This window comes from Psychromonas marina (genome assembly GCF_030161115.1).
Classification (GTDB): Bacteria; Pseudomonadota; Gammaproteobacteria; order Enterobacterales; family Psychromonadaceae; genus Psychromonas; species Psychromonas marina.
The window spans coordinates 57,672-165,458 of record NZ_BSPQ01000015.1 but is presented as its reverse complement, the minus strand read 5'-3'; the positions used below and the strand labels follow the sequence as shown (position 1 = coordinate 165,458).

The following is a 107,787-nucleotide window of genomic DNA, read 5'->3' as shown; positions in this document are numbered from 1 at the left end:
ATTCATGTTCACTCCTTTAGTGGATAGTATTATCCAAAATTAAAGTGTCCAGTTCAATTAGACCAGAATACTCTATGCCAAACTCTGTCAACACATAACACTGGACATCTTTCCCTTGTAGCCTACAACCATCAGCCTTTACAGCCGAAAAAACGACAAAATCTTTTAGTTGAGAGAGCTGTTCTACGCTTAATCCCTTTGGACGGCCTGTATGCTTTTTTTCTTTTAGCCCTGAAGTCCTCTGTATTAAATAGGTTTGTATCCAGCTATTAACACTCGTTCGGCTTACTTTTAAGTATTCAGATATTTGAGTTCTATTTTTACCATCGAGGAAGAGAGAAACCGCTAATAAGCGAAGCTTTAGTCTCGCATCTGATGTAGAGCTAATGATTTTAGATAGTTCTTGAGTCATATTCATCACCTTTAAATTGTACCTTGTTAGATCACAAAATTAATGGAATTGGTATGAATCGTCTTTAAAACTCAACGTGAAGGCTGCTTTTTCCCATTGTGCATACGCACGTATATTTTGATACCGGTTAGATACATATTTTGTATTAATTTAATGTAAGATTATTTTTTTTAAGTTATTAGATTGTTAGGATGTTAGGGGGTTAGGATGTTAAGAATATTAATATATACAATTAAAAACATATATTAAGTTGCCATTTTAGATTTATCGTCTCTTGGTTTTATTAGGTGTAAAAATGCGTAAATTAGATTTTATTGAAAAAAGAGAAATTGATTATTTTATACAAGTTATATGCGATGGAAGTAATCAAGAGGCGCTCGATATTATCAATGAATTTGAAAGTAGTTTAACAGGTATCTTATCTAAAGCTGATACCTCGTTACCAATGAAGTTGCATATGATAAAGGGAGGATTAGATATTCTTGGGTTTGTATCTTTTAGTGATTATATACATGAACTCTCATTTCTTAATGTAAATTGTTTTTCGAATGAGTTTGAAAAGCTTATTTTCAATGGGTTAGGTATATACAAAGATATCATTACCCACACATTATCTAAAAAAGTAAATAAAAGTAAATAAAAGTAAATAAAAGTAAATAAAAGTAAATAAAAGTAAAGTAAAAAAGGTTGTAGAGGGAGTTGACTGATGAAAAAAATCAAGGTTTTATTATTAGAAGATGACTTGTTTATTGCGCGAGTAGTTATTAGGCGTTTAGAAAGTGAAAATTATTTTGTAAGGCACTCTTCTGATATCGGGTCGATGTTTTTAAATGTTAATAAATTTAAATTTGATGCAATTATACTCGATATGTCGTTACCTTCTGGGGATATTTTAGACAGTATTGAACGATTAAAAAAAATAGACAAATTTAAATTGTTAATATTTACAGCCAAGGAAGATGTTAAAGCAGAATTGCGTGGCGTAAAACTTGGTATTGATGATTACGTTTTAAAAAGCCGTGGGGTAGATATATTAGTTGAACGCTTAAAAATACTTTTATTTAAAAGTGATAGAGCACCTTCACCGCCACCACCCATTCATGGATTAGTCGTTTCTTCTAAAGATAAATCTATTATGTATGAAGGGGCTTTGATTGACATGACAAGGAACGAACTCGTTATTTTTTATGTGTTGTACAGGGATTTTAATGTGTTAATTACAAGGGATGAACTTGCCAATGCTTGCTACGGTATCGAATACGATGGATATTCCCGTAGTATTGATTTAATTATTAGCAGGCTTAGAAAGAAAATAAACACTAAAATGCATGGTTGTTTAGATATTAAATCTGTCCGAGGAGGGGGGTATAAATTAATAGTTAATACCTTGACTGCTGTATGAAGAGTAGTGTTCGAGAATTCAAAAAAGTAATTGGTGTCGTGTTCTTTTCCTTTGTTTTCCTAATTGGAAGTGTGGCTTATCTTTATACACTACAAACTGAGGTGGGGAAATTAAATATTCTACGCACATTCAATTACGAAATTCAGTCGAATATTAAAAATTTATTTCAAGACCTGCACGTGGCGAGAGAAAGTTTCTTGTACGGCAACAAAAATGGTCTTGCAAAGGCAAATCGCCTTTACTCTGAGTTGTTACAGGAGGTTTATTCTTTCGAGGAAATGATACTTATTCCAGAGTATTTTGATAAAAATACATTAGAAAAGAAGTTAAGTGATTTAAGTCACGCTAAACTTCTTTTGCAAAAAAATCAAAATTCAGTACCCTCTAAAATCGATGATTTAATAGAGAGAGGGGCTCTAAGCGGCAGTGGCTATTATTATCATAGCGGCAAAGACGGTTATTTCTTTAATCGAGAAAAGGTAGATAATACTTTTAGGGGCTTGTTCTCGATTGTGATTGATAAGCACGCGGAAAAGTCAGTAAGATTACTTTATGAACTAAGGTTGTTAAGCGGGCTGTTAATTTGTCATGTGTTATTCATAGCTTTCTTTTGTGGGCTAAAGTTTGTTGCATTTTATAAAAACATGATATTACCCGTTGAAAAGATATACAAAGAACTCTCCAATACCCCCTATACAGGAGGTGGATTTCCAATTAACTCTCATTATTTAGAAATGAATAAGCTGCACGAAAGTATTCAAAGTGGATTCGAGGAAAATAATAAGCTAATAACAGAATTAAAACAATCAGCCAACACCATTAATCAACTAAATTTCGAGATAAAAAATAAATTAATTAACAAGTCAAATTTTTTATCCATGGTAAGTCATGATATTCGTACTCCACTAAACTCCGTCATTGTTGGGTTAAGTTTAATTGATAGTAAAGACTTTTCCCCTTATTTAAAAAGGGAATTTATAGATATTTCAAATGGTTGCCAATATTTATTGAATTTTGTTAATAGCCTTATGAGCTTTTCTAAGTTAGATAATCCCAATGAGTTTGTTGTGCCTGAGGTAATTAGCACTATTTTTTTGGAAGAATGGATCTTAGAAATTAGCTCTTTACTGACTCCCTGGGCAAAAAGATATAATATAAAGTGCTACATATATATCGGCAATGGCTTTCCTGAGTCATTTAACTCTAATTCCAATGTACTATCTCAAGTGGTAGTTAATATTGCAAATAATGCTGTGATGCACTCTAAAGCCTCAGTGATTAGAATAAAGTTATCTTATGATGCTTCAAAATCAACTGTTTCTGTATCAATCATTGATTTTGGTATAGGTATTAAAAACGTTCTATCTAGTAAAATTTTTAATCAGTATGAAAGCTCTTCATCATCTAAGGGAAATGGCTTAGGTTTATTTATATCTAAATCGCTTATTGAAAACTTAGGTGGTTCGATAAGCGTATTTAGTTCATTCGGTAGAGGAACAAAATTTAGTTTCACCCTACCTATTGATATTCCAGAACATACATTATTATTGCAGCTTGATAATAGAAAACAGCATAATCGTAATCGAGGTTATATAGGTAGATATTTTTCTGATGATTTTGATGAAGCAACTTTTGATGATCATAGTTGCTTACATCCGTTTATGAATCTGAATTTATTTGAACAGCTACCATCTGTCAAAAAAGAAATGACTAATCTAAGCAATGTACGAATATTAATTGCTGAAGATGTACCAATGAATGTCCGTTTAATGAAAAAAGTGGTAAAGAAATTTAATTTTAATGCTTGTTTTGCATCTAATGGTATTCAAGTATTAGAAATTATTGAGGAGGAGAATGTTGATATAATATTAATGGATATCCAGATGCCTTTAATGGGGGGGCTTGAGGCTACGAAATTAATCAAGTCATCTGCTTTATTTTCAGGTATTACCATCATAGGGCTATCAGCACAGGCAGACCCCAAAACTGAAGCAAAGTGCCTCGAAGCAGGTATGTTAATGTTGATGAGCAAGCCTTTTGATGTATCAAAACTTACCGAAATAATTAACTCTATATCAGATATTAAACGTAAGGCATCTCTTGCTATTAATTATGATTAAATAATAGATTTACATGCTTCTGCACTTCACTCAGGTATAACCTAAACTTGTTATATGTTTAGCGTTATTTCAAGGGGATTGTGATGAAAACTCCAGAAGCAAGCTTTCTAGTATGGTAGTGCACATACCATTGCGATCATGACTGTATTGAACATCTTAAAGATTGAAATGGCCAAATGGTTTTATTTGCCCCATTGTATGCATGATAAAGGGGGCGAGCGTCGTTGTCGGCAACTGACTGAATGTTGTAGTTGCCACAAACAAACATCTGTAATGGCTGGTACACTCCCACCGAAGCTATCTCACCCTCTTAAAGTGGTTCTGGGCTGTTTATTTTATCTGGTCTGTTAAAGGGAGTATTTCTACACTACGCCTTAATAAATTAATCGAACAGCAAGGCTGATGCTAAGCTAAATCAGAAATGCGATGGATCACAGAGATAGTCTGTATAAATTATCTGGATATATTCTTCAACATCCGATCTGAACGTTTCACGTGCTAAGTGAATAATATTTAATAGCCACTCATTATTTAAACTACCAAAAATCGTTCTACAACAGCATTATCTAAACACGCACTAACTCAGTTTCCTGGACGCTATAGCCTTGTTAGTTAATAATGTTAACGCTCCTGCTTTAAATTCACTGGTATAAGTTTTGTACAGGTATTCTTTGTATTAATGTTTACTTCGACAGTAGGTAGTATTTATCCAAAATTAAAGTCCCAGTTCAATTAGACCAGAATAGCTCTCCTGAATTGAATCCAATTGAACAAGTCTGGTCAAGGATGCGAAAAAATGAAATTGTTAATTGAATTTCATCGATTGTGACGATATGGTAAATAAATGCGTTAATGCTTGGGATTACTTCAGAAGTGACACCAGTTGAGTTATTTCATTATGCACAAGATCGTGGGTTAATCTGATTAGTTAATTAATGGAATTGGTATTGCAAAGCCCGATGTTATAATGGTTGTAATTGTGCTAACGTTGAATTTAACGAATGTAAAATAAAAGAATATGAAATTAGCACGCAAAATATTGTTACTGCAAGTTGGTAAACACGTGCTTTTTTATTACTAAAGCTTTTAAAAGAACAATACATAGGTGTGATGTAATACCCCATAAAAGTAACTATAGATAAGTGAATAAATACGTATAAAGCAACGTCAAGCATAGTTTTATAATACCGATATATTTTATTAAAGCTGTAGTGGCCAAGTAAATCTGGCTGCGGATTTGTAGTCATTCAAATATAACTCTTCTGCTATATTTGGACTTATTCTATCGTTATGTTGATGAGGCCTAGTTTGACTGTAATATCCAACAATGCAATCGGTTATCGCATGCTTAGCTTCATCGATTTTGAGTAACCTATTCCAAGTGCCACTCTGTCTTTAAGCTTCTAAATAAGCGCTCCATTGGAGTGTTATCCCTGCAGTTTCCCCTACGAACCATGCTCTATTGGCGTGGCTTTAGAGGCGACTCTTTTACGCTCTTCTTTGAGTTGGCGAACCCACTTATCCATAGTTGACTTATCAACATTCATTGCGGTTGAGGCTTCTTTTACTGAGTAGCCTTGATCAACAACTAACTGAGCTTATTATAATCAAAACTCGGGAGTGAAATTACGCTTGCCTGTTCTCTTTATTTTGCCACTACAAGGATCTATCAATAGGTGTTTTGGCTTAAGGGGAGAATTTTACGGTCAAATTAGGAATAAAAATATAAATCTCTTTTGGGGCTAAGTCCATATTCGTTTTCATCAGGTTCCCCTTCCAAACATAAGAAATAAATATTAACTATAGGAATAAGAATCCACCAACCACAACGCCCAGTATCATGCAATCTTCTGATTGCGACTGCAACAGAAGGAATAAGCAGTACTAGGGTGTAAATCCCCCCCCACAGAATCACTTAAAAAAGCACCAACACCTAGTAGTCCTCCAACAACTCCCGCTATTACGCTGATCGCGATTAACATGTTAAAAAGAAAGAACATCCAATATTCTTTTCTGCGAGCTCTACTATAAAAAACAGAGTACTTCTGAAGTACTCTAATATACCAGTTCATCTTATGCCTTATAATTGCCCTATTTTAAGATTAAACACCAACTTAGGGGCATGTAACTGGTATCCAATAATTGCATAATACCCCTGTTTCCTTGGTGTATTGTATTCATTCTGTATCAGTTTTGCTGCGAAGCAGATATCGTCAGTGAGTTAAAAACTCACTAAATAATTAACTTCACTAATGACCGAATACTATGCACTCAAAAATTATATTTTTTCACTTGTCATTACGACATTAACAGGTTGTTTTAATACTATTACAGCACTGACATTAAATGATGTTATGTTTGAACAATATACCAGTGCGATAGTTGGATACAAATCTAACTACAAAGATATTGCTATTCTTAATCACTTAGGCTGTACTTTAGTGACTGGGCATTTTCGGATATCGTGCCAACAAGCGTCTTCACACCTGATTGACGTGGTTTAATTGATTCGACTAACCCAGTTAAGACATAATTGATTTAACTGGAGGTTGAAATGAAAACACGTAAAACCTATTCAAAAGAATTCAAACTTGATACCATTGCACTGGTAAGAGAGCAAAATTACAGTATTGCTGAAGCAGCCAGAAATTTAGAGGTTACTCCTCAGATTCTTGGTCGTTGGATAAAAGAAGCTGAAAATGACGATGGTCATGCATTTAGAGGGAACGGTAAATTAACACCTGAGCAAGAAGAGATCCGTAAGCTAAAAGCACAAATAAAACGCTTGGAAATGGAGCGTGAGATATTAAAAAAAGCGACGGTCTTCTTTGCCAAAGAAACGAAGTAAAATACGCGTTTATTGCCCAAAATAAGAAGATCTGGCCTGTGATATTGATGTGTCACGTGTTGGGTGTGAAAAACAATAATTACTACAGCTATCAAAAGCGGAAGTCTCAGGAGCCAGCAAATACAGAGCACCAAGAGATGTTGCAATGGGTTAAAAATATTGCCGAGTTTAGCGATAATACCTATGGTGAAAGACGCATTCAGAAGGCATTAAATGCGCTTGATTTCCCTGTTGGACGTAGGAAAACAGCGCAACTGATGAAAGAAGCACACGTTTGGGTACGTTATAAGAAGAAGTATAAAGCAACAACCAACAGCGACCACAAGAAGCCTGTATATGATAATGAACTTAAACAGAATTTCGATGTTCAACGTCCCAATCAAGCATGGGTGCAAGACATTACGTACATATGGACTGCTGTATTTAGCTGTCGTAATAGACCTATATTCTCGTAAAGTTGTTGGTTGGAGTATGGGTAGCAGAATGAAAGCACAACTTGTTTGTGATGCCCTAACAATGGCTATATGGCAACGAAAACCTAAAGCCGGATTGATAATACACTCAGATCAAGGCGTTCAATATGCGAGCCATCAATATAGGCGGATACTGAGGCTGCACAAGTTTGTAGGCAGTATGAGCAAAAAAGGATGTTGTTGGGATAATGCAGTAGCAGAAAGCTTTTTCGGTAGCTTGAAACAGGAAAGAGTCCACTGGCGCAATTACCGAACGCGTTATGCAGCCCAGCAAGATGTATTGAATTACATCTCGATGTGGTACAACAGCCAACGGATGCATTCATACCTAAATTATCAGAGCCCCAATGAATTTGAGCGTATGGATAAACCATTAAAAGAAGTCGCTTAAAGAACTTAACTAGGGTGACCGAATTAAGTTGACCAGGTCAACCTTAGTGGGAGTCATTATGTCTAGTTTCTATACGGAGTATCAATGTCAATTGTAATACGCAAAGCAAAGAGAGAAGATTCAACTCTAATTCTTAGGTTTGTTAAAGAGCTAGCAAGGTATGAAAAAGCTGAACATGAGGTTTTCGCTACAGAATCTTTAATTGAAAACTCTATTTTTGGCAAAGATTCGTCTACTAAAGCCATCATTTGTGAAAAAGGTGGTGAGCCTATTGGCTTTGCCGTCTACTTTTTCAATTATTCTACATGGCTAGGTAAAAATGGTCTTTATCTTGAAGATCTGTATGTAAGTCACTCTGAACGAGGTAGTGGTGCTGGTAAACTGCTTTTGAAATATTTAGCAAAGGTTGCAGTAAAAAAAGACTGCGGAAGATTTGAATGGAGTGTACTTGATTGGAATGAACCTGCAATTAAATTTTACGAATCTTTGGGCGCTAAACCTAAAAGCGAATGGCTAGGTTATCAATTAACAGGAGAAAATCTGCAATCTTTTGCAGAGTCCTAAAACTAATAACACGCCCTGAGGGGGACCGCCAGTAAAAATCAGCTATTTATTGCAAATTTCAATAACGGCGAATTCCTACGCTTCAGGGCTTCTAAGTATGTAGACTCATCATACGGTGTACTTGTTTTCCAACATCTAAAAATGATCCTGATCCACTTAAATGCCAATGATCTAATGATGCTATTATGTGGTTTTCCCTTGATTTTTTGCTGTTCATAATAGGCTTTTGCCCAGAATGAATAACGCACCGAAAAGCCTGCCCACTCGACAAAGGTTTGCCTTAAAAAGGTCGGACAACTGTAACGCCAATGTGTCCATTTCTTTTTCCCACTTTGCTCAATAACGGGTGCTATACCTACATATTTCTGTAGCTCTGATGCATCTTTATAGCGGTCTCGATTATGACCAAATGCAACCAAAAGACGAGGTGCAAGCTGTGGGCCTGCACCAGGTAAACTATCAAAAATCACTTTATCTTTTTGTGCGTTGTAGGCGCATTTAATCGCTTTATCGAGCATTTCAATGCCTTTAAGTAACACTTTGTATTGTGCGATAAGTACTTCGACTAACATCTGATTCGGCTCTATAACGCCACGGTCTTCAGTTAATGGCATCGCCAGTTTGATACTCGCAATACGTGCTTCATTGATATCAGGGTAACGTGAGTTATGTTGATTAAAAAAAGCGATTAAAGTTTGTTTCCTCGCTTTTTTTACTTTACTTAGTGAAGGCCACTTTGTAATGAAGTCACAAAATATTAGGGTGTCTTTTTCTTTAAACCATTCAAGGGCTTGCGGGTAGTAATTTTTTAGTGTTGTTGTAATTTTGTTAGATATATCGACGCCATTTTGCACCAGGCTTCGACGATATTCCACGAGTTGAGCAAGGGAGCGAATAGCGGCTGATTCAGGCTCGATAACAGTGAGTTTATGCATGTGTAAACTAAGTATTTCAACTTGTGTAAAGGCATCAGAATGGTCGTCTTTCGCGCCACTGGGAGTGAAGGCTTTACGGTATTTAGCGACCGTGGATGGGTTGATGGTAAATAATGTCAGGTGGTTGTATTTGCTTAATGCATAAATCAGCGGGCCTTTTTTTAGCTCACATGCGATAGCAATTTGTTGGTCTGGATAGCGTTTTTTTAGGCTCATTGCCCATTCATGTAAGGCTTCAGGTTAATTCTTAATAACAGAATATTGGTATGCTTCTGAATTTGTGGGATGTTCGCAGATATCGTGTTTGGTGTCAGCCCAATCAATTCCAATTAATGTAGCAAAATCATTGACGTTATAGTCTTTCATTTTTGGTCTCCTGCGCGTAAAGTTAAACATGGAATATGCTTAGGATCGGTTTCTCGCAGGTCTTATAGATAGTCGGTGGTCGGCAATCCCTGAGTATGCGTTATGAAGCCGAATTGCTCTGTTGGTTCGAACGTCTTGTTAAAAGCATTTATGTGTTTGGCGCTTAAATATTCGTAACCAACAGAAGCATGTTCCACTTATATAATAGGAAATGGTTTATTAGATATGTGGCTTGGTCTTACTATAAGTTGCTTAAATGGGAAATTAACAGTTGGCTATCGCTTCGCGATTATAGCCAACTATTTCTGTTCGCTTAATGTGGCCGCTTGTAGTTGTAAAGTTTAAAGCAGACGCAGTTTCCTAGCCACTATAACAGAATAGCAGGTGATGAAAGGCGTGTTGAGAGAATTAAATTAACTGTAATTTGGTTAGGAGATGGCTTTGATGAGCTAAAAATATTAGCGAATGGTAGCATCCTGATTTATTCAATGACTTTGTTACAAAGCGGATACACAAATAAAGTGTTATGAGCGTATTGTGTGCGAAATTAAAATCAATAGTAGAAGTTTTGGTGAAGAAGAAAGTGAGAATGTATTATATATCGGCATTTATTTTGATGCTGTTCTCTATATCGTACAACGGAAAGGCGTGTCGTTTACAACGGGTAGAAAAATGGGACCTGCCCATGGAAGTTAATACTCAATGATAATTTTCACTTTAAAAATTAGCTGAGACAAGCCACTGGGTTTTATGTGAATTTAAAGGTTTTTTTAAATGGAAAGGGGATTTAAAGCTGATGAAGATAAGTGGCTACATAAAAGAGACGGTAATGTAGTTTATGTACGATGAGATAATAAAAAACAGTTTTGATACCATTCTTAAGCGATAAAGGGCCCCTTAAAGTGAATATATTTTTAAGGATTTTTAAGGGTTTTTAAGGGTTTTTAAGTTCATGCTAAATAATAATTAGTTTGAATATAAGACCAGGTTTACTTGACCACAACAATGTTGTTAAAGAGGGTGTATGTTTAGTAGAGTTTGTCCTGCCAAAAAGAAAGTTAAAGTTCCTCTGAGATTATTTCATGTTGTTTGGGTGCCTGATGTTGAGACTAAAGTCTTGACTGTAAAAGGTGTACTTGAAGCTGGTGGGCGTATTGTAGAATCGGAATTGCCAGGGTTGGAAGCAAATGAATATAAACGACGTTTAAGCATTGAAACGGAAGGGTTTGACGGTAGATTTCTTAGCATTGATTATGTGATGTAGCGCATGAAAAAATTAAGAGTAGAGGGTTCTCTGTCAATAAGAGGATTCTGAGTGTATTAAAAAACAGCGTGATAATAATATTAGACAGAGAAGTTAGATCGACTTACCACGATGACAACTATAAAAGTAAGCGTTAACTATGCCAGAAGGGTATAAAAATCGGGCGCTAGATAACCACGTTGGCGAAAGCCTTGTTAATTTAAAAAGTGAGAAAAGGACATTGATTCGTATATTTACGATCATCTGAATAAAATGGCGTTATCGTGGCTAACTATGAAGTACGAGATTCAACATCAATGTCCGCTCCATTTGGTCGTTCGATTGATTAAATGATATGTTTTATTTTTAGATATTACACCGTTAAGCGTACATTCCAAGAGCTCCAAAATTGGTGTTCTTTATCTTTAGCGTCGACAATAAAAATAACGTTTAAGTATTATAGAGAGAAAAGGTATGAACAGTATCTCGGTAGACGCTAAAACCTCAACTGGTGGTGAAGTGTTAAAAGGTAATGATAGTGTTAAGATGGGATTTTTTTCGGCGAGTTGCGTTGGGGATGAGGCGACCTGTAAGTCAGGAAATAAATATTGCAAAGGTATTGGTAAAATAATGTCTGATTCTATGCTTGCGATTAATATTAATGGAAAGCAAATTGCACAAGCGGGGGATTGGGTTAATTGTGGTTGCCCTACAAGGAGTAATGTTTTAATCGCGGATGGAGTCGCAATTTATTTAGGCTTAGCTCCGGCAGGCTAAGTATATCAGTTCAAGCTGTAAACTTGGTGCAAGTACAACATGATTAGTCCATTGCATTAAATACACCGTTACTCGTTTGCATCATATATTTGGCGTAGCTTAGCTTAAGGTTCACCTAAATATTTTATAATAACGGTATTTAAACGAACTTCAAATAAAGGAACGTTTAACCCCAGTAAGACCAAACTGTAAATATTTTCCCTGCACCGGCTTCCTTGCTAAAAGTGTTTTTTCTTGGTGATAATCGGTGGTTTTTTAACATAGATAAGTGCTGTTGTTCTTTCACTAAACGTTTTAATCGAGCTTAACACTGCTAGCTATCGATACAGTTAGATTTTCTAAACTCTTTTTCTTTGCTTTATCAACAAATAACTTTGGTTCGTGTGCAAGCTTACCATGACTACTTCTAGCTTCACGCGCAGCAACTTGAAGTGCGATAGATAAAAATCTATCATCATTTTTGTCAATGTGTGATTGTAGAAGTGCTTTAATTTGGGTTGAGCTAGCGATGAAAATAATGATCTATTTAATCTGACATACAAGCTTCTACATAGCTTGAAATAGGGGTTACTACCATTTTAATAATCGTTAAAGCTCTAGTTTTTGGAATGTACCTGCTTCCTATTTATTCTGTTTAGCTTTCCATATTTCAAAGCTTCTACATCAATACGACATTCCTCAAATAGTTCAATTAATTGTTCTGACCTGGTCAACTTAATTCGGTCACCCTAGTTAAGTTCTTTAGGCTACTTCTTTTAATGGTTTATCCATACGCTCAAATTCATTGGGGCTCTGATAATTTAGGTATGAATGCATCCGTTGGCTGTTGTACCACATCGAGATGTAATTCAATACATCTTGCTGGGCTGCATAACGCGTTCGGTAATTGCGCCAGTGGACTCTTTCCTGTTTCAAGCTACCGAAAAAGCTTTCTGCTACTGCATTATCCCAACAACATCCTTTTTTGCTCATACTGCCTACAAACTTGTGCAGCCTCAGTATCCGCCTATATTGATGGCTCGCATATTGAACGCCTTGATCTGAGTGTATTATCAATCCGGCTTTAGGTTTTCGTTGCCATATAGCCATTGTTAGGGCATCACAAACAAGTTGTGCTTTCATTCTGCCACCCATACTCCAACCAACAACTTTACGAGAATATAGGTCTATTACGACAGTTAAATACAGCCATCCTTCAGCAGTCCATATGTACGTAATGTCTTGCACCCATGCTTGATTGGGACGTTGAACATCGAAATCCTATTTAAGTTCATTATCATATACAGGCTTTTTGTGGTCGCTGTTGGTTGTTGCTTTATACTTCTTTTTATAACGTACCCAAACGTTTGCTTCTTTCATCAGTTGCGCTGTTTCCCTACGTCCAACAGGGAAATCAAGCGCATTTAATGCCTTCTGAATGCGTCTTTCACCATAGGTATTATCGCTAAACTCGGCAATATTTTTAACCCATTGCAACATTTCTTGGTGCTCTGTATTTGCTGGTTCCTGAGACTTCCGCTTTTGATAGCTGTAGTAATTATTGTTTTTCACACCCAATACGTGACACATCAATATCACAGGCCAGATCTTCTTATTTTGGGCAATAAACGCGTATTTTACTTCGTTTCTTTGGCAAAGAAGAACGTCGCTTTTTTTAATATCTCACGCTCCATTTCCAAGCGTTTTACTTGTGCTTTTAGCTTACGGATCTCTTCTTGCTCAGGTGTTAATTTACCGTTCCCTCTAAATGCATGACCATCGTCATTTTCAGCTTCTTTTATCCAACGACCAAGAATCTGAGGAGTAACCTCTAAATTTCTGGCTGCTTCAGCAATACTGTAATTTTGCTCTCTTACCAGTGCAATGGCATCAAGTTTGAATTCTTTTGAATAGGTTTTACGTGTTTTCATTTCAATCTCCAGTTAAATCAATTATGTCTTAACTGGGTTAGTCGAATCAATTAAACCACGTCATTCATCAATCAACTTACTATTCAGTTCCATAACTTTTTGAAACACATAATCAACGGCATATTCCGTATCGGTTTTTATATTTTGATTGAAAAGCCAACTTCCATAGTTTGTAATTGCATTTTTTGAAACCACTAGCTTACCATCTTTAGATTTAGCGCCAGTCGATTTTCCAGCGTGCAACTTACAACGACCATTACGTTTATTGCCAAGCCGTTTACACGGGCCCGCTACGTGTCTTAGTGCTTTGTTAGTTGAGAGTTATTGTCTACGTTTAAATCTGAGGTTTCACAATCCAATATTATGTTTTAAATAGGAATGTAAAGTTTAGGATAGCATTGTTGATTAATATCAAATGGAAGTGATGTAAATTTTTTCATATTAAGCCTCTTTCGATACTATTATGATACATACTGATGGTTTATTTTAGATAAAATCACCCTACTTACAGAGAGTAAGTTTTTTATAATAAAGGTGTATAAAATGAATAAAGTGTCAATGGTTGATATTAACGTACCAAAAACATCACGAATCAATAAAAATAAAAAGCAACAAGGTGTTGCTTTACTCGAGCTTATTATTGCAATAGGTATTATCGGAATTTTAACCGCTGCAGTTGTATCGTTAGCATCAAATGCTTTTGCTTCAATGAACGCTAAGGAAGTGATTCAAAACACATCTCAAATAAAAACGGGTATTTCAGGCGTATATGGTCGTACTGGTGACTATACAAATATTGGTCAACCAGCCGGAGGGGGTGGTGGATTAGATGCTCAGGCATTTACAATGCAGGATTTATCTAACCCATTCGGTGCTGAACTTAAAGTGGAAGAAACAATGTGGGCTTCCGTGCCAGCTAAAGGGTATGTAGTAATAATTCCTCAATTACCCGCTAAACAATGTGCAGATATTGTTAATCAGATCGGTACATCTTGGGCTTATGTTGAGATTGCTAATGATTCTACTGCTCCCCCTACTGATATTTCTGGTGTAGCTGCTACCGAAAATATTGTTTATGTAGATGGTAACGATGAATTTTTTACACCAGGCTATATCGGTCAAGCATGTGGCGATGAAGGTTCACCAAATAAAACTGTTTATTTGGGGGCTCGTTAGGTTTATTTAACTGCAGAGTGCATCGGATATTAATATCTGATGCACTCTGCAGTACAGATAATGAGGAATAGATAAATAATGTTGAGAAGTCGATTTAACACTGGGTTTGCCTTATTTGAGACTGTAATTGCGATTGCAATTCTAGGGGTGATTTCCGCAAGTGCGACTGTTTTAGCCTTAAGAGATAGTCAATATAAGGCGAGCACTCTTATTGCTCAAGATTTAAGTCAAATTATTTCATCAACCGCGACTCGTATTATGATTCATGATCGTTTTCCTACAAAGGCTGGCATTCCTTTTATAACAGATTCGAATGGCCAATATTCATATGCCGTAAAGCGGGTTGGTGGTGATTCTAGTCACTTAGAGTGGTTAAAGTATGATGATTGTGCTGGTGGATTGGCGTCTCCTGCGATCAGTCATGAACTACGTCCTGCAATCGGTGTGGCAGAGGCTGTGAGTAGTGAACAGCATTCCATGATATTACCTTGCTATGTAGTCGGTGATGTAAATGCTCACTTGAAATATAAAAATGAAGCATTCTTTGTTGTTGACAACACCGCTGTAGGTCTGGGGTATTCATTACAATTTAATTTTGATGTAGGTGAGTCTTCGATTTTTGGCGCATCAAATGGCGGGGCATATTTTGCACGCTTTTATCAAGAACTTGTTAAGCAATTGATTTCAAATGAAGTGATAAGCAGTGAAAATGGAATAATTATTAATGAAGTTACTGATACAGGTAGTTTAGTGACGCTTAATGATCAAATTAATGATCCCATTCAAATAGGTGATTTTCTTCGCCATTCAGTTGAAGGAACGTCTTATTTACAGATCACTATTAGCAGTGCTTTTAATATAAGAGCATTGTTGTCGGATGGAAGCGTTAATATCAATGATGACAAAAGTTTATGCTGGGATAGCGAAGTAACCGGCAGGTTTAATTGCATCACCAATACTGATACAGGTGTAAAGGTCGTCGATCAATCTGGGGTGAATGCAACCATTGAAGGTAGCTCTGTGATTAGTGATGACTACTCTATAGGCTCATCTGGCTACACGGTACCAAAAATTCACTTTATTCGTGCTGGTGAAGGCGTCATTAAAAAACCAGAATGCCCAGTGAATTTTGTTGCAAATGTTGCTACTGCTATCAGTAGTTTTGGTGATGGTGGAGGGCAACATATCGATGAACGTGACTGGGGTGATACAACAACGGGTGGTGATGTTAAGTATGAGGCTAGCACTTTAGTCGGTGTTGTGGCGACGGGTTGGGAAGATAATCTGATAAATCCAGATTTTTGGGATGTACATAGTTTAATCGCATCAGAGTTTTATGATGATGGTGAAATAAATTCTCCTAATATTTCTCTTATAGCATTTACTTGGTGTGAAAGAGCATAGAACTTTAATTACTTATTAACGGAATGTAAAAATGTGTGTGAGTTTTAAAATTAAAATAATTATTTTTCTGTGTGGGCTGTTTGTAGTTCGTTCAGTTTTAGCGATGAATAGCTTTATACTAAATACAGGGGAGACAGTTTATGCCCATTTGTCAGATACTCATCAATTAAATAAATTGGCCTGTGTGTTGGACTTTAATCGTATTGTTGATCCGAAAATAATCACGACAGGAACAGAAATTAAAATCCCTGATGAGTGCCCTCGTAAAGAGATTCTAAACGGTGAAAATTTAACACCAAATGTAATCATTCATCAGCAAGACATATTAACAGAAAAGTCTAGCGTCGCTGATATCAAAACCGAAAGCCATATTGGTGAAAATAAGTTTTCTTTATCCTCGACGTTAACGCTTAAAGAAAACCTTGAACTATTAACAGCTCATCATAATGTGAATTTAAAGTGGAAAGCTAAGTGCGATATTGCAATTAATTCGTCAAAAGAATATCAAGGTGATCTATCTAGTATTTTAAGAGCCATATCGGATGACTTAACAGAAAGTAAATGGTATTTGGATTTTAAATATATCCCTATAAGCCAACTTATTATTAGAACCAAAGGGGGACATGATGACTGCTAAAAAAATATTACTATTGTTATCTGTTTTAGTACTGGCCGCCTGTTCATCTTCAACAGATCAAAAAAAGTCGAATGAACGAATTTCAAAATTCGATGAAAGAATAAAAGAAACTGGGAAAATGTCGGTAGAAAAAGAGGTTTATTATACAGAAGATTCAACAGTATTTAATCCGCTTCCTATTAAGATAAAAACTACTTTTGATAATGAGCTGGCACAAAGCTTGACTGTTCATCCAACAACGGTTACTGGATTAAAAGATGCTTTGTCATTTATCCCATTCCTGTCCACCGTTGTTCATGAATGTGAAGCTAATGATGATTCTGATGATGATTCAAGTGGCGTTCTTAAAGAGGCTGCTGACACCTCGGTAATTGAATACAAACATATTGACCATGATGGTGACGTTGCCAGCTATTTACTTAAATTAGCTAGTATGTATGACTATGACATCGAATTTAGAGAAAGTGCGGTTTATTTTAACGAGTGTGTGACTAAAACGTTCATGATGTCGGGAAGTCAAATTGATAAATCCGTCACCTTTGGCAATGGCGGGTCTGCTACAGATACGGGAATGGAATACGAAATAACATCAGAAGAAGATCATTGGGAGTCTTTAATTACTTCTTTAAAAGGACTGATTAGCTCGAAAGGGTCTCTCGTTGAGAATCGTAACCTAGGCATTGTAAATATCTCTGACAAACCAAATGCTATACATAAGTCTTCAACGTTTATTAATGAATACAATCAAATAGCTGAACGTCAAGTGAAATTCTTAATTACGATCATTCGTTATCAGCATGAAGAGTTGGAAGAGCAAGGAATTGACTTTAATTTGCGTTATAACTCATCAAGTCTTATTGGGGATATGGGAAATAACTTTCCAGGTGGCGCAGCTTCAACTGTAATCGGTTTGGAAAAAGTGGGTGGGGCTCTTGATGGTTCTAAGCTAGATATAAGCTCGCTCGCACAAAATGACTTTTTGAGCATAGAAACGTCAGCAGAAGTTACCGCTATGAATGCTTTACCCGTACCTTTCAATGTTATTGAAAGAATGGGGTACGTAAGTGATATCGAATATGAAAGGGACACAGGAAGTGATATTGAAACACGTAAACTCGTGACGGAAGATCTTGAAATTGGGTTCTCTATGATGCTTATGTCTATTTTGAATAACAGCGATGATATCACCTTATCAATTAGTTTATTACAAAGTGAATTATTAGGTTTCGATACTATCGGTGATGTGCAGTTACCTAGAATGACCGAGAATAGCATGTTCCAAACGGTAAGAATGAAACGTGGTGATAGCCTGTTATTGACTGGTTTTAAACAAAGTAAACTTGAGGATGCGAAGAGTACAACATTACCCAATACTTTCTTGCTTGGTGGTAAGAAGAATGACTCAAACGAACGTTCTAATATCGCCATTATGATTGAGTCTATGTAAAACAATTGAGTATAAGAGTTACCTATGAATGATAATTTAGACACATGGTCTGATATGCCTGAATGCCCAAAATTTAATATCAGTATTAATAAGGAAATGTTTTATGTTACAGAGACAAAAAATAGTGGGCACGTTTTAGTTTACTGCGGCAGCAGGGCTAGTCTCGTTTCTCTATCTAATGGCATTGCTTATTGTAATGAAAGCTATTTGAATCCTCCCTCAATTGATGAGGGGGATCTTATTCGCGGTAGAAAAGGGCTGCTTATTTTGTTTTTTTTTAAAAAGGGAACTGAAAAAGAGTTTGCTCTTATTCCTATTATCGATAATCACATCATACATTTTGATTTTCTAGGGATCAGAACTCAGGTCTCTCTTAAAGATATAGAGGTCATTACAAGTGAGTGTGAATCACGGTTTTCTGACATTGTGAGGGTTAAATGTATCGTTATTGATGATATTCCAATTTTGTCTAAAAAAAGTTGGAATAAAACAATCACTAAAGTTCCGTCGATATACAAGTTTGTTCTTTTGGTTGTTACTTTATTCGGTTCTTTAGTTGGCGGTGGTTTATTCCTATTAAGTAAAGCTTTGTAAAAGAAGGTTGTTAGCAATGTTTTATAAGTTTTTTAAAAAATACATGCTGTTAAGCGTGCTACTTTTTGTTTTTATTGTAGTGGCAATAATAACCTGGGTTGTTTTTTATTTTATATATCTACAACCAGAAGAGCCACAAGTTCCTATCGAAAACCAGCGTGAAATTATGATAGAAAGAGCGTTAAATGAAGTTAATAGTGCTGTTGAGTTTGGCAATATTGTAATGGCAAATGAGGTGGTTCGGCGCATAAGTTATACAGGAGGTGAGGCCTTTTTGTTTGGACAATTTAAAGGGGGGAAGTGTGATTTCACAAGGTGTAAGTTACATTTTTCATTATTCGAATATCCGACTAGTGCCGCTTTGGTAGAAATTAAATTGTTTTTTAGTGGTTTTTCCGATTTAACCGTTAACCACCTTGGTCAAAGCAAAGAGTTGACTGTAGATTTTAGTTGGTTTCAATTAACCGATAAGCAAAATGATATCTCTGAGACAGAGTTATTGCTGACAGATAAAAATACAATGTTAGATAAATATACAGACTTATATGCGATAACTGAAAATAATATGAGAAGTATATTTTCTGTTAGTGATTTAAAAAAATCCACTATTGTAAGTACAAGAGATGTATTAATACCTAAAAATATTAAGAATATTGAAAAATTAGATTTCGTAGTAATAACTGAAAGTTTGGTTGCTTTACCTATTATTTATGAATCATTAGTGGATATATTTGCGACAGAAAAATTTTCTGTTACCTCATTTTCTTTAGAAAATAAAAAAATTACTTTATCAATTAGATTACTGGTTAAAGGAAGTTAACAATGAAGTTCATTTTTAAAGTCATATTAATGTTAAATATAGTTTTCTCTGGTTTTTCTTCTGCTTATGAGGGGGGGGCAGGTGAAAAAGCAATCTCAGACTTAGATAGCCCTATAGGGAAAGATGAACTGCAGTTAGATCAAGAGAACGATGTTACGGAAGCAAGTAAATATACAGAGAAAGAAAATACTCACATTGGAAGTATGGCAGAAAAAAATGATATCAAGTTAGATGTAGTGAGTGATTCAGAACAACAGAGCAAGCAGAAGAAAGGGGGGAATGTAGAGGTCGAAAGCATTAAAGTAAAAGATGACTCTCAATTAGGTCCAAGGAGTGTTTCTGAGGAAGAAAGTATGCAGATAGAAGATAGTAATGAAGATAATATTATTACTAAAAACAGCCTTCAATTGCAACGTTATTTAGCGCATCAGACGTTACGTACACAAATAGAGCAAGACATATCTTTATATGAACTTAAGCTTAAACAAATTAGGTTAAAAAAAGAACTAGAAAAAGAGCGTTTTGTTCCTAAACCAGTTGTCAAAAATGTTACTAAAGTGGGGGCAAACTCTAAGCCTGTCGCACCGATGAACGTATCTAAACCTTTACCAACTCTAAACGTGTTATCTCATTACACTAAAAATGAGAAACAGTTGTATATTGTTGAGATTAATGGGCGTCGTTTGAAGGTCCCACTGACTAAATATAGTCCTTTTTATGTAAACAATGATAGGTATGAGCTGTTTAGCCAGGGAAATTCAATTTATATTCGGCGTTTTAAATAACTGGTGTAAAAGTAAGATGAACAAAAACAAGTCTGTATTAAATGATATACAAGATTATTTGTATTTAGGTGATGTTATCTATAGTACAGATGAGTTTTATCTATTAAAAAGAGAAGATCATATATCGGTTGTTTTTATTGTAGGACAAAAACAACCTACAGTGAGGGATCTCTTTTATGCATTGAACCCCTTTATCAATACCAACAGTTTAATAGAGTATTATCAATCTTCCAAAGGGCTTTTTGACAGTTATAAATACTTCAATAGCCAGAAGAGTGCTGGTGCTAGAAGTGCCGAAAACTTAAGTGCTTTGGAAGTTCGCTTTCACGAACTAGTTATGAATGCGATGAAAAAAGATGCTTCGGATATTCATGTCTTCCGTGGTGATTTTAAAGTTGAGATATGGTTTAGAATACAAGGTAAATTGGTTTTTATTGATAATGTACCTCCATTTGAAATGGACTCTATGTTGGGTGTGTTTTTTAATGTGCTAGCAAATGAGAAAAGGGATGTTTGGAACAGACGTTATTTGCAAGATTCATCAGGTGTTTTGAACTTTAAAAATAACGAAAGTATAAAAGTACGATACTCGCATTCACCCATCGAATCAGCAAATAATCAGGCATATCATGCCGTATTAAGAATACTAAAGTCTAGGGTTGTTGAGAGGTCTGGTGATAAGAGAGGTAGCGATCATATTTTAATACCTAAAACGAGCCTTGAACAGAATATTTGTGTGAAACGTATTGCCTCAAGCGCAATGGGCTTATTCGTTGTTGCGGGAACAACTGGTTCTGGGAAGTCATCTTCTATCAATAAAATTCTTGGTTGGCTCTATGAAGATTTTCATCATCGTGATGTATCAATTGTAACAGTAGAAGACCCCGTGGAATATGAGATTTTAGGTGCAGCTCAAACATCAGTATTAAGAAGTGTTGGTGATGAGTCGGATAAAGGAGCATTTACAAAGTATTTGGCATCAGCAATGCGACGAGACCCTGATATTTTATTAATCGGGGAGACGCGTGATGCGCAAACAGCTGATGTTTTAGCTGAATCGGTAGAAAGCGGCCATTTTGTCATAACAACATTGCATGCTGGTGGGGTTATTTCTACAATAAGTCGACTCAATTCGTTAGGTATCTCTTACTCTCGTTTGGCCTCGCCTGATTTTATTGCGGGAATCATGTGTCAAAAATTGATACCGACTTTATGTGAGTGTTCAATCCCTTTAGAAAAGTATTACGAAGATAATCCAAATGATCGCTTGTATACGCTTTTACAAGGTTACTGTGAAGTAAATGAATTTACAATGTTAAGAGTTCAAAATTTCGATGGGTGTAAACGATGTGGTGGGAGTGGTGTCGCTGGCCGGCAAATTGTTATTGAGCTTTTAACGCTGAGTGAAGAAATGTTAGATGCAATTAAGAGGGAAGATTTTATTAAATTAAAAATGCTTTGGGTAAACCAAGGTGATGGCATTGGTGGGGTAACACTATTTCAAGGTGCATTTAATTTGATGTTACAAGGTGTTGTTTGCCCAATTGAACTTGAAAAGTCCTTCGGTATTTTTGATCATCAACTTAAAGAGAGAAATAAATGAAACTATCAGCAGTAAAAAGGCTCGATATATATAAACAATTTTATGAACTCAGTCGTGAGGGAGTGAGTATTAAAGACACGCTAGAGTGCATGCTCAGTATAGCTGAAAGGGTGAAGGCTAAAAGTAAAATATCATTATATAAGGGGTGGTTATCTAGTTATTCTGATATGCCGTCGATTGCCGCTGTATTGAAAAAAGATATACCAGAAAATGAATATTTACTTATCAGTGCTTCTGAAAAGTCTGGCAACATATCTGAGGGGTTTTTCGAATCAATCGAGTTGATTAATTCAAATCAAAAAATAAAAGACTTGTTGATTAGCTCTCTTGTTCCCCCTGGTGTTTTGTTAATTCTTTGTATCGTTATTGTGATTGGATATGCGCGACAAGTTTTAATCGTGTTTGTTGACTTTGCTGCCGTTAGTACTTGGCCTCCTATTTCTGCAAACCTTTACAATGCAGGATATTATTTTTCTGATTATTCATTTTTGTACTTGATATTCGGAGTAAGTATCACCGTCTATGGATTCTTTTATTTTTCTAAGAATGGCTCAAATAAGCTAAGAGATATATTTCATAATATTGGAATATACTCTCTGCTAGAGCAATTTATAACGGTCACCTTTCTTAAAATGTTAGGTACTTTAATGACGTCTGGTGTCTCTTATAATGATGCATTAACTGAGATTCATTCATCAACAACACAGGGGTGGTTAAAGAGCAAGCTTGAAAAAGTGATGCTTTTTTCTCGCGACAACAATTCTATTGTAGAAAGTTTGGATGTGTTTTTCATTCCACAAGAGTTATTGGCTTTACTCGGGGTTTATTCTAATTCTAATAATTTTGCCACTTCAATTCTTATTGTTGCAAATAATCAAAGGCTTAAGCTTGAAAAAAATGTAGCCGTTTTAGGTAAGATTCTGAATACAGTGGGTATTTTGTTAGTTTCTATTACTGCAATTTGGATTTACTACGCAATGTTTGGGTTGTCATCGATGTTATCAAGTGGAATGAGTCAATACTAATGCAGATATTTAATGAAGTTCAGTATTATATCTGGTTGTTTTTTTGGGGGTATACAGGAGCCTTACTTGGCGGATTTTATGGTGTTTTATATTTTAGATTGGAAAATGTAACGAAGAGGAAAATAGCGAATTCACTCCGGGAGTGGATGGCAGTATTAATGACATCATCAGAGTGTGATTATTGTAACATACAACTTAAGTGGTATCACTATTGGCCAATTTTTGGATATGTTTTTCTTGGAGGAAAAACAAAGTGTTGTAATGAAACTATCCCAGTTAAATATTTTTTATTTGAACTTTGTGGGATGTGTATTTTTTTATCAGTGTTTGTTTTAACCTATTGAATAATAAGTGTAAGTATGAGTAATACAATAATACGAGTAACAAAAGAGCAATTTACTTCTGAAGTCGGTAAGTGGAATCAAGCAGGTTATGACAACGTCGTTCGCATATGTTGGAATGATAGATTTACCTTTGATCTATTTGTTAATAAATATAAGGATTTTTCAATCGAATATATGTTGGATCACTCATGTTTAAGTTAAATCTTTGGATATGATCTCTTCTCATGTCCTAGTTGAATAGAAGGTGTAAAAGATTAGTAATAAGCTTGCTCTATAAATTATTTTATGAACTAAGTCATGATGGAGTGAGCTTTAAAGGCACGTTAGAATACATTATTAGGGCTTGTTGAACTTTGGTTCATGCATGTTTTTTTGTTCAACATACATTGGTAACCACATCATTAAAAATGCCAGTGATAACATACTGGCATAATTTCTAGCTAGCTTGTCATATCTACTCTATAAAGCTTAATACTAGCAAATGCATTCTCTCTATTAAGTGTCGATACTTATATATGCTAATCAAAAGCCGAGTTCGGGAAAACTTTTAAGCATCATCGCTGCGGGTACTCTTCCATAAATATGTGTGAGTAACCCCTTTGATGAACGCATCTCCAATACCCGTCATCTTATTTAGCCAAGCAAATAAGGCTTCTATAGGTTGCCTCGTACGCGATACCGCATTGGAATAAGCTTTATCCTCTGGGGATAACTCCTTCTGACCCTTTTGCTTTTTTATCGGGGTTAATGCTTTCAAGCCTTGCTCAAGTTCAATCTTTTCCTCATCGGGTCTTTTGTAAGCTTGATCACCAAATAGCAGATTATCGCTCAGCATCGGACGAATTTGTTCAAATACAGGTCCGCCCTGCCTCGCAGCTTCCTCAATAAATACAATTTCAATATCCGGTAAGCTTGCATCTCGTTTACGAGCAACAACGTGTGCTTTGACAACGGAGAAGTACATTTTTCAGTTGAGCTGTAACTTCTACTGGCCAGCTCCGCTGCTACTGACGTGGTTTAATAGATTCGACTAACCCAGTTAAGACATAATTGAGAGCAAAATTACAGTATTGCTGAAGCAGCTAGAAATTTAGAGGTTACTCCTCAGATTTTTGGTCGTTGGATAAAAGAAGCTGAAAATGACGATGCCCAATTATTAAACATGGACAGGTGGTCGACTCAGTAAAAATGACACAATGGGAGCAGTTTTATGCGATCGCAGCCTAGTTGCACCTGAAAAGCCACTCTTTCTCATTTAACACAACAGAAATGTTATTTGCGACAGAACCAAAAATAATGCATTCCTTTGAGGGTGAAAGCCTAGCTGATACAGCTCTGATTCAAATTAGTTTGCAATTATAGTTATAATTATATGGTCAAAATACGTTTTTAACATGCAAGCTTAATGTAATATATAAGGATTAACTATGAAGTTTAAATATACAGTATTGAATTTATCTATGTCATTATTTTCATTTTCTCTTTTAGCTGCACCATCAGGGAGCATTGGTAATAGCCCCAATGAAGGTGGAAACCAAGATAAGGCCTATATCGACGGTTTCCCATTTACTTACTGTAGAAGCAATACCGCTAAAATAAGCACTGATGACTGTACTTTTGTTTCTGTTCCTGATAACACTGACATAGAAGATCTTGGAAAAATGACATATCAGGATGTTACCAATGCTATTGATCCTGGCATTAATGAGTTTTCAGATATAGTGGCGTCACTTCAAGGCGTACAAGGTTGGTCTATACCTGCGCCTAATCAGATGGAGTATTTAAAATCTAATGGCTACCTTAGACAAACTTTAGATAATAAAGTTGCTACTTACGTTGTTCTGAATGAAGGTGATTATTATGAATATACTATTGATGGTGGCCTAAGTGACAAGGTCAGTGCTTCAGCGTTCTACCTTCCTGCTTATATAAGAAATGGTGGACTCGTTCCTCCTCCTATTGACGAAGAAACTCCTAATTTAGGAGTGTGCCCTACAGGGGTTACTTTGGCTGGTAATTGTCTTGATATCTTCGATGCTGGGAGTGGGAAATTATTTACTAACTCACCATCAGTCACCTATGTAGACCAAAATCTAAGTGTTCGTCCAACGAACACCGTGCTCGAAGAAGGAACTTTTGGTCCTCTCGGTAGGTTTTATCTTTTCTCTCAAAAGTTAGCAAATCAAATGTGTGATGAATATAGTTCTAAAGGTCTCGGAGGGCGTTCCAACTGGAAATTGGCAACCAAAGATGATTATTATGAAGACTTGGCGGGTAAGTTTGGTAACATGTTTAAGGCACGGGGATGGCCAGTCCACGAAGATTACATGTCTTCGACATTTGAGCACCAGGGCGGCGATCCTTTCGCCTTCTTCGTTCTATTGTCAACCCATTCTCTGCCCACAACTAGTAATTTGTTCGATGTCGAATATTGGTATGCATCCTGTGTTTCAGAATCTTAGCATTTAACTTTTTAATTATATTGGGCTCTGTCGCAAATGCGTTTTTCTAGCCAATAACGAAATATTATTAATATTTTCATTTGTCTTGTCAACTTTGATGGGGTGAATTACACTTTGCTCAATAAATTCAGAGCAAAGTGCCTAATCACTGACATGTTTCCTAATGGATAATCTGGTATCATAACATTGGCTTTGTTTTTTTATTCACATATGACCTAATTGCTAGGGCTTGTTGTTCTTTGGCCAATGAATGTTTTTTTGTTCAATATGCATTGGTAACCACATCATTAAGAGTGGTAGTGATAACATACTGGCATAATTTCTAGCTAGCTTGTCATACCTACTTGATATTGCTCTATAATGCTTAATTCTAGCAAATGAATTATCTACTAAGTGTCGATACTTATAGTGTCGATACTTATATAGGCACCAATCCATACTCTCTTCATCCAAATCCTGACCATAGCTTCGTTTGGCAATGACTGTTTTTAACCTCCTTTGGACGCCACGTAGTCTTGCTGTGAAGCACTGTCATAATCTTTGTCCGCGATAAAGATACTTACTTTATTGAGGTGTTCTACTAGGCTTTCTACATGAGTCATGTCTCTGTCCTTCTGATAGTTCAAAGTAAATAGGTAAGCCACCACTATCGACGACCAGATGAATCTTTGTTGAGTTTCCACCTCTACTTTTACCAATGCACTCACTATCTTGTGTTGCAGCACCTGTACTATGCGGTGAGCACGAACTGTTGATCCATCGGCAAAGATCCAGTCAAAATCTGCATCTTTTGATAAGTGTTTGAATAATTGGTTTAAAATCCCTTTTTTAGACCACAAGTTAAATCGTCTATAGACGCCACTCCAATCACCTAATTCAATCGGTAAGTCACGCCATGGGATACCTGTGCGAAGGCGATATAATATACCTTCAAATGTCATTCGGTGCTCTGACTTGTTATAAACTCGCCAGTGCTTTTCATAATTTTGAGTAGCAGTCGCCACCCTTGCTCGGTTAACATAGTTCTTGGCACGTGTGGTTGTTTTTGGCGAAGTCATTATAATGCTTCACCATGCAATTTAAAAATTAACCTCCAAAGATCAACACGCCCTAGATTTCTTCCATCTTCCTTGGAATGAAACGTAACTTTAATTTTATTCTTGGAATGAATAGCATTTATAAAACGTTCTTGCATAACATACTCCTTTGGTGGATAAAAACTGTGGGTAAAACTGATACGTCACGATAAACAGTGAAACTTGAGAGGTACGGACATAGTGTATCTTGTACTGTTTGAAATTCTCGTTATGTTACAACTAACTTAGCTGCTTTTTATTAAGTAAGCCACTGTTTTGTTTTAATAAAATCCGTTATGTAGTGTACGTCTTTAACTATTTTAGATCACCTTATTCAAAGGTAAGAACAAATCGTTTAAGTGCTGTCGCTATCAGGGATGATCGCTTGATACCAATCACGGTTATTTACATATTGAAAGCAATAGTCTTGAAGCAAAATAATTCAGCGGAGGCATGAGCACTGGGGGAGGGTTAATAATCCAATTACTTACTTTCAAAGAAGATTAACTTCAATGTATCAAATGTTTCCTTTGTAGTATCCTCCGAAAATATCAGCCAGGTAGTTTTGGAGGAGAACGATTACACTCTCTTTTGAAATGTTGAATAGTTATTTTTAGCTATTAAGGGACATTATCAATCAATGAAAAAATTGTTCATAGTGTAATAAATATAGAAAATCACTGTCACCATAATTTAAAACTAGAAACCTGATGCTAAAAACATCTTCTAAACGTCAAAGAACAACCGCGAAGCTTGCTTTTGTTGTTAAATAAGTTATTGTTTAAAGGTGTTTATTTGATTTAAAGGGATATTAAATTATGAATAAAATGTTAGTGGTTAGCTTGGTTGTTTTTTCTTTTTCACCTCACCTTTTTGCAAATGAAAGTGCTTTCGCCTCTTGGACTGGTAAAGTACCGCAACGCATGTACCCGATGAAGGTTATTAACGGTGCTTTCAAGCTCAAAAAAGATGTTAATTTCCTATACGACCTCAAGGAAGCCTCCAAAGGTCAGATAATTTACATGTACAAATTGTAATTTAAAGGTTTGATATATACATATAAAAATTCGATATGGTTAAAGTGGCTAAGTGGTTTTTAGTGCTGTAATGGCAGATGAAAATTTATATGTATAATTGTAAGTTTACTTTGTGTGGATCGATAAGTTATTGAGGTTAAGGTTCGCTTTCAAGTTTCACTGCCTTATATTACAGGGGTAGGGAATGAGTTAAGTTTATTTAAAGAAGGAGTTGAAAGTAATGCATCATAACCATACTAAAAGCTTTAATCTCAGAAAAATGATAAGTAACAGGTAGTGCACATAATTCTGGTCAAACCTAACTGAAAACATAACATTTTATTTCCATAGTTAATCGATGTTAAATTACCGAATGTTGTATGAAGTAGTTCATGGTTGTAATGGCGGATATATTATTCAACATCCACCTCATCATTTTACGTGTTAAGTGATTAATATTTAATAGCTATTCATTATTTAAACCATCAAAATTGACTTTTTACGGTTGAGTTATCTTAACAACGGTCAATACTGCCCATGAACTCGATTATTTATACTTAATCTATAATCGGTTAAATCGTTCTCTCATATTAGTTGTTTCCTGTTTTCCTATCTTCATCCTCTACCTTGGTGAGCAAAACCACTGTAGCAATGCATAGTTCAGTCCTTTGTACATTTATAAGGTTCTTTATAATACACCACGATTCAATGCTTCGACGTACATGTTCCCCTCCTAAAAAATCATTAAATCTATCAAGGAATAAAGTGATACCAGCGCATTTAATTTATGATCAGATTGGCCTAGCCTCTTTTACAAAGGGATTTGACGAAATCCACTTGATGCCTGAACTTATTCCAAGCACGACTTACCTGATCAACTATATGCTCATAATTTTTAAATGCGAAGTTTGCTAAATCACTTCCCCTTAAATGTGCCCAAACCTGTTCGATAGGGTTTAGCTCTGGTGAATAGGGCGGGAGGTGCATTATTGCTAAATTATTAAAACGATCACTTAGTTTATTCGAATGCCAGCTTGCGCAATCCATAACAACAATTGCATAACGGCCAACTTGTGTCGCATTTGATATTTGTTGCAGGTGCTTTTCCATCATATCTGTACTTAAGATAGGACTTATTGATGCTTCTGTTTGCCCCGTTGCTGGGCAGACTGCGCCGTAAATATGTGTTGAAATGAATTGCTGCTGCCTGACAACGCTAGGCCGACTACCTTTTTGCGCCCAAACACGTGTCGTGGTATTTTGTTGTCCAAATCGCGCTTCATCTTGAAACCAAACATCTACCGTATCAAGTGCGACATGACCGGGAATTATGATGATTGATTCAATTAGAAATTTTTTTAAACGCTTCTTGAGCATCTAGATCTTGCTTCGGATGTTTAGATCGTGAAGTTATCCAAACGATTTCCAACGTTTTCATTAAGCGATAAATATTTCTAACTTCGTACTTTACTCCAAAAGTATCATGGATATATTTCTGTATATCTTTTCCCATCAATCGACCACCTTGAGCTTTAACTGCATGTTTTAATACATACTCTTTTAACTGTTTTTTTTGCTCGTGGTTAACCTTGAAGGTTGGCCAGTCGCTAATTTTAATGCCAATGCATCAAAACTACCTGATAGGTACTTTGTGACCCACTCATTAACTAAGTGTCGACTTACATTGAGTATTTTTGCTATTGCTGTTCTTGAATGACCTTCATGGAATTTCTGCACGGCCAAATAACGCAGTTTAAGACTCGCATTATTTGTATATGGGATTGCTAGTTCGGATGAATGCTTCATATTGATATCGTTTAGTTTCTGATAAATGAAGAATACCACATTAGATCACAAATTAAATTCGTTTGGTATGATTGCTATTTGGAGGCGGTGGCGATTTTCAGATTTAAATCTTATGTTTCACAATCTAATTTTATGTTTTAAATAGCCATGTGAAAGGTCTGTAATAAAAAATAAATTAATTTTTGTAAGTAATTTCATTTGAAGCCTTGTGTTGATACAGGAATGATACATAGCGGTGTTTTTTCCTATGTAAAATCAAAATTGCTTACGGATGAGTGTTTTTCTAACAATATACTGAATAGTATATTGTGAACAAAAATTGTGTTGTAAAAGGTGAACGCTTTTATAAAGCATTAAACCTACTACACACATCTATATATTGTGGTATTCAAATTTAACTAAATTAACAGGTATTAATTATGAAACTTAAAACATTAACAAAAGCATTATTTCCAATCCTTGCAGTAGCATATGCAGGTTCTGCATTAGCTCAAGCTACAGACACCGCAATGTGGACAGGTACTGTACCAGTAGAATCAACACCTGGTACAGATTTTAAAATAGTAAGTACGGGTCTTGTTGATCTTAGTAACGGTAACATGAAATTCGTTTCAGAAAATGGTGGATATGTACTTTCTAGCGCAAGCTTGCTTTCTTTTGACGTAGTTAAGACTGACGATTCACCTGTAACTGACTACACATACGAAATTAATAATTTCACTTTCAGTGACGGTACTACTTTTGGTGAAGACGCTACAGATGTTGGTTTTGAATTAAAAGATGGATCAGGTAATGATCTTTCTGCTGGTCAGGAACAGACTGGTGTAACTGGTCAGACTGAACTAGTGCTTAGCGGTACAGGCCTTGGCTTGACATCAGGTACAAATGTAGTCGTTATGTCTCAGATAGTTGTATCAGCTGCAACGCTATAAATAATTTAAGATAAAGTAAATATGCCCAGTAAATATTTGGTTGTTTAATTTTTGCTTTATCTATTTTTTATTACAGTTGCTCAAGCATCAAGGCTATTTAATCTTACCGAAAAAATCCCAGTAAGACTAAGTAGTCTTGATTTTTTGATGTTTGTAACTGTAGTGACTTTATAACTAAGTAACAAAAGGAGACAAAGTGAATATATTTAGTAAAACTATCGTGATTTACTTGTCATTTTTTTCTTTGTCCACTTTTGCAGCAGAGAAAACAGTGAATTTAAGTGTTTATATAGCAAAAAAAACAGATTCATCTGAAATATCAATTGAAGTGGATAATAAATATCACTTGGCTTTTTACAATAAGGATAAGGATTATCCAACTTTTGATGATGTAAATATGACGTTTACAGTAACAGCCCCTCTCAGCTCACCTGATATGTATTCAATCGTTTTAAATGACATGTCGAATAACTGTAATGGTGTGCAAATTGATAATGTAGTAAGTGAATTAGATGGGAATGATTTTCCAGAAGGTGACATACAAAACTTCACTTTTGACGTCGCTAGCCCAGTTGAAAGATCGAAGCATCATCAGTTTACATTATCTTTTCCACATATCCCACAAACAGATAAAGTTTTAAATTGTACTGGTCATGTTGCAGTTAAAGTAGAGGCAACAATATGAATTATGTTCAAAAAACCATCTTGGCTTTAATTATTCAGAGTTCATTTGCTAACGCTAGTGTTGATAATTACCCTGTGGGCTTTGAAGATTTTTTTTATGATACAGAGAAGCAGATACATATCGTAATTGCTGGTGAAAATCAGGGCGTACAGCTATCGGCTTTAGTCAACTATGACACATTTAAAGTAGAAGGTGGCGGTGATTCACTCCTAAAATTAAAGGCGTTCCTGAACAGTAAAAACATTTCCGCGGATGAAATTGAGGCTATTCTGAGTGCTGCGGTGAATGGCATCGAGTCAGATCCTGAGTGTACTGAAAGATTAACAGACTGTTTATTAACCTCTACCGATGAGAAAACACGATATATATTTGATTTCGACAATGAGCTATTAAAATTATTTATATCGCCAAAATCTGTTGAAAATAAGGCTTCGGGTAAAGAGTATCGTAATTCGGTGAGCCACAACAATGCGATAAACAATTGGATGAACCTATATGTTTATTCTGATCTTGATAGTAATGACTCCGTTAGTTTTAATAACCAAACCACAATCGGATTGCCTTTAGGGCATGTTTATATTGATAGTGAACTATCAAGTAATAATTCTGAAATTTACACCGGTATCTATGATGTTGATTTTTCTAATGGATTCCGAGTGCAAGTTGGTAAGAATCGATATAATCCAGAGTTTAATTCTACCGACTTTTTAAGTGATGGTGCAGACTTTGCTGGTACGAGCTTGTTGCTTGGTTCGAGTAATAATTTACTTATTGGTGAGCCTGGATCATTACAAACAATCCAGTTTTATGCTCCACAAAATGGGCAATTAGAAATCTATCGAGATGATCGTTTGATTTTGAATCGTGTTGTTAATGAAGGGCAACAGACGGTCACTTACGATGAATTACCCAAAGGGGCTTATGAGATATCAATATATCTTAAAGTGGCTGGAAGCATCGTACTACAAGAAAGAAGGCAAGTAGTTAACAATGATAAGTTTTCTCTTGCTGTAAATAGCTTTGATTTTAATGTTGGCGTTGGCCAACTTGAGTTTGATAACCATGAATATGAGCGCGTTGATAAGAACGATGCTACAGGTCGAGAGTATGCAAGAGCTGCGGGTTCATACCGTGTTTCAGAAAGTCTATTAATGGGCGCAGCACTAACTAGTAACGATACTGATCAATATATCCAATTAGGTGGTTCATATCTCCTAACAAATAACATTTCGTTTGATTATTCAGCAGGTGTATTCACAAATCATGACTATTACCATTCAGGCAGACTATCACTTTACTCTTTTTATGCTGATTTTGAGAGCTTTGTTGACAGCGAGGAAAGTTCAGAACTTTCACTAAGTAATTATCTCTATTCGCAAGGAAATGAAGGCAATTTTGGTATCGGTTGGTCAGGTGAATTTGTTGGAGGAACGGCTTATGTCTACTACAGCAGGTTTAACAATGATTATCAGGAACATGGTGCTGGTTACCATAAAAATCTATCTGAGTCAGTGTCGGCCTCTTGGAGTCGCTCTTTATTTGGTGGGTTTGTCACAGTAAGTACTATTTATAGCGAGAGCGAATTTAACGATGATTTTTCAGCTAATTTATCTTGGACTCATGAATTTGGTAGTGGTGTTTCAGGGCAGTTAATGGTTACAGCAGATGATCAGGGCTTTAGTCAAAATACCAATTACCTTCGATACGATAGAGTAGATGACGGCTTGTACAGTAACGTTTCTGTTGGTGCAACTATCGATCGTTCAAATGAAGTTAATGCGGAGTTATCAGGGACGGTATCGGGGTCTGTTGATGCTGCAAATATTAACGCTTATGCCTTTGCGCGCGATGGTTCAAATAACGTATCGGCAAGTATTAGTGGCACTCAAATTTTCTCCACTAAAGGTGTCTATTTATCAAATGAAAAAAGTCGATCATTTTCTAATGTTAAGGTCATCAAGCCGGAAGGTTCGACAGAACGAAAAAAGGAAGGACTATACCTTAGTCAGACCCAAGAAGGTGACTTTCGAGGACGCACTAAGTTAAATAAAGCAGAAACACTTATTAAATTAAATGAGTATCAGCAGATGGGTTTAGTGGTTGAGCAAGATGGTGAAAATGTTGAGCTTGCAAACAATAGAAAAGATATGTTCTCGTATCCAGGTAGTTTTTATCAAATGGAAGTTCAAGCGGAATACTTATTGAGTGAAATTGTTATCTTAGATGACATGGATGGTAACGCTATATCACAAGTTCAATGTATCGGTGATGGGTGTGTTGGTGTTGAACCAGTTACTGAAGATGGTGTTTTTCGAATTAATTATCGCGCTAATAGTGATTATTATTTAGTGTCAAGGAAAGGTATCTGTTTGTACGAAGTGCAAGACCTGAAACAGGGGCAAGATAAAGTGAGTCGTGGTTACTGCTTGCCTGGTATTGATAAAAAAGACAATCAAGGCAATACATTAGGCTGGGAAGAGTCAGCACAACTATTAAACGACAATAAATCTATCTATTTGTACTTAGGGCAATTCGAAGATGAAGCTGCTAGTGAACATGTTATCAGCAACTTAGAATCTGCCTCTATTAAATATAAGCAACTTAATATTAATGGCATTGTATATATATATATCGTTGAACAGCAGGCATTTACGCAAGTTCAAAAAGATTTATTAAAAAAATTAGACGCATATGTGATGTTGCAATCAGATGAACTTGACATTCTTTCGATGTATTTAAATAAAGGTTTACAAAAATGAAAAATAAAAGATATTTCTTAAATTTGCTATTGCTGGGAGTTGCTTCTTTTATGAGTAGCTCAATATATGCTATTTCGATAGACAGCATGTTTAAGTTCGCGGATGCAGATCACAATTCATATTTCACTATCACTAATGAAAGCGACGACCGTTTGTATATGAACACTAGCGTATCGGAAATAAAGGTTGTTGATGGTGAGTTAGAAAAAACACCTTATACCCGAGATAATTTAATGGATTGGTATATTGGTGTTAGGCCAGCAAAAACAATTATAGATGGGAAGTTTAAAAAAGATTTTAAAATTTCGACATTATGTGAAGACTGTACGGTGGAGTCAGATCGTGTTTTCCAGATCTCTTTTTTACCAACCCCTTATACAACGGGGCTCGATAAGCCTGAGAACTCAATTAATGTCGCCGTGGGTTTAGGCCCAGTGGTCATTTTGCCTGGTAAAGAAAAACCGATAAAGCTATTGACCAAATATGCGGACAACACGATATTGTTTAAAAATAACGGCGATAGCGTTGTAAAGTTGACGCTTACAGCTCAGGCTTGTGAAGAAAAAGAAGGTGAGTCATGTAGTTATCCGATAACTGTATTGAGTGGGCGATTATTCAAGTTTGATGTGCCTAAATCTATGCAGAATTTAGATATAGATGCAAAAGCAGTGACTGCTTTTAATAAATATGAAAGCTCATTTAGAGTAAAGCAAGGAGAATAGTATGAAATATTTCATCTTGCTTCTTAGTGTGTGTTGGAACTCCATATCAATGGGGGCTTCTTCTATTGCTAAAGGCTCTTTTGATGGCAAGCAAATTCGTTGGACCTCTGCTTTTTCAATTCAGGGAGATGATCATATTGTCCCTTCACATTGGGATATCGCAGGAAAACTGATGCCTACATCAGAATGGTTGCCGGGTGGTTTTTATACGCCTCCGCCACCGTCAATACTAATGCATGGTCCAATAGGTAGTGTTTACGTAGATATTAGCTTGATAGGGTTGCAATATAATGCGGGGGGAGCAACGCCTTCTACAGGTAGCCCATCAACAGGTACTGTTTGTACAGATGCCATTGGTAGTGGCGCGATGGTTACCTTAAGTGGTAGTAATTGTTATTACAAAGAGAGTCTTGTTAATACACCTCCTAAGCAGCCTTATGCATTCATTCGTCCGGTTTTTCATATAGATCCGGCTGAGCTAGAGCTGAAGTTAGATGGTCAAGACTCAGGTCTCTATCGTGGAACAGTAATGTGGTCAAATTTTTATGATTATGTTTTTGACTCTTCAGGTGTTTATACGCGACAAATCAATACGCACCATTTGGTTATTGAGATAGATTATGAAGCCGCTTATATTACCAATGTCGACTTGATTGGTGATGGTATCATTAAAACAACTTATAACCACCAAGAGCAAGTTTCAGGCACAACTAACTTTCAAGGGCTGGTGACCGGTAAACTACCGTCTGGCGTGAAGCTTTCTTTAAAGGACGCAAACAGAGATTATGAGCTTGTGAAAGGTACATCTTCCTCTATCCCATACAGCGTGGACTGCTTAGGTTGTGCCGATACTAGCTTAGTGAGTAACGGCTCTGTTGTAAATAGTGAAACAACAATCCCTAGTTCGAACGGGTTAATTGCTCCATTTTCATTAACTGTGGGTTTCGACAATGTCGATTTAGTAAATATAGAAGAGGGAGACCATTATGATTCGTTCATACTTATTTTCGAACCAAATATTTAAATTTGTGTCTCTAACTTCTTGTGTTATTTTTCCACAAGTAGTGCAAGCAAATTTCATTTTAGAGAATAAAGATGATTTCTCGTTTCACGCACACAGTGGTTATGCAATAGGTAAAGATGACCAGTCCGATATGACGCTACTCTCAGTTGGAGCTGGTTATGAATTTTTTCCAAATCTTTACATTAACGGTGCAATATCTTCGTTTGTTGGAAATAGCGCTGAAATGTCGGATTCTCTTGCGGGAGAGCTTTATTTAACATGGGACCAACCCTTATCAGAGGATTTTTCAGTTTATGCTGATTTAGGTGGACGTAGTGCTGGAGGAAGCTTATTAGCTGGGGTTGGTGTGCGGCGTCATTTGTCTCCTTCATGGAGTGTTGACTTGGGTTATCGTTATTATAACGAACCACACAATAAGCAACAGGGGGATATATATGCCCTACAGTTAGGTGTAAAATACACTTTTGCGGAGAAAAAAACACCACGTGTTATCGAGAGTGATATCTATGTGGCACCTTCTAAAAAAGTAGTCGTACCGCCTGAGCTTACTCAATGTGGTGGCGAGGAATATAGAGTTTATAACGTGGTAAAAGATGATAATTTCCATAAAATAGCAGGGAAATTAGCCATCCAAGCAGAAGAACTTATTGATTTAAATAGGTGTAAGTTTGAAGATGTAAATCTTATCTACCCAGATGATGAAGTGTATTACCCTGAAAAAATAGAACTATGCGCGAACAATACAGGGGATATTTATTATGTGGTGAAAGATGATAACTTCCACAAAATAGCAGGGAAATTAGCCATCCAAGCAGAAGAGCTCATCGATTTAAATAGATGTAACTTTGAAGATGTAAATCTTATCTATCCAGGTGATGAAGTTTTTTTACCCATTAAATAAGCGTCAACGTGTCTTTTACTTTTAAGCACTGCTTTAAAAGGCAAAACACTTTATAGAGATAAAAATTATGAAATATTCTTTAATACAATGTGCAATATGGGTAAGCCTTTCATTATTGGCTTTAACAGCATGTCAAAGCGGTACTGAACCCGATGAGAACAACCGTTCTTTGGTCGTGCCAAACGTCGTGGCAGCAGGAAGTGCTAACGATAGTTTTAAGGTTAACATGACCGATTATATTTCAGGTATATCAGAACAAGCAGTACTAAAACTAGAAACAACAGATAGCAATGGCAATTGCCATGAAGATGATATCAATGGGATGACTGTCGATATCACAAATACAGTTGAAGGTTTGTGCGAGTATTCATATCGAATTTTAGACATCGTCGAAGGTGAGGAGACCATATCCAATTCAGCAACGTTACTTGTTAAAGCGATATCAGGGACTAAATATCCGACAGAAACGTTAACCACCATAGTTGGGGATCAGAGCAGATTCTCGTTGGCACTGACTGGCGTATTAGATCCTGTGGTAACAGTTTTGGGTACGGCTCGCGCAGGAGTAGTATCAGAGTCTGAAATATTTATTAATTCAGAATTTGCCGGATACAGCCGTATTATATATACCACAGAAGAAGATAATGGTGGGAAGGGCATAGGCGAAATAAGTCTCGCTACAGCAAGTTATACGGGAACTAACATGTACTGGAACACGCAAGGCCTATCGTTAGATGCACCAGAAAAAGAAAAAACATTCGATATATCATCTGACACGAATGCAAAACAGATAGTCAGCGCATTTAACAGCGATCCCAACGTCACTGTCACGATAGACCACAATAACCCACTCTCGCTAATGGTAGAGAAAGCAAACCCATATGGAGAAGTAGATTCTGATTTGACGGTGTTATTATCAGATCATAGAGGGAAATATAAATTGGTATCAACTCCATTCACGTCCTTTGGTCATCCGTCTCTGTATGACAAGGCTAACATAGTAGAGACGGACAATGTATACCTTACAACACCGCCCCGAGAAAGTGACGCGCTACAGATAGAAGGAGTTGAGTGGCAGATATGCAACCCAAATTACTTAGAAGGTTTTAATATCCCGTTAATTAACAAAGATCTGCACACAGAATTAGCATGCTTAAGTCTCAACGACACAACTTCGTACACTAATTACTGCGAAGCACTAGATATCATGTTGCCTTCACCTAACGGAGCTGAATGGGACGGAGTAACTACTATAGCAAATGCAAGATTAAGATCTTCGGAGATAGCGTCTTGGGTTTCTCAAGCGCAGTATGATCACGACATCCCTAGAAGCATGTTCGCACTCCAGGTTGTTGCTAGTTCAGATCAACACCGAATGCATGCTCAGATGAACGAGGTGGGGCCTCAGATCTATGGAATTATTTCAGTCGGGGTTGAGGAAGTTTTGCCGCCAAATAACAACGTAGTATTAATTATTATGAACGAGGTTCCTAGAATTTCGGTAGTTCCGTGGATCACGTCAAACCCTGCGGAATCGACAATTAAACCAGTATGTATTGTTGATAAATGATGAGATTGTTTGTTGTTTAGGTTTTATCTAAAGCTAATTAAGAAACGTGAGCTTCATAATAACGATATATGGACACGATTTTTAAATGATACGAATATCAAATAGCACTGACCGTTGAGAGGTGGTTTTTTAGTTATTCATACTTTATGTGCGTATTAATCCCCCTTAATGCGAGGGGAGTCTATTTGAGAAAAACTTACGACACACAATTTAACTTAGGCCTATTTTAAATCGTTAATAGGTCGTCGTGATATTTATCAAGTATGTTTTTTAGGCTAAGAATTATAGGGAAGAGTGCACCGTTGGTTTTTGAATAACCGGTGAGTTTTTTAAAAGAATGAGAATGAAAGTGAAAATGAAAATGAAAATGAAAATGGCGGTCGGTGCGTTATTAACGACATTGTTAGTCGCTTGCCATAGCCCCCAAGATAATAATGAAGATGGTACGAAGCGTTTACGTGTTGCTACCAATGCATTGAAAACGTTGCCTCCATTTGAGTCGGGTTTTGTAAGTTTGTTACCCTATGTAAGCTCAGCAGAGGACCTTGCATCACTTGAATTAAGAGATTTAGAGCTAATTTACGCCTTTGGAATTGAAGGCGACGAACAATGTGAATTAGCTAATCAGGTTGGGGCCGGATTTGAATTGCAAATAACTGGCGCTGTCTGTGAATACGAGTATACGCTAAAGGATAACAGTACGGGGCAATCGGATTCAGGTAAACTATTCGTCGTTGCGTCAAGCTCTGATGAACCTGTATTAGCACCGCTATCATCTCCTCAGATTATTGATGAGCCTGCTGTTATAGTGATTACGCCTGAACTCGGTTATGAATTGAGTGACGAGTTTATTCTTTACGGGGATGGCGAGGTCGCTATTGATAGCAATAACAACGAAATAACCTACACAGGGCACTCAGTGGGGTTAGACCAGATACTGTATTCTTTGGTTGAGTCATCGAGCGGTGAAACTAAAATCGGCCAGATAAATGTTTCAGTGGCGAATACGACTACAACACCGATAGTAGCCGAAAAGAATACAGAAATGTCTATGGGGACTTTTAATGGGCCTTATTCATATGATTATAGTAAAATTGACACTGCTCTATACGTGTCAGCAGTCGCGTCCGACTACTCTATTGTAGAGGTAACGAGTCTTTCGCTAAACGTCTCGGTCGATGCAATTAACGATAAGGTGATTAATGTCGATAACCCTACGGCGGGGGAACATTGGTTGAGCTATTTAGTTTCCGATGGCAAGGGGGCGCTCGACGTCGGTCAAATCAAGGTTACAGTGCAAAGTCCATCTCTACACAGCAATATGCGGATAATATCAACACCGAACCATTACTTAACGACACCACCGAGAGCTGCCGAAACGGATAAGTTCAGCGCATCGGGAGTTAGGTGGCGCAGATGTAGTCCTGTATTGCCCGAAAAAGTAGATGGACCTATTATATACGCTGCTAACTATGATCTATTAGAGGAGTTTGCGTGCTTAAGTAGTAGAGATAGAGAGATTGAGGCGTATTGTCAGACGATGAATGAGGTTATCCCTGCCCCAAATGGTGGGACATGGAAGCATGGACCAGAAGACGGCTTTAATGGAGAGAATTATAACGCGGTCAGTCAATTCGGTATGTACATCCAATCATTTTTTAGAGAACAAAATAACGAGGTCTCCGACGCAAGGTTTAGTGCAGCTTTAGACTTTACAAACAATTTCGCTCAGCATTCCAATGTTCTGCTTATAGGAGGTATGGACCCGACTAACGAGTATGACAGTGATGAGTATGTTGAGTACGCACCTGGCAATCCAGGAGTTGAACTCATAGCTGGCGTTCCATCTCTAGGGCCATTAACGTACGATACGCGTTTATCATTTTATCAGTGGAGAATTTCAGACGGAAATGTCGGGTATTCTGCCGGGGCAGTAAATGGTAAGCACTTATCAAGCACAATTAAACCCATGTGCTATGTTGATAAGTAGTTGCCGAGAGGAATATAAACTATTAGCCCTATTTTTCAGCGTGCTCTAGGAAGCACGCTGAGGTAACGGTTAAATTTTCATCAGCTTATTGTCGCAGAGGCGGATGAACTGTACTGGCGCAAGCAAGGCCTATCATTAGATACTTCAGAAAAAGAAAAAACATTCGATATATCATCTGACACGAATGCAAAACAGATAGTTCACGCATTTAACAGCTATTCCGGCGTCACAGCAACTGCTGTTTCGGTGGTGTCTGTCTGTCCCTGATGAAACGACAATAAAACCAGTGCTTAGATAAAGAAAGGTGAGTGAACATAGATGGTGAGATTATTTTATTGTTGTTTAGGTTTTATCTAAAGCTAATTAAAGCAACGTGAGCTTCACAATAACGATATAGACACACTGTTTTTAAATGATGCGAATATCAATTAGTACTGACTGTTGTGAGGTGGGGTGATAGCTACTTATACTTTATGTGCGTATTAATACGCCTTAATGCGACGGGAGTCTATTTGAGAAAAACTTACGACACACAATTTAAGTTAGGCCCGTTTTAAATCGTTGATAGGTCATTGTGGTACTTATCAAGTATGTTTTTTAGTGCGAAGGACTGCCCTCTTGGTTTTTGAATAACCGATGAGTTTTTTGAAAATAATGAAAATAATGAAAATGAAAATGAGAATTAAAATAAAAATGGCGGTCAGTGCTTTATTAACGACATTGTTAGTCGCTTGCCATAGCCCCCAAGATAATAATGAAGATGGTACGAAGCGTTTACGTGTTGCTACCAATGCCTTGAAAACGTTGCCCCCATTTGAGCCGGGTTTTGTAAGTTTGTTGCCTTATGTTGAGTCAGCAGATGACCCTACATCACTTGAGCTAAGCGATTTAAAGCTCATTGATGCCATTGAAAATGAAGATACAGGACAGTGTAATTTAGTAGAAAAGCAAGAAGTTGGGTTTGGATTGCAAATAGATAGTGCTGTCTGTGAATATCAATACACGTTAATGGATCGCATTACGGGTGAGCATGCGTCGGGTAAATTGATTGTCATCTCAAGCACCGATGAACCTGTCTTAGAACCGCTTGCATCTGCTCAGCTTATTAACGAGTCTGTTGTTATAGAGATTACCCCTGAAGTCGGTTATGAACTGAGTTCAGAGTTTATTCTTTACGGCGACGGCAAGGTCGAGATTAAAGCTAATGAGATAACGTATACAGGGCGTTCAATCGGGCTAGACCAGATATTATATTCTCTGGTTGACACGACTGGTGATACAAAGATTGGCCAGGTAAATATTTCAGTGGCTAATACTGCGACGACACCGATAGTAGCCGAAAAAGGTACTCATGTGTTCTCAAACAAAGATGATGTTATTGATGTTACTCCTTATGTTTCTGGTGCAACAGATTTTTCGGTTACTGATGTAGTTAGTCTGACCGCGAACGTCACGCTCTCTCCATTGGACGATAAGAGCATTACGCTTAAAGCCGCAGTTGGAGATCACTGGGTGAGTTATTTAGTATCGGATGGTAAGGGGGCAATGGACGTTGGTTCTTTGAGTGTGACGATTGAACCAGAGCACGGTATCATGAGCATATATGAAACCAGTTCATTTTACATAACAACACCGCCCACGGAAACTGAGGTAGGTAAGTTCCCGCCAGAAGTCAGGTGGCAAAGGTGCAGTCCGGTAGATCCTGATGACCTGCAGACAGCTATTAATCCTGAATTGCATAGACTGAACACATGCTTATTCATGTCTGCTAAGACTGACTATGCAGCTTTCTGCGAAAGGCTCGACATGATATTACCAGCACCAAACGGTAAAAAGTGGGACGTGGAGGAAAAAACGATTCATGAAATAGATGCGGTGATGACGGAAGTCTCGTTGAATTTAGTGGATACGTTCAAAGAGAGTAAACAGATGGACACTGGACTGGAGGCCTTTTCACCAAATGGTACGACCCTCGAATACAGAGCAGGTGCTAAACTCGAAGGTATGACTGAAGGATGGCCAGGAGAAGGTCCCATCGAATACCCAAGACCCCCGACAGAAGAACCGACGTGGGACATGTACGTAGGTCTGACGTCAATCGGAGGTGCAATGTTAGGGGGTGAGGGTTCGTTTTTTAGGTCTTGGATTGCAGGAGTCGACCACTGGCAGCCTAATAGTTACTACTACGCGAATGACTTTATTGAAGACATTCACCTCCATAGTACGATGAAGCCAATCTGTCATGTTGCTAAGTGACCCCTAAAAAGTCGCTCATAAAGCATAGGTATAACCCTGTGCTTGCATAAGAAAAGGTGGATTAATACGTATTTTGGGATTGCTTTATCTTATGTTGTTCTGGCTATTGTTTCTCGATGGTTGTTGTGATGAAAAGATTGGATTTATTTGTTTATGTGATTGTGGTTGCAGTTTCTTGAGCTTTGGGAACAATCAATTATGTTTTGGGAAAGCTTATAGGTTTTCCCAAAACACTGTTCCTGTTATTTAGGCTGATGTTAAAAAGAGTTGTTGCATTGAAGCGATAGTCATTTTAAGTGCAATCTAAGCGGAAAGAGCTGCATAGTAAATGCAGTTGGCTTTCATTTCGTAATAATAGTCAACTTTATATCCGTTTAATGAGGGGGAACAATTCGCAGGTAGTTTAAATTATTTTAACCTATAAAAATTATAAGGTAATATTTTAAAAATAGAGGGGATATATGAAAAAGAAAAGCTTATTATTGATTAGCTTATTCACCTCTTCGGTATTTTCTATGTACACATGGGGTATTCTGGTCAAGCCCAACCGGACACCTGACTTTGTAAATTTTCATAGTTAATCGGCGTTAAGTCGCCGAGTGTTGTATGAAGCCGTTCGTGGTTGTAATAACGGATATATTCTTCAGCATCCATCCATCTTCATTGCATCACGTGTTAAGTGAACAACATTTAATAACCATTCATTCTTTAAACTGCCAAAAAATCGTTCTACAACTGCGTTATCTAAACAAGCTCCAACACTGCTCATTGAGGCTATTATTTTATATTTGCTCAGTAACTGAGTAAATCGTCCACTTGTATATTGAGAACCACGATCACTGTGAAACATTAACCCAGGCTCAGGTCGTCTGATGTTAATCGCCATTTGTAATGCTCGCTCAACTAAATCAACCGTCATGCGTTTTGATAGTGACCAACCGATAACCTCACGAGAGTATAAGTCCATGACGACGGCTAAATACATCCAGCCTTGATTGGTTCTCAAATAGGTGACGTCACCTGCCCAAACTAAGTTTGCGTACTTAGGATTAAACTGCTGCCTTAATAGATTATCGGCAACGCTATCACTGTGTTTGCGCTTGGTTGTTATTTTATATGCCTGACGCTGTCTCACGACTAGCTTTAGCTTACGCATGATACTGCGAGTACGATAACGCCCAACACTGAAGCCTGCCAATCTTAAATTCTTACACAACTGACGAGAACCTAAACTTTACTTCATTTCTTTTGCGAAGAAGGCACTGGCCTTTTTTAGTATTTCTTTCTCCATACGTAGCTGTTTTACTTCTTTGCGCAAGGTCAATAACTCAGATCGTTCATCAGAATTAACCGTTGAATTAGCATGTTCCTCTGCTTTTTGTTTCCAGCTGTAAAGTAGGCTAGTCGTGACGTTTAAAGCAGATGCAGCCTCTTGAACGCTATAACCTTGTTCACTGATTAATGCTAATGCTTCAGTTTTAAATTCACTTGTATAAGTTTTGTATTGTCTTCTAGTCTTCATGCTCACTCCTTTAGTGGATAGTATTATCCAAAATTAAAGTGTCCAGTTCAATTAGACCAGAATAGCCTTGGAAGGATTACAAAGAACTGACAGGTGATTTAAAAGGAATCTATCGTGCAGTAACTGAGGATGAAGCCTTAAAAGCACTGGATGAGTTTAGTGATAAATGGAATGAGAGGTACCCGCAAATTAGTCGTTCATGGCGTGCTCATTGGCATAACCTTAATACGTTTTTTAGCTACCCTGAGGACATCAGAAAAGCAATATATACGACCAATGCCATTGAGTCCCTGAACAGCGTAATACGTAAAGCTATCAAGAAACGTAAAGTGTTCCCAACCGATGATTCGGCTAAGAAGGTGGTTTATCTTGCTATCATGGATGCATCAAAGAAATGGACGATGCCAATAAGAAATTGGAAAACGGCCTTGAATCGTTTTATGATAACGTTCGAAGACCGTCTTAAAGATTACATTTAAAAACCGCAGTTACACAGAATTATTTACAGGTTTGCTTAAATAGTTATTTGCTTAATTCATAATTCACCAAGATACAGTTCTCCCCTGATTTTCTGCTCCTTTATCACTATTGCTCTATTACCCTTTAGGCAGTTAATAACCTAATCCACTTATATAAAATGGCCACTAGAATTATAAATACCATGCTGTGCTAGTGTCATCACATACACTTTTTGAGTTTGATGCTTTTAGGTTGTCGGTACAGTAGTGATACATTCATTGTTCGGGAAGTTAGTAGAATAATTTTTAAATAATGGTAGTTACTTTGAAATAGGTATTCATGGTAATTGTCAGGTACACATTAAAATTATTGGGAATGAGAATGCAACATATCAACTTTAGTGTTGTTCGTATTTTGTTTTTTTTCACAAAAAACACTAAGCGAACAATGAAAGAAATTACGCAGCACCTATTATTATATTCGGGCATTGGTGGGGATGTGAATTATACTATTAACTACATGATTAATAATAGGTTACTGGTTAAGGTCCCTATTTACATAAGAAACTCGATGCTGATTGATAATCAATATCGCTTGAACGCTCACTTGAGGCGGTATTTGTAAATTATGTGCCTTTGTTGGGGGGTAATGCTGTAAGTAATATAGGTGATGCTTTACCCCCCTTTTTTTTGAGCGTTATCAAATAAGCTTCTATTGGTTAGTTGTAGTGAGCATGGCTAATGAATAAGATGTTAGGTAACTATTTAATCTTTAAGCGATGTTGTTTTTTTTGGTTGGCTTGGTGTTATTTGGTTGAGCGTGGAAAGGGGGGGGGCGGTAGGTTAAGTATAACTAAATCCCGCTGGTTGTGGTTTTGCTTCTAACTGCTGTGATGGTGCGCGAGTAGGTGTCTAAAAGTGGTGTTGTGGGAAGGTTTTTCGTTAATGGTCGGTTGCCTGGTTTTTAACTGTTGTGGGGTTTTATTTTGCTTTGCGCCTGTTTTTTAAAGCATGAATTTGGTGTTTTAGCTTGTAGGTTAGTTATTTATACGCCTCTATTGTTGCGCATGTTGCTGGAGAAAAGCGAGCGGTGTATATTCAGTTGCTCACTTTTTTACCTATCTAAGTGATGCGCTTATTATTTGAATCTAACCTTTAAAGTGATTTTGATTTATCAAGTAAGGATGAGTTGGTAATGAAAATCTTTGATAATTTTTGCAAATAAAAGTCAGAATAGAAAGTTGCTGTCTCTATTAAGGTCTGTTAGTTTGTAATGCTTCATTGGCGAATAAGGGGGGGCAATCGCTCTATTATAATAAGCACTAAGTTTTAGTAAATTTGATATGGCAATTGCAGTTAGAAAAGTGCACCCTCCTCCTTTTGAGGTAAGTGTAATATTTCTAGTGGTATAGCTTTTTACAAATATAAAGCCGTCTTTACTATATATAATATTAGAAGTGTTTTGGCTGTTTTTGCGCCACAAACTTAACTCATAAATTAACTCATAATCGCAAGAGTGTGTAATCTGATTATTTTTCATAATTTAAACTAACCTTTAAAGTCCAATTGATACATAAATAGCATGTGGATGCTTAACCTGTTTTCAGTGTCATTACACGGAAAATGGATTCAATATATGCTATATAGCAAATGAATCCGCTGTGTATCAAGCTGGTATCAATTGAAGTTGTGGGTGATTTAGGTTCTGATGTACATGTTTTAAATGTGTAATTAAATAATTCATATTTTCTTTCTGTTTGCGGTCTGTTAAAGTAACAAGTGAAGGTGCTAGGTAAGTTATTGGTGGTGTATGCGTGGGTTTTAATAAAGAGTAGCTTCCTATGGGTGATCTTTTTACTGATGTATTGCTTATTGTAGTAGATATTGCCTTGATAACTAGAGTTTTCTGTTAATAATAAAACTCCTCCATGCACTGACCTTGGTGATAAAAAACACGGCAACCTTTAGGGTAAGACGCCACTTGCTTTCCTTTGATATCAATAACACCTGAGGCTGAGTGAAACTTTTTACAAATACACAATTTGTTATTTCTTCAATATATATTACCTTTGATATTTCTGGGTCTTCATTGCGCCACAAATTAATCTCACGAATTAGCTCAAAATAAGTTGACTTCACAAGCACTCTACATGAATTATTATTCACCATTTATGTATTACATCCAAATTATATTTTTTATAATTGGTTATGATACTTAATCATATCGCGAGACATGTATCGCTTCTGTATCAGAGCGAGGCTGACGTTGCCGTATATTATTCAACTCTAATTGAACTGGACATGCCATATTTGTTGAATAGTATCCACTGCTGAGATGGATGTTAATTCAAAGCTTATACCAGTTAATTTAAGTAATATAACTCTTAAGTGTAATATTAAGGTAAAAAATCTATACGATGATTTCTTCTCAATCTAAAATATCTAAAAATAACACTGCCTGAGCTAAGTGCATAAGCATGTTAAGTGATTTTTATTGTTCTAGTTATTGTGTTCATTCATTTTAAGCACTATTTTGGTGGGAATGTGGTCGCTATTTGTTTAGCCGTTAAGTGTTAATTCAGTGAAAGCCACTTTTGTCTACAGCGGTAACATCTGAGTACGTTCGATATACTTTATCGATTAAATGCTCCCGAATGGTAATTTTATTACCTAATCGTTCGAGGGTAGTAACATCTTTCAGGGTGAAAATGATAGGGCTTAACTTGTTGTGTTTAGCAAATTCATCAATAAGAATATTTCGCTTTTCATGCTTTGTTAGATCCTTTAATTCTAGTATTTGATTGAGTTCAATGGCTTCATCGTTATCTCCGTTACTTACCAATCGATAATAGTATTCTGTGTATTGTAATCGTGTTTGTGGGTTTTAGTAAAATACTGATATCCCTGCTGTTCTTCATCAAGGCTTTCCATAATTGGGTTATTAGCCTCCTATATTTTAAATTGAATTTTTCCTTTATTAGAGCTGATTATGGATAGATGAAGTTGAGGCTGATTTTTTATCTTCCAACTTAAGGATACTACTTACAGTTCGGGTATACGGATGGTACTCTTTACCCCTGTAATGGTTAATACATTAGCTTCTTCGCTACTTGAAGCTAATGTTACATCGTTGCTTATGTTAATCATTTTTTCAGTATTTAAGCTATTGAATGGAAAATGTTAAATTGTGTATTCACGGTAAGTAAAAACAGCGCGTGGTTAAATTTTAGATTTATCGAATTTGAAGCGTTCCCTACGCTTTTGTCAATTATTTCCAAAAGTGGAACATCCATTATTTTAGCGCTGTCTTTTACTGTGAAATGCTCTTTCTTAACATTCACCTTGTAACCTAACTTATTAATAATATAGTAAAAACACTGCATATCAAGAGGGTTTGTGAACGTATATCCAGTAATGTTTCTATTGTAATTTTCAGTCCATATTTTAACTAAAGAGTTTCTGTTTTTTTCATCAAGTGAATTAAGTTTATCTAGAATTTTTTTATAGGTGAGAGTGTTTGAATAGGCTCTAGTTTTCATCGATTGAGCTGGGTTGTTATAAAGCTCAATATTCGGTACAGACGAGTGAATAAGAACGCCATCATATGCAGTTTGACTTTTTAATCGCTCACTGATGTTGATTATATTAGCGATTTCGGTTTCAGTGAACGTCACTTTGTGGGCTATTTCATGAATAGAGTGGTTGTTTTTAAGTGATATTAAAACAACTTCAATCATGGATAGGCTATAGAGTAGTGTGTTTCTCCTTATGTGTGGCGTTTCTTGAATGATGGATGCTATGTCGCTGTTAGCACGAATAACATCAACCTCCCGAAACCCTTTTGCTTTTTTTAGTTGATGGTAACTGATTGCAATATGACGGCGTTGTTCACTATCAAATCGTGACACCACCTTACTCGCATTACTAATAGGTATTTTGTTGACCCACTTTACCTGTTTGATTGATAGTTGTTGATTGAGGTTCTTATCATTTTCAGCAGCGCTAATAATATCGAGCACATGAATATAGTGTTTGATTGTTGTTGCAACATCTTCATGCCCGAGCATGAGTGAAATCGCATGTAGGATTTTGTGTGGTGAAAAAGTCTCTTTAAGTAACTCTGAAATTAATTTTTGGCTGAAGTGTTGATAGCTTTCTATTTCTCTACTCCATGATAATAGTTCTTTGTTGATTGATGGGGGGAGTTCACCACGGCAAACGAACAGGTATAGGTAATTAGCAAATGTGTGACGACATATGTGCAAAGTGACAGAAGGGTCGTTAGTGACCTGTTTCATAGCTTGTGTTATTGCTTGTCTGTGGTGCTTTAAATCGACAAGAATATTGGGATTAATAGACCGTGCAAAGATGCCTACGTTTCTTTTTTGATTGTGTAATAATAAAGCTCGTTGGACTAATTTTTTAAGATAATCAATCTCTTCATTAGATAATAACAGTGTCATCGATAGGCGTCGATTGCCATTCTGTGATTTTACTCGGTCATAGCGATTTGTTTTTATATGTATCATACCACTATTAAAATCAATCTCATTGATCATTAGGTTTTCAGCCTCTGATATTCTTAACCCTAATCGTGAACAGAGAGTGAATAGGGCTTTATTGATCAGTATTTCATCTTGAGAGCGGTTTGAAGCGTTGCTTAATAGTTGGTGCACCTCCTGATATTCACGATAGCTAAAAATATTCGCTCGTACATTGTTACTTTTGTCTTCTATCGTTGGCTCTATTTCTAACCAGCTGACTTTCTGTATTTTGAAATTGTCGTAACTATAGTTGCCAAAAACGCGAAGCACTTCAGCAGCTTCCCCTTTGTTTTTAACTTTCCGGGAGGCAATGACATCAATATATAGGCTTTGTAATTCACTTTTAGTGAGAGTAAAGAAGAGTAGGGTACCTGCTGTGATAATTAATGGCTTAGCTACTTTCGAAATATAATTAAGTAATGTTTTAATCGCGATAGTCTTGCGGCCTTTTCCAGGCTTTCCTGCGGTATAATAGAGCCAGCATAACGCAGCAATGGTTGACTCTGTGAGCTGGTAGGACTGATTTATCATATCTTGAAGGTCGTGCTTAAAGCTCCCTTTGATTTTATTTTCCCAGCTATTCGCTACGATAGATATTAATTCATTTGATGAAGTATACCCCCCCTTAGATTGTAAACGGTTAAGTTTATTGCAGATTTGACTTAGTATATCAGTGCCAAGTACTACGCTTTCATCAGTATTTTGAATACTCTTCAGTGGAACCAGTGTTTGTTTTGTAAATACACCTTCATTAAGTTCATCTGCCTTTACTTTATAGCATGGAGTGTCACGCAACCAGCGAGTTAACACCGCATCAGGGAGGTGTGTTGTTGCTTGCTTCATATTCAAGTAGGACTGCACTAGTCCTGAGTGCGTAAAGAAAAGTTGATGATTGAGGGCAGAAATTAGCTTATTAATATCAATTTTCTTCTTACCGATTAGCTTTTGTTGTAATCGTAATTTTTTGAGTTTAGCGGCCAAGTAAATAAATAGTGTTTTATTGAATTCACTAGGGTGCTTAAGTTTGGTCTTTAGATAGATAGGATTGTTGATAATAAGCTGCGCTGTTACAGCATCAATGAAGATGCGTTGTTTGATATTTCGACTGTCTACCCATGTGAGCCACAAAATATTACCATCTTTATATATGGGCTTTTTGAGGGCTAGAATAAACTCTGTATCAATCGTAAATGAAAATGAGCTGTGAACAATAAGGGATAATATTATTTTTACAAACTCACGGTTTGTGGCATTTTTAGACATCTTTTCATTTTGGGGCTTAGCAAGCAACCAAGTTTGCAACATTTCTACAATTAGTTGCGCTTCTTTTGCCTTGAATAAACTATTTTTGCGTAGCGTTAATCCAGTTGATTCACTATCAGCAAACGTCTTAGTAATCGATGGTAGTTTTTTGGTGCCTGCCATTTTAGTGATGAATTTGTCTAATATTTTCAATTTGTAGTTCAACATCACTTTAGTGAGCTTCTTATCACTGAGAATTTCAGTGATAAGGTTTTCTTTAGTTTCTTTAATATCTTTGAAAAATTGTTTTTTATCTAAGTATGCCTTTTCAATTAACTTCCTTACACTACGGCGCAACCGGCTTTTATTTAACGCTTTATTAGTTGTTAGGTATTGGGGGATATATACTTGCTCTGGTTTCGTCTCTTTTAAGGGGACACGTCTGCCTGTTTTTACGGTAAACATCAATGACTGACAGTTTAATGACTTTGCCAATGTGTTTATCGCAATACGGCTGCGTTGCATATCGTCACTGCAAAAGAGAGACTCATTATTATAAATATGCTCGCCAGAGCGAATATGTCCCATAAAGTTAATTGCGATACTTCTGGCATGTGTACTTTGTAAAAACGAAAGAAAATAATGCCGAAATGCATTAGCAGGCAGATTCCATTCATTTAAATAAGTTTCAATATTTTCAAATCCTACGGTGCTAATAGTGAGATCTTCATTGATTAAATACAATATTGGTTGATTGATGTCACTGAAGCCTTGGGAGGTTTTTAATAACAGTTTAGTCAACGGTGGATCATATTTCACCATCAAACGCGATAATCGGTCACAGTGTATTCGATAGGCTTTTAGGTTTTCTAAAGCAACATCAGCCAGAGGCAATATACGCAATGCACTATCACAAAAATTTTCTTTATCAGCAATACAGATAAGTTTTTTCAGTTCATCAATGGTGAAGTATGAAAAAGAGTATTCTTTGCGTGAACGGTGTCCTGTCGTTATCAACAAAATCACTGCCGAATAGAGCGTAATTTGATTATGTATTTGTATCAGAGAGAGTAGCGATGAACAATTATTGATAGAATCATATTTTTCCGTTATTTCATGATATTTTTTATTAATCATTAAATGACTATGCCATTGCTTAATTGCAAGCTCACTTCCGCAAAAAACATCCGAGGAAACTGCTATATCACAAGTGTCGAAACCCAAGTTTTTTAAACATGTTTGGTATATTAGTGTTAATTTTTGATGAGGCTGAAAAAGATAGTAGAGTGGTGTATTTGAAGCATACTCAGTATTAGCGAGTAACAAAGAAGCTATCGCTGAACTTTCTTGTTTTGATATTAATTCAAAAAAGATATTACGAATGCTAGCAGGTGTGATATTTCGACTTCGTTGCTCGTTACCTTTAAATAGGTTTGTAATGCGTTGACTTATTGAGTTTTCATCTGGGTTTATCGAACACAATGCTTTAACCGTGGCGCAATCTGAGCCACTTTCTTTAAGTCGTTTATTTAATGCAGATATGAGAGCAGTAGGCAGTGGCAGCTTAACTAAATGATCTATTTTTTCTAAATGCTCTTTTTGCTCGTCTGTTGCCGTAAAGGCGCCTGGCATACGGATATCCAATCGATTCCAAGTTGTAGTCTCGATACATATACAATCACGATTTGTCTCTTTTTTTTCATATCGATTGATAGGAAGGGCTTCGATGTACTCATAACCCTTTGAGGTGCAAAGTAGTATCAAAGCCAACGTCGCATCTATGTTCTCAGCTTCATTATCAGAAGTTAAGACCTGCTTGATATGATCAGTTACCATATGTACTTCGTGAGTAATTAATGCAACAGGTCTTAAACTTAGTTGCATCAGATCATGCAGTGCTAAGCGACTACCATACAGATAGCTCTGGTTGAGCGCTTCATCATCGATATAATGTGCAGCATCTACAGATATATCAACAAGGTCAATGCTTTCGTCTTCTCCGATGTCCTCTTTATGCTTTAGTGAAGGCACATATCGGCGTTTTTTTGTCTTCGTGCTTGTACGATGGCTTAAACTCTTTGCTGGCGTTATATTACTAATATGGGGCTTTTTGGGGGGAGTGTTGTTAATTAATAGTGAAGGAGAAGTAGTTATCATTCGTAATACATTTTGCGCGAAATATAATTTTCTTTCACATTTTAAATTATTTTCTAATAATAGCGTTTCCCACACTTTAATAAATTTGTCTAGCGTAAGGTTGGTAAGACCCATGGTGTTTTTAAAGATGTGCGCTTTATCTACCAATTTTCTGATCGAAGTAGACAAGGTCCCTAAGCAGTTTTTTGTAGGATCATTAAACGAGATACAAAAGAGTAATGCTGATACACATTGAAATATCTGCTTAACGTCTTCATCGACATCTTGGTGAAATGTGATGCTAAAAAGGCTTGCAATAGGGTACTTTAGCATTTCCCCTCTTATTATGTTTTTTGTTCCTTCGGCTCTTCGCTGCTGCTTAGCGATACCTGATTCTAATATTTTTTTTATTAGCGCGATCAGAGCGCTATTATTTCTATGTAAATATTTAGGTAAATCTAATTTATTCAGGGCTACAAGTGAATTTGCTAAGGTATATAGCTGATGAGTAATATTTGAAAACATTGAGTCAGGGCAGAGGGCATCAACAACATCATCGAGTAAAGACACTTCATCTTTATTAAGAATAGAGGCTAAGTAAAAACTATAATATGCACTTTGACTAAATTTCAATTTAAATCCTTTTATACTTCCATGAAAGGCTGTATTTGATATTAATTACGTTAATATTTTTTGATTTATTAAGTAAATTAAAGGGCGGATAGGTAACTCATTAGGGTGTAGTGCACTTTATTGTCAATTGAAAACTTTCAGGCAATAACCTTATTGAGTAAATAATAAGCTGTTTTTGTATTTTATCAACTATGATTTTTGTGCCATAATTTTTGTGATTCTTGCTCCCCATGAAAATGAGAGTCATAAAATTATTAGTTGAAGGTAGAGTGTTTATGGGGCTTGTAGATTTATGTAAGTTAATGTAAGATGTTATCTGTTGGTTTTTTCAGGCTCATAACCCGAAGGTCGTTGGTTCAAATCCAGCTCTCGCAACCAATTCTTTTATTATTTAAAAGAATCGTTAATTGCACAGTATTTAGAACAAGATTTAGAAAAGAAACACAATTACGGACGCGAGATGGAGCAGTTTGGTAGCTCGTCGGGCTCATAACCCGAAGGTCGTTGGTTCAAATCCAGCTCTCGCAACCAATTTCTACAGAAAAACCTATCAGTAAATTCCATTCGTTACAATTTATCTAAAAACTTCAAAAATACTACAAACATAATTCCAATTATCTCTACTTTTTTAAGTTACACTCCAAAACAATATACCTAACTTTTATCCATATTTTTACTTTGCTCTGATCCTGTACTTATTTACAAACATCTTGTTTTGTTGAAAGTAGTTCATCGGGCTAAACTATCTAAAAAAACTGGCAAAGGTTGTTGGTAAAAATCCAGTTCTCACAACCAATTCCTTATAAAGATATTAAAACCTCTAATAATCCCCAATATTTGATTCCGTTATAATTTATCTACAAATTTACAAAATACTCAAAAACTACATACCTAACTTTTATCCATACTTTCATTTTGCACTGATCCTATACTTACAAATATCTTGTTTTGTTGAAAGTAGTTTATCGTTCTCAACTATCTAAAAACACTGGCAAGCTTATTGGTTCAAATCCAGCTATCACACCAATTCCTAGTTATAAATTCCAAAGCAATATCTTTAATTAAATTCCCCAAAAGTTAATAAAGAGAGCATTCTTGCTCGTTACAATTTTTAGAAACAGGCAATGGTAGCAAACAACACATATTGTAATCATCAACAAGGGAGGGAAAAGAAAGCGCATTGTAGGGATCTAGATCTCATCTAATCGGCTGCGTAATAAATAGACTGCGCAATAAATTAGTTTATCGTAAGAAGGGTATATATGGACAATCGTTGGCAAATTGCATTATCTGCTGGGCTACTTGCTGCACTCTGGTGCGGTATTGCAGATATATTTCACCTGGTGACTTGGGTCGGGTTCTTAGGTTGTAGTAGTTACTTTGCACAACCTAAAAAAGGCTTAAGTGGGGTTGTGGTTAGTTGGTGCACTAACCTTTCTGGTGTTTTTTGGGCATGGTTAGTGATCAGCGCAAGTAGCTATTTTGATACGCAACTGATGGGTTACCTCTTTACCGGTATCGCGACATCGCTAATGTGCCTGCAGGCCAGTTATCATAAGTTATCTTTTATTCCAGGGGCTTTTATCGGTTGCTGCACGACATTTGCGTTGGGGGGAGAGGTGAAAATGTTAGTACCTGCATTAATACTGGGGGCGTTGCTGGGTTATGCAATGACATTGCTGACATCGTTATTGATTGTCATCACACCTTGGTTGAAAAAAAACATGAAAGCGATAAAAACCCTCTCTAGCCCCTCAATCGAGTAGTTTATCCTTTTCATTCTTTGCACAGTAAAGTGGGTTAAGGGCAATCAATTTGATTGTATAAAATTGTTCCTAACTATCCATTTATATCGGTCGGAATATGAAACAGAGTGGATTACTCCTCCTAAACCGATAAGTTGGTTATAGGTGGAGCTTCGATAGCTACAGGCAGTCCAAAAAAGTAAACTCTCCTTTTCTTTATGTTTTGGGGCATTAGTAACTGTAGTAGGGGGCATTGCTTGTTATTTGATTCATAGCGCAAGCTAATCGTTAATCTGCCTGTAAACGTTCTAATGCTTCATCTAATAACTGTTCTGGCTGATAAATCCTATCGCTAATTCCCAATAACATTGCGCTTGTTTTTTCCTTTTGTGGCTCACAATAATTATAGATGACACGATATATTTCAGATAAATTATCAAGCACTTGCATGCTATTACTGTTTTTATTCAACTGCTTATTTAGAAAGCGATAGAAATCCTCAATCGCGTCACATTTTATAGTGTTCAAATTAGGCATCTCATTGCTTTTGCTTGTTATGGGGCAGATTGCGCCTTTTTCCTGACTAAACCAGATATCATTCCACCACCCAAAGCGCTTACCAGTTAAGCTCTCGTTACTGTTTTCAAAGGGTAATAAGAAATAGATATCGGCTTTTTTATTGTTGATATCAGCAAGCGAAGATATCAGTGCCGCGGATCTTAATGTACTTTCATGCTCAATATAGTGATCATATTGTTCAATATTATTGGTAAAATATGTTAATAATTGGAAGTGTAAATAAGCCACTTTATCTGGATAGATCGCGGTGCAGTTTGCGATAGGTTTTAGTTTTCCCATAATAAGTTGTTCAAAATGGTTGCGTTTTAAGTTGCTATGATAACGCGCAAGTAAAATAGCTTCTAAATCATTAGAGGCGATATTGGTTGCTACCGTGCTTTCTGTTTCATTGTAAATGAAATCTTTACCTATCTCTTGGTGAGTTAAGTTATTGGTTTGTAATAAAATATAGCCACTTTCAACTTCCGCTGTAAAAAGGTTATATAAACCACGCTGGTGGTTTAGTGAAATAACCCGTCCTTCACTGTGCATGCCCATGTATTTTCTTGTTATTACGGGTTGTTCCTGTAAACGACTAAAATTAGAAAAAATTAGGGCGAGTTTGTTTAAGTAAAAATAGTATAGCCGCGAAGATAAACCACTCTCTTTAATTGATGATGTTAATGTGTCTTTTGATAATTCACCTTTAGATAAAACAGAGACTAATACCGCTTTTAATGCCTCCCTATTTTTATATTCCGGTAGTGTAAATACTGACGCGCATTGATTACATTTTTTACGTTGCGTACCCGCCGAAGTAAATCCATGACGTTTTGCTTTAGGTGCAAGCGGCATAAAAAAGTAGGGGCGACATTTTTGACAGCCTATTATTTTTTGCCCAAATTGCGCTTCCTGTTTTTCAGCCAGTACTTCTTTAATTAAATGATTATTTATCCATGGCGGATTACTACCACATAGTGTGCATTCAGTAGAGAGGTAACCTAAACGCTCACTTTTTTGAATATAAGTTTCACTATTAGGTATGCCAAAGTTTTTACAACTGACAGTCTTGCAACTATTAAAATCTTTTGTAAATTTAATCATCCAAAGCCAGCTATTGTGTGAATTAATGTTGGGGAATAGTAATCAATAATGGTCAACACTCAATTCGTTTTTTTTTATTTAGTCAAAATTAAGACCTTGGTCATCGATATTGCTCTGACGGATTAATTTGAACTGAACGTCAACACGCTTACTGTGTTTAGTTATTGAAATAAATATGAAATATTTATTTTTCCTCCTTACTTTATATTAATAAAAATAGATGGGAATCTCGCCATAATAAGAAGGTAAACTTTTTTAACGCTATTTTTCAACGCGTGAATAAATTGCCTTTTTCATCTTAATTTAAACTTATGTTGTTGATTTGTATTTGTTTTTATCTGGGTGGTTCAGTGTGTTAAGAAATAATTAACAACAGATTTTGTATGTGTGTAGAGAAAAAAAACAATTACTTTAACTCGCTCGACTCAGCTCACAATTAACTCGCTAATATCTACATAAAATCACTGCATCTAAAAAGCAACGTTTACATGTGGCATCGAAATAGAAGCTAGGCATTGGTTCTGCAATAACTTTTTATGGCATTACTTGCAGGGGTTATCTATCAGCAATCTTTCAGTCGTTTTTTTGATAAAACACGCAAGTTTGATGTCATGTAAACAATAAATAAAAATAAAAAAAGGCGAAATTAATGCAAGTTAAATTAGATCAATTACGAAAAGTAACAACAGTTGTCGCAGACACCGGTGATATCGAAGCGATTAAATTGTATCAGCCACAAGATGCAACAACCAATCCCTCACTGATTTTAAAAGCGGCACAAATTAGCGCTTATGAACCATTGATTGAAGATGCAATCCGCTATGCAAAAACGCAAAGTAGCGACCAAATGCAACAGGTTGATGATAGCTGTGACATGTTAGCGGTGAATATCGGCAAGGAAATTTTAAAGGTGATACCGGGCCGTATTTCTACAGAAGTTGATGCAAAACTTTCCTACGATACACAGGCAAGTTTAATCAAGGCGCGTAAATTAATAAAGCTCTATAACGATGCAGGAATTAGCAATGATTGTATCTTAATCAAGCTAGCGGCTACTTGGCAGGGAATTCGTGCGGCTGAAGTTTTAGAGAAAGAGGGGATTAACTGTAATTTAACACTGTTATTTTCTTTTGCTCAAGCGCAAGCCTGTGCTGAGGCGGGTGTTTATCTTATCTCTCCGTTTGTTGGTCGCATTATGGATTGGCACAAAAAAAATGAAGGTAAAGATTTTACGCCTGAAAATGATCCGGGTGTTAAATCAGTGACTGCCATTTACAACTACTACAAAGTTCATAATTACCCAACCGTTATCATGGGTGCAAGCTTCAGAAACATAGGCGAAATATTACAGTTAGCCGGCTGTGATCGCTTAACCATTAGCCCACAATTATTACAACAATTAAGTGAAACGGAAGGCGAGGTCGTCACACACCTAACCGATACAAATGAACATAAACCAAGACCTGCTGCATTAACAGAGGCTCAATTTTTATGGGCGCACAACCAAGATGCAATGGCGGTAGAAAAATTAGCTGAGGGGATCCGCAATTTCGCGATTGATCAAAATACCTTAGAAGAGATGATTAAAGGTCGTCTTTAATAAAAATTGAACCACAACATTGAAAAATATTACTAACTAAAATGGAGAGTTACAATGCATATCATAATGGGACTAGTGGGAATTATTTCCTTGGTATTAATCGCAGTTATTTTTTCAAATAATCGTAAACAAATTAACTTAAGAACCGTCGGTGGCGCTTTTGCCATTCAAGTTGCAATTGCTGCATTTGTAATTTTAACTCCTTTTGGCTCAACCGTTTTGCAGTCTGTTTCTGCAGGTGTGCAAGTCATTATCGATAGTGCTAATGCAGGTATTAGCTTTGTATTTGGTGGCTTAGTATCAAACAAAATGTTTGAAGTGTTTGGTGGCGGTGGTTTTATTTTCGCCTTTAGAGTATTGCCTGTCATTATCTTCTTTGCCGCTTTTATGGGGGTACTGTATTACCTTGGCATCATGCAGTTTATTATCAAAATCATTGGTGGTGCACTACAAAAGATGTTGGGTACAAGTCGTACAGAGTCTATGTCTGCAGCCGCTAATGTATTTGTTGGCCAAACAGAAGCACCTTTAGTGGTTAAGCCATACATTAAAAATATGAGCCAATCTGAGTTGTTTGCTGTTATGTGTGGTGGTCTTGCTTCAGTCGCTGGTTCGGTATTAGTGGGTTACGCTTCGCTTGGTGTCAGCTTAGATTACCTTATCGCCGCGTCATTTATGGCGGCACCTGGTGGTTTATTAATGGCAAAACTAATACACCCTGAAACAGAACAAGTGAACAACGAGTTAGTTGATGAAAAAGAAGAAGACAAACCCGTTAACGTGATCGATGCAGCGGCAAGTGGCGCGATTTCAGGTCTACATTTAGCGCTTAACGTGGGTGGCATGTTGATTGCGTTCATCGCACTTATTGCGTTAATTAACAGTTTGTTAGGTAGCTTTGGTGGCATATTTGGTTTAGAAGCTTTATCGCTACAACAGATTCTTGGTTACCTGTTTGCACCGGTTGCATTCCTAATCGGTATCCCATGGTCTGAAGCAACACAAGTTGGTAGCTTATTAGGTCAAAAACTAGTGGTTAATGAGTTTGTTGCTTATATCGACTTTATGAATATTAAAGACTCATTAAGTGAACACTCACAAGTTATTGTGACCGTAGCACTATGTGGTTTTGCAAACTTATCTTCACTCGCTATTTTATTAGGTGGTCTAGGTGTGCTTGCTCCTTCTCGTCGTGCAGATATCGCACGTATGGGCCTTAAAGCAGTACTAGCTGGCACACTTTCTAACTTTATGAGTGCTGCATTAGTAGGTGTTTTCTTCGCGATTAGCGTTGCCTAAAACTGAATGAGAGTCACTGCTTATGGCGTGACTCTTTAATGAACAATTTGTGTAAAAGAATAGGATCGAAACAATGCATACATTACAAGATGTAGCTCAAGAAGCTATTTCATTAATGGATTTAACGACATTAAATGATGACGATACGGATAATAAAGTTATTCAGTTATGCAAGGACGCAAAAACTAAAGCCGGTGATACCGCCGCGGTTTGTATCTACCCACGCTTTATTCCTATCGCGCGTAAAACATTAGCATTGCAAAATAGTACAACCATTAAGATTGCCACTGTGACTAACTTCCCACATGGTAATGACGACCTTGATATTGCTTTTGCTGAAACGCGTGCCGCAGTGGCTTATGGCGCGGATGAGGTTGATGTTGTGTTTCCATACCGCGCATTAATCGCGGGTAATAGTGAAGTGGGCGCGCTGATGGTTGCAGGTTGTCGTGCAATTTGTGGTACTAATATTTGTTTAAAGGTCATCATTGAAACGGGTGAATTAAAAACCGAGGCGTTGATTAAACAAGCGAGTGATATTTGCATCGCAGCAGGCGCTGATTTTATTAAAACATCAACAGGAAAAGTCGCGGTTAACGCAACACTTGAAGCGACTAAAGTGATGTTAACCTCCATTAAAAATTCAGGCAGAAATGTTGGTTTTAAAGCCGCTGGTGGCGTAAAAGATGCCGTAACTGCTGGCCAATACTTACAGCTAGCACGCGAGATTATGGGGGATGATTGGGTGAATGCCGGTCACTTCCGTTTTGGCGCGTCCAGTCTACTGGTTAGTTTATTAAATGAACTGAAATTGAGCGATCAAGTCGTTGAACAAGGAGCTTATTAATGAAACGTACCGTTATTTTATTATTGGATTCATTTGGCATTGGTGGTGCAGCAGATGCCCATACTTTTAAAGGCACCAATGTTGATGGCAGTGTCTTTGATGATACGGGTTCAAATACCTTAGGCCATATTGCGAAGGCCTGTTTTGAAGGGCAAGCTGAAGATGGCCGTAGTGGCCCACTTAACATTCCTAATTTAAATAAAATAGGTTTTGGTCAGGCATGTTTTGAAAGCTCGGGTTTATACCCTGCAGGTTTAGATCAAACCGTGTTACCCACGGGGGCTTACGGTTATGCAAAAGAGTTATCTACAGGTAAAGATACATCAAGTGGTCATTGGGAAATTGCCGGTGTCCCTGTCCTGTTTGATTGGGGATATTTCTCTGACAAACAAAATAGCTTCCCGCAATCATTACTTGATGAGTTAGTCGAACGCGCAGGCCTGCCCGGATACCTTGGTAACTGCCATTCCTCAGGTACAGTGATCCTTGAGGTGTTAGGTGAAGAGCACCTTAAAACCGGCAAACCCATCTTTTACACCTCAGCAGATAGTGTTTTTCAGATTGCTTGCCATGAAGAGAGTTTTGGACTTGAGCGTTTGTACGAATTATGTGAATTAGCGAGAGAGTTAGTAAATGAGTACAACATTGGTCGTGTTATCGCACGTCCTTTTCTGGGCACTGAATCTGCTAATTTTACGCGTTCAGTTAATCGTCATGATTACTCGGTGACTCCACCTTCAGCAACGCTGCTTGATAAGATGAAAGCAAGTGGTGGTGAAGTGGTGAGCATTGGTAAAATTGCTGATATTTTTGCAGAGCAAGGGATCACTAAAGCCACCAAAGCATTTGGTGTCGATGGTCTATTTGATGCAAGTTTAGACGAACTTAAACAAGCCAAAGACCAAACCATCATCTTCACAAACTTTGTGAATTTTGATGCGGATTTTGGACATCGACGTAATATTTCAGGTTATGCCTCAGCGTTAGAGTACTTTGATACCCGTCTGCCTGAGATGCTTGAACTACTAGGTGAAGATGATCTATTAGTATTGACCGCTGATCATGGTTGTGACCCAACATGGCCTGGCACCGATCATACTCGCGAGCATATTCCCGCCATTTTTTATGGAGCTAAAGTCAACGCAGGCTCGGTCGGTTTACTGGATACCTTTGCAGGAATTGGACAATCTATTGCAGACTTTCATGGTCTGCCAGCTCTTGATTACGGCACTAGCATATTCAAATAAAGACTCATTAACGTAGGGGAGTTTCCTTACGTTAATTTAACTCATTCTAAAAACCACCTTGTGGTTAACTTTTAAAAAATTGGAGATTATATTATGGCTACACCTCATATTAATGCTGTCGATGGCGCATTTGCAGAAACTGTTTTAATGCCTGGCGATCCACTACGCGCAAAATATATTGCAGAAAATTTTTTAGACGATGCTGTCGAAGTGACAAATGTTCGTAATATGCTCGGTTTTACTGGTACTTACAAAGGTAAGCGCCTTTCAGTAATGGGTAGCGGTATGGGTATTCCTTCTTGCTCTATCTATGCAACAGAGCTGTTTCGTGAATATGGTGTACAAAATATCATACGTGTAGGCAGTTGTGGTGCAGTAAACCGTGATATTAAAATACGAGATGTGATCATCGGTATGGGCGCGTCAACCGACTCAAAAGCTAATCGTATCCGTTTTTCAAACCACGACTTTGCAGCGATTGCGAGTTATGAGTTATTAGAAAAAGCGGTTAATGCATCTAGAAAACTAGGTATCAATGCACGTGTTGGTAATATTTTCTCTGCGGATACCTTCTATACACCTGAGCCTGAAGTCTTTGACACGCTTGAAAAATACAACATTTTAGGTGTGGAGATGGAAGCGGCAGGTTTGTATGGTGTGGCAGCAGAAGAGGGTAAAAATGCACTGTGTATTTTGACTGTTTCTGACCATATTCGTACGGGTGAAAAAACCAGTTCTGATGAGCGTCAGAGCAGCTTTAACGAGATGCTTGTGATCGCACTTGATGCAGCAATTGCTGAATAACGTTTTATAACAACACCTCGAAAGAGGTGTGCATTATTATCTGCATCGGTCTGCAGCGATGCAATCTGTTCACGCATTATTTTGGTCAAAAAAAAGTTTTGAAGCATTTAATTTGCAGGAAAAGACAGTTAAGTACGTTGCTCATTATCATCGCCTGGCACTGTTAACAGATAAAGTATAAACAATTAACGATTCAATAAAGAACATTATTCCAGCTGATAGAAAGCGGCTAGTGAACTTAGGAATCGCAATGATGAATAACCCTAAAAAGAAAGATAAAAAGAGGTTTTAGATGAATTATTTTAACCAGCTACAAACATTGCTTGATGCTTCTTGCGCTCCCTATTCGGGATTTAATGTCGCCTCTATTGTTGTCTTAAAAGATGGACGTAGTTTTAAAGGTGTTAATGTTGAATCTGCTGCTTATTCGCCAACTAATTGCGCAGAACGAAATGCGATTCAAACGGCTGTCACCGAAGGTGCTAAAATTGGCGACTTACAAGAGGTGCATATTTTAGCGCGTAATGCAGCCAAAGAGTTAGTACAAGCTTACCCTTGCGGGCCTTGCAGACAAGTTATTGCAGAACAAGCTTTAAATGATACCGTTATTTATTGTTATGCATCAGAGGATAAGGTGGATAAACATACTATTGCTGAACTGCTTCCTTTTGGTTTTTTAGGTGCTGAACTTTAGTTTTTATTTTATTTTTACGTTGTATTCATTAAGCCGTGTTTGATCTTATCAAGCACGGCTTTTTTATTGCTTATTGCCTCATAACACCACATTTTGTAAGTGCCCCTAATAACTTAATTTTATTAACGCTAGCCTCGATCAATGTCTCATCTTCATTACTGCACAATAAATAAACTACTTATATCAACGTTCATATTAGGAATTAAAATGACCACTAGACAACAGCAAGCTAATGCCATTCGTGCTTTGAGCATGGACGCGATTCAACAGTCAAACTCAGGTCACCCTGGCGCACCAATGGGGATGGCTGATATTGCACAAGTATTATGGTGTGATTTTCTACAACATAATCCTAATAATCCAGAGTGGGCTGATCGTGACCGTTTTATCTTATCAAATGGTCATGGCTCAATGCTTATCTATTCACTATTACACCTAAGTGGTTACCCACTTGCTATTGAAGATATTAAATCCTTTCGTCAACTACACTCAAAAACACCTGGCCATCCTGAATACGGTTATACCGCCGGTATTGAAACAACAACAGGACCGCTTGGTCAGGGCATCGCCAATGCTGTTGGTATGGCGATTGCTGAAAACGCCTTAGCAGCACAGTTTAATAAACCAGATCACCAAATTGTTGACCATTTTACCTATGCATTCCTAGGGGATGGTTGCTTAATGGAGGGGATTTCTCATGAGGCATGCTCATTAGCGGGTACGCTTGGTTTAGGTAAGCTGATCGCCTTTTGGGATAATAATGGCATCTCTATCGATGGTGAAGTTGAAGGCTGGTTTACTGATGATACCCCTGCTCGTTTTGCCTCTTATGGGTGGCAAGTAATTGAAGTTGATGGACATAATCCAGAGCAGATAAAAGCAGCTATTATTAGCGCTCAAGCTGAAACGATGAAACCAACGATGATCTGCTGTAAAACCATCATTGGTTTTGGCTCTCCTAATAAGCAAGGTACACATGACTGTCACGGCGCGCCACTGGGCGCTGATGAAATTATTAAAACACGTTCAGCTCTCGGCTGGCATTATGATAGTTTTGAGATTCCAGAAGATATTTATGCGTCATGGGATGCAACGCAAAAAGGGCAACGAATAGAGCAAAATTGGAATGATAAATTTGCTGCATATACAGATGCTTATCCTGAGCTAGCAGCACAATACAAACGTCGTATTAATGAACAGCTACCTGAAGAATGGGGACAAAAAACAACCCATTATATTGAAAGTTTACAAGCAAATTCTGGCAATATCGCAACACGTAAAGCGTCACAAAACTGTATCGAAGAGTTCGCTAAAATATTACCTGAGTTACTAGGCGGGTCTGCGGATTTAGCACCCTCAAATTTAACCATGTGGTCGGGTACAAAAGCGATCTCTGCTGATGATGCATCGGGTAATTATTTGCATTACGGGGTACGTGAATTTGCAATGGCGGCTATCATTAACGGTATCTCATTGCATAAAGGGTTTGTGCCCTATGGCGCGACATTTTTAATGTTTATGGAATACGCACGTAATGCACTACGTATGTCTGCATTAATGAAAATTCGTGCAATTCAAGTGTTCACTCATGATTCAATCGGACTTGGTGAAGATGGCCCAACGCATCAACCCGTGGAACAGATCGCAAGTTTACGTTTGACACCTAACATGAATAGCTGGAGACCTTGTGACAGCGTCGAGTCTGCTATTGCATGGAAAAGTGCAATTGAACGTTTAGATGGACCAACATCGCTTATTTTTAGTCGTCAAAATTTGCAACCTCAACCCCGTAATAGCGCAACACTCGCTAATGTTAGCAAAGGGGGTTATGTATTATTAGATGCAGCGACAACACCTGAAATTATCTTAATCGCAACGGGTTCTGAGGTGCAATTAGCTGTTGAAGCGCATAGACAGTTAACTGCAGCAGGCAAAGCAGTACGTGTGGTTTCAATGCCATGTACCGACCAGTTTGATAAACAAAGTAACGAATATAAACAGGCGGTATTGCCTGCAAGTATAACTAAGCGTATCGCAATTGAAGCGGGTATTGCTGATTATTGGTACAAATATGTCGGTCTTAATGGCAAAGTGATTGGTATGACGACCTTTGGTGAATCAGCGCCTGCCGAGCAATTATTTGAAATGTTTGGTTTCACTGTCGAAAATATTGTTAATAACGCAAATAACTTATTACAAAAATAACTAAAGAGGATTTTATTATGTCAGAAGTATTTCACTTAGGTTTAACAAAAAAAATGCTAGATGGTGCGACGGTTGCGATTGTACCAGGTGATCCTGAGCGCGTGCAACGCATTGCAGAGTTAATGGAAAACGCAACATTTCTTGCGAGTCACCGCGAATACACCAGCTACCTTGCTTATATCGATGGCAAAGCCGTGGTTGTTTGCTCAACGGGTATCGGCGGTCCCTCTACTTCAATTGCTGTTGAAGAGCTGGCACAACTGGGCGTGCGTACTTTCCTACGTATTGGCACAACGGGTGCTATTCAACAACATATTAACCCAGGGGATGTGATTGTCACGCAAGCTGCCGTTCGCTTAGATGGCGCAAGCCTTCATTTTGCGCCCATGGAATTTCCTGCAGTTGCAAACTTTGAAGCAACCACAGCGATGGTAGCCGCTTGTCGTGATGCGGGTGTTGAACCACATATTGGTATCACTGCATCTTCTGATACTTTTTATCCTGGGCAAGAACGTTACGACACGGTTTCAGCGCGTGTAACGCGTCGTTTTAAAGGATCAATGCAAGAGTGGCAAGATTTAGGGGTATTAAACTACGAGATGGAATCTTCAACGTTGTTTACTATGTGTGCATCTCAGGGGTGGCGTGCCGCTTGTGTTGCGGGTGTGATTGTAAACCGCACTCAGCAAGAGATTCCTGATGAAGCAACGATGAAAAAAACCGAAGTCAATGCTATTGCAATTGTGGTTGCGGCGGCGAAAAAGTTGCTTTAAATCACTGATATTTTAGGAGTACTGTTTAGTGCTCCTATTAAAAGAGCAATGCACTTAACTAAGCGATTCAGAATCGCTTAGTTATTCGGTCTTTTATGGGAAATTCTATACCCTCTAGTCTTTTATTATGAGGCGATAATATCGTTTTTTACTTGTTAAATTAGTGGGGAAATAGCATTTTATTCCGAACATCCTACTCTCCACCACTGCGTGGCCAGCTAAAGGTGTTCAAAATCGTTTCATATGATTTTATGAAATGAGAGCAACTATTAAAGAATTAAAGCCTTTAATTTAATTCTTCGATAGAGGATTAACGAAGACAATCTATCGAAAGCCTACAACTCACGCCTTATGAATAATAATTTTTCATGCGCAATCTCTGATCAGCAATTAAACCCCATAAAAATCTTTATTAATACTATCTAACGCAGATCATATTTTTTATTTGAAAATCTCGTGGGATCAGTTTTTTATAAAACGGCAACGTTGGTCAATACAAACCTAGCTATTACAAGCAATTATTTATTAAGAAAGCTCACCGAGCTTATACTCTTACATATAAGTATCTGATCTATCTTGCTGGTCAAATAACTGATAGTTAGGTTGTTATTTTAATTTGCTCAATAAAAGTGAACATCAGCATTTGAACCATTTAGGGTTTTAGAATAAAATAAAAATGTAAACGTTTACATTTTGGTTTTTTGTGTCTATTATTTATTCATTAACAACGAGTATGTTGTGAAAAATATTTAAAAATGGATTGGAGAGAGTGTAATGAAAGTATTAGTGACAGGTGGTTGCGGGTACATAGGAAGCCATACTTGCGTGCAGCTTATGCAAGCAGGTATTACGCCTATTATTATCGATAATTTACACAATAGTAGTGAGCTAGTATTACAACGAATAGCAAAATTTAATGCAGGTACACCTACCTTTTATGAAGGCGATGTACGTGACCGTAAATTGCTACAACAAATTTTTAGCGAACACATTATTACTGCTGTTATTCATTTTGCAGGCTTAAAAGCGGTAGGGGAGTCTGTCCAGCAACCACTTAATTACTTTGAAAATAATGTACATGGTTCATTAGTGCTCGCGGATGAGATGGATAAAGCAGGTGTTAAAAGTTTGCTCTTTAGCTCATCCGCAACGGTATATGGCGATCCTGATGTGGTGCCGATTACTGAGTCAACACCAACGGGTGGCGTCACCAATCCCTATGGCCGTAGTAAATTTATGGTGGAAGAATGCCTAAAAGATTTATACGCATCCGATCCAAGCTGGAGCATTACATTACTGCGTTATTTCAACCCGGTTGGAGCACACCCTTCTGGTTATATGGGCGAAGACCCACAAGGCATTCCGAATAACTTAATGCCGTTTATTGCACAGGTTGCCGTTGGTCGCCGTGAATCATTAGCTGTATTTGGTAATGATTATGAGACCAAAGATGGTACTGGTGTCCGTGATTATGTACACGTCATGGATTTAGCTGATGGCCATATTGCGGCACTTAACGCTGTCGGTGATAAAGCAGGATTACATATTTTCAATTTAGGTACCGGTGAGGGCAGTAGTGTATTAGAAATGGTTGATGCCTTCTCAGCTGCGTGCGGGAAACCGATCAAGTATGACATTCAACCACGTCGCAGTGGTGATATCGCACAGTGTTGGGCGGATACTGAAAAAGCGCGTCAGCAATTAAATTGGGTAGCGACGAGATCGCTGAAAGAGATGGCTGAAGATACCTGGCGTTGGCAGTCTAATAATCCTAATGGTTACAGTGAATAGTCACTCGCCATTACACCATTTATTCAACTTATTTAAGGTATATTTATGTCTGTAAAATTTAACGCATTGGATCATCCCCACCGTCGCTTTAATCCGCTTACTGGTCAATGGGTATTAGTTTCTCCACATCGTGCTAAACGACCTTGGCAAGGACAAGATGAGCAACCGGAACCCGCGAGTGACAAAAGCTACGATTGTGATTGTTTTTTATGTGCAAAAAACACCCGTATCTCTGGGGATAAAAACCCTGATTATAAAGGTACTTATGTTTTCCAAAATGACTTTGCTGCACTCACAACGGATACGCCAGATGCAGAGCCATCAGGTAATCCATTGTTTCGCTTAGAGAGTGCGCGTGGTTTGAGCCGTGTGATCTGTTTTTCACCTGATCATAGCAAAACCTTACCAGAGCTTCCGGAAAAAAGTATTCGCCAAGTTATCGATACATGGGATGAGCAAATTACTGAATTAGGTAAAGACTATGTATGGGTTCAAGCCTTTGAAAATAAAGGTTCAGTGATGGGCTGTTCGCAACCACATCCACATGGTCAAGTATGGGCAAATGATTTTTTGCCCAATGAAATTGAGCGTAAAGAGAAGTTATTAAAAGCCTACTACGAAGAAAATAAAAGCAACTTGCTGGTGGATTATGTTAACAGTGAACTCGAAGATGGTTCTCGCACGGTTGTTGAAACAGAGCATTGGTTAGCCGTTGTTCCTTACTGGGCTGCTTGGCCATTTGAAACCATTCTTTTACCTAAAACACATGTTGCGCGTATGAGTGATTTATCGGCTGAGATGCGTGATGACCTAGCGATTGCGATTAAAAAATTAACCAGCCGTTACGACAATCTATTCAAGTGTTCATTCCCTTATTCAATGGGCTGGCATTACGCGCCTTTCTTTAAAGAGCCACAGTGTGAAGATGAATATTGGCAGCTACATGCGCTGTTTTACCCACCACTTTTACGCTCTGCGAGTGTGCGTAAGTTTATGGTTGGTTATGAGATGCTGGCTGAAAGCCAACGAGATTTAACCCCTGAGCAAGCAGCAGAAAAACTTCGTGCAGTGAGTGATGTTCACTACCGCGCCGTTTAACCCATTTTTATAGAGAGAAAAACCATGACAGCGAATAAAGTAGACTTAAAAAGTATTGTAACAAATACCTTTGAAACACAACTTGGTTATACTCCGCAGCAGATCATTCAGGCGCCAGGGCGTGTTAACTTGATTGGCGAACATACCGATTATAATGATGGCTTTGTTTTACCTTGTGCGATCAACTATCAAGCAATGGTCGCGGCATCACCACGAGAAGATAATATCGTCCGTTTAGTTTCAGTAGATTACAACAATGAGCAAGATGAATTTGATTTAACCAAAGAGATAAAGTTTGTTGAACAGAAAATGTGGGCAAACTATATCCGTGGTGTCGTGAAGTGCTTGCTCGATGCTGGCTTTGAATTTTCTGGCGCAGATATTGTGGTGAGTGGCAACGTACCACAAGGCGCAGGGCTAAGTTCATCAGCAGCATTAGAGGTTGTTATTGGGCAAACATTCAAAGAACTCTATCAGCTTGAAATTACCCAAAAGCAGATCGCATTAAACGGTCAAAAGGCTGAAAACGAATTTGTAGGCTGTCAATGTGGCATCATGGATCAATTGATTTCAGCCTGTGGCGAAGAAAATCACGCACTCTTATTAGATTGTCGTAGCCTTGATACAACGCCAATTTCAATGCCAGAAGAGATGGTGGTGATGATCATTAACTCTAACAAAAAACGTGGCTTAGTGGATAGTGAATACAATACACGCCGCGTGCAATGTGAAACGGCTTCAACGGCTTTTTCAGTGGCAGCGTTACGAGATTTAACCCTTGAACAGCTTGAGCAAGGGGCAGATAAAATTGATCCTGTTACGTTCAAACGAGCGCGTCACGTAATCACTGAAAACGATCGTACATTAAAAGCGGCGACGGCATTACAAAATAGTGACCTTAAGTCGATGGCTAAATTAATGGAAGCGTCACATGCCTCGATGCGTGATGATTTTGAAATTACCGTTTTTGAAGTAGATGCGCTTGTTGATATTGTTAAAGCAGAGCTCGGTGATGAAGGCGGCGTACGTATGACTGGCGGTGGTTTTGGCGGCTGTATTGTGGCACTGATGCTACCTGAAAAAGTTGAAGCCGTTAAGCAAGCGATTGAAACTAAGTATCAAAAACAAACAGGTTTAAAAGAGAGTATTTACGTTTGCCAAGCTAAGCAAGGCGCAGGTACTGTTTAAGTGGGAGATAGTTTAAGTGATTAATATTGCTTGAACATTTCGAAAAAGAGAAATGCCAATTGCATTAAGTATGTGATCTAAATTTTGCGCAGGAAAAACAGCTTAATTCAAGGCGGAAGTTGACGTAAAGGGTTGTTCCCTTTGCGAAACTTACAACGCAGAAGTCAGTTGTTTTAACCAGTAAAATAGATCAGCTATTTACTGTCATTGGTATCAGTTAGCAGAAATCTCATTGTGACACCTTGTGGTGAGGTTTCTGTTTTTAATTGTGACGACTGACCACGGTAATACTGATGTATTAGGTGAAACCATTGATCAAGTTTCTTATGCGCTTCATATTTTAAAATGAGTACGTTTTTTAATGCTAAATAGATAGCTGAGCATAAATTAAGCGAAAGGTTTATAGCGATTGTTCTCTATTGATACCTCGGATGTGTTCCCCCAAACTCTAGTTAATAATAACTCTCATTAGTGTTTGTTGTTGCTACTTGTTGTGGTGGATTTGTTGCTTTTATGTTGCGTTATTGTTGCTGTGACTGGTGTTTTTTCTTCATATTTTAAGCACTCAATGAGCGCTTTTGTGATCGATTCTGTTAAAACAAAAAAACACAAACGGGTTGTTATTTTTCACAATATTTTTTTCTATTTCAAATCGACATAGTGGCTTCAGATTAATTCACTAACACAAAATTTTGGAGCAACATTATGATCAATATCCCTCAAGTTAAACTTGGTATCGTGGCTGTTAGCCGTGACTGTTTTCCTATTAGCCTTTCTGAGCAACGTCGCAAAGCAGTTGTTGCATCATGTGCAGAAAAAGAAATTAGTATTATTGAGTTAAATACGATTATCGAAAATGAAGTCGATATGTTGAAAGCGTTAGCTGAAGCAAAAGAAGCGGGTGTTAACTCTTTAGTTATTTACCTTGGTAACTTTGGTCCTGAAGGCCCATTAACTCAAATGGCACAACGTTTTGATGGTCCGGTTATGTTTGTTTCTGCAGCAGAAGAATCAACAGCATGTCTTATGGATGCTCGCGGTGACGCATACTGTGGTATGTTGAATGCTTCATACAGTGCCGGCTTACGTAATATCCGCCCACATATTCCTGAGTACCCAGTAGGCACACCTTCAGAAGTAGCAACAATGATTGGTGAATTTGTACCGGTTGTTCGCACTATCTTGGGTCTTAAAGGGCTTAAAATCTTCAGTTTCGGTCCTCGTCCGCAAGATTTTGTCGCTTGTAATGCACCTATCAAAGCATTGTTTGACCTCGGTGTTGAGATAATGGAAAACAGTGAACTTGACCTTTACGACATATATCTTGAAGCTGAAGGTCATAAAGATATTCCTGCAATTATCGCATCCATGGAAGCAGAACTTGGTGATAACAACCCATATCCTGATCTACTGCCTAAGTTAGCACAATATGAAGCCGCATTACTTGATTTCCATAAAGCGAATCTTGGTGCTTCAACGTTTGGTGTATTTGCTAATAAGTGTTGGCCTTCATTTGAAAAATTCTTCGGCTTTGTTCCATGTTTTGTCAATGCGCGTTTAGCTGAACGTGGTATTCCGGTTGCTTGTGAAGTTGATATTTACGGCGCACTTTCTGAGTACATGATCACCTGTGCAACGAACTTGCCTGCAACGTTATTGGATATCAATAACTCTGTACCAACAGACATGGTTGAAGCAAATAAAGAGATCATGGGTGATTACACTGCAAAAGACCTGTTCATGGGCTTCCATTGTGGTAACACAGCATCTAGCTGTATGAAAAATTCACAACTACGTTTCCAAAAAATCATGCATAGCTTGATGGAACCTGGTAAAGAACCTGATATCACACGTGGTACGCTTGAAGGTCAAATCAAGCCAGGTGAAGTTACACTGTTCCGTCTGCAATCAACTGCTGATACTAAGCTTCGTGCATATGTTGCACAGGGTGATATCTTGGATATCGACCCACAATCATTTGGTTCAATCGCTGTATTTGCTATTCCAGAAATGCAACGTTTCTACCGCCACGTATTGATTCAAAAGCGTTACCCACATCATGCTGGTATTGCCTTTGCTAACGTAGGTAAAACAATGTACCAAGTATTGAACCTGCTGGGTGTGACTGATATTGATTATAATCAACCAGCATTAGAGCGCTACCCGAATGAGATCCCTTGTACTTTCTTAAACTAAGTCAACAAGCTCAACATAGATAATCTAAAAAGTGCATGCTGCTGGGCACATGCACTTTTTTTATACCTTTAAAATTAGGACGCCAATTATGTCACAAGAAATAAAGCAAGCATGGGGTGATACGCACCTTTATTCTTTAAAAAATGCACAGGGTACACAGGTTGATATCTCACCGCTGGGTGCCACTATTGTGAACTTTTTTGTCAATGATAAGCACAATAAACAACAGAATATTGTTTTAGGGTTTAATCAACCACAGGATTACTTGGATACAAAAGCGTATATCGGTAGTGTTGTTGGCCCATGGGCTAACCGCATCGCTGAAGGCAAATTTCCACTCAATGGCGAAACCATTTCGCTTGAATTAAATGAGGGAACTAATCATCTACACGGCGCGTCAATTCATTTAGATAAACAGTGTTGGTTGGTTGAGTCTGTGAGTCAGAATGCAATCTGCTTAACGATACAAACCAAAGAGGGCGACGCAGGTTACCCAGCAAATATTAACTTCACTGTGACCTATGTTTTAAACGAAGAGAATGAATTGTCAGTTGAATATGGTGCGACTACCGATAAAGCGGTACCGCTTAATGTTACTCAACATACCTACTTCAACCTATCGGGTTGTCATGAAAAGATTGTTGATCATACCGTCTCTATCGACGCCGATCATTACCTAAAAATTGATGATAAAGCGATTCCAATGAGTAAAGATTCGGTTGCAAATACAGCCATGGACCTGCGCACAACGAAGGTGATTAAAGCGGGTATTACAGCAGATGAGCAGCAGATAAAACTGGTTAATGGTTATGATCATTGCTGGTGTCTCAATGAAGATGATTTCGCATTCGCCGCACAGGTTGGTTGTGAATCAACAGGGTTACAGCTACAAGTATTTACCGATCAAAATGCTATCCAACTTTATACGGGTAATGCATTACCGGGTGAAACGGGTCGAGAAGGTAAAGTATACGATGCCTATTATGGGTTATGCCTTGAAACGCAGCATTATCCTGATCAAGTTAATATGCCGGAGATTGCTGCGCAGTGTATCTACTCGCCAAGTCGCCCTTATTCACATAAAACAGTGTTTAAAATAACGCTCAGCTAGTGAATAATTCTTTCCATTTTAAAGGCAGTTTAACTGCCTTTTTTTATGCCTTAAGATAACGAATGAGCATGGCTGATACGATACTCTTTTGGTGTCATATTGATATCTTTCTTAAACACGCTGTACATATATTGTAGAGAAGGGTAACCACACAAAGCAGGTAACTCTGCAATGGCGATATTTGTTGAAGCTAACAGTTCACAGGCTCGCTTCAATTTTGAGTTATGAATTTCTTGATGAACGGAATGTCCTCGCTCCTCTTTAAAACGGGTTTCTAGGTTTGAGCGAGAAATCGTTAATGCGTCTAATACTTGATCAACCTTGATACCATTAAATGCGTTATTACGAATATAGTGCATCGCTTTTATGACGTAAGGGTCATTGACGGCTTGAAAGTCACTGCTTTGTCGTTCAAATACTTCTTCGGCAGGTACAATAATGCGCGGGTAAGTAATATCGGTTTCTATCTCATCTGGATCAACGACTATTTCACTTTTACTAGAGGTGATTAATTGGTTATGCAGTAATTTTGCTGCAGCGTAGCCCATTTTTTTACAACCTTGCCCTACTGTACTGAGTGAAACATGGGTTAAATAACTGGTTAGCTCCTCGTTATCGATGCCAATAATAGCGACTTTATCGGGTACCATTAAATTAAGGTGATCACATTGCTGTAGTAGGTGTCGAGCACGTGCATCGGTCACTGCAATGATACCGACTGGGCTTGGTAAACTTTGTAACCAGTCTGCTAAATGGCCCATATCATCTTGCCATGTTTGCGGTGTAGTACGGTGTCCGCGATAAACTGAGCTACTGTATTCTTCATTTTCGATAATTTGATTGAAGGCTTTTTCGCGCTCTACTGCCCAGCGGGTGTTATGACTTTCAGGTAAACCATAAAAGGCAAAGTTCTCTAACCCTTTATCTTTTAAATGATTAAATGCACTACTGACTAAGCTGGTATTGTCTGTTGCGATGTAAGGCATGAAAGGGTAGTCGTCTTCATCTTGATAAGAGCTACCAATACCGACAACAGGAATCGTTAACTGCGATAATAGTCGTTCGATTTCAGGGTTATCGAGATCGGCAATAATACCATCACCAACCCACTCCTGAATATTATCGAGATGGGTACAAAAGTCCTCCTCGAAAAAAATATCCCAATGACACTGAGTGGCTTGTAGATACTCTCCAATTCCTTTAATAATTTGACGGTCATATGCTTTGTTAGCATTGAATAATAATGTGATGCGGTAGTTATTTTTCATTAGGAACACTTTTAAATAAAATTCGATTGATGTCCTTATCATTCAAAACTATGAGAAGGTTATAAAGCAGTTAGTCACGGTAATCATTTACTGACAGGAAGAAAGTACTACTTTAATAACGTAAACCAAGGCACTCAATGACTTTACTGAGCGTCTTTAATAACTGATTTTTAATCATAATATGTTAACTGAGCAATACATAGTCCAACTAGGACATTTTTCTAGCAATAAAGCCTTCTTATTTACTGAGTTTGTGATCAATGACACGTTCACTAAATCAGTGAAAGAGGGTACCAAAAAACGTAATTGTAGATAGGCGCTAGCAACACGTATTCTTTGTTTCAGAGAGAATTTAATCTCATGTAAATACTTACTCTTTGCTTTATAAGCAATAGAAATTAAAGCAAATTATCACATTTATAAAAATAAAAAGGAATGTTGTATGTTTATTGGTATTGACCTTGGAACATCTGGAGTTAAAGCCATTTTGCTTGATCAAAGTGGACTTATTTTAGGGACTGAAACGGTTTCAATCTCTATTTCACGACCTGCTCCACTATGGTCTGAGCAAGATCCAAATGAGTGGTGGAGTGCAACGGACCAAGCTGTTAAAGGGCTCGCAAAGCAGATCGACTTATCAAATGTGACTGCTATTGGCCTAGCTGGACAAATGCATGGTGCAACATTACTTGATAGCAACGCTGAAATATTACGTCCTGCTATTTTATGGAATGATGGTCGTTGTGCTGCTGAATGTCTCGAAATTGAACAATTAGTACCAACAAGCAGAGAGATTACTGGCAATATTATGATGCCTGGTTTTACTGCACCTAAATTGAAATGGGTACAAAATAATGAGCCAGAGTGTTTTGCAAAAATAGATAAAGTATTACTACCAAAAGATTACTTACGTTACTGCATGACCGGTGATTTTGCTTCTGATATGTCAGATTCTGCTGGTACATTGTGGTTAGACGTTGCGAAACGTGACTGGAATGATGAACTATTAGCGGCAACCGGATTAACACGCGCACAGATGCCTAAATTATATGAAGGCAGTGATGTCACTGGCGTTTTATCTGAACAGGTGGCAAAAGCGTGGGGCATGAAACAGGTACCTGTTATTGCGGGTGCTGGTGATAATGCAGCTGGTGCTGTTGGTGTTGGTATTACTCAACCAGGACAAGCAATGCTTTCACTGGGGACATCGGGTGTTTATTTTGCAGTTACCGATGGCTTTGCTGCAAACCCTGAATCAGCGTTACATACATTCTGTCATGCATTACCGGCTGCTTGGCATTCAATGTCAGTTATTTTAAGCGCCGCTTCTTGCCTTGATTGGGTTGCTAAATTAACCGGTGCTGCAAGTGTACCAGAGATGCTTGCTGAGATTGAAGCAGAAGCAAGTGCTGACTCTGAGGTTATTTTCTTACCTTACTTATCAGGCGAACGTACACCACATAACAACCCTGAAGCAAAAGGTGTGTTCTTTGGTATGACTCATGAAACAAAGCGTCCTGAATTAGCTAAAGCGGTATTAGAAGGGGTTGCCTTTGCTTTTGCTGATGGTCTAGATGCGCTGCATGTGACTGGTAATGAGCCTGATGAAATTTCATTGATTGGTGGCGGTGCACGAAGCCCTTACTGGCGTCAAATGTTAGCAGACGTATTTAATAAGAAACTTGTTTACCGTGCTGGTGGTGATGTTGGCCCTGCACTGGGTGCTGCACGTCTTGCACACTTAGGTACAACGGAAAATGCAAAAGTTGAAGATGTATGTCCAGTACCTGGGTTAATCCAAACCCATACACCGGATAGTGAAAGCCATGCAAGTTATGCGGCTAAACGTGCAACATTCCAAAAACTATATGTACAAGTGAAAGATCTTTTTTAAACCGAATTTCTACCAATAGGGGGCGTTAAGGATTAATGCCACCTTTGTAATATAAACTATAGAGAGTTAGATAATATGACAAACCAATTAGAACAATTGCAAAAAGTGACCACAGTAGTAGCAGATACAGGTGAAGTTGACGCGATTATTAAATATCAACCAGAAGATGCAACCACCAACCCATCTTTAATTTTAAAAGCGGCACAAATTGAAAGTTATGCGCCATTGATCGAAGCATCGATTGCTTATGCTAAAGCACAAAGCGATGACCAAGCACAACAAGTGGTTGATACTGCTGATATGTTAGCGGTTAATATTGGTAAAGAGATCTTAAAGGTTGTTCCTGGTCGTATCTCAACGGAAGTCGATGTTCGTCTTTCTTACAATACAGAAGAAACAGTATTAAAAGCGCGTAAATTGATCAAATTATATAATGATGCGGGTGTGAGTAACGATCGTATCTTGATCAAAATCGCCTCTACTTGGGAAGGTATCCGTGCTGCTGAAATCTTAGAAAAAGAAGGTATCAACTGTAACTTAACGCTTTTATTCTCATTTGCTCAAGCGCGTGCATGTGCTGAAGCGGGCGTTTACCTTATCTCACCTTTCGTTGGTCGTATTATGGATTGGTATAAAGCTAAAGAGGGTCGTACTTTTGACGCTGCTGAAGATCCAGGTGTTATCTCTGTGACTAGTATCTATAACTACTACAAAGACCATGGCTACAACACCGTTGTGATGGGCGCTAGTTTCCGTAATCTGGGTGAAATAACAGAACTTGCGGGTTGTGATCGTCTAACAATTAGCCCTGCTTTATTACAAGATTTAAGTGAATGTAACGAACCATTAGTGACAAAACTGGTTGATAACGGTGCGACGAAAGCACAACCGCAAAAAATCACACAATCAGAATTCCTATGGGCACATCAGCAAGACCCAATGGCCTTTGATAAATTAGCAGAAGGTATTCGTGGTTTTGCCGTTGACCAAGTGAAATTAGAAGAGATGATCTTGAGTGCTTTAGTGCAGGGTGTTGCGAAAAAAACAGCTTAATTTAAATGTATAGATATCACTAAAATTATTAATTTTTAAAAATAGGAATATTATGAACCGTAAAAATTTAGCCAATGCTATTCGTGCATTAAGCATGGATGGCGTACAAAAAGCGAACTCAGGTCATCCAGGCGCACCGATGGGGATGGCTGATATCGCTGAGGTATTATGGCGAGATCACCTGAATCATAACCCAAGCAACCCAGATTGGTTAGACAGAGACAGATTTGTCCTTTCTAATGGTCATGGCTCAATCCTGCTTTACTCTTTATTGCATTTAAGCGGTTATGAACTGTCAATTGAAGATATCAAAAGCTTCCGTCAGTTACACTCTAAAACACCAGGTCATCCAGAGTATGGTTATGCACCGGGTATTGAAACGACAACCGGTCCACTAGGACAAGGTATTGCTAATGCCGTGGGTATGGCAATGGCTGAACGTGCATTAGCTGCGCAGTTCAATCAACAAGGTCACGAGATTGTTGACCATAATACCTACGCATTTATGGGCGATGGTTGTTTGATGGAAGGTATCTCGCATGAGGTTTGTTCATTAGCTGGGACTTTGGGTCTTGGTAAGCTAATCGCATTTTGGGATGACAACGGTATCTCTATCGATGGTGAAGTTGAAGGTTGGTTCTCTGACGATACACCGGCACGTTTTGAAGCTTATGGTTGGCATGTTATTCCAGCTGTTGATGGTCACGATGCCGCTGCTATTAACGCAGCGATTGAAGCCGCTAAAGCTGAAACGGGTAAACCAACCCTAATTTGTACGAAAACCATTATCGGTTTTGGTTCGCCAAACAAAGAGGGAACACATGATTGTCACGGCGCACCACTAGGCGATGCAGAGATTGCAGCAGCACGTCAAAAACTAGGTTGGGAGCATGGTCCTTTTGAAATTCCGTCGGAAGTATATGCGCAATGGGATGCGAAACAAGCAGGCGCAGCTAAGGAAGCAGCGTGGGACGAGAAATTTGCAGCGTATGCAGCACAATACCCAGAGTTGGCAGCTGAATACAAACGCCGCGTAAATGGTGAAATGCCATCAGAGTGGGAAGAGAAAACGACTGCTATTATCGCTGATCTTCAAGCAACACCAGCTAACATCGCATCACGTAAAGCATCACAAAATGCGTTAGAAGCGTTTGGTAAAATGCTACCTGAGTTTATGGGCGGGTCTGCCGACCTTGCACCATCAAATTTAACCATGTGGTCTGGTTCTAAATCACTAACCGCGGATGATTTCTCAGGCAACTACATTCACTACGGTGTGCGTGAATTTGGTATGACGGCAATCATGAATGGTATCGCGCTTCACGGTGGCTTTGTTGCTTACGGCGCAACATTCCTGATGTTTATGGAATATGCGCGTAATGCAATGCGAATGGCTGCATTGATGAAAATTCAAAACATCCAAGTATATACTCATGACTCTATTGGTCTTGGTGAAGATGGTCCAACGCATCAACCTGTTGAACAAATTGCATCACTGCGTTTAACACCCAACATGAGCACTTGGCGTCCTTGTGACCAAGTTGAATCTGCGGTTGCTTGGAAATACGCGATTGAGCGTAAAGATGGTCCAACATCATTGATTTTCTCGCGTCAAAACTTAGCGCAACAACCACGTGATGCTGCTCAATTAGCTAACATTGCGAAGGGTGGTTACATCCTGAAAGATTGTGCTGGTAAACCTGATCTTATCTTTATTGCGACAGGTTCAGAAGTTGAGCTAGCGGTTGCCGCAGCAGCTGAATTTACTGCGAAAGGCAAGCAAGTACGTGTTGTATCAATGCCTGCTACGGATCTATTTGATAAGCAAGATGCACTGTATCGTGAATCTGTATTACCAGCTGATGTGACTGCACGTGTTGCGATTGAAGCAGGTATTGCTGATTTCTGGTACAAATACACGGGTCTTAATGGCGCGATCATCGGTATGACGACATTTGGTGAATCTGCACCTGCAGATGAACTGTTTAAAATGTTTGGTTTTACAGTTGAAAATATCGTTGAAAAAACTAACGAATTATTTGCATAAGCATTTGTAACCTAAATTAAAAACCGATCTTATTACAGATCGGTTTTTTTTTAACAAAAATAGCGGTGTAAATTAAGGGTAATAAAACGACAAATGAGGCTATTTTTAGCTAATCTAAAGGAATAAAAGATGAAATCACAGTCAGATAGAAATATTCGTTGGGGCATTATTGGCCTAGGCAATATTGCCAATAAATTTGCACAGGATCTGCTTACGGTTGATGGTTGCGAATTGTATGCCGTTGCTTCACGAAGCCAAGAAAAAGCAACTGATTTTGCACAACAATACCAAGCAACTCAAGCTTACAGTAGTTATGAGGCGTTAGTACAAGACCCCAATGTTGATGCCGTTTATATCGCTACTCCTCACTCATTACACCAAGAAAACACACTGTTATGCTTGCAGCAGGGAATTGCTGTTTTATGTGAAAAACCATTTGCAATGAATGCTGTTGAGGTAAACAGTATGATTTCGGTCGCCGAGGAAAAAAAGGTACTATTGATGGAAGCAATGTGGACTTACTTCCTGCCACACTATCAATTTGTATTAAAGGAATTAGCGAACCAGACCTATGGGAAGTTACTTAAAGTTGAAGCCGATTTTGGTTTTAGTTGTGAGTTTGATGAAAGATCTCGTCTGTTTAAGAAATCCCTGGGTGGTGGAAGCCTGTTAGACATTGGTATTTATCCTATTTTTGTTGCCCTTTCGACGCTTGGTTTACCCGATTCAACGACAGAGAAAGCGACCTTTTTTGATAATGGTGCTGACTCATCTTGCTCAATGGTATTTAATTATAAAAATGGTGCAACCGCGTTGTTAAAATCAACATTGTTAGCATCAACGCCCTGCGAAGCAATATTTCATTGCGAACGAGGGACGATCAAAATTAACAGAGAATTCCATTGTCCCTCTTCGGTCACCCTTATTAACGGTGCGGATCAACAAACCCTTGATTTTAATTGTACAAGCAACGGTTATAGCTATGAAATTGCTCACTTTAATGAATTATTACGCCAAGGTAAAACAGAAAGCGATATCATGACCTTTGAGTTTAGTCGTGACCTTATCAATACATTAGATAAAGTTAGAGAAGCGATTGGCTTACAATATTGATGACTTAACCAGAATGAGGTTACTTATCGAGTAACCTTTTTTGAATTTGATGTTAAACGCAATAGTATTATGCAGCTAAACAATTAAACTTCTCTTTTCATTTCTTTATCCAATCAACTACCGCTGTATTTACCTACTTTTATTTAAATAATCCTCATTAGTGATGCTGGTTATTTATGATCGGCTGCACAAATAAATTATATGTCTTTGTTTTTTTGTTTGCGACCAATCACATTTAATGATTATGGGGAGAAATTCACACTCAGTTTATAAAATATGATAAAGATGAAATTGATGGATTGCTTCATAGTTGAATTCAAGTTGATGATAAATAAGGAATAACCTTATACAGTTTAAAACGTGTTTGTGCTGATTTTATTGTCTGTTTTTTCATAAATTGAACTAGGTGAAGTTATACCAATGGAATTTAATAGGTGATCAGAGTTTGCGCAGGAAAAATTATTACTAATAAGGCGTGAGTTGCAGGAGATAGTTGTTCTCACTTCAAAACTCACAACGCAGTTAGGGATAATTTTAACCAGCAAGAATGATCACTTTATTAATTCCTTTGGTATTAGCATTGGAACTTTTGCCTCCTTAAATTGCATCAAATACAGGACCTACCATGATTCATTCTGGATTTAATATTAGCCGCTTACTTTTGATCACTTTTGTGCTGTTTATTATTGCTATTTTAGGGATGGCTTACACCTTTACCGCACAATTTAATAACACCAAAATAGCGATTGCTGAGGTGACTGAAAAAACCTTTCCGACCTTGCAAAGTGCAAGCAATGTTAATCACTCGGTTAACCAGATTGAAAGCCTCGTTAATCAATCACTCTTTTCACACGATATTGCTGAAATAAACAATAACCTCACTCAATTGCAAGCAGCGTCATTAGCAACTGATTCAATCGCTAATACCGATATAACCTCTGAAACAACTCGTCAATTATCTTCTATGGCAAATGCGATTATTGTTTCACGTATTAAAGAGGTATCAGATTCGGCCATCATTAATGAAAAAATGGCCGCCTTTCAGGTGATGTCACAGCGCTTTAGTAGCTTAATAGGTAAGGAGTTTCAATTAGAGGCGACCGTACCTGTCAAACTGTTGCTTGATTCGATTACCGAGGAAGTGGGGTTGATGTTGATCGATTCAATACACGCTTTCAATACGGTTGATATTGAAAAAATTGCTAAAATATTAACGATTAATAAAGACACTGCAGAGTATGTTATTGCTGATTTTAAAGAATATAACCAGTTGAAAGTCAGCTTACAGTCTCTACAAGGGCAGACAGAACTTGATACCAACCTCCCTTGGATTTTGAAGGAGATGAGTGAAGAGCAGGGAGTCTTAAACCTTCAGCTACAACGTCAGAAATTTAAAATAGTCAGTAACCTGCAGTTACAAGAATTCAAGCAACACCTTGAGCAGATCCAACAGCAGATTTATGCCGTGTCGAAACAAAGCCAAACAAATACTGCCTCTCAGCTAACGCAAACACTGGATAAAATCGATGTGGTTGTTAATAGCAGTTATATCACTACCTTTATTGTGTTGCTCTGCTGTTCAGTGGCAAGTTTATGGTTACAGCGCACCATCAAAATGCCACTTAAGCAGATTGTTGCAACCCTTAACAGTGTTTCTGAAGGTGACTTAACGGTCCGTTGTACTTACCGTAAACGTAATGAATTTGGATTGATTGCCGAGCGTTTAAATAGCGCTATTTGCAATCAGCAAAAGGCGGTGTCTGAAATCTCCACGAAAAGTGACAGTATTGAAAACGCGTCTGTTGATAACCTGCGTTTAGGTGAGGAGCTACATAGTAAATCGAAAACCCAGAGAGAGGTGTGTTACTCGATATCAGAAGCGTTAGCGGAGATGGATTTAAGCGTCAGTGATATTGCTGAGCGAGCGGATAAGGCATCTGGCTTCGTTAATAATATCGATCAAAATGTTAAAGAGTGTGTGACCGTTTCGCAAGATGCTTATGTGCTCAATGATAAACTGTCGATTGAGCTACAAGAAGGCATGGTATTGATGCAAAAAGTATCGAAGAGTAGTGGTTCCATCTTTTCTATCCTAGATGTAATAACCAATGTTACTGAACAGACGAACTTATTGGCCCTCAATGCTGCGATTGAAGCAGCAAGAGCTGGCGAGAGTGGTCGAGGTTTTGCCGTCGTTGCTGATGAGGTGCGCCAATTGGCACGTCGAACCAGTGCCTCGACCTCTGAGATACAAGGTGTGATTGCAACATTACAGCAGGATATTCAGTCAGCTGTCGCGCAAATGAGCCTATGCAACGACAATATGAGGGAAAATGTAGGCAGTTTTAGCTTGATTCAAACGCAGGTTCAGCAAGTTAATGAGCGTGTGTCAGTACTTGCTGACTTGAACGATGCGATCAGTGTCTCTACCACAGAGCAATCAAGTGTTTGTAATAACCTCAATCAAGATATGTCTGCTATTTTATCAGTCGCGGAGGAGACACTAAACTCTACCGAAGAAGTGACGCAAATTAGCCATAATTTAAAATCAATCTCGGAAGCACAGCGCGCTATTATCGAAGAGTTTAAATATGCATAAGCACCTCATATTAACTGCGCTATAGGGTAAGTACAGAGCAGGTTTAAATTTCATTTTAGGCCTGTTTTGAGCTGCAGAGCATCAGTTAACTGCCATCAATAAAACCTGCTAGGAGAAAATAATGAATTCACTTTTCCCATATAAATATGAAACCCATTGCCACACCTCTGAAGTGAGTGCGTGTGCTGTTAGCAGTGCCGCTGAAATTGTAAACAGCTATGCTAAAGCGGGTTATAGCGGGGTAGTGATTACGGATCATTTTTTTAATGGAAACTGCAACATTAACTCAGCATTACCTTGGGAAGAAAAAGTAGATCTGTTCTGTTTAGGATATGAAAATGCGCTAAAAGCTGCGCATCAACTCAAGCTAGATGTATTCTTTGGTTGGGAATATACCTATAAAGGCACTGATTTTCTCACTTATGGTTTGGACAAAGCATTCCTCTTAAATAACCCCGATTTACTCACCTGGCCACTGGAACTTTATTTTAAAAAAGTACATCAAGCAGGTGGTTTTTTAATACACGCACATCCCTTTAGAGAGCGCGATTATATTGATAAAATAAGATTGTTTGCTAATAAAATAGATGCGATAGAGGTGATCAACTCAGGAAATGATCATCCTAGTTATAATCAAAGCGCACTGGCTTATGCCAAGCAACACGATTTGCTGCAGACTGCCGGTTCTGATACGCATAATGCAGATAGTCTATCGGGTCAAGGTACCTATTTCCCAAGAAAATTAACCTCTATTCACGATCTTATTAACTCGGTTATGAAAGGGGAATGTTATATATCAATGAGCGCTAATGAGAAGCCTCGCTAATTAGTGACATTAATGGTGTTTACGCTGATTTTTACTAAAGTCGGTTTTATTTTTTAAGCAATTTCAGATTGTTTACCGTTGTTCCGCGTCGGTATATCAATAGGGGAATAAAAATAAGCAAACATCCGATTATCTTATTGAAAGGCTTCGGTTCACTATATCAGATAAGACAATACTTAGTCTTACTGTCTAAATAGACTCTAACACCATGCTGGCAAAGTGAGCTTATGCTCCCTATAAGTTTTTAATGTTCTGAATGTAGAAGATTTCTCAGTATATTTAGGCGTTTTTTACACAACCGTTAATGATCAAGGCACTTCGCTAGGTAGTCATTTTGAAGAAGGTGAAGATTTAGGGGGACGTATTCGTATTAATTACTTTTTCTAAGGTTTTATCCTTATCAAGGTTTTAATCAAAGGGCAAAGTACCTTAATAGCTTGCCCTTTATCTACTATTTACTGGTCACTAATAAGCAAGTTATAGTGTCCCACCGGGGGTAATTGTAAACCCGAGGTCATAAATATTACGCTCTTCTCGATCTCCCTCGATAGAGGACAATAATAGCTCTGCACTTTTTTCGCCGATTTGATAACGTGGTGTTGAAACACTGGTCAATTGTGGGGTAATAGCGCGACCAATATCTAATGCATTATAGCCGATAATACTAAGTTGTTCGGGAACCTTAATACCACGTTCTTTACAGCTTAATATTGTGCCAATTGCAATATCATCATTAGTACAGAAAACGCCATCTAGTTTAGGGCATTCAGATAAAGCTCTACTAAGTAACTCATTACCTAATGTAAAACTGGTATGTTTGTGAGTAAGGATATGAAGTTTTTCGAGGCCTGCTTCGTCTATTGCTGTATCGTAACCTTGCATACGTAATTGGGTTCGATAATCTAATCGAGCACCAAAGTAAGCTATTTTTTTCAATCCTTTCTCAATCATTGCGTTAACTGCGCTATAGGCGGCGGCTGCATGATCTAAGCCAACTGCCATATCGATAGGTTTTTCGGGTATTTCCATCGCTTCTATCACTGGAACGCCGGCGGTTTTGATCATTTGTAGGGTGCGTTTGGTATGTCTTGTACTTGTTAAAATAAGACCATCAACCTGGTAAGACAATAAAAAAGCAATTTTACGTTCTTCTATCTCTTCGTTGTAACTGAAATGCGCAATAATGATTTCGTAACCTTTTGCATTTGTAACGACCTCAATCCCTTGTGTAAAGCTAGAAAAAACATGATTTGATAAAGAGGGTAATAATACACCGATTACTTTACTTGATGATTTGGATAGCATTATCGGTGCACGATTTTGAATGTAACCGAGTTCTTCTGATACTGCGGCTATTTTTTTACGTGTTGTTTCTGAAACCGATTCGGGATCGCGCATATAGCGGCTTACTGTCATTTTTGTTATGCCGATACGATCTGCAATATTTTGAAGTGTCGGTCGTTTGGGTTTCTTATTTTGAGGCATTTAGACGTTCCGAAAAAGGGAAAGATAATAATGTTACAGTAACATTTTAATAGAAAGTAACAAAGAAAATGCTTTTGTTTGCATATTATTATTGACTGGGCACATACTTTTCTCTTTCAAAAAAAATGTCTGAGATAGTTATTTTCATTGCTTTAGGTCTACTTTTTAATCACCTTTAAATTGTTTATGGTTGTTCCTCGACGATATATTAATAAGGAGCTAAAAATCAGTAAGCAACCTAATATTTTGTTTAATGGCATCGGTTCGTCATACCACATAATACTCAATATCACCGTCCAAATTGGCTCTAAGACCATGATGATTGCGGCATTAGCTGCCACACTATGTTTTTGTCCAAGGGTTTGCATCAAATAGCGCAAACTAGTCGCAATTAATACACTCATCGCAAACCAAATCCAAATATCACTGCTAACCTGTTGAGGCCATACTTCTGTATTAATGGAGATGCTGAGGCCGATAAAGCCGGTCACAAATAATTGTATACAGGTAAGTGATAAGGGTGAAATTTTCTGCGCACTACGACTGTTGAAATTAAAGTGGATCGCTAACATAACTGCAGACAGAATAAACCATACTTGGCTAGTGGATTGCTGCCAACCATTACTCAGCGATAATAACATTAAGCCTACAATGGCAATCGGTAAAGATAACCAAAAAATACGTGGTGGTGCTATCTTAAATAAAGGCCAACCAACGAGCGGAACAAATAGCATTGCTAAGCTCATGATAAATGCGCCTTCACTTAATCCATCACTGACAGAAATCGCATATATCCACAGAAGTTGTGAGCTAGCAAGTAAGCAACCCACGCCTAAGGTTTTTAGCAGGTTCGATTTACTGAGTGCTTTTATATCTGCATAGCAAAAAGGTAATAAGCACAAGGCTGCTAATACAAAACGCAATCCAACAAATTGAAAAGGGGCAAGACCTTGTATGCTCTCTTTTGAAAATACCCATCCGGCTGATGCGAGTAGAGTTGCTAAAATCAAAATAAGATCTGCACGTCTATTTGGGGTCATAATGTTCCTAAAACATAAAAAACAAATGTTATTAGTGGGGGAGTTGCAGAGATTTTTTAAAATTTCTAGAACGATAAAAAGCAGTGACGCCTAACAGCCTCAACACTTTATTGGTAAGTTATATCATCGCATTCACGATGATATAACTTTATCTACTTAGCGAGATAAGTAAATGATTCGAAATCTGCAAAACAACCATCACTGCTTATATCTTCACAGTGTAAACCAACAAAGGCACCAGTAAAGAAACCGCGTCCGTCGATGTAATCATCTGATATTTTCCAAGATTCAAAACTTTTTTCAAATTGTACCCAGTTTTTACCATCAAAAGAGTAGCTGTAGTAATAATCCAAGCCTTTCACATCCACCTTCATCCAAACGTGCGCTATTTCATCAGGTACAATAATTTCATTACCATCATAATGGTGAAAAGTTGCAATTTGGTGATCAACTTGAATTAAGCGCAAGCAACGCTTGTTTAGTTTTTCATCGAAATCAACTAAGCAGTATGTCCAGTTACTGGTGTTGTAATAGCAGCACATACCTGCTGATTGCTGAAAATTTTCAGGTGAAAATGCCATCTTCGTTTGCGCACTAAAGTCATGGTGGCGCCAGCGTGTTGCGACGGTTGACTGTTCAAACAGTGAAACTAAGCTGTCATTACCATGCAATCTTAAATGACCTGGGTTCTCTGTTAAGCTGCCTAGTTTGTCGCTGAACGGAATGCGCAATGTTTGCCAATTACCATCAAGTTTGTGGTTGTCAAAGTTATCAGTAAAATTTTCTGAAACTCCCCAATCACATTCAGGTAAGTTTGCTTCTGGAATTTCTAGTTTAGCGTGTGCTCCTCCGACAACAAGTGGCCAGCCATCAACCCATTCAATCCTATCGATCACCGTTTCTCGGCCTAACGGGCACATACCACGTCCACGTCTTGCAAGCAGTGGGCGATCAGGGAAGCGTATTGGACGACTTGCTAAATAGGTGATAAACCACTCGCCATTCTGAGTTTCTACTAGCGCACCATGGCCTGCTTTTTGGATTGCATTGGTGGGTTTATGCCACGTCGTTACGAGCGATCCATGTGGACTTACTTGATAAGGACCAAATAGGTCTTTTGATCGTGCTACGGTCACCGAATGTTCAAAACTAGTGCCGCCTTCAGCGGTCAGTAAGTAGTAGTAACCGTCCTTATTATAAATATTTGGTGCTTCGGTATATTTAAGGTCGGTGCCTTCGAAAATATTAGTACGTTTTTTATTTAACTTGTTAGTTGTCGCATCAAATTCTTGCACGACTATTTTATTGTAAGGGTCACTGTGATTTCTTGGACCCCAAGGGCGATAAACATAATATTTTTTACCATCTTCATTATGCAGTAATGATGGGTCAAAGCCACCGTTACCCATTGGGATAGGGGAGCTCCATGGACCTTCAATATTTTCTGCAGTGACTAAGAAATTACGTCCATTTTTCCAAGGTGCATCAATAACTTTTACATCTGTATATAACAACCAAAATAAACCATCAGCGTAGGTGATATTGGGTGCCCAAATACCACCTGAATCAGGGTTTCCGCGCATATCTAACATTTCTACTGAGTCGAGTGGTGTTGCTGCTAAGCGCCAGTTTTTAAGATCTTTTGAATGAAAGATTCGCACACCCGGAAACCATTCAAAGGTTGAGGTTGCAATATAATAATCTTCGCCACTACGACAAACAGAGGGGTCTGGGTGAAAACCTTTTAATATTGGGTTGCTAATCATGGGTATTCCTTAATCTATGTAAAGCAAAGTGCTTTGTATTTATCTTCTTTATTGATATTGCTCTAAAAAATATTATTTATTGTTTTTTGATGGTTTTAAGTAGCCAAAGTTACGCGTATCATGTTACCAGTAACTTTGGCGGGATAAACTAATATTCAGAGTCCACTTTAAAAAGTGCGAGCTAGATCTGAAAAAGCAAAGGAGTTTATATGTTTGGGAAATGCATTATTGTAATGGGCGTGTCCGCATCAGGAAAAAGCACCATTGGACAGATGTTAGCAAATGAAATTAAAGCAAAATTTATTGATGGGGATGATTTACATCCAAAAGCTAATATTTTAAAAATGGCAGGAGGGGAGCCTTTAACTGACTGCGACCGTGAGCCTTGGCTTGAACGTATAAGAGATGCGGCTTTTAGCATTGAAAGAAAAAATGAAACATGTGTCATTGTTTGCTCAGCTCTGAAAAAAAACTATCGAGACCAAATTCGACAGGGAAATGAAAATATAACGTTCATATACCTTGATGGCACGATTGAAATGATCCTCTCACGTATCAGTATGCGTAAAGGGCATTTTATGAAAGATAATTTGCTTAAAAGTCAATTTGACGCATTGGAGTCTCCCATTGGAGAGCCAAATGTTATCGCTATTAATATTGACCAATCTATTGAGCGTATTATTGAGCAGGCTGTTGATGCCCTAAAAAAGAATAAAATGACAACATCGGAGATCGTGGCATGACCCATAGCACTATTACTCAAGTAACACAGCGAATCAAAGATCGCAGTGCTGTTTTACGTAAAAAATTTGAACAAAAAATTGAATTACAATCAAAGCAAGGTAAGGGACGCAGTAATTTATCCTGTGGTAATCTCGCTCATGCTGTTGCTGCTTCTTGCCAACAAGAGAAACAGCAAATACTTGACTTAACTAAATCCAATATTGCGATTATATCAGCTTATAACGATATGCTTAGTGCACATCAGCTTTATAAAAATTATCCGGATCAAATTAAAGCGACACTCAAGCCTTATGGGCACACTGCACAGTTAGCTGGCTCAGTGCCTGCGATGTGTGATGGTGTAACGCAAGGTCAGCCAGGCATGGATATGTCTCTTTTCTCGCGTGATTTAATTGCGCAATCTACCGCTTTTTCATTGAGTCATAATGTCTTTGATAGCACCATTTTGTTAGGTATTTGCGATAAAATTGCACCGGGACAATTAATGGGGGCATTAAGTTATGCGCACCTGCCGACGGCTTTTATTCCCGCTGGGCCTATGTCAACCGGTATCTCTAACGATGAGAAAGTGTCAGTAAGACAGCAATATGCAGCGGGTGAAGTGGGTAAAGAAGCATTGCTTGAAATGGAATGCCAAGCCTATCACTCTGGCGGTACTTGTACGTTTTACGGAACGGCAAACACGAACCAACTTGTTTTTGAAGCAATGGGCTTAATGTTACCAGGCTCCGCGTTTGTTACACCGCATTCACCTTTGAGAAAAAAGCTGACTGAATACGCGACACTTCAACTCGCTTCAATGTCACAGGCATGTACTCATTATCGTCCGTTGGTTGATGTTTTTAGTGCAGAAGCATTGGTTAATGGTCTTGTCGCATTACTTGCATCAGGCGGTAGCACTAACCATAGCATTCACATGATAGCGATTGCACGTGCTGGTGGATTCATCTTAACTTGGGATGATCTCAGTGATCTCTCTGATGTGGTGCCACTAATGGCTAAAATGTACCCGAATGGTCCTGCCGATATTAATGAATTTGAACGTGCGGGGGGTGTGCCTGCATTGATGTACCAATTGCACCAATTGGCATTGTTAAACACCAATGTAAAAACTGCATTTGGTGAGTTTAGTGACCAACTTTGTTATCCCGCCTTAGACAATGAGAGACTAATCTGGGTGCCTTCTACTGGCTCATTAAATCCAAGTATTATTGCCGAGACAAATCATCATTTTAATGCTAGTGGAGGCACTAAAGTATTACATGGTAATCTTGGTACATCGGTGATTAAAGTTTCTGCGGTAGAGGCAAAGTATCAAGTTATTAACGCGCCGGCTAAAGTGTTTAATTCGCAGCATGATGTGGAAACTGCGTATCAGAAAGGCCTGTTAAATGAAGACTGTGTTGTAGTGGTTAATTTTAATGGTCCTGCGGCTAATGGTATGCCTGAACTGCATAAATTAATGCCAATATTAGGCAATATGCAAAAAGCGGGACATCAAGTTGCGTTAGTGACTGATGGTAGGTTATCGGGGGCTTCAGGTAAAATTCCAGCTGCAATCCACTTATCACCAGAGGCGCTTCGTGGTGGTGCTATTGGTTTAATTCAAGATGGCGATCTGATTAGTCTAGATTGCCATACCGGGGAGCTTAACGTACTGGCTGATTTAAGTAAGCGATCTACGCCTACGATTGATACAGAAGCAGACCAAATTACCTGGGGGCGTGATATCTTCAAAGTGATGAGAGATAACGTTTCGGGAGCCGATAAAGGTGCTAGCTTCTTGTTTTAAATAAAAGTGATAGCCCGCTAACATGAAAAAAAGCCAAGTTTTAAAATACTTGGCTTTTTAGTTCTTTAAAGTTGAAGAGTGTGGCAATAATATCTTTGATAACGAACGAGAAAGCAGGAAAATTTCTATGGGACAATAATGATGACTTCATCACTATGAATGAGAGATTAGAATAATACTTATAAGGGGGATTCGTTTAAGTTATGCAGAAACATTGCCTGTCACATTATAAATAGTGTTGTAAATAACATTGTGAGTGGCATTACAAATGGTATTTTTTTTGATGCTTGACACAAAAGAAACACAATAAAAAAAGGCAACTGGCTTATTTAATTAAACCAATCGCCCTTATAAGTAGTGTGTTACTCAGTCTTTATTTGAAAATAAAGTCGTTAACTACATTTTCTAGATATTCTTGCTTACCAGAAGCTGGTACAGGTTTAATATCATTTGCTAACGCTTGTTTTGCAAGCTCTTCAAGTGATGTAGCACCAGATAAAATACCTTTACCCATGTCGCCGTTCCAACCTGCATAACGGTCAGCAATGTTTTTGCTCAGTACATCATTTTCAATCATCGCTGCAGCGCGCTCTAATGATTTAGCCATCACATCCATACCGCCAATGTGGCCGTGGAACATATCAGCACCATCAATAGACGGGCGACGAACGCGAGAGTCAAAGTTTAAACCACCTGTTGTAAATCCACCTGCTTTAAGAATTTCGTACATAACCAATGTATTTTCTTCAACACTATTAGGGAACTGATCTGTATCCCAACCTAGTTGTGGGTCGCCACGGTTAGCATCAACAGAACCAAATAGACCGAGTGAAGTTGCTGTTGCAATTTCATGTTGGAAGCTATGACCAGCTAGTGTTGCATGGTTAGCTTCAATGTTTACTTGAATCTCTTTTTCTAAGCCGTACTGTTTTAGGAAACCGTAAACTGTTGCGGTATCGTAATCGTATTGATGCTTAGTAGGCTCTTGTGGTTTTGGCTCGATTAAAATTGCACCTTTAAAACCAATTTTATGTTTATGTTCAACCACCATTTGCATCATTCGGCCAAGCTGTTCACGTTCACGGCGTAAATCTGTATTTAGTAGCGTTTCGTAACCTTCACGACCACCCCAAAGTACGTAGTTTTCACCGCCTAGGCGTTTAGTTGCACCCATCGCATTGAAAATTTGTGTTGCTGCATAAGCAAATACTTCTGGGTTTGGATTTGTTGCTGCACCGTTCATATAACGTGGGTTAGAGAATGCATTTGCAGTACCCCAAAGTAATTTAAGACCCGTTTCTTCTTGCTTACCTTCAAGTACATCAACCATCTCTGCGAAATTATTTTGGTATTCTTTTAGTGAATTACCTTCTGGTGCCACGTCAGTATCGTGGAAACAGTAATATGGCACGTTTAATTTTTTAAAAAATTCGAAAGCTGCATCGGCTTTCATTTTAGCCATATCCATCTCGTTAGCTGGTTTGTGCCATGCACGATCAAATGTGCCAGCACCAAATACGTCAGACCCCTGCCAACAAAAGTTATGCCAATAGCAGGCTGCAAAACGAAGGTGATCTTTCATTGATTTCCCAAGAATGATGCGATCAGCATCATAGTGGCGGAATGCTAATGGGTTCGTTGATTCGCTACCTTCAAATTTTACTGGCGAGATGTCTTTAAAAAATTCAGTCATGATTAGTATCCAATTGTGGTTTAAAAGATTCATTTGTTAACGGGGTGTTATCTTTTGACTTTTTTGCAACTTATTCAATTATGAAATTTGAAAGTGCTATTCAGGTATTTAGCTAATCCGACCTAGATCTCACTTTATTTGCGTGAATACCAGTAACAAATTCAGGTTATAAAAAAAATGAGAACGAGACTGGTATTTTTTACCTCATTATGCTGCGCCAACTCACACAAACGATAACAGGGTGAAAAGTAACAATACATAAACCAAATTTTGCAATGTTTTTGATATTTGGTTATTCAATAATCCTCATCGATAAATGGAAATTACATGCATTAGTGCACTCAATAATTACAAGAGGTTGACAATGAATAACATTGAAAAAACACTGTTACTACTCGGTACAGGCATTGCGTTAAATGGTTGTTTTTCTGGCGAATTACCAGATGAACAGAAAAATTCACCACCTGCTATTGAGGCACCAGAAGTTGCTAGCCTTTTTGAACTTGCTGCCTTTCCCATCGGCGTTGCGACTGCTGCGGGCGATGATCCCAAGTCGATTTTAAAGAGCGATAAAGTGCAAGAATTGGTTAAGCAACATTTCAATCAAATCACCGCTGAAAATATTATGAAGCCACAATATTTGCAACCAACCGAAGGTAGCTTTTATTTTGAGCAAGCTGATGCGCTGATTGATTTTGCAGAATCTAACGATATATCTGTACACGGGCATACATTAGTTTGGCATCATCAATCACCACAATGGATGCAAGATTGTGCAACTGTCGCTGAATGTACCAACTTTATGGAAGACCATATCACTACTGTCGTGCAGCATTTTGCACCCAAGATTGATACATGGGACGTCGTAAATGAGGCCTTTCATGAAGATGGGTCATACCGAAATCAGCAGAAAGACTGGGAAGGGGGAAGCTTCTGGTATCAGATGTTAGGAGAGTCTTACATCGCTACTGCCTTTAAAGCTGCACGTGCTGCTGATGATGATATTGAGCTTTATTACAACGATTTCAATATTGAAATGAATGGCGCTAAGTTAGAAGCGGTACTTGACATGGTGAAAGGGTTTCAAGCGGATTCAACCCCCATTGATGGGATCGGGTTTCAGATGCACATTAAATCTGACTTCCCAAGCCTTGAAAATATAACAAGCGCATTAGAAAAAGCCGTTGCAACTGGCTTAAAAGTTAAAATAACTGAGTTAGATATTCGTATCAATGAGGGCGCGAAATCATCAGTGTTAACGACTCAGCTCGCTGAAAGCCAAAAGCAGAGATACAAAGAGGTTATTGATGCTTATTTAGAGGTTGTACCTGCTGCACAACGAGGTGGTGTGAGTGTTTGGGGCGTAAAAGACTCAGATAGCTGGATTATTGACCTATACGGAAATATCGATTGGCCACTATTGTTCGACAATGATTTGAACCAAAAGCCTGCACTTGAAGGCGTTGCAGAAGCATTAGCGGCTGATCCTACTAGTCCTGTTGTACCGGGTGAGGATACTTTGTTCAAAGATGACTTTTCAGGCGATTTTAACTGGTATTTAAAAGACCAAGAATGGCAATCAAATGTGTCCGGCACATTTGTACATAATACAACGGAACAAACCATGGATATCGATGTTGACTGGGGTAGTGAGTCAGATCAGTTTGATATCGCCGTCGCATTCCCTGAAGGAACTGTGATCGATATTACAGATGGTGTAACCGTTGTACTGAAAGTAAAACTACCAGCGGCTAACGTGAGTGATAAAAATGTTAAATTCCAGCTTTATTTTGAATCTGGAGATTATCAGCCTGCTTATTTTGGTTACCAACAAGCGCTGACTGCAGACGGTTGGACAACGCTTACTATCGAAGACTTAAGTGTGAGTACTGCTTATAACTATATTTCCGATACCTTTGACTTTGAAGACGTTAATGCAATCGGTTTACAAATTCAGTCAGAAGGTTCAACGCCGACAACCGGGACTATTCAAGTAGGAGAGATTTACATCGCTGAATAATGACGGTTACGTGCTTACAGGGCATTGTCACTTTCAATTAAGTGGCGACGTAGAGATTCATTTTCGCTAATAAATACGCGCAGAGAGTTCCTGAGAGCGTTCAACGTAGTACGACTTAAACACCGTTAGATTATATCTAACGGTGTTTTTTTTGGTCGCTAACAAATAACCAATTAAGTTGATCAATTGATGGGTGTTAAAGCGAACTCTCACTGTGTTATTGATTTTGTAATACGCATCAATAATGCGTTACCCAATGCACTAATCAATCATTTGTTATCCGCTGTTGTTCTGCGGTTAAAGTAACGACTTAATTTAGTGTTTATAAGTTTTGCAGAAATGAGGCTGTTTATTTTCTTGTTATTAATTTAGCAAATAACAGTGCGTTTGATGGTGGGGTAAATCTATTTCTAATCTAAATAAACAACTTTATTTTAAATAAAATAGATAAATTTAATTTTTCAGTTTATTTAAAATTTTCGCTAATTTAGGGTGGAAAATAACGCAATTACTAAGGCTAAAATACATAAGTCCTTAATTGTAAAGGGGCGTGTACCTGTCAAGCGACTATTTATTTTTTTGACGCATTAAACGGAGCTAAGCGACTATTTTAGATAGATATTATTTTTCAAATGACCTAGTTCACAGAACATAATTCAGGGGAAAAATGCACAATTAACATACCAATAACAATAAGGTAATAGGGGAATATTAGACCCATAATAACTACAGATTTTGGAATTGGATAAATTAACCTATTAAGGGTAATTGGTATGGCATCTGTACAATTTAGTAATTTAGCAAAAAGTTATGGCGATACGCCAATAGTTAAAGAGATCAATCTCGATATTGATCATGGTGAGTTCATTGTTTTACTTGGGCCATCTGGCTGCGGTAAGTCTACCACGTTAAGAATGTTAGCGGGCCTTGAAAGCATTTCTGGAGGTGATATTTATATTGGTGAAGAGTTAGTTAATGACCTTCACCCTATCGAACGAAATATCGCAATGGTATTTCAAAGCTACGCACTTTATCCGCACATGACAGTGGAACAGAATATCGGGTTCAGCCTTGAAAACTTGAAAGTTGAGAAAGCGGAAAGAATCAAACTAGTGACTAATGTTGCAGAAATGTTAGAACTTACGCCGTTATTAGATAGGAAGCCAAAAGACCTTTCTGGTGGTCAAAGACAACGTGTGGCAATGGGCCGTGCAATGGTTCGTTCTCCTGAGGTATTTTTGTTTGATGAGCCATTGTCTAACCTTGATGCAAAATTGCGCGGACAGATGCGCAAAGAGATCAAGGCGATGCACAAGAAAGTTCAAACTACCGTTATTTATGTTACTCATGACCAAGTTGAAGCGATGACGCTTGCTGACCGAATCGTCATTTTGAATGAAGGTAAAATTGAGCAAATAGGTACCCCTAAACAGATATTTGACCAACCTAAAAACACATTCGTTGCAAAATTTATCGGTGCCCCTGCAATGAATATTTTTAATCTTTCTAATCCTAAAATACAGCATGATTTTGGTGTGTCCATGGGTGAACATAACCCCGTATTACTTGGTATCAGACCACAATATCTATATTTAAATGAAAATGAAGTGAAAGGGGTAGAGAAAGCCGCATTTGTTGATGTCGAAGTGATTAGTTCTGAGCTACTTGGCGCTAGTCGACACATTAAATGTAAATACCAGGATCAAACGCTTGTTGTAGAGACAGCAAGTCATGACGCAACAGTTAAAGGCATAGTTCGCTTGTACTTTAATAACACTCAAATTCATCTATTTGATGAAAACAACAACACAATCACACATTAAGGAATAAATATGATTACTTTTAAAAAGACCGCTGTTTCCTCATTGTTATGCACGGCTTTATTATCTAATGCCGCATATGCAGAGCAAGTTGAGATTACGGTTTCAAGTTTTCCAAACTTTAATCAAGTTGCTGAAGCTGCTGTGCCATTATTTGAAGCTAAGTACCCAAATATTAAAGTAAAAATCATCTCTATGGCTTATGGCGATCACCATAATGCAATGACAACGGCACTAGCAACGGGTGCAAGCTTACCTGATGTTATGTCTGTAGAAGCAAGTTACATTGGACGTTTTGCTCAATCTGGTGGTTTAGAGAGCCTAAATAAAGCACCTTACAACTCTGGTGAATTTACAGATCAAATCACTCCATTTACCTTGCCTCAAGCGACAAGTTCAAATGGTGAATTACGTGCAATCCCTGCAGATATCGGTCCGGGTGCACTGTTTTACCGTCAAGACACATTAAAAGAAGCGGGTGTAACACAAGCCGATCTAATCAAAGATTGGGATAGCTTCATTGAAGCTGGTGTTAAAATTAAAGCGAAAACAGGTAACTACTTATTAGCAAATGCCGTTGATATTAAAGATATTTACATTCGCGCTAATCTTAAAAATGGCGAAGGTATCTACTTTGATAAAGACCATAACATTTTAGTGAACTCGCCAAGATTTAAAGAAGCATTTCGTTTAGCAAAAGCTGCTCGTGTAGCCGGTATTGATGCACGTGTTGGCGCATGGTCTGCTGAATGGACTGAAGGTCTTAAACGCGGCACTATCTCTTCACAAATGATGGGTGCTTGGTTAGGCGGACATTTAGAAGATTGGATTGCACCGGACTCTACTGGTTTATGGCGTTCTTCGCAATTACCTAACGAAGCGTTTGCAAGCTGGGGTGGTTCATTTTATGCAATCCCTGTTAAAGCAAAGCACAAACCTGAAGCGTGGGAATTTATTAAGTTTATGACAACAACGAAAGAAATTCAGTTGTTAGGCATGAAAGAAGTAAATGCATTCCCTTCACTTATCTCTGCTCAAGATGACCCATTCTTTAATGAAGAAATAGCTTACTTAGGTGGACAAAAAGCACGTATTGAATGGAAAGCATCATCAGCAAAAATTCCAACAGTTGTGATGGATCGTTATGACGAATCAGCTCGCCAAATCATCAATGATGCATTAGAGCAAGTGTTAGAGAAAGATGCGGATATTGATACGGTACTTGCTGAAGCGGAGAAACAAATTAAACGTAAAGCACGTCGTCGTTAATCCTACGATGATTATTTGATTACTATCATTATGGGGTGAACCTGGTTTGCCCCATAAAGAATTTTACTAGGCTAAGACTATGAATTCTATTACTTCACAAAGCGTTCCCCATAAAGCGCCTGCCAAAAAAGGTAACTTTTGGCTACGAAAGGGCAATAAAATAGCGCCATACTTTTTTATTAGTCCGTTTTTTATTATTTTCGGGGTTTTTGGTTTATTCCCCCTTCTTTTTTCTTTGTATCTTTCGTTCCATTACTGGGAGCCAGCTGCAGGGTTAGCCGCAATGGAGTGGGTCGGCTTAGAAAACTATATCTTTGCATTCCAGGATGATTGGTTTCAAAAATCGATTTATAACACTGGTGTTATCGCTTTAAAATCAGGTATTCCTCAGCATGCCTTAGCAATACCACTTGCGTTCTTTATTCATACCTCTTTTACAAGATGGCGTAATACCGTTATTGGTGTGTATTTTATCCCTTACATTACGTCAACGGTTGCGATTTCACTGGTATTTACCACGCTGTTTTCTCGTGATTTTGGCATGGTGAATCAAGTATTAACATCGTTAGGTAATTTTACGATTGCTGATATGAAAGTACTGAGCTGGATATTCCCGGTCGAAAATATTGATTGGACACGTCCTGAGTACACTAAAGATATGATCTCATTCGTTGTATTTTGGCGTTATGTTGGTTGGAACACGGTGCTTTATCTATCAGCATTACAGACTATTCCGAGAGATTTATACGAAGCAGCCATTATCGATGGGGCTAACCGTTACCAACAGTTTAGGTATGTGACATTACCGATGCTTAAACCAATGGCATTCTTTGCAGTAACACTAACGATTATCGGTAATCTGCAGTTATTTGAAGAACCGTTCATCATTACTGGTGGTACGGGTGGTATTGACCAAGCAGGTAAAACAGCAGCGATGCACATGTATATCACCGCATTCGTAGAAAGTGATTTCGGAACAGCATCTGCAATATCTTGGATTTTATTTATGATCATCGCCGGGTTAACGTGGCTGAATCATAAAGTGTTAGGTGGGAGTAACCATTAATGAAAATTTCAATTAAAAAAGATCAACTAGTGGCCTATGTGATTGTTGCGCTGGGTGGCGTGATCATGCTGGCACCGTTTTATTTCATGTTTGTTTTTTCGTCTCATTCAAACTCTGGAATATTATCGATTCCACCACCGATATTGTTTGGCGATTTCTTAGTAGAGAACTTCAATACGTTGATCGATTTTCTACCTTACTTTTGGCATAACATTTCGTTGAGTTTATTTGTTGCGGTAGTGGTTACCATACTTAATTTATTGTTTTGTTCATTAGCGGGTTATGCCTTTGCAATGTTTGACTTTAAAGGTAAAAACTTTTTGTTTGTTGGCATCATGGCAACGATGTTGCTACCGCCTTTCTTAGGCATGATTCCAACAGCGATGATCATGTCGCAAATTGGTTGGATGAATGATCCAAAAGCGCTCATTATTCCAGCAGCTTGTGGCGCAATGGGTATCTTCATGATGCGTCAATTTATCGCAAGTGCTATTCCTAAAGAGCTAGTTGAAGCGGCGCGAATGGATGGCTGTAAAGAGTTTAAAATTTACTACCGTATCATTGTGCCACTGATCACACCGGCATTTGGTACCTTAGGTTTAATCACCTTTATCGGTACTTGGAATAACTTCATGGGCCCATTAGTTGTTATGAATGACATGAAAATGTTTACCGTTCCACTGGCACTTCGTGCACTACAAGGAACGGGTCAAGTACCATGGGGAGCTGTTGCTGTCGGTGCTGCGATTGCCGTGTTACCACTTATTTTCTTATTCATGATGGCGTCAAGACGTTTAATCGATGGGTTAACAGCAGGTGCAGTAAAAGGTTAATAAAGCGGGCTGTATTGATAAGTCGCTAAGGTTGGCTTAGCGACTTATGAACAGCGTATTTATCTAGTTAAAACAAAATGTGGATTGGTAACACCAGGGAAGGTGAGTTAAGAGTTCATTCCTGTAATACCGATTTCATGGATAATTTTTACAAGTAACTCATTAAGCATGGCGTGAAAATATTGATTCACGAAGATTTTTTGCGCCTAAAATGCATGAGCTCAACAGGTTTAACATGTAACTGGTTGATTTTATGTTGTGTTTAATCTGGCTGTCACAGGCCAATAAGATGTTTTTTATAATCAAAAAGCAATTTAAAACTCATATTTAATTAAGGAATTACGATGAAAGGAATGAACGTGAAATTTAAATTATTACCACTAGCAGTGGCTATTGCGACAACACTCGCGCCACTAAGTCTTCATGCTGAAGATGTAGTAAACCCTGAACTTACTCAGCCTGAAGATCCACTTTTTGATCGTCAACAACCCATTGTCATCGCGCCAGATACGCCGATCCCAGATACGGGTATGAAATTTACTGGTTATGCACGATATGGTCTGCATTACTCTGACTCGATGAACAAATATGTTGGCGCTGATGGGCAAAATGCAGGTAATGCAGTGGGCCGTTTAGGAAATGAAAGTAACGGTGGTGAATTTCAATTCACAAAAGCATTTATCTCTGATAACGGTGCAATTTGGGATGTATCAGTTATGTTAGATCATTGGAGTGATAAAGTTGGTCTAAAAAAATTCAATGCTGGTGTAACGAATGTATTTGCATCTCAACCAAATGCATACCTTTGGGCAGGTCGAGATTTCCATCAACGTCCGCAACAAAATCTGAACGATTACTTTTGGATGTTCCATGATGGTCAAGGTGGTGGTGTATACAACTTAGACATCGGTGGCGGCGTTAAATTTGATCTATCTGCTATTGGTTCTACTGATGGTGAAGGTCGTGGTGGTGACGGTGGTAACTATGCAATTACGACTAAAATACATGGCATTAGTTTAGGCAGCTCAACACAAATGAGCATCTTAACCAACTATGGTTTTGATAGTGATAAGTTTAACGATGATGGCAGCAAACAGAACCCTGATAAAGTCGGTGCATTTCAAATCGGTGCTGCGATCGATAGCAACTGGTCATTCGGTGGCACACAGTTTGTAATTCGTTACACTGACAATGCAGATGCAAGTACGTTTTGGAAAACAGATGGGCTAGCGACGTTCTACACCAGCTTTACTGGTAACGTTAAAGCATCAGACGCTTGGAATACTGAGTACTTACTTTCATATCATGCTCTAGAAAATGACAATGATAGTGCAAACGATCGCATGAACTACAGCGCGATTGTACGTCCTATGTATAACTGGAATGAAGTGCATTCTACTTGGTTAGAATTAGGTACTTCGATTGTTGATTATGATAATGGCGGTAAAAATACGGCTTGGAAAGCAACACTTTCTCAAAATGTAAGTATCAATGCATTCTGGGCTGGTCGTCCGATGATTCGTTTTTACGCGACAGTTGGCGAAGCTGATAATAAAGCAACAAAAGCCGATCCAGAGCAAGATACGTTTGCACTAGGTGCGATGTTTGAAGCTTGGTGGTAAAAAAGCCAATTTATGAATGATAATCATAAATTGACTTGAAGGTTAAGCTGATGGGTTAGTTTGGTGACTCAACCATCAGCTTTATGACATTGTAACTCAGTACTTAGATAAAGAAATACTTTATATCCAATTTTACATTTGGCTGTTTGGTATAGGACTGAGTTGCATTGTTTTTTTAAGCAGTGTCACTAGGTTAATTTATTAAATAATGTTTTAGGTTGAGCAATTCATTCTACAGTGAACCTAGAGCAATATTTAATGAACATTCGTCAGTTTTTAATTACACCGTATTAATGACATACAGAAAAATAAGGTAGAGATAACAATGGCTTCAGTAGAATTTAAAAATATAGATAAAACCTATCCAGGTAATGCGCAGGTCGTTAAAAACTTCAATTTAAAGATAGAAGATGGTGAATTCATTGTCTTTCTTGGTCCCTCTGGTTGTGGTAAATCAACGACATTAAGAATGCTTGCAGGGTTAGAAGAGATCACATCAGGCGAACTGTTAATTGATGGTAAAATTGTCAATGATGTTGAGCCAAAAGAGCGAAATATCGCGATGGTTTTTCAGAGCTATGCACTATATCCATACATGACGGTATACGATAATATTGCATTTACATTGAAGTTAGCGGGATTAAATAAACAACAGATTCAAGAAAAAATTAGACCGATTACAGATATGTTACAATTGACACCATTATTAAAGCGTAAGCCTGGTGCATTATCTGGTGGTCAAAGACAGCGTGTTGCAATGGGGCGAGCAATGGTTCGTACACCAGAAGTATTCCTATTTGATGAACCGCTTTCTAATCTTGATGCCAAGTTGCGTAATTCAATGCGTAGTGAGATTAAGCTATTACACAATAAATTAAAGAAAACGACCATCTATGTAACACATGATCAAGTTGAAGCGATGACCTTGGCAGATCGCATTGTCATTTTACGAGATGGTGTTATTGAGCAAGTTGGCACTCCCGCTGAAATTTATCACCGTCCTGCTAATGAATTTGTTGCTGGTTTTATTGGTAGCCCAACGATGAACTTGATGGAAGGGACGATTAAAGACGTGCAGGGTTTACATGTTGAACTTGCAGGACAAAATCTTCCTTTACCTGTTAAAGAAGTTGCTGTTACTGTTGATCAAAATGTCCTTATTGGTATTCGTCCAAGTGATATTCACTTGTCTTTTGACCTGCTTGAGCATCCTTATGCACTTAAAGCAAAGGTTGAAACTTGTGAGCTACTGGGGTCCACGATACACCTAGAGACAAAAATTGGTGAGCATACCTTTATGGTTGAAACGGCCTCTTCAGATATTATTGAAGAGGGACAGATCATTGACCTGTATATTGATAAGCAGCAAGTACATGTTTTCGATTTAGAAACAGGTACTGTCATCGCCGCATAATCGCGGCGACTTAGGGTTAAGATAAGGCATTAGGTCGCTTTATCTTTTCTTATTTTTATCTTTAAATCAGAGGCAGGGAGTGACGTGGCTAAATTACTATTATTAATCGACACTATGTTTTATTACGACAGAGAAGTGCTGAAGGGGATCAAGGCAAAAGTCGATGAATCTCAGCTTAAGCTCTCTATCCATATCGACTCAATTGAAAATGCAGATGATATTTTGTCTCAAGATTGGGATTATGTGATTGCTGATTTTGATAAACCTGATCGCCATCGTGTTATTCCGCGCTTAAAGAGCAATGTCCTTGTTTACTCAAGTTATAAAATTGAGCATGCCCCTGAGTCTGTCTCCACTCTAGTTAACGATAATGAACAGTTTGCATGTTTGGCATTAGGGCAATTTATCCAAAATGATATTCCTAATGTGGGTTTTTACATGGACCCAAGTGAAGCAAATACGGGTTGGGCTAGTGAACGTAAGCAATGCTTTAAAAAACATGCTGAGTTACTTGGGTTAAATTATTTTAGCGATGTGAAAAAATCGATAGAATCACGTCCATTTCCTTTTGGGGTCTATTGTGCTACGGATCGTGGTGCAATGAAATTGGTCAACTTTTGCCTAGCAAAAAATATATCGGTACCTAATCAAGTCTCGATTATTGGTACTGATTACGATGATGCAGAACGCTCGCTTTCTCCTATGCCATTAAGCTCTATTAATATCGACCCATACCAACTTGGACAACGTGCTGTTGAAGTATTATTTAAAGCAGAGCGCTTTAAAAGAGTTTTACATGAAAAATATCAACCGATAAACTTAATGAATGGTAAATCTACGACGGTAGACGATAACCAAGATGATATTGTTAATAAAGCACTTTATTTCTTACATAATAATTTTCACCTTAATGTGAATGTTCATCAAGTGATCGATTTTTGTAGAGTCTCTCGTAAAACACTGGATAACCGTTTTATTGCCAGTAAAGGTATGACAGTGCATCAATATTTATCTAATTTACGACTTAAGAAATCGAAAAAACTGCTCAGAACTAGTAGCGACTCTATCGAATGTATCGCCCTACAATGTGGCTACCCAAATCAAAGTTACCTGTACCAAGTGTATAGAAAGCAATTTGATTACACGCCTTGTGAATATCGAAATAGTAGTGATCTAGTTTAATGACGTTGGCTGCAAAGCAATAAGCAATGCGTTTATTGTTTATTGCTTTGCAGCCAACATTTCTCATTATTGTTTTTCGTTATCTGCTCTGAATACTCTTTTATATTTCCCTGCCTAATTAAGTGTGAACAATGTCACTTCACTGTGTTTTACTTAAATAAGTTAAAACTAAATTTCAAATTTTATTGCTAAAAATAGTAAATCCACCAATAAATTACTTAATTTATGGCTTATTGGTTCCTTTTTTATTATCTAGTAAGTATCAATATTTAACATTAACATGTTGATTTAATGTTAAATGTTGGTGCTTTAAATCGTAGTGGCAGGTATTCAATTCTGTGAGGCGTTAGCAGTATTAAAACGGTCAACAGAACGCCTTTGTTTACTTGAGCACAATAGTTAATTTGTATTTATTCTTGCTTTTTTGACGTTCTTGTATACCTCTTTTATAACAAACCGTTACGCGTCTTGTTTCTCCTATTTATTATTTTATTTTAATGCTTCTGTGGCGTGGAATCATTTTAAAAATCTGTATTTGATTATTATTTGAACTCCACCACAGTTGAAAATAAAAACAAAAAAACGTAAACAGGATGTTACTTGTGACAACAGATTAATCAATTATTTTGGATTATTGTTTGCTCAGTTAGCACTTCTAGGGTGATCTAACAAATAATTTTAGATTAATTAATAACCATGAAATAGGGAAATATAATGAAAAAAATCATAATTTTAATGTGTACTATATTTATCGGCCTTTCCAGTTCTGCATTTGCAAGCACAGTTAAAATCGGCTTAGCGATTGATGATTTACGATTGGAACGTTGGCAAAAAGACAGGGATATTTTTGTTGAAAAAGCAGAATCTCTAGGTGCTAAGGTATTTGTTCAGTCTTCAAATAGTAATGAACAAACACAAATTGCACAAATTGAAAACATGATCACACGTGGTGTCGATGTACTGGTTATTATCCCTTTTAATGGCCAAGTATTAAGTAATGTCATTGCAGAAGCGAAACGAGATGGTATCAAGGTACTTGCCTATGACCGTCTGATTGTTAATTCAGATATCGATTTTTATCTGTCATTTGATAATGAAAAAGTAGGTGAAATGCAGGGTGAAGCGATGTTGGCTGCTAAACCGACGGGTAATTATTTCTTAATGGGCGGTGCACCTACTGATAATAATGCGAAGTTATTCCGTAAAGGGCAAATGAACATTTTACAACCAAAGATTGACAGTGGTGATATTAAAATTGTTGGTGACCAATGGGTTGATGGTTGGTTAGCTGAAAATGCATTAAAAATTATGGAAAATGGGTTAACGGCTAATAACAATATGATTGATGTTGTTGTTGCCTCGAATGACTCAACAGCTGGGGGAGCAATTCAAGCCCTTGAAGCACAAGGTTTAACAGGAAAAGTCCTTATTTCTGGTCAAGATGCAGACTTAGCAGCGGTGCGTCGTATCGTTGCTGGTACACAAACCATGACTGTTTATAAACCGATTACAGCATTAGCTACTCGTGCTGCTGAAATTGCCGTAGACCTTGGTAACGGTAAAATGCCAAAAAGTAATTCATCGTTAAATAACGGTAGTAAAGATGTTCCAGCATGGTTGTTAGATCCTATTTCAGTTGATGCTAGTAATATTAAAGAAACGATCATTGCCGATAAATTCCATTCTGAAAAAGATATCTACCAAAATTAAAGGATGTTACTCCAAGGTTCGCCTTGGAGTTTCTTTTCGGGGGGAATGGCAATGACAAAATTATTAGAAATGCGCCAAATTGTTAAATGTTTTGGCTCAGTAAGAGCGTTAGACGGTGTCAGTATTAGCTTAGAAGAGGGGGAAGTTTTATCGTTATGCGGTGAAAATGGTTCAGGAAAATCGACCTTGATGAAGGTATTGTGTGGCATCTATCCTTCTGGCGATTATGAAGGAGAAATTATTTATAAAGGGCAGGTTATCCACCCTAAAAATATCGCAGACACCGAGGCATTAGGTATTGCGATTATTCACCAAGAGCTCACCTTAGTGAAAGAGTTAAGCGTGTTAGAAAACCTTTTTCTTGGGGCGGAGTTATGCCAATACGGTGTGATGAATTATGCATTGATGCACTATGAAGCAAAGCTGTTATTAGAGAAGGTAAATCTCTCTGTTTCTCCTAATACTTTGGTTGGTGACTTAGGTGTTGGACAGCAACAATTGGTCGAAATAGCTAAGGCATTATCGAAAAATGCCAAGTTATTGGTATTAGATGAACCAACAGCACCGTTGACTGAATCTGAAACAGAAATACTGTTGAAATTAGTGGAGGCCTTACGTGCAAGCGGTGTTAGTTGTATTTATATCTCTCATAAATTAAGTGAAGTAAAAGCGATTTCTGACCATATTTGCATTATTCGAGATGGTAAACATATTGGTACTCGTGCGGCAGATGTGATGAGCACAGATGACATTATTACGATGATGGTCGGGCGAGAAATGAAGCAACTTTTCCCACGTGAAGATCATGAGATTGGTGATGTGATTCTAGAAATGAAAAACGTCAATGCATGGGATAAAGCGAATAGCCAAATTAAGAAAGTAAATAACGCCAGTTTTAACCTGAGAAAAGGAGAAATATTAGGTATATCAGGGCTAGTCGGCGCTGGACGAACAGAGTTAATGGAATGTTTATACGGTTGTTATCAAGGTAAATACCATGGTGAAATTCGTTTAAACGGTCAACCTCAAAGCATAAAAAATAGCCGAGATGCATTAAACCTTGGTATTGCGATGGTCCCAGAGGATCGTAAAAAGAATGGCATCATACCTATTATGGCGGTAGGTCAAAATATTTCATTATCGGCGATTGATCAATTCTGCCAGTTTGGCGTCATGGACAATGTACGAGAGTCGAGTGATATTGCCAAGTCGATTAAAAAATTGACGGTCAAAACACCTAACCCAGATATTTCAATTGCCAGTTTATCAGGTGGTAATCAACAAAAAGCAATTTTAGCGCGTTTTTTAATGATTAATCCAAAGGTACTGATTCTCGATGAGCCAACCCGCGGCATTGATGTTGGCGCAAAGTATGAAATATATAAATTGATGTTCCAGCTGGTTAAAAATGGTATCAGCATCATTATGGTTTCTTCTGAATTACCTGAAGTATTGGGGATTAGTGACCGCGTGTTAGTGATGCATGAAGGCAATATCATGGGTAACTTACCCAATCAGAATTTAACCCAAGAGATGATAATGGATTGTGCATTAGCTGAAGGAGTCCCAGCATGATTGAACAAACAAGTGAGTTAGAAAAAAAACCGGTACCGACATTAGTTGGACGCTTAAAGAATATGAACCTAAAGCTATTGGTGATGGTGGTGGCGATCATCTTTATTATGCTGTTGTTTAGTTTTATGACAGAGGGGAGCTACCTCTCTCCACGTAATATCTCTAATCTATTTCGACAAACCGCTATCACCGGTATTTTAGCGATCGGCATGGTGTTCGTTATTATCAGTGGCGAGATTGATCTGTCGGTTGGCTCTATGATGGGCTTATTAGGCGGTGGTGCAGCAATTTTAGACGTATGGTTTGGTTTTCCTTTACCGTTAACGATTGTATTGACGCTTGGTGCTGGCTTATTACTGGGTCTTTGGAATGGTTGGTGGGTTGCTTATCGTAAAGTACCTTCATTTATCGTGACGCTTGCTGGCATGCTCGCCTTTCGTGGCATACTTATTGGTATTACAGACGGCACAACCGTTGCACCAACGTCAAGTGAACTAGCAATCATCGGCCAAAGCTACCTGCCTAATATGGTGAGTTTAATGATTGGAATCGGTGGTTTAGCCGCTTATTTTGGTTGGCAGAAAAAGCATGATTTGAAACAAAAAAGTTATAATATTGAAGTCGCACCATCAACACCGAAGTTAATTAAAAGTGTATTACTGGGCGTTGCAATACTGTCTTTTATA

The 107,787-nt window shown here is 38.0% G+C and carries 73 protein-coding genes, 1 tRNA gene and 11 pseudogenes (1 of these 85 cut by a window edge); 64 read left to right on the top strand and 21 right to left on the bottom strand.

Features of this window, described 5'->3' with window-relative positions:
- Nucleotides 1-16: 16 nt before the first annotated feature.
- Nucleotides 17-412 (bottom strand): helix-turn-helix domain-containing protein, encoded by a 396-nt coding sequence (locus tag QQK09_RS14795; protein ID WP_284204931.1) that lies wholly within the window; start codon nt 410-412, stop codon nt 17-19.
- A 295-nt stretch (nt 413-707) separates the two neighbouring features.
- Between QQK09_RS14795 and QQK09_RS14790 the strand changes: the two genes are divergently transcribed.
- From QQK09_RS14790 to QQK09_RS14780, 3 genes are all read left to right on the top strand, one after another.
- Entirely contained in the window at nt 708-1,052 is a 345-nt protein-coding gene (locus QQK09_RS14790) for a hypothetical protein (protein ID WP_284204930.1), read from the top strand.
- 66 nt (nt 1,053-1,118) lie between these two features.
- Nucleotides 1,119-1,814: a response regulator transcription factor gene (locus QQK09_RS14785; RefSeq protein WP_284204929.1), complete on the top strand. Its 696-nt coding sequence runs from the start codon at nt 1,119-1,121 to the stop codon at nt 1,812-1,814.
- Nucleotides 1,811-3,934, top strand: a complete 2,124-nt coding sequence (locus QQK09_RS14780) for a hybrid sensor histidine kinase/response regulator (protein ID WP_284204928.1) — start codon at nt 1,811-1,813, stop codon at nt 3,932-3,934. The genes QQK09_RS14785 and QQK09_RS14780 overlap by 4 nt, the downstream gene beginning before the upstream one ends.
- A gap of 457 nt (nt 3,935-4,391) precedes the next feature.
- Here QQK09_RS14780 and QQK09_RS19415 read toward each other — a convergent pair.
- The 4 genes and pseudogenes from QQK09_RS19415 to QQK09_RS19410 all read right to left on the bottom strand — a co-directional run.
- Nucleotides 4,392-4,516 (bottom strand): annotated as a pseudogene (locus tag QQK09_RS19415) (IS3 family transposase); the annotation flags it as partial.
- 878 nt (nt 4,517-5,394) lie between these two features.
- Nucleotides 5,395-5,532: pseudogene (locus QQK09_RS14775) on the bottom strand (transposase); the annotation flags it as partial.
- A 113-nt stretch (nt 5,533-5,645) separates the two neighbouring features.
- Nucleotides 5,646-5,849: a DUF805 domain-containing protein gene (locus QQK09_RS14770; RefSeq protein ID WP_284204927.1), complete on the bottom strand. Its 204-nt coding sequence runs from the start codon at nt 5,847-5,849 to the stop codon at nt 5,646-5,648.
- Complete coding sequence (locus QQK09_RS19410) at nt 5,773-5,934, bottom strand: hypothetical protein (protein ID WP_431312602.1); 162 nt, start codon at nt 5,932-5,934, stop codon at nt 5,773-5,775. The genes QQK09_RS14770 and QQK09_RS19410 overlap by 77 nt, the downstream gene beginning before the upstream one ends.
- A 252-nt stretch (nt 5,935-6,186) precedes the next feature.
- Here QQK09_RS19410 and QQK09_RS14765 point away from each other — a divergent pair, with 252 nt between their 5' ends.
- From QQK09_RS14765 to QQK09_RS14755, 3 genes and pseudogenes are all read left to right on the top strand, one after another.
- Nucleotides 6,187-6,438: a hypothetical protein gene (locus QQK09_RS14765; protein ID WP_284204926.1), complete on the top strand. Its 252-nt coding sequence runs from the start codon at nt 6,187-6,189 to the stop codon at nt 6,436-6,438.
- A gap of 50 nt (nt 6,439-6,488) precedes the next feature.
- Nucleotides 6,489-7,646: pseudogene (locus QQK09_RS14760) on the top strand (IS3 family transposase).
- Between the two features lie 84 nt (nt 7,647-7,730).
- Nucleotides 7,731-8,210 (top strand): GNAT family N-acetyltransferase, encoded by a 480-nt coding sequence (locus QQK09_RS14755; RefSeq protein WP_284204925.1) that lies wholly within the window; start codon nt 7,731-7,733, stop codon nt 8,208-8,210.
- A gap of 38 nt (nt 8,211-8,248) precedes the next feature.
- Here the strand turns inward: QQK09_RS14755 and QQK09_RS14750 are convergent.
- A pseudogene (locus QQK09_RS14750) lies at nt 8,249-9,511 on the bottom strand (IS110 family RNA-guided transposase).
- Between the two features lie 1,024 nt (nt 9,512-10,535).
- On the opposite strand from QQK09_RS14750, the gene QQK09_RS14745 reads away from it, so the two are divergent.
- Together QQK09_RS14745 and QQK09_RS14740 are read left to right on the top strand one after the other, a co-directional pair.
- The gene (locus QQK09_RS14745; protein ID WP_284204924.1) at nt 10,536-10,775 is read left to right on the top strand and encodes a hypothetical protein; all 240 of its coding nucleotides are present in this window, start codon (nt 10,536-10,538) and stop codon (nt 10,773-10,775) included.
- Nucleotides 10,776-11,228: 453 nt separating this feature from the next.
- Nucleotides 11,229-11,531, top strand: coding sequence for a PAAR domain-containing protein (locus tag QQK09_RS14740; protein ID WP_284204923.1), 303 nt, complete (start codon nt 11,229-11,231; stop codon nt 11,529-11,531).
- Between the two features lie 741 nt (nt 11,532-12,272).
- On the opposite strand, the pseudogene QQK09_RS14735 reads toward QQK09_RS14740, so the two are convergent.
- Together QQK09_RS14735 and QQK09_RS14730 are read right to left on the bottom strand one after the other, a co-directional pair.
- Nucleotides 12,273-13,441: pseudogene (locus QQK09_RS14735) on the bottom strand (IS3 family transposase).
- Between the two features lie 60 nt (nt 13,442-13,501).
- A pseudogene (locus tag QQK09_RS14730) lies at nt 13,502-13,693 on the bottom strand (HGGxSTG domain-containing protein); the annotation flags it as partial.
- Nucleotides 13,694-13,984: 291 nt separating this feature from the next.
- Between QQK09_RS14730 and QQK09_RS14725 the strand changes: the two are divergent.
- From QQK09_RS14725 to QQK09_RS19405, 10 genes are all read left to right on the top strand, one after another.
- Entirely contained in the window at nt 13,985-14,617 is a 633-nt protein-coding gene (locus QQK09_RS14725; RefSeq protein WP_284204922.1) for a prepilin-type N-terminal cleavage/methylation domain-containing protein, read from the top strand.
- A 78-nt stretch (nt 14,618-14,695) separates the two neighbouring features.
- Nucleotides 14,696-16,021, top strand: coding sequence for a PulJ/GspJ family protein (locus QQK09_RS14720; protein ID WP_284204921.1), 1,326 nt, complete (start codon nt 14,696-14,698; stop codon nt 16,019-16,021).
- 37 nt (nt 16,022-16,058) lie between these two features.
- A complete protein-coding gene (locus tag QQK09_RS14715; protein ID WP_284204920.1) occupies nt 16,059-16,658 on the top strand; it encodes a hypothetical protein in 600 nt (199 codons plus the stop codon).
- Nucleotides 16,648-18,105 (top strand): hypothetical protein, encoded by a 1,458-nt coding sequence (locus QQK09_RS14710; protein WP_284204919.1) that lies wholly within the window; start codon nt 16,648-16,650, stop codon nt 18,103-18,105. Before QQK09_RS14715 ends, QQK09_RS14710 begins: the two co-directional genes overlap by 11 nt.
- A 24-nt stretch (nt 18,106-18,129) precedes the next feature.
- Nucleotides 18,130-18,699 (top strand): hypothetical protein, encoded by a 570-nt coding sequence (locus QQK09_RS14705; RefSeq protein WP_284204918.1) that lies wholly within the window; start codon nt 18,130-18,132, stop codon nt 18,697-18,699.
- Nucleotides 18,700-18,715: 16 nt separating this feature from the next.
- Nucleotides 18,716-19,519 carry a hypothetical protein gene (locus tag QQK09_RS14700; protein ID WP_284204917.1) on the top strand — a complete coding sequence of 268 codons (804 nt, stop codon included), beginning with the start codon at nt 18,716-18,718 and terminating at the stop codon, nt 19,517-19,519.
- Between the two features lie 2 nt (nt 19,520-19,521).
- A complete protein-coding gene (locus tag QQK09_RS14695) occupies nt 19,522-20,304 on the top strand; it encodes a hypothetical protein (protein WP_284204916.1) in 783 nt (260 codons plus the stop codon).
- Between the two features lie 16 nt (nt 20,305-20,320).
- Nucleotides 20,321-21,907: a GspE/PulE family protein gene (locus QQK09_RS14690; RefSeq protein ID WP_284204915.1), complete on the top strand. Its 1,587-nt coding sequence runs from the start codon at nt 20,321-20,323 to the stop codon at nt 21,905-21,907.
- Nucleotides 21,904-22,932, top strand: a complete 1,029-nt coding sequence (locus tag QQK09_RS14685) for a type II secretion system F family protein (RefSeq protein WP_284204914.1) — start codon at nt 21,904-21,906, stop codon at nt 22,930-22,932. The genes QQK09_RS14690 and QQK09_RS14685 overlap by 4 nt, the downstream gene beginning before the upstream one ends.
- Nucleotides 22,932-23,276, top strand: a complete 345-nt coding sequence (locus QQK09_RS19405) for a prepilin peptidase (protein WP_431312601.1) — start codon at nt 22,932-22,934, stop codon at nt 23,274-23,276. Before QQK09_RS14685 ends, QQK09_RS19405 begins: the two co-directional genes overlap by 1 nt.
- Before the next feature lie 336 nt (nt 23,277-23,612).
- Here the strand turns inward: QQK09_RS19405 and QQK09_RS14680 are convergent.
- Both QQK09_RS14680 and QQK09_RS14675 read right to left on the bottom strand, forming a co-directional pair.
- Nucleotides 23,613-23,793, bottom strand: a pseudogene (locus tag QQK09_RS14680) (hypothetical protein); the annotation flags it as partial.
- Nucleotides 23,794-23,823: 30 nt separating this feature from the next.
- The gene (locus QQK09_RS14675; protein WP_284204913.1) at nt 23,824-24,240 is read right to left on the bottom strand and encodes a hypothetical protein; all 417 of its coding nucleotides are present in this window, start codon (nt 24,238-24,240) and stop codon (nt 23,824-23,826) included.
- 463 nt (nt 24,241-24,703) lie between these two features.
- On the opposite strand from QQK09_RS14675, the gene QQK09_RS14670 reads away from it, so the two are divergent.
- Nucleotides 24,704-25,738: a hypothetical protein gene (locus QQK09_RS14670; protein WP_284204912.1), complete on the top strand. Its 1,035-nt coding sequence runs from the start codon at nt 24,704-24,706 to the stop codon at nt 25,736-25,738.
- Nucleotides 25,739-25,960: 222 nt separating this feature from the next.
- On the opposite strand, the pseudogene QQK09_RS14665 reads toward QQK09_RS14670, so the two are convergent.
- Nucleotides 25,961-26,771: pseudogene (locus QQK09_RS14665) on the bottom strand (IS5 family transposase).
- A gap of 24 nt (nt 26,772-26,795) precedes the next feature.
- A complete protein-coding gene (locus tag QQK09_RS14660; RefSeq protein ID WP_284204911.1) occupies nt 26,796-26,933 on the bottom strand; it encodes a hypothetical protein in 138 nt (45 codons plus the stop codon).
- A gap of 699 nt (nt 26,934-27,632) precedes the next feature.
- On the opposite strand from QQK09_RS14660, the gene QQK09_RS14655 reads away from it, so the two are divergent.
- Nucleotides 27,633-27,851: a hypothetical protein gene (locus tag QQK09_RS14655; RefSeq protein ID WP_284204910.1), complete on the top strand. Its 219-nt coding sequence runs from the start codon at nt 27,633-27,635 to the stop codon at nt 27,849-27,851.
- Between the two features lie 780 nt (nt 27,852-28,631).
- Here QQK09_RS14655 and QQK09_RS19400 read toward each other — a convergent pair.
- Nucleotides 28,632-29,636, bottom strand: a pseudogene (locus tag QQK09_RS19400) (IS630 family transposase).
- A 419-nt stretch (nt 29,637-30,055) separates the two neighbouring features.
- On the opposite strand from QQK09_RS19400, the gene QQK09_RS14640 reads away from it, so the two are divergent.
- From QQK09_RS14640 to QQK09_RS14600, 9 genes are all read left to right on the top strand, one after another.
- Nucleotides 30,056-30,568 carry a hypothetical protein gene (locus tag QQK09_RS14640; protein WP_284204907.1) on the top strand — a complete coding sequence of 171 codons (513 nt, stop codon included), beginning with the start codon at nt 30,056-30,058 and terminating at the stop codon, nt 30,566-30,568.
- A gap of 196 nt (nt 30,569-30,764) precedes the next feature.
- The gene (locus tag QQK09_RS14635) at nt 30,765-31,253 is read left to right on the top strand and encodes a hypothetical protein (RefSeq protein ID WP_284204906.1); all 489 of its coding nucleotides are present in this window, start codon (nt 30,765-30,767) and stop codon (nt 31,251-31,253) included.
- Nucleotides 31,250-34,012 carry a TcfC E-set like domain-containing protein gene (locus QQK09_RS14630; protein ID WP_284204905.1) on the top strand — a complete coding sequence of 921 codons (2,763 nt, stop codon included), beginning with the start codon at nt 31,250-31,252 and terminating at the stop codon, nt 34,010-34,012. Before QQK09_RS14635 ends, QQK09_RS14630 begins: the two co-directional genes overlap by 4 nt.
- Nucleotides 34,009-34,734 (top strand): hypothetical protein, encoded by a 726-nt coding sequence (locus tag QQK09_RS14625; protein ID WP_284204904.1) that lies wholly within the window; start codon nt 34,009-34,011, stop codon nt 34,732-34,734. The genes QQK09_RS14630 and QQK09_RS14625 overlap by 4 nt, the downstream gene beginning before the upstream one ends.
- Before the next feature lies 1 nt (nt 34,735).
- A complete protein-coding gene (locus tag QQK09_RS14620; protein WP_284204903.1) occupies nt 34,736-35,758 on the top strand; it encodes a hypothetical protein in 1,023 nt (340 codons plus the stop codon).
- On the top strand, nt 35,721-36,659 hold the full coding sequence (locus QQK09_RS14615) for a LysM peptidoglycan-binding domain-containing protein (protein WP_284204902.1): 939 nt from the start codon (nt 35,721-35,723) through the stop codon (nt 36,657-36,659). Before QQK09_RS14620 ends, QQK09_RS14615 begins: the two co-directional genes overlap by 38 nt.
- 67 nt (nt 36,660-36,726) lie before the next feature.
- Nucleotides 36,727-38,229, top strand: a complete 1,503-nt coding sequence (locus QQK09_RS14610; RefSeq protein ID WP_284204901.1) for a hypothetical protein — start codon at nt 36,727-36,729, stop codon at nt 38,227-38,229.
- A gap of 343 nt (nt 38,230-38,572) precedes the next feature.
- Nucleotides 38,573-40,219: a hypothetical protein gene (locus tag QQK09_RS14605; RefSeq protein ID WP_284204900.1), complete on the top strand. Its 1,647-nt coding sequence runs from the start codon at nt 38,573-38,575 to the stop codon at nt 40,217-40,219.
- 663 nt (nt 40,220-40,882) lie between these two features.
- Entirely contained in the window at nt 40,883-42,475 is a 1,593-nt protein-coding gene (locus QQK09_RS14600; protein WP_284204899.1) for a hypothetical protein, read from the top strand.
- 537 nt (nt 42,476-43,012) lie between these two features.
- On the opposite strand, the pseudogene QQK09_RS14595 reads toward QQK09_RS14600, so the two are convergent.
- Nucleotides 43,013-43,997, bottom strand: a pseudogene (locus tag QQK09_RS14595) (IS3 family transposase).
- Nucleotides 43,998-44,065: 68 nt separating this feature from the next.
- Here QQK09_RS14595 and QQK09_RS14590 point away from each other — a divergent pair.
- A pseudogene (locus QQK09_RS14590) lies at nt 44,066-44,476 on the top strand (transposase); the annotation flags it as partial.
- 3,137 nt (nt 44,477-47,613) lie between these two features.
- On the opposite strand, the gene QQK09_RS14585 reads toward QQK09_RS14590, so the two are convergent.
- Nucleotides 47,614-53,010, bottom strand: a complete 5,397-nt coding sequence (locus QQK09_RS14585; RefSeq protein WP_284204898.1) for a site-specific integrase — start codon at nt 53,008-53,010, stop codon at nt 47,614-47,616.
- A 454-nt stretch (nt 53,011-53,464) separates the two neighbouring features.
- Between QQK09_RS14585 and QQK09_RS14580 the strand changes: the two genes are divergently transcribed.
- Together QQK09_RS14580 and QQK09_RS14575 are read left to right on the top strand one after the other, a co-directional pair.
- Nucleotides 53,465-53,541 (top strand) — tRNA-Met (locus QQK09_RS14580).
- 731 nt (nt 53,542-54,272) lie between these two features.
- Nucleotides 54,273-54,776 (top strand): DUF1097 domain-containing protein, encoded by a 504-nt coding sequence (locus tag QQK09_RS14575; RefSeq protein WP_284204897.1) that lies wholly within the window; start codon nt 54,273-54,275, stop codon nt 54,774-54,776.
- Nucleotides 54,777-55,043: 267 nt separating this feature from the next.
- Here the strand turns inward: QQK09_RS14575 and QQK09_RS14570 are convergent, their stop codons facing one another.
- The gene (locus QQK09_RS14570; RefSeq protein ID WP_284204896.1) at nt 55,044-56,417 is read right to left on the bottom strand and encodes a hypothetical protein; all 1,374 of its coding nucleotides are present in this window, start codon (nt 56,415-56,417) and stop codon (nt 55,044-55,046) included.
- A 649-nt stretch (nt 56,418-57,066) separates the two neighbouring features.
- Here QQK09_RS14570 and tal (QQK09_RS14565) point away from each other — a divergent pair.
- The 13 genes from tal (QQK09_RS14565) (at nt 57,067) to QQK09_RS14505 (ending at nt 73,270) form a co-directional block, all read left to right on the top strand.
- Nucleotides 57,067-58,017, top strand: coding sequence for a transaldolase (gene tal, locus QQK09_RS14565; protein ID WP_284204895.1), 951 nt, complete (start codon nt 57,067-57,069; stop codon nt 58,015-58,017).
- A gap of 54 nt (nt 58,018-58,071) precedes the next feature.
- A complete protein-coding gene (locus QQK09_RS14560) occupies nt 58,072-59,316 on the top strand; it encodes a NupC/NupG family nucleoside CNT transporter (protein WP_284204894.1) in 1,245 nt (414 codons plus the stop codon).
- Nucleotides 59,317-59,389: 73 nt separating this feature from the next.
- Nucleotides 59,390-60,163, top strand: a complete 774-nt coding sequence (deoC, locus tag QQK09_RS14555; protein WP_284204893.1) for a deoxyribose-phosphate aldolase — start codon at nt 59,390-59,392, stop codon at nt 60,161-60,163.
- A complete protein-coding gene (locus tag QQK09_RS14550) occupies nt 60,163-61,410 on the top strand; it encodes a phosphopentomutase (RefSeq protein WP_284204892.1) in 1,248 nt (415 codons plus the stop codon). The genes deoC and QQK09_RS14550 overlap by 1 nt, the downstream gene beginning before the upstream one ends.
- A gap of 93 nt (nt 61,411-61,503) precedes the next feature.
- A complete protein-coding gene (gene deoD, locus QQK09_RS14545; RefSeq protein WP_284204891.1) occupies nt 61,504-62,214 on the top strand; it encodes a purine-nucleoside phosphorylase in 711 nt (236 codons plus the stop codon).
- Between the two features lie 292 nt (nt 62,215-62,506).
- A complete protein-coding gene (cdd, locus tag QQK09_RS14540) occupies nt 62,507-62,908 on the top strand; it encodes a cytidine deaminase (RefSeq protein WP_284204890.1) in 402 nt (133 codons plus the stop codon).
- Nucleotides 62,909-63,115: 207 nt separating this feature from the next.
- Complete coding sequence (gene tkt / locus QQK09_RS14535; protein ID WP_284204889.1) at nt 63,116-65,113, top strand: transketolase; 1,998 nt, start codon at nt 63,116-63,118, stop codon at nt 65,111-65,113.
- Between the two features lie 17 nt (nt 65,114-65,130).
- On the top strand, nt 65,131-65,886 hold the full coding sequence (udp, locus tag QQK09_RS14530; RefSeq protein WP_284204888.1) for a uridine phosphorylase: 756 nt from the start codon (nt 65,131-65,133) through the stop codon (nt 65,884-65,886).
- A gap of 774 nt (nt 65,887-66,660) precedes the next feature.
- Nucleotides 66,661-67,677, top strand: coding sequence for a UDP-glucose 4-epimerase GalE (galE, locus tag QQK09_RS14525; RefSeq protein ID WP_284204887.1), 1,017 nt, complete (start codon nt 66,661-66,663; stop codon nt 67,675-67,677).
- A gap of 45 nt (nt 67,678-67,722) precedes the next feature.
- Nucleotides 67,723-68,775, top strand: coding sequence for a UDP-glucose--hexose-1-phosphate uridylyltransferase (locus tag QQK09_RS14520; protein WP_284204886.1), 1,053 nt, complete (start codon nt 67,723-67,725; stop codon nt 68,773-68,775).
- 24 nt (nt 68,776-68,799) lie between these two features.
- Complete coding sequence (gene galK / locus QQK09_RS14515) at nt 68,800-69,963, top strand: galactokinase (protein ID WP_284204885.1); 1,164 nt, start codon at nt 68,800-68,802, stop codon at nt 69,961-69,963.
- A 705-nt stretch (nt 69,964-70,668) separates the two neighbouring features.
- Nucleotides 70,669-72,159, top strand: a complete 1,491-nt coding sequence (locus QQK09_RS14510) for an L-fucose/L-arabinose isomerase family protein (RefSeq protein WP_284204884.1) — start codon at nt 70,669-70,671, stop codon at nt 72,157-72,159.
- Between the two features lie 88 nt (nt 72,160-72,247).
- Entirely contained in the window at nt 72,248-73,270 is a 1,023-nt protein-coding gene (locus QQK09_RS14505) for an aldose epimerase family protein (RefSeq protein WP_284204883.1), read from the top strand.
- A gap of 50 nt (nt 73,271-73,320) precedes the next feature.
- Here QQK09_RS14505 and QQK09_RS14500 read toward each other — a convergent pair whose 3' ends face one another.
- Nucleotides 73,321-74,538, bottom strand: coding sequence for a XylR family transcriptional regulator (locus QQK09_RS14500; RefSeq protein WP_284204882.1), 1,218 nt, complete (start codon nt 74,536-74,538; stop codon nt 73,321-73,323).
- Between the two features lie 442 nt (nt 74,539-74,980).
- Between QQK09_RS14500 and xylB the strand changes: the two genes are divergently transcribed.
- The 6 genes from xylB to QQK09_RS14470 all read left to right on the top strand — a co-directional run bounded on the left by xylB (nt 74,981) and on the right by QQK09_RS14470 (nt 84,070).
- Nucleotides 74,981-76,432, top strand: a complete 1,452-nt coding sequence (gene xylB / locus QQK09_RS14495; protein ID WP_284204881.1) for a xylulokinase — start codon at nt 74,981-74,983, stop codon at nt 76,430-76,432.
- 75 nt (nt 76,433-76,507) lie between these two features.
- Nucleotides 76,508-77,485 carry a transaldolase gene (tal, locus tag QQK09_RS14490; RefSeq protein WP_284204880.1) on the top strand — a complete coding sequence of 326 codons (978 nt, stop codon included), beginning with the start codon at nt 76,508-76,510 and terminating at the stop codon, nt 77,483-77,485.
- A 49-nt stretch (nt 77,486-77,534) separates the two neighbouring features.
- Entirely contained in the window at nt 77,535-79,532 is a 1,998-nt protein-coding gene (gene tkt / locus QQK09_RS14485) for a transketolase (RefSeq protein WP_284204933.1), read from the top strand.
- A 129-nt stretch (nt 79,533-79,661) separates the two neighbouring features.
- Nucleotides 79,662-80,645 carry a Gfo/Idh/MocA family protein gene (locus QQK09_RS14480; protein ID WP_284204879.1) on the top strand — a complete coding sequence of 328 codons (984 nt, stop codon included), beginning with the start codon at nt 79,662-79,664 and terminating at the stop codon, nt 80,643-80,645.
- Nucleotides 80,646-81,270: 625 nt separating this feature from the next.
- Complete coding sequence (locus QQK09_RS14475; RefSeq protein ID WP_284204878.1) at nt 81,271-83,244, top strand: methyl-accepting chemotaxis protein; 1,974 nt, start codon at nt 81,271-81,273, stop codon at nt 83,242-83,244.
- Between the two features lie 121 nt (nt 83,245-83,365).
- Nucleotides 83,366-84,070, top strand: coding sequence for a PHP-associated domain-containing protein (locus tag QQK09_RS14470; protein WP_284204877.1), 705 nt, complete (start codon nt 83,366-83,368; stop codon nt 84,068-84,070).
- Nucleotides 84,071-84,547: 477 nt separating this feature from the next.
- On the opposite strand, the gene QQK09_RS14465 is transcribed toward QQK09_RS14470, so the two are convergent.
- The 3 genes from QQK09_RS14465 to QQK09_RS14455 all read right to left on the bottom strand — a co-directional run bounded on the left by QQK09_RS14465 (nt 84,548) and on the right by QQK09_RS14455 (nt 88,361).
- The gene (locus QQK09_RS14465) at nt 84,548-85,555 is read right to left on the bottom strand and encodes a substrate-binding domain-containing protein (protein WP_284204876.1); all 1,008 of its coding nucleotides are present in this window, start codon (nt 85,553-85,555) and stop codon (nt 84,548-84,550) included.
- A gap of 158 nt (nt 85,556-85,713) precedes the next feature.
- Nucleotides 85,714-86,595 (bottom strand): DMT family transporter, encoded by an 882-nt coding sequence (locus QQK09_RS14460; protein ID WP_284204875.1) that lies wholly within the window; start codon nt 86,593-86,595, stop codon nt 85,714-85,716.
- 152 nt (nt 86,596-86,747) lie between these two features.
- The gene (locus QQK09_RS14455; RefSeq protein ID WP_284204874.1) at nt 86,748-88,361 is read right to left on the bottom strand and encodes a glycoside hydrolase family 43 protein; all 1,614 of its coding nucleotides are present in this window, start codon (nt 88,359-88,361) and stop codon (nt 86,748-86,750) included.
- Between the two features lie 209 nt (nt 88,362-88,570).
- On the opposite strand from QQK09_RS14455, the gene QQK09_RS14450 reads away from it, so the two are divergent.
- Both QQK09_RS14450 and edd read left to right on the top strand, forming a co-directional pair.
- On the top strand, nt 88,571-89,104 hold the full coding sequence (locus QQK09_RS14450; RefSeq protein WP_284204873.1) for a gluconokinase: 534 nt from the start codon (nt 88,571-88,573) through the stop codon (nt 89,102-89,104).
- Nucleotides 89,101-90,897: a phosphogluconate dehydratase gene (gene edd, locus QQK09_RS14445; protein ID WP_284204872.1), complete on the top strand. Its 1,797-nt coding sequence runs from the start codon at nt 89,101-89,103 to the stop codon at nt 90,895-90,897. The genes QQK09_RS14450 and edd overlap by 4 nt, the downstream gene beginning before the upstream one ends.
- A gap of 373 nt (nt 90,898-91,270) precedes the next feature.
- Here the strand turns inward: edd and xylA are convergent, their stop codons facing one another.
- On the bottom strand, nt 91,271-92,590 hold the full coding sequence (gene xylA / locus QQK09_RS14440; protein WP_284204871.1) for a xylose isomerase: 1,320 nt from the start codon (nt 92,588-92,590) through the stop codon (nt 91,271-91,273).
- A gap of 364 nt (nt 92,591-92,954) precedes the next feature.
- Here xylA and QQK09_RS14435 point away from each other — a divergent pair, with 364 nt between their 5' ends.
- The 11 genes from QQK09_RS14435 to QQK09_RS14385 form a co-directional block, all read left to right on the top strand.
- Nucleotides 92,955-94,610 carry an endo-1,4-beta-xylanase gene (locus QQK09_RS14435; RefSeq protein WP_284204870.1) on the top strand — a complete coding sequence of 552 codons (1,656 nt, stop codon included), beginning with the start codon at nt 92,955-92,957 and terminating at the stop codon, nt 94,608-94,610.
- A 773-nt stretch (nt 94,611-95,383) separates the two neighbouring features.
- On the top strand, nt 95,384-96,433 hold the full coding sequence (locus QQK09_RS14430) for an ABC transporter ATP-binding protein (RefSeq protein ID WP_284204869.1): 1,050 nt from the start codon (nt 95,384-95,386) through the stop codon (nt 96,431-96,433).
- A gap of 9 nt (nt 96,434-96,442) precedes the next feature.
- Entirely contained in the window at nt 96,443-97,699 is a 1,257-nt protein-coding gene (locus tag QQK09_RS14425; RefSeq protein ID WP_284204868.1) for an ABC transporter substrate-binding protein, read from the top strand.
- 79 nt (nt 97,700-97,778) lie between these two features.
- A complete protein-coding gene (locus QQK09_RS14420) occupies nt 97,779-98,765 on the top strand; it encodes a carbohydrate ABC transporter permease (RefSeq protein WP_284204867.1) in 987 nt (328 codons plus the stop codon).
- Nucleotides 98,765-99,598 carry a carbohydrate ABC transporter permease gene (locus tag QQK09_RS14415; RefSeq protein ID WP_284204866.1) on the top strand — a complete coding sequence of 278 codons (834 nt, stop codon included), beginning with the start codon at nt 98,765-98,767 and terminating at the stop codon, nt 99,596-99,598. Before QQK09_RS14420 ends, QQK09_RS14415 begins: the two co-directional genes overlap by 1 nt.
- A 353-nt stretch (nt 99,599-99,951) precedes the next feature.
- Nucleotides 99,952-101,220, top strand: coding sequence for a carbohydrate porin (locus QQK09_RS14410; RefSeq protein ID WP_284204932.1), 1,269 nt, complete (start codon nt 99,952-99,954; stop codon nt 101,218-101,220).
- 325 nt (nt 101,221-101,545) lie between these two features.
- Nucleotides 101,546-102,634 carry an ABC transporter ATP-binding protein gene (locus QQK09_RS14405; RefSeq protein ID WP_284204865.1) on the top strand — a complete coding sequence of 363 codons (1,089 nt, stop codon included), beginning with the start codon at nt 101,546-101,548 and terminating at the stop codon, nt 102,632-102,634.
- Nucleotides 102,635-102,718: 84 nt separating this feature from the next.
- Nucleotides 102,719-103,816 carry a helix-turn-helix domain-containing protein gene (locus QQK09_RS14400; protein WP_284204864.1) on the top strand — a complete coding sequence of 366 codons (1,098 nt, stop codon included), beginning with the start codon at nt 102,719-102,721 and terminating at the stop codon, nt 103,814-103,816.
- Between the two features lie 714 nt (nt 103,817-104,530).
- Nucleotides 104,531-105,526 carry a D-xylose ABC transporter substrate-binding protein gene (gene xylF, locus QQK09_RS14395; RefSeq protein ID WP_284204863.1) on the top strand — a complete coding sequence of 332 codons (996 nt, stop codon included), beginning with the start codon at nt 104,531-104,533 and terminating at the stop codon, nt 105,524-105,526.
- Between the two features lie 51 nt (nt 105,527-105,577).
- Nucleotides 105,578-107,101, top strand: coding sequence for a xylose ABC transporter ATP-binding protein (locus tag QQK09_RS14390; RefSeq protein WP_284204862.1), 1,524 nt, complete (start codon nt 105,578-105,580; stop codon nt 107,099-107,101).
- Nucleotides 107,098-107,787, top strand: the 5' portion of a protein-coding gene (locus QQK09_RS14385) for a sugar ABC transporter permease (protein ID WP_284204861.1). 486 nt of this gene lie beyond the right edge of the window; 690 of the gene's 1,176 nt are visible here — the first part of the coding sequence; it begins with the start codon at nt 107,098-107,100; its stop codon lies beyond the right edge, outside the window. The genes QQK09_RS14390 and QQK09_RS14385 overlap by 4 nt, the downstream gene beginning before the upstream one ends.

Coding starts and splice junctions, on each gene's coding strand:
- QQK09_RS14410 (WP_284204932.1), top strand. CDS start 99,952: ATGAACGTGAAATTTAAATTATTACCACTAGCAGTGGCTATTGCGACA.
- QQK09_RS14615 (WP_284204902.1), top strand. CDS start 35,721: ATGATTCGTTCATACTTATTTTCGAACCAAATATTTAAATTTGTGTCT.
- QQK09_RS14755 (WP_284204925.1), top strand. CDS start 7,731: ATGTCAATTGTAATACGCAAAGCAAAGAGAGAAGATTCAACTCTAATT.
- QQK09_RS19410 (WP_431312602.1), bottom strand. CDS start 5,934: ATGTTCTTTCTTTTTAACATGTTAATCGCGATCAGCGTAATAGCGGGA.
- tal (WP_284204895.1), top strand. CDS start 57,067: ATGCAAGTTAAATTAGATCAATTACGAAAAGTAACAACAGTTGTCGCA.
- QQK09_RS14685 (WP_284204914.1), top strand. CDS start 21,904: ATGAAACTATCAGCAGTAAAAAGGCTCGATATATATAAACAATTTTAT.
- QQK09_RS14560 (WP_284204894.1), top strand. CDS start 58,072: ATGCATATCATAATGGGACTAGTGGGAATTATTTCCTTGGTATTAATC.
- cdd (WP_284204890.1), top strand. CDS start 62,507: ATGAATTATTTTAACCAGCTACAAACATTGCTTGATGCTTCTTGCGCT.
- QQK09_RS14695 (WP_284204916.1), top strand. CDS start 19,522: ATGAAGTTCATTTTTAAAGTCATATTAATGTTAAATATAGTTTTCTCT.
- QQK09_RS14465 (WP_284204876.1), bottom strand. CDS start 85,555: ATGCCTCAAAATAAGAAACCCAAACGACCGACACTTCAAAATATTGCA.
- xylF (WP_284204863.1), top strand. CDS start 104,531: ATGAAAAAAATCATAATTTTAATGTGTACTATATTTATCGGCCTTTCC.
- QQK09_RS14660 (WP_284204911.1), bottom strand. CDS start 26,933: ATGCAAGAACGTTTTATAAATGCTATTCATTCCAAGAATAAAATTAAA.
- QQK09_RS14675 (WP_284204913.1), bottom strand. CDS start 24,240: ATGTACTTCTCCGTTGTCAAAGCACACGTTGTTGCTCGTAAACGAGAT.
- QQK09_RS14480 (WP_284204879.1), top strand. CDS start 79,662: ATGAAATCACAGTCAGATAGAAATATTCGTTGGGGCATTATTGGCCTA.
- tal (WP_284204880.1), top strand. CDS start 76,508: ATGACAAACCAATTAGAACAATTGCAAAAAGTGACCACAGTAGTAGCA.
- QQK09_RS14670 (WP_284204912.1), top strand. CDS start 24,704: ATGAAGTTTAAATATACAGTATTGAATTTATCTATGTCATTATTTTCA.
- QQK09_RS14640 (WP_284204907.1), top strand. CDS start 30,056: ATGAAACTTAAAACATTAACAAAAGCATTATTTCCAATCCTTGCAGTA.
- QQK09_RS14745 (WP_284204924.1), top strand. CDS start 10,536: ATGTTTAGTAGAGTTTGTCCTGCCAAAAAGAAAGTTAAAGTTCCTCTG.
- QQK09_RS14575 (WP_284204897.1), top strand. CDS start 54,273: ATGGACAATCGTTGGCAAATTGCATTATCTGCTGGGCTACTTGCTGCA.
- QQK09_RS14520 (WP_284204886.1), top strand. CDS start 67,723: ATGTCTGTAAAATTTAACGCATTGGATCATCCCCACCGTCGCTTTAAT.
- galE (WP_284204887.1), top strand. CDS start 66,661: ATGAAAGTATTAGTGACAGGTGGTTGCGGGTACATAGGAAGCCATACT.
- deoD (WP_284204891.1), top strand. CDS start 61,504: ATGGCTACACCTCATATTAATGCTGTCGATGGCGCATTTGCAGAAACT.
- QQK09_RS14620 (WP_284204903.1), top strand. CDS start 34,736: ATGAAATATTTCATCTTGCTTCTTAGTGTGTGTTGGAACTCCATATCA.
- QQK09_RS14705 (WP_284204918.1), top strand. CDS start 18,130: ATGAATGATAATTTAGACACATGGTCTGATATGCCTGAATGCCCAAAA.
- QQK09_RS14405 (WP_284204865.1), top strand. CDS start 101,546: ATGGCTTCAGTAGAATTTAAAAATATAGATAAAACCTATCCAGGTAAT.
- QQK09_RS14550 (WP_284204892.1), top strand. CDS start 60,163: ATGAAACGTACCGTTATTTTATTATTGGATTCATTTGGCATTGGTGGT.
- QQK09_RS14610 (WP_284204901.1), top strand. CDS start 36,727: ATGAAATATTCTTTAATACAATGTGCAATATGGGTAAGCCTTTCATTA.
- QQK09_RS14415 (WP_284204866.1), top strand. CDS start 98,765: ATGAAAATTTCAATTAAAAAAGATCAACTAGTGGCCTATGTGATTGTT.
- QQK09_RS14500 (WP_284204882.1), bottom strand. CDS start 74,538: ATGAAAAATAACTACCGCATCACATTATTATTCAATGCTAACAAAGCA.
- QQK09_RS14625 (WP_284204904.1), top strand. CDS start 34,009: ATGAAAAATAAAAGATATTTCTTAAATTTGCTATTGCTGGGAGTTGCT.
- QQK09_RS14785 (WP_284204929.1), top strand. CDS start 1,119: ATGAAAAAAATCAAGGTTTTATTATTAGAAGATGACTTGTTTATTGCG.
- QQK09_RS14700 (WP_284204917.1), top strand. CDS start 18,716: ATGTTTTATAAGTTTTTTAAAAAATACATGCTGTTAAGCGTGCTACTT.
- galK (WP_284204885.1), top strand. CDS start 68,800: ATGACAGCGAATAAAGTAGACTTAAAAAGTATTGTAACAAATACCTTT.
- QQK09_RS14435 (WP_284204870.1), top strand. CDS start 92,955: ATGAATAACATTGAAAAAACACTGTTACTACTCGGTACAGGCATTGCG.
- deoC (WP_284204893.1), top strand. CDS start 59,390: ATGCATACATTACAAGATGTAGCTCAAGAAGCTATTTCATTAATGGAT.
- QQK09_RS14690 (WP_284204915.1), top strand. CDS start 20,321: ATGAACAAAAACAAGTCTGTATTAAATGATATACAAGATTATTTGTAT.
- QQK09_RS14430 (WP_284204869.1), top strand. CDS start 95,384: ATGGCATCTGTACAATTTAGTAATTTAGCAAAAAGTTATGGCGATACG.
- QQK09_RS14720 (WP_284204921.1), top strand. CDS start 14,696: ATGTTGAGAAGTCGATTTAACACTGGGTTTGCCTTATTTGAGACTGTA.
- QQK09_RS14475 (WP_284204878.1), top strand. CDS start 81,271: ATGATTCATTCTGGATTTAATATTAGCCGCTTACTTTTGATCACTTTT.
- QQK09_RS14605 (WP_284204900.1), top strand. CDS start 38,573: ATGAAAGTGAAAATGAAAATGAAAATGAAAATGGCGGTCGGTGCGTTA.
- QQK09_RS14510 (WP_284204884.1), top strand. CDS start 70,669: ATGATCAATATCCCTCAAGTTAAACTTGGTATCGTGGCTGTTAGCCGT.
- QQK09_RS14740 (WP_284204923.1), top strand. CDS start 11,229: ATGAACAGTATCTCGGTAGACGCTAAAACCTCAACTGGTGGTGAAGTG.
- tkt (WP_284204889.1), top strand. CDS start 63,116: ATGACCACTAGACAACAGCAAGCTAATGCCATTCGTGCTTTGAGCATG.
- QQK09_RS19405 (WP_431312601.1), top strand. CDS start 22,932: ATGCAGATATTTAATGAAGTTCAGTATTATATCTGGTTGTTTTTTTGG.
- QQK09_RS14470 (WP_284204877.1), top strand. CDS start 83,366: ATGAATTCACTTTTCCCATATAAATATGAAACCCATTGCCACACCTCT.
- QQK09_RS14450 (WP_284204873.1), top strand. CDS start 88,571: ATGTTTGGGAAATGCATTATTGTAATGGGCGTGTCCGCATCAGGAAAA.
- QQK09_RS14600 (WP_284204899.1), top strand. CDS start 40,883: ATGAAAATGAAAATGAGAATTAAAATAAAAATGGCGGTCAGTGCTTTA.
- QQK09_RS14425 (WP_284204868.1), top strand. CDS start 96,443: ATGATTACTTTTAAAAAGACCGCTGTTTCCTCATTGTTATGCACGGCT.
- xylA (WP_284204871.1), bottom strand. CDS start 92,590: ATGACTGAATTTTTTAAAGACATCTCGCCAGTAAAATTTGAAGGTAGC.
- QQK09_RS14795 (WP_284204931.1), bottom strand. CDS start 412: ATGACTCAAGAACTATCTAAAATCATTAGCTCTACATCAGATGCGAGA.
- QQK09_RS14725 (WP_284204922.1), top strand. CDS start 13,985: ATGAATAAAGTGTCAATGGTTGATATTAACGTACCAAAAACATCACGA.
- QQK09_RS14455 (WP_284204874.1), bottom strand. CDS start 88,361: ATGATTAGCAACCCAATATTAAAAGGTTTTCACCCAGACCCCTCTGTT.
- QQK09_RS14630 (WP_284204905.1), top strand. CDS start 31,250: ATGAATTATGTTCAAAAAACCATCTTGGCTTTAATTATTCAGAGTTCA.
- QQK09_RS14460 (WP_284204875.1), bottom strand. CDS start 86,595: ATGACCCCAAATAGACGTGCAGATCTTATTTTGATTTTAGCAACTCTA.
- edd (WP_284204872.1), top strand. CDS start 89,101: ATGACCCATAGCACTATTACTCAAGTAACACAGCGAATCAAAGATCGC.
- QQK09_RS14780 (WP_284204928.1), top strand. CDS start 1,811: ATGAAGAGTAGTGTTCGAGAATTCAAAAAAGTAATTGGTGTCGTGTTC.
- xylB (WP_284204881.1), top strand. CDS start 74,981: ATGTTTATTGGTATTGACCTTGGAACATCTGGAGTTAAAGCCATTTTG.
- udp (WP_284204888.1), top strand. CDS start 65,131: ATGTCAGAAGTATTTCACTTAGGTTTAACAAAAAAAATGCTAGATGGT.
- QQK09_RS14505 (WP_284204883.1), top strand. CDS start 72,248: ATGTCACAAGAAATAAAGCAAGCATGGGGTGATACGCACCTTTATTCT.
- QQK09_RS14655 (WP_284204910.1), top strand. CDS start 27,633: ATGAATAAAATGTTAGTGGTTAGCTTGGTTGTTTTTTCTTTTTCACCT.
- QQK09_RS14765 (WP_284204926.1), top strand. CDS start 6,187: ATGACCGAATACTATGCACTCAAAAATTATATTTTTTCACTTGTCATT.
- QQK09_RS14570 (WP_284204896.1), bottom strand. CDS start 56,417: ATGATTAAATTTACAAAAGATTTTAATAGTTGCAAGACTGTCAGTTGT.
- QQK09_RS14710 (WP_284204919.1), top strand. CDS start 16,648: ATGACTGCTAAAAAAATATTACTATTGTTATCTGTTTTAGTACTGGCC.
- QQK09_RS14790 (WP_284204930.1), top strand. CDS start 708: ATGCGTAAATTAGATTTTATTGAAAAAAGAGAAATTGATTATTTTATA.
- QQK09_RS14420 (WP_284204867.1), top strand. CDS start 97,779: ATGAATTCTATTACTTCACAAAGCGTTCCCCATAAAGCGCCTGCCAAA.
- QQK09_RS14390 (WP_284204862.1), top strand. CDS start 105,578: ATGACAAAATTATTAGAAATGCGCCAAATTGTTAAATGTTTTGGCTCA.